The following is a 115343-nucleotide window of genomic DNA, read 5'->3' as shown; positions in this document are numbered from 1 at the left end:
TGCCGGTTGAGATTGTGCTGTTCCTGTTCAATGCCTACCTCTTCCAACTCCTGCTGATGCGTGTTGATCCAGTTGATTAATGAATAAAAGTAGCTGCTGCTGGAAGTATCCGAAATGCCTTCGGGATGTAAGCCGGCTGAAGTTTTGACGAGTCCCAGTTTACGGAGATGTTTCAGACAATTCTTTTCCCAGCTTTTGTCCCGTTCGAATTTATGGAAGATGTAGTTCCCGTTTTGTTTTCGAAGGTAAACAGCCTGCATCTCTTTGTCGGTATACGGAAAATCACGCTGGTTGTACCTGAATTTCAGCATTAGCCGAGAATTACCTCGTTGATCTTCTTCAAGAGAAAGAATGGCCTTTTTATCCGGATTGCCTTCCACAATGTCGAACCCCTTGGCGTGAACATGGTGGTGACGGATGGCATTGAGTACAAATGTTCGGTAATATTTGTCTTCCACGCTTCGCGGGATGCTTACGTAGTTTTTCTCGAAAAAGGGAAGAAGCTTATTTCCCGCCAGGTTATCGAAGAAATATAGTTTTCCCTGGTAGAGCAAGCGGCAGGGATGGTTGGTCAGCAAAATTACGTTGGGGTGCTTAAGGGCAATTTCCTGGTCGTGGAAGCGAATGGTCAGGTAGTATCGCGTTTCATGTTCCAGCCGCTCGAAATTGAAAACCGCACTGGTGTCGCGGTAGCAAAGTTCCACCAAATCCTCGTCATACAGGTTGCTGTATTTCGATTCTTTCCGGTAAAGCGGAATTGGGGCTTCCTTGAGCAATTCAAGGCATTTCAGAATCTGCTTTTCGATGTAAGGTACAACCTGTTTGGTGAAAGTATCCAGCTCTATGTTCTTGAAAAAATCGTTGAGACCGCCCCGGGAACCAAATCGTTCGAGCAAACTTTCGTTGCTGTATTTTTCAATGAGTTTAACCAGTTTCTCTTCAGTCGGAGAATAGGTATAATCTCCGTCTTCAAGATTATGTGTATGAACCTTTTTTGCGACTGAAAAGAACGTATTCTGGTTCTTTTTCTCAACCAAATACGGGGCAAGAATATATCCTAAGTTCCGATGTTCAGTTATGGCAATAATAAACTGTAGACTCACTAATACAATCCCCTATATTAAAGCTAATTCGTTCGAAATAGTGTATATGCAATGATTAACCGCCGGCTTTTTTCACTTTGTAACCTTCGTTGGTTAGAAGTTGGATGGCTTTGTCGCGAAAGTCGCCTTGTAGCAATATTTCACCATTTTTCACTGAACCTCCGACTCCGCATTTGCTTTTCAGTTGTTTTCCCAACGCTTTCAGAGCATCATCTGTGCCGACAAATCCGGTGATGAGTGTCACCTCTTTGCCTTTGCGCTGTTTTCGGTCGAGCATGATTTTCAGATTTTGCCGTGATGGTGGCAATGTTTCTGCTTCTTCCTGCTCGTCGTATTCGTAATCGAACTGGTTGTCGGTTGAATAAACGATTCCCTCGCGATCGTTCTTTCTCTTATTCTTTCCCATTCTCTCAATAGATTTAACGTGAAGCACACCGGATGCACAAAGTCGACTCGGGCATAATAGCAATACGGCCCCACGGAATTTCCTGACCGCAACGGGAACATTTCCCAAAATCAGGAGAATCGATCTTTTCGAGTGCTTGTCCCAGTTTCGATAATTTCAACTGCTTTTTCCGTATAGCTGCTTCGTTCACACTACGGTTGTTGATGGCGTCCATCCGGCTTACCCGGCCGATGGCACAATCCGGGGCCTCCGGTTGTGTCAGCTCTTTTAACTCAATTAGTTCTTCTTTGAGTCCGGCCACTTTATCCGTCATGGTCTTCCGTAGTCTTTCCCGATCTTCGTTTGTCATTTTTGTGTCCGGTATGAAACTGTTAAGTTCTCAATCCTTAATATTCAATACTTGCAAACATCACTTTGCGATGAAGAAAACTTTAAAAATAAATATTTCATTTGAAAAACATCGGAATCGAGATGAAAATATCAGGTGCCTTTTTGAACGTGCTGATTCATTAATACTTTGAGGTATAGGTTGTGTAGCACATGAAGAATACTTTGCATATTGACCTCTAATTTCACGAAATTCCTATTTTTGAAAAAATTATGTGAATTAATAAGAAACTATTTCCTGTTAGATGAATAAAGTTGTAAAAAAGGAGTTTTTCTCGGAAAAGGTTGTCAGATTGGTGGTTGAGGCCCCGTTGATTGCCCGCGCCAGGAAAGCAGGAAATTTCGTTATTCTCCGTGTGGGAGAAAAAGGAGAGCGGATTCCATTAACCATAGCTTCGGCTGATGCCGAAAAAGGAACTATCGACCTGGTTGCACAGGTGGTTGGGGTAAGTACCTCGAAACTGGCCGAGCTGGAACCGGGCGACTACATTACCGATTTGGTTGGACCGCTTGGGAAGCCCACTCACATCGAAAAGGTAGGAACAATTCTCGCAGCTGGCGGTGGCGTTGGTGTAGCGCCTTTGCTACCCATTGTCGAGGCATTTAAGAAAGCCGGAAACCGTGTCATTACGGTGTTGGCTGCACGCAGCAAGGATTTAATCATTCTGGAGGATCAGATGCGTCAGTGGTCCGATGAACTCATCGTGATGACGGACGATGGCTCGCATGGTCGGCAAGGTTTGGTGACGGCCGGGATGGAAGAGATATTACAGCGGGAGAAGGTAGATGAGTGCATTGTTATCGGCCCTGCTATCATGATGAAGTTTGCTGCTTTACTCACCGAGAAATATAAAGTGCCAACGCAGGCTAGCCTTAACTCCATCATGGTGGATGGAACCGGAATGTGCGGCGCCTGCCGGGTATCGGTCGGAGGGAAAACACGATTTACCTGTGTTGACGGTCCTGAGTTTGATGCACATCACATTGATTTTGACGAAATGTTGATGCGACTCGGCGGTTATCGCGAAGAAGAGAGAGAAGCGTTGGAACGTTATCATTTACAGCACAAATTGGTCGAAAAGTAATGGGATTAAATTCATTATATCTAAAACAGGAACGTGACGCGGAATGGCGCGCCGAACTGAGAAAAAAAACAAAGAATAAAGACCGGATGCTGATTAACCGGGTATCCATGCCCGAGCTGGAACCAGAAATCAGGGTAAACTACCAGGACCGGGAAGTAAATAGTGGATTGACCCGCGAAATGGCCATGCAGGAAGCAATTCGTTGTATGGACTGCGCCAATCCTACCTGCATCGAAGGCTGCCCGGTAAGTATCAACATACCGAAATTCATTAAAAATATTGAGCGTGGTGAAATTCAGCAGGCAGCTTCTGTGTTGAAGGAAACCAGCGCATTGCCGGCTGTTTGTGGACGCGTTTGTCCGCAGGAGAAACAATGTGAAGCACAATGTTTTTATGTGCAGAAACTGAATAAACCGGCTGTGGCAATTGGCCATTTGGAACGTTTTGCCGCTGATTATGAGCGCGAGAACGGAGAAATGAGTGTTCCGGAAACAGCTGAATCCAATGGAATTAAAGTAGCGACCGTAGGTTCAGGTCCGGCAGCGCTCTCGTTTGCCGGCGATATGATTAAGAAAGGGTACGATGTAACCGTTTTCGAAGCGTTACATGAAATTGGCGGCGTATTGAAATATGGTATTCCTGAATTCCGGTTACCGAATAATATTGTAGACAAGGAGTTGGAAAACCTGCAAAAGATGGGCGTTCATTTCGAAACCAATTTTATTGTGGGAAGAACGGCTTCTTTCGATGATTTGAAAGAGCAGGGATTTCAGGCCTTTTTCATCGGTAGTGGTGCTGGTTTGCCTCGATTTATGAATATTCCGGGTGAGAACTATAACGGAATTCTTTCATCTAATGAATACCTGACGCGTGTGAATTTGATGGGCGCTCAGTATGACGAAACAGATACTCCTGTTTTGCATGGTAAGCGTGTGGCGGTGGTTGGTGGCGGTAATACCGCGATGGATTCTGTCAGAACAGCTTTGCGGCTTGGTGCCGAAAAAGCCATGATTGTTTACCGGCGTTCGGAAGAAGAAATGCCGGCTCGTATCGAAGAGATTAAACATGCGAAGGAAGAGGGAGTAGAATTCCATAACCTTTGCAATCCGTTGGAATATTATGGCGACGAAAAAGGACGTGTCAGCGGAATGAAGTTGATTCGGATGGAGTTGGGAGAACCCGATGCTTCGGGGCGTCGCCGTCCGGTTCCGATGGAAGGTTCGGAATTTGAGATGGACGTTGATTTGGTGATTGTGGCTGTTGGTGTTTCACCAAATCCTTTAGTACCTTCGAGTTTGAAAGAATTGAATGTAACCAAATGGGGAACCATCGTCGTCGACGAGAACAATATGCAGTCTTCCATCCCGGAAATGTTTGCCGGTGGTGATATCGTTCGCGGTGGTGCAACCGTCATTTTAGCCATGGGAGATGGTCGTCTGGCTGCTGAAAAGATGGACCATTTTCTTCAGGAAAAATATACTGTGAATTAATATCTAAAGTAAATCGAATCATGCCAGATCTTTCTGTCTCATATCTTGGAATGGAACTGAAAAGCCCCATAATCGCTGGGAGTAGCGGATTAACCAATTCAATCGAAAGTCTTCGGGAAATTGAAAAAGCCGGGGCTGGGGCTGTAGTACTCAAGTCGGTTTTCGAGGAAGAAATTTACCTTGAATATGCCGAAGAGATGAATAAGCTGGGGCCAATGGATAACAACCTCGAGTTTCTGGATTATTACGATTACGAAATCCGTCAGGGAAACCTGAAACGTTATATTCAACTGGTTTATGACGCAAAAAAGGCATTAACCATCCCGGTGATTGCCAGCATCAACTGCGTTTCGAACCAGGAGTGGTCGTTCTTTGCCAAAAAACTAGAAGAGGCCGGTGCCGACGCCATTGAACTGAACATGTTCATCCGTCCTTCCGACTTGTCGCAAAACAGTCGCGAGAACGAAAGCATCTATTTTGATGTAGCCACCCGGGTTGCTTCCAACATTAAAATTCCGCTTTCGCTGAAAATCAGTTCATACTTTTCGAATCTGGGAGGTATGATACGCGATTTGTCCTTTGCGGAAATTAGCGGACTGGTACTTTTCAATAAGTTTTATAGCCCGGATATTGATGTGGAAAACGAAAAGCTGATCAGTGCCGATGTATTTTCAACGGATTCGGATTATACGTTGCCCCTCAGGTGGATTGGCATCATGGCAAAACGGGTTAATTGCGATTTGGCTGCATCGACCGGAGTACACGATTGGAAAACGGTTGTTCGGATGTTGCTGGCAGGTGCCTCGGCGGTTCAGGTCGTTTCGGCAATGTATATCGATGGAGTTGGTGTGCTGAAAGAATTAAATCAGGGACTTTCTGACTGGATGAAAAAGCGCAACTATTCCTCTATTGCCGATTTCAAAGGTAAACTGAGCATCGGAAATGATGTTGACCCGGCTGCCTATATGCGCGTACAGTTCATGCGCAACTTCGGCGAACACGATTAAACAAAATTTAATACTTCATACTAACCGGCTTTTAATGACAATTGAAAGCCGGCTTTTTTTTGTTTATCTGTCATTTGGCTGGAAGAGAGCATTCAGGAATGTTTGCAAAATTTCTTACCTTTCGGCCAACTATTTGACATTTCTGTAGATATTGAAAATGAAGACCAGAATAAGCCGTTTTACTATTGTTTTCACTTTTTTGTTTGCACTGACTGTTATCCCGGTAGTGGCTCAGGTGAAAGTTTCATCCGAGACCGTTGTTATTGGTGGGAAAAAGTACCTGTTACATACGGTTGAAAAGGGGCAAACCTTGTATTCTATCTCTCAGTCGTATGGCGTTTCGCAAACCGAAATTGTCGATGAGAATCCCTCTGTAAAAGATGGACTTTCGATTGGAGAAATTCTGCGCATACCTGTCGACAGGATGCAAAAAAGTGAATCGCGTAAGGAAAAAAGACGCCGCCGGCATCAGACACGTGAAAAGCAACATGCTTTGCCACCTTCGGCCGATTTCTTTTTTCATCCGGTAAAACCGCAGGAAACGGTTTACTCAATTTCTCGTCAGTACGGTGTGGATGTTCAGACCATTTACCAGTATAATCCGGAAGCAAAAAAGGAGTTGCTGGTAGGTGAAGTTTTGCGCATTCCAAGGCAGAAGCAAGTATCAACTGAGACAACTCAGCCGGCGCAAGCAAATGGCGATTATATTTACCACAAAGTGGAAAAAGGGGAAACACTCTATTCCATTTCGAAGCAATACAACCGGAAGATTAGTGAGATTGTAAAAGCTAATCCCGGAGCTGCCCAGTCACTCGAAACGGGGAGTATTCTGAGGATTCCAAAAATGGCTTCAACAGAACCAACACAGCTGGTTCCAACGGCGTCGGGACAATATTTTACTTATCGTTTGGAAACAGGTGACACCTATTTCAGTTTGAAACAGCGGTTTGGTATTTCGCAAGATGAATTGGTGAAATTAAATCCGCAATTGTACGACGGACTGAATGCCGGCCTCGTGATTCGCATTCCGGAAAAACAGGTGGCATCAACGAAAGTTGTTCCCATCAATAAAAGTCTTTTTCAGTATCATACCGTAACAAAAGGCGAGACAATTTACGGACTTTCACATCAGTACAATGTGAAAATCAGTCAGCTGAAAGAATTAAATCCGGTGCTGAAATTGCGTGGTCCGGTTGTTGGCGAACAGTTGCTCATTCCCAAGCCCGGTGTGCCTGAAGAGCTAAAGGAAAATCTTACGGATGAAATCAAGGCTAATGCTTCGGTCCAAACACCGGCGTACGAGGTCGAACCGAATCCGGCAGCTCCCAAAGCCGAATGCATGGGAATGGGATGGACAGGCAATGAACCAATTAAGATTGGTCTGTTCCTTCCGTTGTACCTGGAGGCCAACGATACGGTAAATTATATCCGGATGACACCGGATGAAATTCAGAAGCAGATTGCGGAACAGAAAGCGGCTGGTATTGATGACCCCGTCGTTGATTCCGTAAAGGTGCGGGAAAACAAAATCATCTATCAGCCATCGGTTAATTTCCTCGATTTCTATGAAGGAGTTCTATTGGCGCTTGATACGTTGAAACAGCAGGGAATCAAGACAGAGTTGTATGTATACGATACCAATCAGGACACCAGTGTTATTCGGCAATTGATACAACGTCCCGAGTTTTTGTCGCTGAACCTGATTATTGGTCCGGTTTACCCGAAATGCCAGAAACTGGTTTCTCAGCTTTCAGCCAAAAACCGGATCCCCATGGTTTCTCCGCTTTCTGCAAGTGGTGGCTGGGCGGCCAGTAACCCCTATTATTTTCAGATTAATCCGGATAAAATGTACCGCCTGAAAGCTACGGCTGATTATCTGGGAGACGATTATTTTAACAAGAACTTCATCGTGATGAAGATGGGCAACAATGCTCACCTTGATGAATCGCAGATGGTGGATTGGGTGCGGAATAAATTCTTCTCTACAGGTTATTACGATCAAACTCCGTCGGTACTTTTCCATGAATTCGATTTCCGTGAAGGCGGATATTACGGATTAATTCATCTGCTTGATCCGAACAAAGACAATGTGGTGATTGTGCCTATGACCAGCGAAGCAGATGTGAGTGTGGCCGTAACCAATCTGAATACGGCTGCCAAAAAGTATAGCATCACGTTGGTTGGCTTATCGGAATTTTCACGCTACCGGAGCATCGAAACCGATTACCTGCATAACCTGAAACTACATTATCTGACGCCTTATTACATCGACTATCGCGATAAAGGCGTGGTGCGATTTATCCAACGTTACCGGAACGATTTTTACGATGAACCCAATCAGTTCAGTTTCCAGGGGTACGACATCACCAATTATTTTGTGAATGCCATCCGGAAATTCGGAACCGGCTTTGCGAAATGCCTTCCATACCTGAATGTGCATTTATTGCAGGGAGATTATAATTTCCAGAAGGTGTCCGATTTTGGCGGTTACATGAATCATACGCTGTATATCATGAAATATACCCGCGATTATCGGGTAAAAGCAGTAGGGAAAGTAGGTGATTTGCCGTTGCTGCTTTCCGGTCAACCGGAAGAAATGCAGCCCGACAGTACCAATCAAACGAACAACGTGATGACTTTTCCGGGAAACCAGAATTAAAGATATTCAAGGAATAAAAAAAGGCCTTTCCAATTCGGGAAGGCCTTTTTAGTGTCTGACGTTTTTTATTTATTCGAATTCGGCGAATGCTTTCTTAATCAACTTAATCGCATCAGCCATTTGTTCTTCAGTGATGGTGAGCGGCGGTGTAAAGCGGATGGTGTGCTCGTGCGTTGGTTTGGCAATCAAGCCATGCTCTTTCATCGCTAAACAGACATCCCAGGCTGTTTTACCGTTGGTGGGTTTAATCTGAACGGCATTTAGCAAACCTTTACCGCGTACTTCCTGAATCAATGGAGAGTCGATGGCCTTCATTTCCTTACGGAAATAGGCACCAATCTTCTCAGAGTTTTCCACCAGTTTTTCTTCCTGCAGCACTTCCAGTGCAGCAATGGCTACTTTGGCGGCGATTGGGTTTCCACCGTAAGTGGAACCGTGTTCTCCCGGTTTAATGGTCAACATGATTTCATCGTCGGCCAAAACGCAGGAAACCGGCATCAATCCGCCTGAAATAGCTTTCCCGAGCACCAGAACATCGGGACGAACACCTTCGTGATCGCATGCCAGCATTTTTCCTGTACGGCCCAATCCGGTCTGTACTTCGTCGGCAACGAAAAGCACATTGTGTTTTTCACAAAGCGCTTTGGCTTTTGCCAGGTAACCGTCTTCCGGGACATAAACGCCGGCTTCCGCCTGAATCGGTTCAACAAGGAAACCGGCCGTATTCGGATTCTTCAGCTCTGCTTCCAGGGCTTCCAGATCGTTATAGGGGACTTTCACAAAACCGGGTGTATAAGGACCGTAATCGTCGTAAGCATCCGGGTCGGTCGACATGGAAATGATGGTAATGGTTCGTCCGTGGAAGTTGCCGTCGCAGCAAACAATGCGGGCTTCGTTTTGCGGAATGCCTTTCACTTTGTAGGCCCATTTGCGAATCAGCTTCAGCGCGGTTTCGTCTGCTTCGGCACCCGAGTTCATGGGCAACATTTTGTCGTAACCAAACAACTTGGTGATGTATTCTTCCCACTCACCCAGCACGTTGTTGTAAAAAGCACGTGATGTCAGTGCCAGCTTGGAGGCCTGGTCTGTCAATGCCTTCACAATTTTGGGGTGGGAGTGACCTTGGTTTACTGCTGAATAAGCAGCGAGGAAATCATAGTATTTTTTTCCTTCTACATCCCATACAAAAATTCCTTCACCACGTTCCAGCACAACGGGAAGCGGGTGGTAGTTATGTGCTCCGTATTGATCTTCACGAGCAATGTAATCTTTCGTCGTCATATTCATACGTAATCTGGTTTTATACTATGTGGAAATCTATCCGCGGGAGTTGAAGCTAACGGATTTTATTTGCATTATCAAAATGTTCTGCAATAGCCCGGTTTTTATTTTGCCGTTAAACCGGAAGCGAAAAATGAAAAGCTGTTGTTAATTGTAACCGGATTATTTCCAAAAACGGATAATTAAAACCTCTGCCAGCAAGGCACCAATAGCCATGATGAGGAAGAACCGCCAAAGTTGTCTTCCACTATGGATGACGTTAAATTGGTCGGAAATTTTTGCATCGGATGTTGTAAATAGTTGCACCTGTTTGAATCCGGCATGTTGGAGTTGTTCTGTGAGTTGGCTGGCATCATAGCAAACCGGTTCCGACTCTTTTCGGTTATAGTTAAACGCCAACGGTAGGGCTCCGTTTCCAGAGGTTAATTTATAATTCCCGGCTTTCGTAACCGCACCCGTTTTCATTTGAAACCGGTTTCCCGGAAGCGGTTGTATTGTGGGTAACCAATCAAACGAATTACCAACTCCCAACAGTTTCATTTCTCCCTGCGAATTCCCGTTTCCCGGAAAAGGAAGGTCAATCACTTTATTCCGTCCGATGGTGTAATACAACGGCGAACCTTGCACACTGTTCAATACCATTTTATAAATCAACGGTACAAACAGCGCATGGGTGAAAAATTGGCGGTTTTCGGAAGTTGATGGCAGCGTGAAGAGGAAGAATTTTCCTTTCCCGGGCTGACTTTCGCTGAGAAGTAAATTACCATTGGCCAATGTCAGAATGGGCAAGGCTTTGGATTGAACGGTTTGGCTGGGAAAATGAATTTTTACTTCAGGCAAATCTCCGTCAGGATTGGGGCCACTGAAAACGTCCTGAAAAAGAGGGTTCGTGACATCAAGCTTTGCAATGTGCATGGAAGTGGTGTCGGCGGTTGCGGAGTAAGGATTTCCCTGCATTTCGGTGATGAATTGGTTGTAAGATTCCAAATCACCGTTTTTCGCAGGGAAAAAGACAACCGTTCCGCCCTGCCTGATAAATTGCGCCAGACTTGCTGTCAATCCGGAAGAAAGCTCCGGAAGCTGAGTAAGGAAGATAATCTGTTGCTTACTGAAGTCGCCGGTCCGGACCTGTTGCCAGCCAGCTTCCTGGTAATGCACCAGACTGTCTGTTTTCAGTAATGCTGAGAGATATTTTTCGCTTTCACTGTTTCCGTGAATCACCAGCGCATTTATTCGTTCGGTTACCCGGAAACCGAGATAAAGCGTGTTGTCATACGTTACCGGATAATCGGTCAGTTCAACCCGGGCATTTTTGATTCCCGCACTCCGGGCGGTGAATTTCAGCGAAACGGTTTTTTTCTGGTTCGGCTTAAGGTCAAAACTGGTGACTGCCCGCAGCGAATCGTTTTCAATATAACGCATCGGAACGTCTGTCAATTCCTGGTCGCCGTTATTTTTGACGCGGGCATAAAGCGTTTCAGCAGTTCCTTTAATTCTTCCGGGTACGGCAAACCAAGCCGAATCGACCAGCAGGTTGTTGACTTGCTTTGCCTTCAATAAGTCAACATTCAGGCTCATCAAGGTATCCGTTTTTATTTGCTGAATATCCGCGATGTTCTTCTGGAAGTCGCTGAAGAGATAGACCGGAGTGGCACCCGAACTATTTTCACTTTTCAATCGTGTTGAAAGAACCCGCATGACTTGCGACAATTGCGGTCGGACAGGAGTGGCTTCCAGGGCACTGATTCGGTTGATCAACATACTCCGGTCGAGCAAACGCTGATTTTGCAGCGATAAATCGTTTGTGACCAAGGCAAATTTGGTGTCAGCCGGATAAGTATTGGCCAGATTCAATGCTTCCTGCTTGGCTTGTTCCAGTAGGTTGTTTCCCTCAGAGCCGGCCAGCATGCTAAAGGAATTGTCGATGTATATGCCGGCTCTATCGAAATTGGCTGTGCCTGATGCATTCTTCGGCGGAATAAACGGATGGGCGAAAGCCGTAACCAGGAACGCGATGGCCAGAATACGACTTGCCAGAATTAACAATTCTTTCAGGTGTTTTTGCTGCTTCTTCTCTTTTTTCAGTTGGCTGAGTGCCCTGACATTACTGAAGTAAACCGTGGTGTACCGTCTGAATTTGAAAATGTGGATAATAATGGGAATGAGAATGAGGAACAGTGCCCAGAAATATGTCGGATATAAAAAGGTCATTTGTTTCAGTGTTGATGAAAGGTTTGTGTCATTCCCGGCTCCGAAATTAGCTGAAAATCGGAAATCTGCCAAGGCCGTTAAAATCGGGCCGAAAGTTTCAGGTTGATTCTTCTTCCCGTCAGGTAGTTGGGCACCGCATGCATTTGGTTGTACACATCGGTTACCCAGAAATAGGAAATGGTATTGTTGATGTCCATCAGGTTGAAAACTTCCAGAGAAACGGAAGCATTTTTAACGCCTAATCGGGTTTTCATATTTCGGTTTTCACCGGAAAACAATGTTTTGGTAAAACCAATATCGACCCGGCGGTAAGGCGGCATCCGGAAAGTGTCCATCCAACGCTTGCTGTTCGGAGGGCCGAAAGGCAATTTCGAACCGTAATGAAGTGTCAGATACATTTTAATGGACGGATATCCCGGAAAGTAATCCTGAAAAAAGAGACTGAAATTGACGCGCTGGTCCGTTGGACGCGGAATGTATCCGGGATAAACAATCTGCGTATTTCCGTTGGCATCGGTTATAGTGTGTTGGTCACCGATGATGTCTTCTTCTGTTTTCATGAGTGAAAGACTGGCCCAGGACTGAATGCCGCTCACAAATTCGCCGTTCAGTTTCATATCGAGGCCGTACGCATAACCTTTGGCTACTTCTCCCGAAAGGTAACGGATACGAATGTTGTCAATCTGGTAAGGAATCAGGTTCCGGAGCGACTTGTAATACAACTCTGACGATAGTTTAAACGGGCGTTCCCACAGCCGAAACAAATGATCGACTCCAGCCACATAATGTGTCGCTTCCTGCGCCTTCACGTTCCGGTTGATTTGTCCATCGATGGTTTGCAATTCCTTGAAAAAAGGCATTTGCTGGTATTTACCCCACGCCACCCTAAAGACATAATTCTTTTTCCAGTTCGGATACCAGGTGGCCGAAATGCGTGGACTCACGATAGATTGGTTATTGAAATTCCAGTATTGTGCCCTGATTCCACCGTTAAGGTATACGTTACCACCGGCCACCGGAATGGTCCAGGTATCCTGCACAAAACCGGAAAACCGGTTGCTGCTGATATTGTTTTTTGCATTCACCGATTGATAAAGCTCCACAGACTGATCATTTCGCGGAAGCGAATAACCGGCTGAATCGCGCATTTGCCATTCGTTGATTTTCTCATCAAACGTTTCGTGCCGGAATTGCAATCCCCAGTCCACTTTGTGATTGCCTTCCCGAAGTTCGCCGCGGTGCTCAAGACTCATCACGCGGGCATCCAGATTGTTGCGTGCATGGTCGAGATAGGAGCCAATGCCAATGTTCATGGTGCTGTCGGCGTATGTGGCAGAACCGGGAGAGATGTCTACTTCATTCAGCAGGTATTGTCCCAGAATGTCGTATCGTTCTGTTTCCACCGAATGAAAAGCGGAAGCGGTTAGTTTCAAGTGAAGCTTATCTATTGGATGAAAATCGAGGTTCAACGCACCGAGTTTGGTTTCGTAGCGGTCTTTCTCTTGACCGTCGAAGTAAATTTTCAGCTGGTACACCTGGCTCCAGGTTCCGTATTGAGTTTCCCGGGTTGTCGGAATAAACTGGTAAACATTCGAGGCAATATTTCCCAAAAAGCCCAAAGTCAATTTAGGTGAAAACTGGTAGGTGAGGTAAGTCTGGAAATCGAGGAAGTTGGGGGAGTAATCACCTTTCTGGTCCAATGTTCCCAACAAATACCGGTTGGTTTTGTAGCGGATTCCGGTCGTATGTGTGAACCGGTTTTTCAACGCCGTCCCTTCGAAATGAGCCGAAGCTCCCAGCAAACTTATTTCCGCGGATGCGGCTGTTTGTTGAGGCTTCCGGTAATGAATATCGAGCACCGAGGACATTTTATCGCCATACGAAGCATCGAAACCTCCTGACGAAAACTCAATGGACGAAACCATGTCAGGATTGATGATGCTCAAACCTTCCTGCTGCCCCGAACGAACCAGGAACGGCCGGTAAACTTCAATTCCGTTGATGTACACCAGGTTTTCATCGAAGTTTCCACCGCGAACCGAGTAACGGGAACTGAGCTCATTGTTGGAATAAACGCCCGGCATGGTTTTCAGCAGTGCTTCCACACCTCCCCCCGAAACTTCTGGTATATGAGTCGTTAATTTCGGATTCAGCGTGCTCATCCCGTTTTTCTGCCGGCGGGCTTCCGAAACAGTCACTTCATCGATTTTTCCGGGAAGCAGCTTCAGCACCGGTGTAATCGTTTTTTCTTCACCCGGAGCGAGCAAAATTTTCATTTCTATCGACTGATACCCAACCCGGGAAATATAAAGCGTTTCTTCCTTTCGGGCCGGAACCTGCAGAATGAACTGACCATTTTCGTCGGAACTGGTACCAACGGCCAAACCTTCGAGGGAAATATTGACCAATTCGAGCGGCTTCCCTTTTTCGTCGGTCACCTGTCCTTTGACATGAGCTGTCAGTGTCTGACTTTTTCCTGTTAAAGAAATAGTCAGCAAGCAGATGAACATAGAAAAAGCGACGAAAAATTTTCTCATAAGAATCGGGCGCTTCAACGTAAATTTGGTTACCATAAAGATGGTTAAATCGTCTGAATTGAGCGAATTTAAACTAAATGAATGATTTTTCCCCGCTCATATTTTTGACTATGTTTGCAAATATCACACATTTGTGAGACTGAGAAAGAATTGTAGAGTATAGATTTTTCCGTGAGTGTACGTTACAAACCATTGAATTCGGTACTGGTAAAACCTGCCGGTCCTGACTGTAATCTCGATTGCAGTTACTGTTTTTACCTGGAGAAGGACGAGCTGTTTCCGGATACGAAAGTGCACCGGATGTCGCCGGAAATCCAGGAAGAGATGATCAGGCAGGTGATGCAGCAGTCCGGGCAGAACGTTTCCATTGCCTGGCAAGGTGGTGAACCGGCTTTGATGGGACTGGACTTCTACAAGCGGGCGATTGAGCTGGAGCAGAAATACGGTTACGGAAAAATTGTCGGTAACGGTTTTCAAACCAACGGTACATTGCTGGACCGTGACTGGGCCAAATTTTTCAAGGAATATGACTGGCTGATCGGTTTGTCGCTGGATGGCCCGCAACATATTCACGACCGCTTCCGTAAGGATAAAGGTGAACAGCCTACCTGGGAAAAGGTGGAGAATGTGGCGAAGATGTTGTTGGAAGAAGGCGTGGCGGTAAATGCCATGTGTTGTGTGACCGATTACTCGGCTGATTACGCAGAGGAACTCTACAATTATTATAAGCGTCTTGGTTTAACTTACATGCAGTTCATTCCTATTGTGGAACCGGACAAGGATGATCCCACCCAAGCAGCATCCTTTTCGGTGACGGCGGAGAAATATGGCAAGTTCCTGGTCGAACTTTTCGATCTGTGGCTGGCCGATTTTGAAAATGGACAACCCACCACGTCCATTCGTCATTTCGAAACGGTTTTTCACACGTACGTGGGAATGGAAGCCCCCGAGTGTGCTTTTATGCGCGAATGCGGCGTTTACACGGTGATTGAGCACAACGGCAACGTTTATTCATGTGACTTTTTTGTCGATCCGAAATACCGGTTGGGAAATATTCGACATGACAAAATTGTTAATATGTTGAATTCCAGGAAGCAACAGTCTTTTGGACGTGCGAAGAGTGCTGTTCCGGTAAAATGTCGTCAATGCCGTTGGTATACGAAGTGTTACGGTGGTTGCACCAAGGACCGTATTAAGGACCCGCGCGATCATCGGAAACCACGTTTTTGTGAAGCACATATGATGTTTTTCGAACATGCCGATGGCGTGCTGACACAGATGGCCGCTGAATGGAAAAAACAGCAGTCCGATTACCAGGAATATCAGCAGACCGGTGGGACGTATAACGCATTTAAGGATTTTGTGAAGAAGTAATTTATGGCGAAAGTTTTGATATTGACCACAGAAAATGCTGCCCGTTCGCAAATGTTGGAGGGATGGCTACGCTATTATACGCGGAATAATGTGGTAATTCGAAGTGCCGGTTTGAAGCCCTGCGACATGGATGCGTTTGCCGTGAAGGCGATGATTGAAGCGGTGGTGGATATCCGTGAAGCCAAAAGTAAAACACTGGGCGATTTGGAAGAAAGTGATTTCGACCAAGTCATTACGCTTACCCCCTTGGCGACCAGTGAAGCGATGAGTAAATACCCGTCGGCAACAGTGGAGGAGGCCATTTTTGACGATCCGAAACTGTCAACGGGTGAGGAGAAAGAGCGATTGAAAATATATCGCCAGAGTGTAGATGAGATAGATGATTATGCCTTCAACTATGCCGTTCGCAAGTTGGGGCTGGAATTTTAAAAGGGGGAAAATGAAACAGAAAAAACAGAAGAATTATTGGGTCGCCGGCCGGATAGTGGCCGTATTATTTTGGGTAGCGTTGGGATGGAGTTGTTCGCCGGACGAAACGTTGGTTCCTTTGCCGAATCAACCAGGTAGCGGGAGCGTTCAGGATTCAACGTCAACTGCCACGACGGACACCACGTCAACATCAACTTCTACACCGCCGGACACGACATCGACCACACCGTCGGGGAATGTGACCTTTAAAGATGCGATGCTGGCGGAAATTAATTTTGCCCGGACGAAGCCGGCGGATTATGCTAATCAACGATTGAAAAGTGAATATAACTCAGGTTCCGACAATGGTGCCTACAATGATTTAACCAGCCGCTCTGCTGTAAATGCCTTAGCATTGAATGATCTGTTGACAACTTCTGCAACGAAGTATGCGAAGTACATGGCCGACCATAATGTTTTTGGGCACACCGAAAACGGTACGCCGCAATCGCGTGCTCAGGCTGAAGGTTACACCGGTTCGGTAGGAGAAAACATCGCTGCCGGATCGTATCCATCCTACAATGCCGAATCGGATCCGAACGGAGCGGCTATCTCCTTTGTCAAGCTCCTGATTATCGACACAGGTATATCAGGTGTCGGTCATCGAAAAAATATTCTTAATAGTTCGTATAAAGTGGTTGGTATCGGTTTTTACCGGAATACAGCAAGCAAATTCCAAAACTACCTGGTTCAGGATTTCGGCACCAAATAACCATTCAGAAATCAATAAGATGAATCGTTATGATGAAGCAATTCGAAATTACTCTTTCTCCATATCTGCGAGGTTACCATTTAATCACGAGTGAAATTCAGCGGCAGCTTCCCGAGCTACCCAAAGCGGGACTGGTTCATTTGTTGATCAAGCATACGTCGGCGGCGCTTTCGCTGAATGAAAATGCCGATCCATCGGTGCGCGATGATTTCGAATCGTTCATGAACAAGTTGGTCCCGGAAAATGATCCGGTTTTTACGCATGTGTTGGAAGGTTCTGATGATATGCCTGCTCATTTAAAATCGTCACTTCTGGGGGCAAACCTCACGATTCCGGTAACCAATGGTCGCCTAAATCTGGGAACCTGGCAGGGAATTTATCTCTGCGAATTCCGGAACCGCGGTGGTTCGCGCAAGATTGTGGTGACGATTATGGGCGAATAGCCACAGATTGTACCTCTATTTATTCATCTGGTTTAGAAACATTTTATATTAGGTCATAGCGGATGCAGGACGTTGAATCCTGCATTCGGTCATTTTTATTGGTACGTTTTTTCCGTTGCTTTAAGAATCTAATGGACAAGATTCAACAACACAAACCGATAAAACGTACATACACGCTATGACTAAAAAATTACTGCTCGGGGTGGAGGCCATCGGACAGGGCGCGATCGACGGAGGAATGTCGGGCGTCTATGCCTATCCCGGGACTCCTTCCACCGAAATCACCGAATATGTTCAGGAGAATGCGATAGCAAAGGAGCGAAAAATTCATCGCGAATGGTCGGCTAACGAGAAAACGGCTATGGAAACAGCCCTGGGCATGTCGTATGCCGGCAAGCGCGCCATGGTTTGCATGAAACACGTGGGATTAAACGTAGCTGCCGATGCATTTGTCAATTCGGCCATTACCGGTGTGAACGGTGGATTGATTGTCACCGTTGCCGACGATCCTTCGATGCACTCGTCTCAGAACGAACAGGATTCCCGTTTCTACGGAAAGTTTTCCATGCTGCCTATCTTGGAGCCATCCAACCAGCAGGAGGCCTACGAAATGGCCCGTACCGGATTTGAATTATCCGAAAAGCTGGGCGTTCCGGTCTTGCTGCGCATTACCACCCGTTTGGCGCACTCGCGTGCCGGCGTGGAAACCGTAGAACCGATGCCTGAAAATACAGGTTCATTGCCGAAAGACCCCAGACAATTTGTGTTGCTTCCGGCCATTGCCCGCAAGCGTTACGCTGGTCTGCTGGAAAAGCAGGATTCTTTCCGCGAAAGTGCAGAAAAGGCATCGTTCAACCAGTTTTTTGATGGCGAGGATAAAAGCCTGGGAATTATTTGCTGCGGCATTACCTATAATTACCTGAAGGAAAACTACCCGGATGAATGCCCTTATCCGCATGTAAAACTCAGTCAGTACCCGTTGCCGGAAGACATGCTGACCAAGCTTGAACAGCAGGTAGATGAGATTTTGGTACTTGAAGAAGGTTACCCGCTGGTAGAAGAGTTGCTGAGTGGTTTCTTCTGTCGTGGCCGTCGCATTCTGGGCCGCCTCGATGGAACTTTACCGCGTATGGGAGAATTGAATCCCGACCATGTCGCGAAAGCGTTAGGAATTCCTGTAAAAGAAGGCGAAAAAGCGCCGGATGTGCTGGCGAATCGTCCACCGGCGCTGTGCAAAGGCTGCAGCCATCATGATACCTACAAAGCATTGAATTTGGTGATGGAGCCATTTGGCGACGGGCACGTGTTCTCCGATATCGGCTGTTACACGCTGGGTGCCTTGCCGCCTTACTCATCTATCAATTCCTGTGTGGATATGGGCGCCTCGATAACCATGGCCAAAGGTGCCGCTGATGCAGGATTGTTTCCATCGGTTGCCGTAATTGGCGATTCCACTTTTACCCATTCAGGAATGACGGGTTTGCTGGACGCTGTGAACGAGAAAACGCCGATTACGGTACTGATTTGCGACAACGAATCGGTTTCGATGACCGGCGGACAAGATTCGGCAGCTTTGGGCAAAATAGAATCCATTTGTCTTGGTCTGGGCGTTGATCCCGATCACTTACATACCATTGAAGCGCATCCCAAAAATCACGATCAACTGGTAGAATTGCTCGAAAAAGAAGTGAATTACGAGGGTGTGTCAGTGATTGTTCCGAGAAGGGAATGTATCCAGAAAGCAGCTCGCCGCATTCGCGCCGAAAAAATGAAGAGTGAACAGAACGCTTAGTCAAACCGAAAAATTTTTAAGCATATGAAATGTGATATTGTATTGGCAGGCGTTGGCGGACAGGGCATTTTGTCGATTGCCGCTGTGCTGGGAATGGCTGCCGTTGAAAACGATTTATACCTGAAACAGGCCGAAACGCACGGAATGAGTCAGCGTGGAGGAGCCGTTCAGTCGTATCTGCGATTGTCTGACAATCCCATTTATTCGGATTTAATTCCTACCGGAGAAGCCGATATCATTCTCTCGGTCGAGCCGATGGAATCACTGCGCTATCTACCTTTCCTGTCGAAAAAAGGCTATGTGGTGACCAATACCACGCCTTTTGTGAATATTCCGGATTATCCGGAAATGGAAAAGGTGTTGGGCGAAGTAAAAAAACAACCACATCACATTGCTATCGATGCCGATAAAGTGGCCAAAGAAGTGGGAAATTCACGCGCATCGAACATGGTGATGCTGGGAGCTGCTTCACCGTTTATCGATATTCCATTCGAACTTATTGAAAATGGAATTCGCAAAATCTTTACACGGAAAGGGGAGGCCATTGTCAATCTTAACCTGGAAGCTTTGCGGGCAGGAAGAAAGTTCGCGGAAGCCAACCGATAGATATTAGTTCCATATAAAAGAAAGAGTCTGTCCATTTGCTTTTTGGACAGACTCTTTTTTAGTATTCATTTGGGTAAAACATCAGGACATAAATAAAAATTGTCAAGACTTTATTTTAATACATCAAGACATAATTTGAAAACGTCAAGACATTTCAGACAAAATACTTAAGCATTTTCGCCAAAAGGTCTTGATGTTTTTGTAAAAGATCAAGACGTAATTTTAGGAAGTCCGTATTTTTTAAAATAAAGTCCGGACTTTTTTAAAAAAGATAAGGACCTTCTTTCAACAAAGTCCCGATCTCGTTGGAAAAAGATCGGGACCTCATTGCGAAAACGTACGGATCTGTTTTAAACGAGGTCTGTATACTCTTGAAGAACAAGTGGTGATTCTTGGAAAAAAGAGGCGGCTTCTTTTTTGTATCGCTAAGCTGCTTTTAGTCTTTTGCTTTGTCTGTTTCGGTATTGGAATAAAACCGTTCCAGGATACTCATATCGTTGGCTTCTTTCGATAGTGACACAATGGTTTCCTGCGGAACATCGAACAAGTCGAGCACAATCAGGCCATCGAGGCAGTTATTGAATTTCGGATCGACATTAAACCCGATAATTTTGGCATTCAGTCCGAGGTATTTTTTCAGCAGTACCGGCAACCCTTTGTTGTATTCATCAATGTCGCCAATGAATCTATCCAGTGAACGGATATCATCAGTCATATTCTCCAGCGCCACATTCAGATTTTCATCATGGGTGGTTACTTTGTGCCGATTTCGTGGGCGAATATGTTTGGCCCTTTTGTAATCGTAAAAATTGGCCATGATGTACCGAATGATCAATTCCTTCGATTTATCGGAATAGGTGCTGCTGATGCTCACCGGTCCCAGTAAATATCGGTATTCCGGATTACGGAGAAGAAAATACAGGATTCCTTTCCAAAGAAGAAACAGTGGAAGCGGTTTGCGTTGGTATTCTTTTACAATGAACGAACGGCCCAGTTCAAGCGATTGGTTTAGCGTGTCTTTGAAACCTTTTTTCATCCGGAAAAGGCTTTGGGAATAAAATCCCTGGACACCAAACTGCTGCAGGATATCTGCACCTTTCCCAATTCTGTATGCGCCTACTATCTTCTCTTCATCCCGGTCCCAAATGAACATTTGATTGTAGTACAGGTCAAATTCGTCGAGGTCGGTGGCCCGGTTGGTGCCTTCGCCCACTTCCCGGAAGGTGATTTCGCGTTGCCGCCCGATTTCGTGAAGAATATTGGGCATCACCTCCGATGGAGCGCAGAAGATTGAATAGTTCTTGATATCGAAGAGCCGGAAATCGGAATGGAGGTTGCGAACCTCTTCCAGAATTGCTTCTTTGGAAGCTGGTGCGATGATTTCTTCCGGTTTGGGTTTTCTTTTCAGCGAATAGTTGAAAAAGCGCTTGACTTCCAATCCGGTATCCAGACAGTAGGTTTTTGACCGAAGATACCGGCCATACTGGTGAATATCGGTGAAGGAATGTTGCTCCTTTACGGGAATGGGATTGCCGATACGTACCTTAATGGTTTTCCCTTTCTTGTTCAACAATTCGGACGCGAGTCGTGCGGTTCGGAGGGTCGGATGAATGCGTCCCAGCCAGTGGAACATCCGGCTGTTGGTTCCGTGAAAAAAGATGGGAACCACCGGCGCATCCGATTTTCGGATGAATTTGATGGCCGGATACAACCATTCCCGATCGGCAATAAAATTGGCCGAGTTGTAGTTGGTTGATACTTCCCCGGCAGGGAAAATACTGAGCACACCACCTTCACGAATGTGGTCTATTGCAGCTTTCATTCCGCTGACACTGGAGCCGGCTTCCGGCATATTCTCAAACGGGTTAACAGCGAAAAAGAACTCACTGATTGGCCCAACCTTCTTCAGCAAAAAGTTGGCCAGTACCTTCTGATCTTGGCGAACCATCGACAATAGCTTGATGAGCAAAATGCCATCGATGCCGCCAAACGGATGGTTCGAGACGGTAATTAATCCACCGGTTGCAGGAATGCGTTCCAGATCCTGTGGATTAAATTCCAGATGGATGTCGAGATAATCAATTAAGGCATCGACGAATTCAATCCCTGATTTATTTCCAATCTCGTCGTAGAGTGTATTTAACTCATTGAAGCGAAGGAGGTGCATTAGGAATTTGGCAAAATACTCGCCTCCAAGATATTGGATGAATGGACTGGCTTTGACCAGATCTTTAGAGCTAACGATTCCCATGGTTAATTTAACATGTGCTAGGTTGAGCCAAAGATAAAAAAAATGGTTCTTGAGCAACATGTTCTTCGAAGATGTAACCATTCTGTCTCGAAAATGTAAAAATGAAGGCATTTGAGAATGTGCATGCTGAAAAGTGTAACTTTGCCCGCAAAAGCAGCAATTTGAGTCAGTATTTGAATAAAACGGATTCGTCCGGATGGTTGCCGACCTCTGCGAAAGAGATGAAGGCATTGGGATGGGATGCACCAGATGTTATCCTGTTTACCGGTGATGCGTATGTGGACCATCCGTCGTTTGGGGCGGCGGTTATCGGGCGCATCCTGGAAGCTGCCGGATTGCGGGTGGCCGTTGTGCCGCAACCCAATTGGACGGACGATTTACGTGACTTCAAAAAACTGGGTGAACCTCGTTTGTTTTTTGGCGTTACCGCCGGAAATATGGATTCGATGGTGAATCACTACACGGCAAATCGCCGCCGTCGTTCCAACGACGCTTATACGCCGGGAGGCAGAGCAGGTGCCCGTCCTGATTATGCTTCGGTCGTTTACTCCAATATTCTCAAAAAACTTTATCCCGAAGTTCCCGTGGTGTTGGGAGGAATTGAAGCATCATTGCGCCGCCTGAGCCATTACGATTACTGGTCGGATAAACTCAAACCGGGAATACTGGAAGAGAGTGGTGCCGATTTGCTTTTTTATGGCATGGCCGAAAAATCCATTTCCGAATTTGCGCGATTGGTACAACGTGGCGTTCCGGTACAATCGTTGACCAATATTCCACAAACCGCTTTTATTCTTCCGTCGGGAGAAAATTATGCCACCAAATCCGATTGGGAAGCGCTTGACCTGAATGCGCATGAGGCGTGTCTGACGGATAAAAAGAAGTTTGCTGCTAATTTTCGGTACATCGAAGAAGAATCCAACAGGTGGCAGGCGAAGAAACTGATTCAGCAGATTGGGAACCGGCAGATAGTCGTTAATCCGCCGTGGCCGCCGCTTTCCACCAAGGAAATCGATCAGGTATACGATTTGCTGTTTACCCGGTTGCCCCATCCTCGTTACAACGGAAAAGGAGCAATTCCGGCCTACGAAATGATCCGGCATTCCATTAACATTCATCGCGGATGTTTTGGGGGCTGCTCATTTTGCACCATTTCAGCGCACCAGGGGAAGTTTGTGGTTTCCCGTTCCGAGAAATCGGTGATGAAAGAGGTAGAAGCCGTCGTGAACATGCCCGATTTCAAAGGAAATATTTCCGATGTGGGCGGTCCTTCAGCCAATATGTATCGCATGGCAGGTAAGGACTTGGAGCTTTGCCGACAGTGCAAACGGCCTTCGTGTATTTATCCATCGGTTTGCAAAAACCTGGAAACCGATCACCGTCCGTTAACCGGATTGTATCAAAGAGTTGCTGGTTTTTCCGGAGTAAAAAAAGCGTTCATCGGTAGCGGCATTCGTTACGATTTGGCTTTCCATGAAACCGGGGATGCAAAAAAAGATGAAGGGAATCTGGAATATTTGCGCGAAGTGATCCGGCATCATGTTTCCGGCCGCCTGAAAGTAGCGCCCGAACACACTTCGGACGAAGTGCTGAATGTAATGCGTAAACCTTCGTTTGAGTTGTTTCGTCGGTTAACAGCCTTTTTTCATACGGTCAACCGGAAAGAGGGACTAAATCAGCAGTTGATTCCTTACTTCATTTCCAGTCACCCGGGAAGTTCGCTTGAAGCGATGGCTGAGCTGGCAGCCGAAACAAAGGATTTGGATTTCAAACTGGAGCAGGTACAGGATTTTACCCCTACGCCCATGACGGTTGCGACGGTAATTTATTATTCGGGATACCATCCCTATACACTTGAAAAGGTATTCGTACCCCGAACGGAGAAGGAGAAACTGGCACAAAGAAAATTTTTCTTTTGGTACAAAAAGGAATACCGAAACTCGCTAAAACAGGAGTTACAGCGACTTAACCGGCCTGACCTGGAGAAACGGTTGTTTGATGCACAACCACTGCCTTCCGGGAAAAAAAGAGAGCAACCGAAAAGAAGAAAGCCATCAAAAAAGCGGCGTTAAGCTTTCTGGAAAAGACGCCCCTGCCAGGTATCTCTTTCTTCCAGGCGCTTTTCTACCTTGGCAACAAACTCGAAATTTTTCAATCCCCATCGAGGTGCAATAAGCAAATCGGCTGGTGCCGAACTGACAAATCGTTCAACGATGATATGCGGATTCAACCGTTCGAGGTAATCGACAACCAATTCGCGATATTCTTCCACTGAAAACAGGTGGAACATGTCCGGTGTGTCGGCATACTGTTTGGCCATGAACGTACCTTTGTGAATTTGCAACTGATGTAATTTCAGGTTTTCCACCGGCAACCGGGAAATGACATCGGCCTGTTCCAGTATTTCGTCACGGCTTTCACCCGGAAGCCCGAGAATCATGTGCGCACAATTGTGAATGCCTCTTCGTGATGTTTCTTCCAACGCTCTGACGGATTCTTCCCAGGCATGGCCACGATTGACGGCTTCAAGCGTACGATCCTGCACCGATTCGATGCCCAATTCTACCATCACATAATACTTTTCCGAAAGTTCCTGTAAAAAGTCGAGCACGTCATTGTTGAGGCAATCGGGCCTTGTGGCAATAACCAAACCGATAACACCAGGATAGGCCAGGGCTTCATCATACAATTTCCGGAGATCTTTTACAGGTGCATACGTATTGGAGTACGCTTGAAAATAGGCCAGAAATTTGATGCTTTCGTATTTCTTGCGAAAGAACTGTATGCCTTCTTCCAGCTGACTGGTAACACTATTTTCCAGCTGACAGTACATAGGTTTGAAGGTTTTGTTATTGCAGTAAGTGCAACCGCCGGTTCCACGGCTTCCATCACGGTTGGGACAGGTAAATCCGGCATCGATTGAGATTTTCTGAACCCTTTCATTAAATTTGCGCCTGAAAAAGGTAGGAAAATCGTTGTATCTCCGTTGATGTCCCCAGGGAAAATTCCTGTTCGTTTGTGCATCAGCTGTCATGGTCGCAAAGATAGGGGTTATTTGTTTTTAGAACAGTTCTAAAATTATGTCTAACGGTTCATTTCTTCTTGATAACTTAAGGTTCCGGAAGGGTTAATTCGTTTTTATTTTTTAAACCTTTTTCTATCTTTAGCCACTAAAGTAACTGGTTGATTATGTTTACAGAAAAGGATATTCAGCAAATTAGTAATCGCGGTAGCCAATTACCGGAAGTAGAACATCAAATTGAGAATTTTAAGAAGGGATTTCCTTTCATGAATGTCCTTCGCCCGGCCACTGTAAACGACGGTATTATCCAGCTCGGTGAAAACCATATTGAAAAGTATATCGGCATCTTTGAGCATGAGGTCAACCGGGGAATCGCCATCGAAAAGTTTGTACCGGCGTCGGGAGCAGCCAGTCGGATGTTTCAGAAGCTTTTCGCTTTTCAGGATGCAGTAAAATCGCAGGAACAAGCAATTTCATTGCTGAATGAGGATATGCATTCCGATGTAAAATCCTTCTTCGACAACCTGCCGAAATTCGCTTTTTACCATCAATTACCCGAGGAATTGAAAGAGGCAGACGCCGATGGACATTTACCCTATCGGGAGATTCTGGAATTTCTGTTGACAGAGAAGGGATTGAATTACGGTTTCCTGCCAAAGGGATTGTTGCAGTTTCATCAATACGAAAAGGTATCCAGAACGCCGGTTGAGGAACATATGGTGGAAGGCGCCTTGTACGGCAAGGATTCGGGGAATAAAGTGAGTTTGCATTTCACGGTATCGCCGGAGCACCTTTCATTCTTTGAAGAAAAGACGGATGAAGCCGCTAAAAAATTTGAACATCAGTATGGTGTGCATTACGAAATTGGTTTTTCGGAACAAAAGCCATCGACCGATACCATAGCTGTATCACCTGAGAACGAACCGTTTCGTCAGGCAGACGGAACGTTACTATTCAGGCCGGGCGGACACGGGGCTTTGCTCGAAAATCTGAACGATATTGACAGTGACATCATCTTTGTTAAAAACATCGATAATGTTGTGCCTGACAGACTAAAAGACTCGACCGTACGTTATAAAAAAGCATTGGCTGGTGTATTAATGTATTACCGGCAAAAGGTTTTTAACTACCTTCGCGAGTTGGAAAAAGCCAGTGTTGCGGTACCCGATAAACTCATCGCAGAGATTTCGGATTTTCTGACGAAGGAACTTTGTGTGGAGCCAGCAGAAAGCCAGTATTATACAGAGAAGGAGGATTTAATTCCTTATCTGAGAAACAAATTAAACCGGCCCATCAGAGTTTGCGGAATGGTGAAAAATGAAGGTGAACCGGGCGGTGGTCCGTTTTGGGCACGCAATGCAGACAATACCATTTCGTTGCAGATTGTAGAAGGGAGTCAGATTGATAAAGAGAATGAGGAACAAACAAATATAGTCGGACAATCGACACATTTCAATCCGGTTGATTTGGTCTGCGGAGTTCGGAATAGCAAAGGCGAGAAATTTGACTTACTGAAATACCGCGATCCGAATACCGGGTTTATCTCTCACAAATCGAAAGAGGGAAAACCGTTGAAGGCGCAAGAGCTTCCGGGGCTTTGGAACGGAGCTATGGCCGACTGGATTACACTTTTTGTGGAAGTACCGGTCATTACCTTCAATCCGGTAAAAACCGTTAACGATTTATTGAGAGAAGAACACCAGAACTCCTAGGGAGAGGATGATATTGCGTTGGGGATTATTAACAGATACGCAGACAGGAAAATTTTATGGAACAAGGAGCTAAGGACGACTACGAAAGCAATGAAATTGCTCTCTTAATTGAACGTTATCAGAAGATGCAGCACGAGGAGCGTGTTGAGTTTTTTGATGTGGCCGAATTTGAATATATCATCGACCATTATACTGACCGGGGACATCATTCTCAGGCGGTAAAGGCGGTGGAAAGCGGTGTGATGCAGCATCCTCAGGCGATTTCACTCAAGGTGCGGCAGGCTCGTATTCTACTGACACAAGGAAAAGTGGAAGAGGCGAAGGAGATGCTCGAAATGGTCGCAGGAATCGAATCTTCGAACCCGGAGATTTTGCTAATGCTTGGTACATGCTACAATTTTTTGGGCGACAGCCCGAAAGCCACTTATTATTTTGAAGAGGCTGAGCGTTTTTCCTACGAAGAAAAAGACGAAGTACTGTATAGTATTGGAGTTGCATTTATTCAGAACAGCGAATACAGCCGGGCCATTCCGTTTTTTGAAAAGGCGCACCAGGAGAATCCGGAAAACGAAAATGTGATTTACGATTTGGCTTTCAGTTACGACAAGGTTGGTGAGAGTTACAAGTGTATTCAGTTTTACAACAAATACCTTGATTTGGATCCGTTTTCCGAATTTGTTTGGTACAACCTTGGGATTGCCTATAACCGGGTAAACGACTTCGATAGGGCGGTGGAAGCCTATGATTTTGCCCTGGCGTTGGATGACAATTATGCCTCGGCGCTTTTTAATAAGGCCAATTCGCTTGCTAATGCAGAAAAGCTTGACGAAGCGATTGCCACTTACGAGGAATATCTGAAAATTGATGGTGATTCGGACGAAACCTACTGTTACATTGCTGAATGCTATTTTCATCAGCGCAAATTCAAAGAATCATTCGATTACTATAAAAAGGCTTTGCAACTGAATGCTTACAATGCAGATGCGTGGTATGGAGCATCGGTGGTTTTACTGGTTGAGGATAAAGTACCGGAAAGTCTGGTATTCCTGAAGAAGGCCATAAAACTGGAAGAAGACAATGCCGATTTTTGGCTCACGTTTGGTAAAGTCAACTCCACGTTGAATTACTACGAAGAAGCTGAGCAAGCTTTCCAGAAAGCACTCGAGCTGGATGTGGATAATTCTGACAACTGGCTTTCGTTTGCCGATTTTTATTACGAATACGAGCAGCTGGGCATGTCAATCGATACGCTGATGAAAGCCAAAAAGCAAGGTGTTGTAAGTGCCACATTGAATTACCGTTTGACCGCGTATTTGTTGGAAAACGGCGATGAGCACCTGGCCATGCACTATTTGGAACAGGCGTTGAGTGAGGACTTTAGTCAGTACCACGATTTGTTTGATTTTTGTCCGAAAGCCCTGGAAAGTGATCATGTCAACCGATTGATTGATAAGTATAAGACGATTAATCATTATCATTAACAATGATTAACTTTTAAAATACTGACAGAATCCGGCCGGAAGAGATTTCGGCCGTTTTTTTATCTTATTTTAGCCAACCGGAAGTTTGAAAATATTAACATAAGCGATGAAAAAATACTTAAGCCTGTTTACCAAAGGTTTGGCCATGGGGGCTGCGAATGTCATTCCCGGTGTTTCGGGAGGAACGGTGGCCCTGATTACCGGGATATTTGAAAAGCTGATAGACAGCATCAAAGCATTTAATCTGACGGCACTGAAACTGTTACTGAGCGGAAAGCTCAAAGATTTCGCACGTTATATCAACCTCGATTTCCTGCTGGCGGTTTTTTCCGGTGTTGCCATTAGTATCCTGACCCTGGCCCGGTTGTTCGATTTTCTGTTCAAGAGTTATCCGGTTTACATCTGGTCGTTCTTCTTTGGTTTGATTCTGGCTTCGGTCTATTTTATTGGGAAGACCGTTGAGAAGTGGCGTCTGTCGGTAGTCATCAGCTTGATTGTGGGAACGGCGTTTGCTTTCTCCGTATCGGTGTTGAGTCCTGCATCCGAAAACTCATCAATGCTTTATCTATTTATTTGCGGAATCATCGCTGCCTGTAGTATGATTCTTCCGGGATTATCGGGTTCGTTTGTACTTATTCTGCTGGGTAACTACCAGTTGGTGATGATTGATTCGATTAATGATCTGAACCTGATGGTATTGCTGCCGGTTGTAATAGGCGCTGTAATTGGCTTGCTCGCTTTTTCACATGTTTTATCGTGGGTTTTCAAAAAATTCAAGGACCAGACTATCGCATTGCTCACAGGTTTTATCCTCGGTTCCATGGGAATTCTTTGGCCCTGGAAACATCCGGTTTATAAACTCGATTCATTAGGCCATATCCTGATTAAGAAAAGTGGAGAAAAAGTGGTTTCGGGTTACGATTGGTTTGTTCCGGACACGTTGACAACCGCGGTTGTAGTAGCTGTATTGTTGATGATTGCAGGAATTTTTACGATATATCTCTTGGAGAAATCGGCTCAAACAGTGGAAGAAGAATCATGAAACAAACATTCGGCCTTATTGGATATCCGCTGACGCATTCGTTCTCGAAGAAATTCTTCACCGAAAAGTTTTCCCGGGAAAGGATTGATTCGGTCTACGAAAACTTTGAAATCGATAACATCGGTAAGTTGTCGGCAATCATTCGGGAGAATCCAACGCTTAAGGGGCTGAATGTAACCATTCCGTACAAACAGGATGTGTTCTCTTATCTGGATGAGGTAGATGATGCGGCACAGGAAATCGGTGCCGTAAACACCATCCGGGTCGAATGGGAAGGTGAGAATTACCGTTTGCACGGATTTAATACCGACATCATTGGCTTTGGCGATTCCATTCAACCCTTGTTGAAAGCGCACCATAAAAAAGCTCTGGTTTTAGGAACGGGTGGCGCTTCCAAAGCGGTCGTTTGGGCATTGCAGAAACTGGGCTTATCCACCGTTTTAGTTTCCCGGTCCCCGAAAGGTGAGGGACAAATCAGCTACAGCGATTTGGACAAAAGTCTGATGACTGAATACACGGTCATCGTCAATACCACACCGCTGGGAACATATCCGAAAATGGAAGGAGCTCCGGACATTCCTTACCAGTTTATTAATGACACACATTTGTTGTACGACCTGGTCTACAACCCTGAAAAGACTCTTTTTCTAAAAAAAGGAGAAGAGCAGGGGGCTGTCATTAAAAACGGACTGGAAATGCTTCATGGGCAGGCGTTGGCTGCCTGGGGAATCTGGACTCGTGATTAGTTAAAGGTTCCTGGTTAGCCCCTGCGAAATTTCTTCCGGGTAACCGATATCGACCAGAAAAAGGCCACGGGCGGCAGCACTCGAACCAGCTACCCGACGGTCCTTGGCTTCGATAATGCGCGCAATTCCTTCCGGCTCCATTTTTTCCATGCCAATATCGAGCATGGTACCGACAATTGCCCGAACCATGTTCCGTAAAAAACGATCAGCCTTAATGGTCAAAATATATCGATCGGATTCTTCGGTCCAAAAAGCCTCCATAATCTTACAAATTCCGGTTTTTACATCGGTACCGGTGCGGCTGAAACTCGTGAAATCGGAATAGTTGAATAGCAGTTTGGCTGCTTCATTCATTTTTTCGGTGTCGAGCAACCGGTAGTGATGATATGCAAATGTGCGGCTGAAGGGATCTTTCTGTTTCGTGATGAAATACTGATAGGTGCGATACGTGGCGTCGAAACGGGCATGTGCCTTATCGTGTACTTTGTATATATTTTGTACCGAAATATCGGGCGGAAGGAACCGGTTCAACCGGAAGGTGAAATGCTGATCGTCCAGGTTTTCCGATTCGGCATCGAAATGTGCTACAAAAAAGCTGGCATGTACACCAGTGTCGGTTCGGCCGGCTCCGGTAACGTGAATGGTCTCACGTGAAATAGTAGACATGGATTGCTCCAGAACTTCCTGCACACTAACAGAGCCTGGCTGGATTTGCCAGCCGTGATAATTGGTGCCGTCGTATGCGAGTTGAATAAAATAGCGTTGCATCAAGTGTTGTTTGCCTTTGTATTTAAACGGGAATCCACGATGGATTGAATGCAGATTTCCCGGTCGTCAAAGGTAAAAAAAACTGACGTTGTTCGTCCTGGTCGGGCGATGCGGTAATCGCCAGAGGTGGTTATGGGGAAGCTTTCGGGATCACGGACTAACTTTTCCAGTAGCCAATCAATTTTTCGTTCGAGATTGATACCGACCCGTGGCGACCATTCCCCGGATAAAAAATCCCGAAGTTGACTGAACTCATTTTCGGCTTTAGGGGTTAATATGACTTTACGCTCTGTCATAGTAAAAAATATTTTTACAGCATCTTAAATTAAAGTATTTTAGGAAGTTTTCAAAGGTTTTAGGGTTAACTATTTTTAACAAAATGTTATTGGCTAATCGTCGGTAAACCATTAATTTCGTAGGCATTCAAAAAAAGAAGTTTTCAATTAATAGTAATAACGTTGCAGAAGTTTGAAACGAGCATGTTTTGATTATGACAAGTAAAATGGAGAAGATTTCAATAACATGTGCGTTCTATTCGACAATTAAAAAATAAATAATATACGAATGGATCAGTCAGTAGATATTAAAGAACTCAATGAGAGGATTCAACAGGAGAGCTCTTTCGTCGACATGATTACCATGGAGATGAATAAAGTGATTGTGGGACAAAAGCATTTGGTTGACAGTTTGTTGATTGGACTGTTATCCGACGGACACATTTTGCTGGAAGGTGTACCTGGTTTGGCGAAGACGCTGGCCATCAATACCCTTTCGCACATTGTGGATGCCAAATTTGCCCGCATCCAGTTTACACCAGACCTGTTGCCTGCCGACTTATTGGGTACCATGATTTACAGCCAGAAGAACGAAGAGTTCATGGTGAAGAAGGGGCCGATTTTTACCAATTTCGTATTGGCCGATGAGATCAATCGGGCACCTGCCAAAGTGCAGTCGGCATTACTAGAAGCCATGCAGGAGCGGCAAATCACCATTAGCGATCATACGTACAAACTGGAAGAGCCTTTCCTGGTAATGGCTACACAGAACCCGATTGAGCAGGAAGGTACCTATCCGCTTCCCGAAGCTCAGGTCGACCGTTTTATGCTGAAAGTCGTTCTGGATTATCCGAAGAAAGATGAAGAGCGGCTGATTATTCAGCAGAATTTGCTCAAGAAATTCCCGGAAGCATCACCGATTCTGAAACCGGAAGACATTATCCGTGCACGGGATATCGTGAAGGATGTATATATCGACGAAAAGATTCAGAAATACATTGTCGATATTGTTTATTCAACGCGTCAGCCTGCGGAACACGGATTGCCGAAATATGCAGAAATGATTACGTACGGTGCATCGCCTCGTGCCTCTATCAGTCTGGCACAGGCAGCCAAATCGTACGCTTTTATCAAGCGTCGCGGCTACGTGATTCCGGAAGACATCCGTGCCGTTTGCCACGATGTATTACGTCACCGTATCGGACTGAGTTACGAAGCGGAAGCCAATAACCTGACCAGCGAAGAGATCATCTCTGAAATTCTCAATACAGTTGAAGTACCGTAGTAACGGTTTCCCGGAAACGGGAGTTGAGAATTGAATGGAATGTATTAGGAACAAACAAGTTATTGTGCTGTGGAAACATCGGACCTGTTAAAGAAAGTTCGGAAAATTGAGATAAAGACGCGGGGATTGTCCCGCAACATCTTTGCCGGAGAGTATCACAGTGCTTTCAAAGGTCGTGGTATGGCCTTTAGTGAAGTGCGTGAATACCAATTTGGCGACGATGTGCGGAACATCGACTGGAACGTAACAGCCCGGTACAACAAACCCTTCATCAAGGTATTTGAAGAAGAGCGGGAGCTGACCGTGATGTTGATGATTGATGTGAGTGGTTCGCGTGACTTCGGTACTTCCGAAAAGCTGAAGAAGAATGTGATTACCGAAATCGGAGCGATCCTTTCATTCTCGGCCATTTCCAACAATGATAAGATTGGTGTGATTTTCTTTTCCGATAAAATCGAGAAGTTTATTCCGCCACAAAAAGGTCGGACACATACGTTGCGCATTATCCGGGAGCTTATCGAATTTAAGCCCGAATCAAAGCAGACGGATATCGCTCAAGCCCTGCAATATCTCACGAATGTGATGAAGCGCAGGGTTACGACGTTTGTCATTTCCGATTTCATGGATAATAATCCGGAGTTGGAAAAAGCGTTTCGTATTGCCAACAGCAAACACGATGTGGTTGGACTGCAGATATACGATGAGCGGGAAACGGAATTGCCTTCCATTGGTATGGTGAAGTTCAAAGATGCCGAATCGGGAGAATACCTTTGGGTCGATTCATCAAGCCGGAAAGTCCGGGACGCTTATCAGAAATGGTGGAACGAATACCGGTCGAAGTTCGACATCATGATGAAGCGCTCAGGCGTCGACTATGTGGGAATCAATACCAGTGAGGACTATGTGAAATCGCTTGTTTCACTGTTTAAGAAAAGAGAACAATAATCAATGAACGTTACACGAACGATGAAACATATAACCTACGTCCTGGCACTGTTGCTGATGGTGGCATCCGGTGTGCAGGCGCAGGAAATAAAAGCACGTGCCACGCTCGACCGTGATACCATTTTGCTTGGCGACCAGATTCAATTGAACCTGGAGCTGGAACAAAATATCGGTCCGAAGATTCAGTTTCCGCAAATTCCCGATAGCATTGGTAAATCGATCGAAGTGCTGGAACGCACCCCGATCGATACCATAAAGATGGGGGACAGGCGAATCATGCTGCGTCAAGACTTTTTGATCACCGCGTTTGACAGCGGTCCGCACCCGATTCCACCGGTTTGGTTCAAGCTGAAATACGATCAGTTGACCGATTCCGTTCACACGAATAGTTTGAGTCTGTTTGTGCAGGTTCCGAAAGTGGATTTAAAAAAGGGGCCAGCTGATATTAAAAAGCCGTTCGATGCACCGGTGACGCTGAAGGAAATTGCGCCCTGGCTGTTTGGTGGCATCTTAATTGCGGCCATTATCTTCCTGCTGATCTATGCGATTCGCCGGAGGAGAAAGAAACTGCCGTTGTTCCAAAAGCCACCCAAACCGAAGGAGCCGCCTTATCGCGTTGCTTTGCGTAAGCTCGATCAGATTAAAGAGGAGAAACTCTGGCAGCACGAGCACGTGAAGGAATATTACAGCCGCATCACCGATACCTTGCGGGAATACCTGGAAGGGCGGTATGAAGTGACGGCTATGGAGAAAACCACCGATGAAATTATGGCTGCCTTGAAGTACGATGCCGTTAAGTTGGATGAGAAGTCGTACAAGCAGTTGAAGGAAATTCTGGAGCTGTCCGATCTGGTGAAGTTCGCCAAACTCATTCCGGTGGAAGACGATAACCAGATGACGTTGGCCAATGCTTACTTCTTTGTCAACCAGACGAAAATTGAAGAAAAGTTGCCGGAGGAAGAGGAGAAAGAGAATGATGAAGATAACGGCGATGAGGAAGTAACCATCGATTTGTCGGATAAAAAGGGAAGAAGAAAATCATGAGTCAGATAACATACGCACATCCCGCATTTTTTTACCTGTTTCTGCTATTCATACCCATGATTGCTTGGTACGTATGGCAGCAGAAAAAATCGCGGGCAAGCATACAGATATCGACACTGAGAGGTTTTGATGCGGCACCCAGAACATGGAAGCATTACCTGCGCCATCTGCTTTTTGTTTTGCAATTAGGCGTGTTATCGTTGCTGATTATGGCGTTGGCCCGGCCGCAATCATCTTCCAGTTGGGAGAATGCTACTACCGAGGGAATCGATATCATTATTGCGCTGGATATTTCCAGTTCGATGCTGGCCCGTGACTTTCAGCCCGACCGGTTGGACGCGGCCAAAAATGTGGCAATTCAATTTATTTCCGGCCGGCCTTACGACCGGATTGGTCTGGTGGTTTTTGCCGGCGAGAGTTTTACGCAGTGTCCGTTGACAACCGATCATGCGGTTCTGATTAATCTTTTCAAGGATATCCATACCGGAATGATTGAAGACGGAACGGCTATCGGAGAAGGCCTTGCCACAGCGGTCTCGCGGTTGAAGGACAGCAAAGCCAAAAGCAAAGTAGTTATTCTGCTGACGGACGGAGAGAACAACCGCGGTGAAATCGCACCGGTTACCGCAGCTGAAATTGCCAAAACATTTGGTATCAGGGTCTATACCATTGGTGTGGGAACCATCGGAACGGCACCTTATCCCGTTCAAACACCTTTTGGCACGCAGATGAGGCAGATGCAGGTGAAAATTGACGAGCCGATGCTGAAGCAAATCGCTTCGATTACCGGAGGTGAGTACTTCCGGGCGACCGATAATGCGACGTTGAAATCGATTTATCAGCACATCGATAAGCTGGAGAAATCGAAAATTGACGTGAAGCAGTTCAGCAAGAAAACGGAAGAATACGAGCGGTTCGCAATTCCGGCCATGTTGCTGGCGCTGTTGCTGGTATTCCTGAAGAACACGATTTTCCGGAATATCCCGTAAGGAAAAGGTTGAGAGGAAAAAGGGCATAGCCCGGTGGTGAAGAATTATTAGTCAGAAATTAAAAGGAAAAATGGAATCATTTAGGTTCGCAAATCCCGAATATTTATATCTCTTGTTGGTGATACCGGCATTTGCCATCATCTTTTGGTTTGCCCGAAGGGGACGACGAAAAGCTATACGCAAATTTGGAAATCCGGAACTGCTGGCAGGCCTGATGCCTAGTGTATCGAATGGCCGTCCAATAGTGAAATTCTGGATTTGGATGTTGGCACTGGCGTTTATTATCGTTGGAGTAGCAAGGCCGCAGTTTGGCTCGAAGCTGAAAACTGTGAAACGGAAAGGAATCGAAATTATGATTGCCCTGGATGTTTCGAATAGTATGTTGGCGCAGGATATCAAACCCGATAGGTTGGACCGCGCGAAAAGAGCGATTGCCAAACTGACCGATCGACTCAATCAGGACAAAATTGGATTGATTGTTTTCGCCGGACAGGCATATATTCAGCTGCCCATTACCACCGATTATGCGTCGGCTAAACTGTTTTTGAGTTCGGTAAATACCAATATGGTTCCGGTACAGGGAACAGCTATTGGAGCAGCTATCAACCTGGCGGCCCGTTCGTTCTCTCCAAACTTTGAAGGAAATAAAACCATCATCGTTATCACCGACGGAGAAAACCATGAAGACGATGCGGTTGGGGCTGCTAAGGCGGCAAAGGAAAAAGGAATTACCGTTAATACCATTGGCATGGGACTTCCCGAAGGAGCGCCAATTCCGGTTACATTACCCAATGGGCAACAAGGTTACCGGAAAGACCGTCAGGGAAACACCATCATCACAAAGTTGGACGAGAAGATGCTGACCGAAATTGCCAATGCCGGCGGCGGCACCTACATTCGCGCAAACAATGCACAGGTTGGTCTGAATACGCTTTTCGATGAGCTGAACAAGATGCAAAAAACGGAAATCGAGTCACGGGTTTATTCCGATTACAACGATCAATATGGTTACTTTTTGGCCATGGCTCTGGCATTGATTTTGCTGGATTTCCTAGTGCTCGACCGGAAAAATAAGTGGTTGAGGAATTACAGTTTGTTTAAATAAAGAGAAGGATTTAGATACAATGAACATGAAAACATTCATGTCTGAAAACAAGATGCAGATGAGGCAAATCATTCTCATAACCATGATATTATTCCTGGCAGTTCCGGTATTTGCACAAAAAGAGCGCAAATTTATCCGGGAAGGTAACAGGGATTTCGCCAAAGGACTCGAGGATACCACCAGTCTCGATACGGTCAGTTTTAGCAAAGCGGAAGTGGCTTATCGCAGGGCACTGCAGGAAAAACCAGACAATTTTCAATGGAAGTTCAACCTGGCCGATGCGTTGTACAAACAAGCCAAGCCGGCGAAGGCAGCTGAGGAATTCGAGCAGTTGACCAAGGAGACTGACAACGCGAAGGATAAGGCGAAGGTCTATCATAACCTGGGGAATTCGTTGCTGGCGCAGAAGAAGATTGACGAAAGTATCGATGCGTACAAAAAGTCGTTGCGCTTGAATCCAAACGATATGGAAACCAAGTATAATCTTGCGTACGCCGAGAAGATGAAACAACAGCAAAAGAACAAGAAGAAGAATAAACAGAACCAGCAGGATAAGAACAACAAAGACAAGAATAAAAACAAACAGGATAAGAATAAACAAAACAAGGATCAGAACAAGAACAATAAAAACAAACAGAATCAGGACCAGAAGAAAAATCAAGATCAGAATAAACAGAATCAAAACAAGCAAAACCAGAAGAACCAAAACCAGCAGCAGCAACAGCAACCTCAGCAAAACAAAATTTCGAAACAGAATGCCGAGCAGATGTTGCAAGCCCTGCAAAATGATGAGAAAAAAACACAGGAAAAAGTGCGCAAGCTGAAGGCGAAAAAGGCGCAGCAATATAAGATTGAAAAGGATTGGTAACGGTTATTTTTTGGTAACCGGAGGCCCTCCGGAAAAATTCCGGGGTTTTGCTAATTTTGAGGCATGTTGACGATGCAATACAAATTAATCACGAAATATACAGGCATACAGATGATGAAGAAAAAGACCCTGTTTCTTCTCTTGTTTACACTCTTTGCCGGCTTAACGGCCCGTGCCGACGATGTTCGGTTTAACATGTCGGCGCCGAATGCGGTTGAGTTGGGAAGTCAGTTCCGGCTCTCTTTCGTTTTAAATACCGAAGGGGAGAACCTGAAGCTTCCGGAATTGAATGACTTCGATGTACTGATGGGCCCTTCTACTTCCAACAGTACCTCCATTCAAATGATCAACGGGAAAACCACCCGCTCGGTCACCTTTTCCTACACCTATATTTTACAGGCAAAAAAAGAGGGGAAGTTTACCATTCAACCGGCAACTATCGAGGCTGACGGCAAGACGTACACTTCCAATTCCGTGACCATTCAGGTGGTGAAAGGTTCCTCAAAGCCTGCCGGTGGAGGCGTTGACAAGCCGGCAGCGACACCGGGGCATATCGACTCGAAGGATTTGTTTGTCAACGTGGACTTGAGCCGGAAATCGGTTTATAAAGGGGAACATCTTTTAGCGACCATAAAAATTTACTCAAGGGTGAACCTGAGTGGATTCGATGATATTGAACTTCCTAATTTCGAAGGATTCTGGTCACAGGATATCGATATCCCCCAACAGATTTCATTGCATAGGGAAGCCTACAAAGGAGAAATATACAATGTGGGAACGTTGAAGAAAACCATCCTTTTCCCGCAGCAAACCGGAAATATAACCATCAAACCGGTGAAAATTGTCGCGTTGGTACGTCAGCGTATCCAGCAGCCGCAAAGCATTTTCGACGATTTCTTCGACCAGTTTTCAACGGTGAAAGCTACTGTATTGAGCCAGCCGGTAACCGTGCATGTGAAATCGTTACCCAAGGCTCCGGCTAACTATTCCGGAGGAGTAGGGAACTTCAGTCTCGAGTCGTCCATCACGGCAACCGATGTAAAAGCCAACGATGCGGTAACGCTGAAACTGAAGATTTCCGGTAACGGAAACCTGAAATTGATTGATGCGCCAAAGGTTGATTTCCCGGCGGATTTTGATACATATGATCCAAAAAATACCAACGACTTTAAAGCAACCGAGAATGGTCTTGTGGGTAGCACATCGTTCGAATACCTGGTTATTCCGCGTCATGCCGGCGATTTCACCATTCCGGCCGTCAACTTTGTTTATTTCAATCCGGCAACAGGAAGATATGTGACGAAGACCACCAAGTCGTATGATTTGCATGTGGAAAAAGGAGCCGGTAACCAGTCGAACACGGTTGTCAGCAGCGGACTTTCCAAAGAAGATGTGAAATTCCTCGGAAAGGATATTCGTTACATTAAAACCGATAACAATCAGCTGTTCCAGCGAAACGATACCTTCTTTGGTTCGGTGAATTTCTACCTGATTTATCTTGGAGGAGCGTTCCTCGTACTCATATTCTATCTCTTTAACATGAAGCGCATCCGCGAGAATGCCAATCTGGCCCGGGTGAAAAACCGGAAAGCCAGCAAGGTAGCGATGAAGCACCTGAAAGTGGCCCGCGGTGTTCTGAAGCAAAACGATGCCGAGAAGTTTTACGAAGCGGTAACCCGTGCGTTCTGGGGCTATCTAAGCGATAAGCTGACCATTCCGGTAGCCGACTTGAATAAAGAGCGCGCCGCAGAAGCCTTGCTGGAGCGAAGTGTTTCGCAGGAGTTGGTCGATCGGTTTATCGAAACGCTCGACACGTGTGAGTTTGCACGCTTTGCACCGGGCGGAGGCACAACAACGGCTATGAATGAAATGTACGACAAGGCTGTGGAGGTGATGAGCCGCATGGAAAAAGAGATTAAGTAACGATGAAACAGAATCAACAGAACAGGGATTCGATGAGACAAAAAGTATTATACGTCATAGGAATGTTGGCGCTGGTGTTGATTTCCGGTACCACTTTCGCTCAAAAAGCAGAACTGGATTCGATTACCCGGGCCGATACCTTGTACGCAAAAGGGCATTACCAACAGGCTGCCAGCGTTTATTCGGGTATTCTGAAGCGGGGATATGAATCAGCAGACCTCTATTTCAATTTGGGGAATGCTTATTACAAGTCGGGTCAAATTACCAAAGCTATTATCAATTATGAGCGGGCCCGCTTGCTGGCTCCCAACGACGAGGATATCAAGTACAACCTGAATCTCGCGCAGGCTCATGTGGTCGATAATATTGTGCCGTTACCCGAATTTTTCCTGACCAAATGGTGGCACAGCGTTATTAATACGCATTCGGCAGATGAATGGGGGACACAGAGCATGATCGCCTTTTTCCTCTTTCTCATCATCTTTGCTCTGTTTCTTTTTGCGCAAACGGTGCGTCGGAAGAAACTGGCATTCTGGGTTTCCATTTTGGCGCTTACCTGGTCGGGATTCACTTTTTCGTTTGCTTCAAGCCAGAAGAGTAAGCTGACGCACCGGAACACAGCCATCATTACGGCTCCGACCGTTACCGTGAAAGGTTCGCCCAGTGAAACCGGAACCGAGTTGTTTATTATTCACGAAGGACTGAAAGTGAAACTCACCGACAGTCTTGGTACCTGGAAGGAGATTCAGCTGGCCGATGGCAACAAAGGCTGGGTGCAGGACTCGACGATGGTACGGATTTAAGTATCTTATCAAATAATATTTCGCAGCGGAGGTAAGTAACTTTACCTCCGCTTTTCGTATATCCCTTTTCGATTGTTATTTTTGCAGTTCGAAAATGAATAGCGATGGTGGAAATTTATCCTGCGGGATTTGAATCAAAAATAGGTTTCGATAAAATACGCGACTTGCTGAGTCAGCGGTGCCTGAGTACGCTCGGGAAGGAAATTGCTGCGCAGTTTAGCTTCTCGTCCAACTACGAGGCCATTGTCCGTCAGCTCGACGAGACGGTGGAATTCATGCAGATTATCGGCGAGGAAACCAATTTCCCCACAGGATACTACCTCGATGTTCGTCCTGCACTGCAGAAAATCAAGGTGACCGGAACATTTCTCGAAGTCCACGAGTTGTTCGACCTGAAACGCTCGCTGGAAACCATCCGTGCCATCGTTAATTTTTTCCGTTCCCGGGAAGAAGAGGAATTTCCGCGGCTGCGTGATGTGGTCCGTGATGTACAGCTTTTTCCGTTTGTGTACGACCGCATCGACCAAATCATCAGCAAGCACGGAACGATAAAAGATAATGCGTCGCCGGAACTGGCGCACATTCGCCGCGAGATCTTTTCCCGGCAGGCCAGCGTGTCCAAAATCATGCAGAGTATTCTGCGTAAAGCACAGAAAGAGGGCCTGGTGGAAAAAGATGTGTCCACTTCCATTCGTGACGGCCGCACGGTGATTCCCATTGCTGCCGGAAACAAACGGAAGCTGAAAGGGATTGTGCACGATGAATCGGCTACCGGACGAACGGCTTATGTGGAGCCGGAAGAAGTGGTGGAAGTGAACAACCGCATTCGCGAACTGGAATCGGCCGAGAAGCGGGAAATCGTGAAAATACTGATTCACTTTACCGACGAAATCCGTCCGTATGCTGAAGATTTAGCATTTTCGTACGGCATTTTAGCCGAACTCGATTTCATTCGGGCGAAAGCCTTGTGGGCCATCGAAAGTGAATCGGTGAAGCCTAAAATGACCGACAAACAGGAACTGGAGTGGTTCAAGGCCCGTCACCCGTTGCTCGAGCGCAACCTGAAAGCGGAAAACCGGAAAGTTGTTCCGCTGGATATCACCCTGACGGAACAGAACCGCATTCTGCTGATTTCTGGCCCTAATGCCGGAGGTAAATCAGTCTGCCTGAAAACGGTAGGATTAGTGCAGTACATGTTGCAGTGTGGCTTGCCTGTACCGCTTAGTCCGGACAGCCGTTCGGGTATTTTCGAGCGCATGTTCATCGATATTGGCGACGACCAGTCGCTGGAGAACGACCTGAGTACCTACAGCTCGCATCTCACGAACATGAAGTTCTTTTCGAAGAACTGCACGCCCAAAACAATGGTGCTCATCGATGAGTTTGGAACCGGAACCGAGCCTATGCTGGGTGGCTCCATTGCCGAGGCAGTACTTAATCGCATCAACCAATTGGGAACCTACGGTGTCATCACCACGCACTATACCAACCTGAAGCACTTTGCCAGTTCGGCCGAGGGCATCGAGAACGGGGCGATGTTATATGACTCGCACCGGATGGAACCGCTTTTCCGGTTGCAGATTGGCAAACCGGGAAGTTCCTTCGCTTTCGAGATTGCCCGTAAAATCGGTCTGCCGGAAGATATCCTGAAAGAAGCCAGTGATAAAATCGGGCAGGAGCACATCGATTTCGACAAGCACTTGCGCGATATTGTCCGCGACAAGCGGTACTGGGAAAGCAAGCGTCAGCGTATCCGGAAGGTGGAACGCAATCTTGACGATATGGCCGGCAAGTACGAGTCCGACCTGGAAGAGACCGAACGGATGCGGAAAGAGATTCTGGCCAAAGCCAAACGCGAAGCCGAAGAGTTACTGTCCGGTACCAACCGCATGATTGAACGGACCATCCGCGAGATTAAAGAAGCGAACGCCGAAAAAGAACATACCCGGAAAGTGCGCCGCGAACTGGAAGATTTCCGCGACGAGGTGGACCGGAAAGCTACGGAAGACGAGGAAAAGATAGCCCGGAAGATGGAGAAGCTGCGGCAGAAGGAGCAGAAGCGCCGGGAAAAATTGCCACGAAAAGAACCGGAGAAGAAGAGTACCAAGCCCGCCAAACCGAAAACGCCTGTGTTGGAAGTAGGGGCGAAAGTGCGGCTGAAAGGTCAACAGACCGCCGGTGAGGTGCTCGAAATTAACGGGAAAAACATTGTCGTAGCCTTAGGCTCGTTGCGGTCAACTGTAAAAGCGGACAAGCTGGAAGTAGTGTCGAACAGCCAGTTGAAGAAGACGGAAGTACAAAAAAATAAAACCATTGCCCGGATCAACGATGCCATTGCCGACCGGAAAATGACCTTCAAACCGGAAGTTGACGTGCGGGGAATGCGTGCCGAGGAAGCGCTGCAGAAAATTCAGGAATTCGTCGATGAAGCCATTATGGTGGAAGCGGCCGAGCTGCGTATCCTGCACGGAAAAGGTACCGGTGTCCTGCGCGAACTCATCCGCAACTACCTTCGCACCGAACCGATGGTGCGGCACTACCGTGATGAACATGTACAGAACGGTGGTTCCGGCATAACCGTGGTAGAGCTGGCGTAACGAAGGTTAATCGTTCACCCGCTTCTCTTTCACAATCTTTCGTACATCTTTTAGCAACAGTGGAAAGGCCGGTGTGAGCATCATGTGTCCATAGCCCTGCATTTCGTATAGCTGGGTGTTTTTGTGTCCCACCACTTTCATCATGCGCATCAGGTAGGCATTCTCCTCGTAGCGTCCCAGCATTTCCATATGGCGGTCGCCGGTAATGAGGAGCAATGGCGGTGCATCTTTGCGCACCCAGTAAAGCGGCGCCAGGCTGTCGACGACCGGTTGAGTTCCGGGAATGCCCCGCTCGGCCCGGATAGTAAAGTGAGTGATGGTATGTCCGCTGAAGGGAATCAACCCGGCGATGCGATTGGCATCAATGTCCCATTTCTTCAGGTAGTTTTTGTCCAATCCAACCATCAGGGTGAGGTAACCACCAGCCGAGTGCCCCGAGACGAATATCAGCGTCGAATCGCCGCCAAATTGCTCCATGTGATGGAACGCCCAGGCCACAGCAGCTGCCGCATCGTCGATGCAATGCTCCGCTTTGATGTGAGGCGATAGCCGGTATCCTACGCCAATCACCGCCATTCCTTGTTCTTTCAATGCTTCCGGAATCTCTTTGTGTCCGCCCGTTAAACCACCGCCGTGAAACCAGACAATGGTCGGGAAATGCTTTACATTCTTCGGGTAATACAGGTCCAGTACACATTGCTGCCGGAGGTAATCGTCGGCTTTATTCAGCGAATCGCTGTAATACGGAATGTTGGTTTGGGTAACGTACTCGGTCTTTTGCGCGAATGCCGATGCCACCCAAAGCACCAGGGCGAGCAGCAGATAAGTTTTCTTCATGGGATGTTTTGTTTGATTACGATTAGGTGTTTTGCTTCGTGAGGTGTAAATATACGAATCATCTGCTTGTCGGGAGAGACGAAATATAGCGAGGAGTACGTAACTGCTGTGTATAACCTCTCCGAGGTAATAATATTGAGGCTGGAGCGTTTTTCAGCTACAATACTAAATCTCCTACGGAGAAAGTATCGCGACGTTTCCGAGGTTCCAAACTTCAGAATATGTACAGCGTACTTCCCCGGAAGTACTTCCGCGTAGCGGATAAAGTATTGTAGCAATTGGCATCCCCGATCCTGCATTTTCCGCGTAGCGGATACACAAAACGATCTCAGGTATCAGCAATTAAAAAAATACAGCCACACCCAATATCAGTAGAGCGACTGAAATGCTAAAACCAATCTTCATGAACTTCCAGGCTTCGCGGTATTTCCGTGTATAGCCGTTTTCTTTGTAGCCGTTGGCCATCACTAGCGTAAATACCCCCCAGAAGAAAAGGAGATACATCAGTTTTTGCGTCGTTCTCAAAGGGATGTCTTCTTTTTTCATCGTTAGGTTTTAAAAGATATCTTATGTCTCTTCTATTTAATTCGGTACCCAACTTTAAAGCCAGGAATTATGTTTGAAAAGGCAGTTTCCTCAACGTTTCTCATGAGCAGAGAGTAACGTAAATTGAGGTCTATCGTAATTTTCTTCCCGATGGTTCTTCTAAACCCCCATCCCGCATATATTCCGGAAATAGCGTCATGTAGTCCATCGCTGTTAACCGTTTGTAGTTTGATTCCGGGTGTCACAACCTCTGCTCCGGCGAAAAAGTAACCAGCACTATTATTAATTGTTTTTCTTCCTTTTTCCTGTCGTTTTAACAACCGGTAGTACCAGCGGTAGTTGATCTCTGCCGTTGGCAGAAATTCAAAATATTCTACATGGGAAGTTGAAGGATAGAGGGAGTTATCGTAGGAATAAAAATCTCCATAGGCGAGAGAAATATTAAATCCGGCACGATAACTCCAGGTGGTTACAGGAGAAAGTCGAAACTCTTGTTCAAATGATGGATAAATAGCATTTATTTTTGTCATCTTTTTTTCAACGCCTTCCGTCGGTTCTTGTGCCACTGCGGTTATTACAAATAAACAAGCAATAAGGGTTAGTGAGAGAGCTTTCATAAAAATTGAATGATTTATTTTTTTCGTCATGGTTATTCTTTATCATCTACCGGCGAATTCTATCCGTCTTCAAGTTAGAGCTTCAAACTTTCAATGTTCTTTTTTGTGCTGTGTTGAATAATTTCGCTTTTCTCAGCCTGGTAATCTGCCTCGGTAATCGGCTCTATCGATTTGAATTTTCCTTTTTTATCAAGAAAAACTTTTCCATAACGGGGCAGCGATATTGAAGAGTTAGCAATGGCGGGATCGATAAGTGGTGTTGCTTCAATGACGAATCGCTGTTGACCATAGATGTAGGGAATCCACCAAAACTTAGAATAGACGACTCCGTCCAGCAAAGCAACACATCCCGGAATTCTTTCAATCGTATTATCGATGGCCTGATCGATTCTGATGGTATGGGTAGGAACAAAAACGATAATACTCGCTTTATCTTCACCGGATGTCCTTTCCGATGATTTCTTTAAAGAGGATAATTTATCGAGTTCTATGTTTTTAGTCGATACAATCGTAAAATCAAATAGTCGTTGTGAGCAGCTGGTAAAGATGATGCTCAATAGTGTCAGGATAATTAGTTTCTTCATTTGATTCAAGTTTTATTGAGACAATGTTTGATGGTATGGTGTCGTGCGGGATTTATACCAGAAATCCTGTCATATTACAAAATGTAATAGGCTGCTGTTATTATTCCTTATAGTATTTCCTTAACAATCCATCGACTATAACTGCAGTCAGTCTTTTTTCCGGTTTTGTATATTTGCTGATATGTTCTGAAAATAGAATTAAGGAGTCTTTTAAATTTGTGTCGTTTATTTCAGGTGCTATTCTTTCTTTTGAATCTATTAACCCTGATATTTTATATAATTCACCATGTACAAAGTTTTGGATATGATCAAGTTGATACCCCATCCAAATAAATTTTTTATTTGATAGTTTACCCCAATATGCAGATGATTCCCTGTTTTTTACAATTATAATTTTAGGCTTAATAATATCTTCAATTATATGTTGGGTAATTTTTAGTTGGTCAACTAAAAATCGAATTCCTTCGGTATGCTTTAAGATTTCATTTTTTAGTTTTTTCTGCTCTTTTTCTCTAAAATAAAATGTATCCAAATATGCAGACCTGTTACTCAAATCAATATTTTTCTCATCGTCTATTACTATTTTTTTTATTGGTCCCCAGTAATTATTCCATTTTTTCTCTTTTAAAGTAACTTGAAAGTCAAATCCAAAAGAGTTTAAATCATCGTTGTCTATAAAAGAGGGATTAATACCCGTTATTAAGATATCCTTTTCAGTATCATTAATCGAGTAAACAAATCCACGCTCTTTAATGAAACTTGGGAGCTGATTGATATATTCTCGTGTCCAAATGGTACTTAACTGTTCTCTTATATTCATTTCAATTCTTTAATTTTTGGCTGCTTTTTTCACTTGCTCATAATGGTGAATGTATGGTGCATAGTGGATTGCGGGCTTCAAGCTATCATGTTACCACCCTAAAAAGATGCGGGTGGTAACACTTGAAAACTGCTTAACTCAATATGCACTATACACATTGCTGTAGGGCGTTAATCTAATCTCTCCATTACAATTCCTTTTTTATCTTGTTCCTCATCAATTGTGGTTAAGTTCCCTTTCTCATCAATTTGGCAGAAAACCTTTTTCCCATCTGAGAATCTTAATGCACTTAATTGAATTACGTCATCAGAAGACACTGTCATAGCATAAACTTCATACTCCCCCGTGTTGAGCAATTTACTATATGAATGGTCAGAAAAAGATACCTTGTACAGGTCTGTACCAGTAGCGATATAATAATATAAATCTGAATTTACGATAATTGCACCTTGTTCAATTGGAGGCAAGTCAATTAATCTAACCGTATTGGAAGATTCAAATAGCTCAAAACTTTTTATCCTATTAAAGTAAGTGTCAATAAAAACTACAGATTTATTTGTCCTGAGTAGATAACTTCCTTGATATTGAGTTCTAAAAAAACTGCCAACTGCATCATCTTCATCCGATGAACTTGATGTCCATACGGTATCTATTGACACATTCCCATTGTCAATATTTAATGAGTTTATCAAAGGCTTATAACCGTTAGACCAAGTGTATGTTGTAAAATAAATTTTTCCATTATTCCCAATCCAAAATTCCTTATTGTCTCTACCTGAAATATTAACCTCAAAGATACCTCCATCTGTCTTTTTTACCCTTAAATTGGATGTGGCATTACTATGAGTAATGCCACTACTCTCTCCATATTTATAAATGCAATTTCCTTGACTTTCAATTCCAAAACAATCAGCCTTCTGACCTGTTGGTAAATATTCTGATTTAACAATAGCTTCGGGATTAGATATATCAACTTTAAATACCATACCTGAATGATTGGAATAATAGAAATTACCAAAATTATCTAATTGAAATGGTTTATCTCCAAGTAATGAAGTACAATCGATATCATTATCATCACCCCCAAAATCAAAAATAGCACCATCACTTTTACGCACGAGCAAAGTATTATATGACTGTTTATTTCCCATACTATCCCATACAGAGAAAGAACCTGTTAAAATTAAAAAGTCTGAATTTACATTTAGAATACTTTTTACTGATACTTCTGTTTTTCCTTCATCAATATCCGAATCATTGGGGTTAATGAATTTCACCTCCTCAAATGAACCGTCAAGGGTGATTTTATAAAGAGGTCCTGATGAGCTTGTTGATTTATTATATGACTCTAATACAATTAAACTCTTAGCATTTGCTATATCCAAAACTGGCACTTCCTTCTCATTGGTATCGCGTTTTTCACAACCAAATATTATCAAACTGATGGTTAAAATGACTAAAAAATGCTTCTTCATACGATTTATTTTACTAATTATTAACTGTGTTTTATTATTTCTATGCTGCGTTAGTTAATTGTAATGCCTTACAACTAATTTATATGTGTACTAAAAGTGTCTTATATCTCTAATAGGAGAGTTATATGAGCTCTTTTGGATTTTATATTTTGGGAGCATCAAACGAATTTTTCATAGTTTGGTCAGTTTCCATTTTATTAGGTTATTTCAGCCTTCCAAAGTAGAAAATTTCCCTCAAAACCCCATCCGTCACTTCTTAAACGCGCCCCATTTCACCCCTCCCAATTTTCCGTTCGCATACCAGATCCGGTCGTTCATCAAAAAGTTTGATACGTTCGTCAAAAAAATGGGGATAAAAAGTTTTTTCAATTTATATTCAGTATACGGTTTTCGAGAGACAGATTTTAGCCGGATATATGTGAAGAAAGATGTTGGGAGTGATGAACCGTCGTGGCGTTCATTGACCAAATGTACCCTCGGTGTCACTGCATCGCGGAAAAATCCCTGTAAATAAACGAAGCATTTGTACAGTATGTTCCTGCACCCTGCATGAAGTGCCTGCAGCGGTACAGGCAGTCCGTGCACGTTGAACGAAGACCTCGTATCTGTACAGGTTGCTCGTGCAGGCTGAACGGAGGGCTCATATTTGTACAGGATAATGCTGCACCCTGCATGAAGAGCCCGTAGCGGTACAGGCAGTCCGTGCACGTTGCACGGAGACCTCGTATCTGTACAGGTTGCTCGTGCAAGCTGTACGGAGGACTCATATTTGTACAGGATAATGCTGCACCCTGCATGAAGAGCCCGTAGCGGTACAGGCAGTCCGTGCACGTTGCACGAAGACCTCATATCTGTACAGGACGTTCGTGCAAGCCGCGCGAGGCCGTTATTTCCGGCGAAACATGTCATCCCGGGGTGAAGCGAGTACTACGCGAGGCAAAACATTCACCGTGAATAAGAAAACCACTTAACTAACTCATAAAAACATCTGCTTATGGAAAATTTCGTATTTCGTTACCTCAGCCAGGACGTTGTGTACAATGTCACCCGTCGTTTCCTGGAACTCTTGAAAGCTGCCAATTCCGAAACCCTCGTTTTGACAGCCGTTATTACTCCCCTCGAGACCGTATTTCTCGATTTTGAATCGGCATACAAGAAAGAGCGGAAAAGTGAATACACCGCTAAGTTAGCGGCGGGCGACGAGGTGCGCGACCGGGCCTACCTGGCGTTGCGTCATTACCTGGTGGCCTGCTCGTATGCCAGTTTGGAGGGCTATCCTGCTGCTGCGGATACGCTGTTGAGTATTTTCAAACGACTGGGCTGGTCGATGCAGCTTGCCGGTTACCAGACCGAATCGTCGCGTTTAGGGAATCTGATAGCCGAACTGCAAACGGACGAAAACGCCGCTCTGCTGACTACCGTTGAGGCAACGCTCTGGCTGGAGCGTCTGATGACCGCTGCGGATGCTTTCGAGGCTATCTACCAGCAAAAGCTAACTGCCGAAGCAGCTGATACGACCACGTCGGCCTACCGGTTGCGGAAGGCCTTGCAGAATCAAATCGAGATGAGCCTGTCGTGGCTGGAAGTGCAGCAGCAGTTCAATAAATCGGATGAGTTATCCATCCTCATCGGACAGGTGAACGAGTTAATCGCGAATACCATGGCCACGGCCCGGGCCAATGCCACCCGGAAGTCGTCGGTGGAAGAAGAATAGCCATATTTTATTGTTGGGCATTTTTTTGATTTGAGGTTATACATAAATTTGGATTGAGTCGCCGGGCAGTTGTCCGGCGGCTTTTTTTTGTCTTGCCCCCTGTCAGTGGTCGAAGACTCTGACAGGGGTTTTACTGATGATATTAACCTGGCAGCGTTGGTAGACCTGTTATCATGCTAGCATTCATTGGCTGGATTTTATCTACTCACCCCATCCGAATTGCATTCGGATTGCCCCTCTCTACGAGTAAAGAGGGGCGGGGCCGCGGTGCATTCAGCGGTCGTAATTCCATGGTTTTGGCGGTTGGATTTTTTGTTTTGAAATCAGAAAGTTGTGATTTTGCAGCGACGCGGGCCCTTCTCTAACATAGAGAAGGGTCGGGATGAGTAGCTCCTGGTATGTAAATAATGGGGAATACCTATCCTGACAGGTTTCCAAAACTTGTCAGGATTGCTTTGTGTCGAAGAAATTCTCCACCCATACTGTACAATTAACATATATTCATTAATTTGTAGCCAGTTTTTCGGACACCGAACACTGAACTAGTAACTTAACCTATTAAATGTAAACTATGGAAAATAATGCGAAGAAGGGCGTCAGCCGCAGGCGCTTTCTGGGGACAACCGCTGCCGGAATGGCTGGACTGGCCGTGCTTCCGGGACTTTCCTCCTGTAAAGAAAAACCAGCTGCAACAGACAAAGTCATCCGCATGGGCTTCATTGGTATGGGCCGTCAGTCCATGTTTCTGCTCAACGGATTCCTGCAAATTCCGGGTACACAAGTAGTGGCCGGTTGTGATGTATATGGAAGAAAACGCAAACGTTTCGAGCAACGTGTGACCGATTTTTATGCAAAAGCCGGTCAGAAAGCGGAAGTAAATACGTATGAAAAATATGAAGACCTGTTGGGTCGCGACGATATTGATGCCGTAGTGATTGCTGTACCCGATCATGCACACGCCATGATTGCTGTGGCTGCTTGTAAAGCCGGCAAGGATGTGTATCTGGAAAAACCGATGACCTTTACCATCAAGGAAGGACAGGTTTTGTGTCAGGCTGTTCGCGACAATAACCGCATACTGGGTATTGGTAGCCAGCAACGCTCCGATCCCAACTTCCAGCATGCTGTTGAACTGGTACAGTCGGGCAAGCTGGGTAAAATCGAGAAAATAAATGCCTATGTAGGTGCACCGCCTACTCCCTATAACCTTCCTGAGCAGCCGGTTCCGGATGATTTGAACTGGGATCGTTGGTTAGGCCCGTTGCCCGGAGATATTCATTTCAATAATGAACTCGATCCGCCTATTTCGCTCAATCCGCCGCAGGATGAGCAGTTCTGGGGTGCCTGGCGCTGGTACAAGGAAATGGGCGGTGGATTCACGACCGACTGGGGCGCTCACATGTTCGATATTGCCCAGTGGGGCTTAGGCATGGATGGTAGTGGACCTATCGAGATTTCGCCTATCGGTGATGGAACTGAGTATATGACATTCAAATATGCCAACGGAACCGTGATGACTTCCGAGCCTTTCGATGAGAAGCTGACGAAGGGAGTGAAGTTCTGGGGCGAGACCGGCTGGATTGAAGTAGCCCGTGGTTATTTCAATGCGTCGGACGAGAAATTCATGCCTGCGGAAACAGCTAAGGACGATGGTCCGTACGAAACCAAGATTCCGCACCAGGTGAATTTCATCGAAGCCGTTCGCGAAAGGAAAGACCCGGTTGTTCCGGTAGAAATAGGACACAGTAGTGCTACTGTTTGTAACCTGGGTAACATTGCCTGCGACCTGCAACGTACCATCAAATGGGATCCGGATACGGAAACATTTGTGGATGACGAAGACGGTGCCGCTACCGCGAAGCTAAGTTATGAATACCGCGCACCCTGGAAACTGATTTGATTTCCCATAAGTTAAGTTTAGTTATATCAGACAGGTTCTTCAAGCAATTGGGGAGCCTGTTTTTATTTAAGATAAGAGAGACGAGATATTAGACTCCAGACTATGTAGATGGGAAATTTCACATTAAGTGAAATATTGTTGAGGAAGAAATCGGCCTGTAAGGCCAGATTATTTCAGCCCGGTGGCAGCGCCAGTGGTAGCGCGGATCTTTAATTCCCAATATTAGATTCCTTATTCTCTATTTTGGATTTATAAGCTGAAAAATTGCAGTGTCACAAGCCCTCTCTATGTTAGAGAGGGTTGGGTGAGTAGATTCTTGAGTGATGGATAAAGTGTAGGAAAAAGGCGGTTGCGATAGAAAGAGGATTGAAAATCAAAGGTTCTTTCGACCGCAACGGAATATGGCCTTCTGTTCGATGATTTCTTTTCTAATGTCTGGCATCTAATCTCTTTCTTCTATTGTCTGGCGTCTTGTGATGGCTAAGGTCTCGTGTTTTTCTTCCACTAAACAGAATGATCGCATTCACCGCGAAAGCGGAAATGATGATCCAATTGCCAATCATCCGGTCACCATACAAACTGTAGACTTTGCCGGCTAGAGCCAGAATACTTCCGGCTGCCATGGCTGCAGTGCTTCTTATCTCGCTGGTGCGGAACCCGAGTAACCCGGCGGCCGTCGGGACAATGAATGCACCGGAAAATACTGCCAGCGCAATCAGCAATACCTGGATGATGGACGTAACTTCCAGCGCCAGCAAAATGCTGAGTCCGCCCAGACCGAGAATAATCAGGCGGGTATTGAGCAACGAATTTTTCGTATCGAGTCCTTTGGAAATCGGGTCACTGATAATAATGGATGCTGTCAGTAATGTGGTATCGGCCGAGGACATGACTGCGGAAAGCAAAGCGGCCATCATCAGTCCGATGCCCCATTCGGGCATCACGTGAATAATGACCGGAATTAACGCCGAGCCTGTATGGTAATCCAAATCGGGATACTGGTAACTGGCAAAAACGCCCAGGAAGGCTATCAGGAAAGCGAACGGAATCAGAATGATTGCTGAAAGTCTGACACTTTTTCGGGCTGTTTCTTCACTATTGGCACAAAACAATCGCGAATAGATATCCGGTCCCACCACAAACGTGGTCGAGTAGGAGAGCAACAACACCAACAAGTCAAGCACGTCGAAATGCTGGTTGAACGGAAAACCGAGTGGCGTCATTTTTACTGGTGATACCGGAAAGTGGAAAAAGATGTATATGGCTGAGATCAGAACGCCGGTGAGGATAAAGAACGCCTGAAACTGATCGGTTTTCAGGATGGAAACCTGTCCGCCGATGAGGGTGTAGAACACGAAAACCAGTCCGGCCCCCATGACGCCGTAGCCGTAATCGAGCCCAAAAAAGCTGTTCATGATTTTGGCTGCACCGATGATTTGTGCCGCGACGATGCCTATCCACGCCAGTGGAATAATAATGGAAGCGAGCGTTTTGGCTTTGGGCCCGTAAAAATCGCCGACCAGTTGCGGTAGTGTATATTTCCCAAAACGGCTGACATATTTGGCCAATGGTATCAAAACAATGAATCCGGCAGCCGCCGAAAGCATGAGCCACGAAGCTGCCCATCCCTGTGTGTATGCCAGGTTAACGGTTCCCAAAATCGCCGAACTCCCCAGAATAGTGGCCAGCAGTGAACCGGTTACCTGCCACAAACTGCCACGTTTTCCGGCAACGAAAAAGTCACCCGTAGTTTTGATTTTCCGGGAGGAACGAATGCCCACCCAAATCATGATGACGAGATACAGTACCAGGAAAACGTATTTAATCATGCAGCCGGACGTTTTGGTGTGGTGCAAAAATCGGACAAAATATCGTTCTGCCCAAATGGATTGCTTTGCAGGCTACTTTCAGGAAGCATGTCCGGTTGCTTCATCTGTTTCACCTTCTTCCCGGAAGGGTGGACGAAATACCCATACGATTCCCCACAGCGATGCAAAAGCGGTGATGAGGTAAAACATAAAACTGAGGGCAATGGAAAGGTCGCCGGCCAGTCCTAGTTGTTGCGAGCCATACAGGAAAACCAGTTCGCGTGCTCCGGCTCCGCCAATGGTAATGGGCAGTGCTGCTGCCACCGACGAAAGGAAAAAGAGAAACAGGTAATCGACGAGGTGAGCTTGCTGATGGAAAGCGATCAGTATAAACAAAGCTGAAAGCAGTTGCGACAGTTGCAGTGCCAGTGACCAACCCGTAAGTGGCAGATGAATCCTCAGAAACAGTGGAAAGAATAGCTTCAGTAAAAGCAGAAATCCTCCGTATACCAAGAAGTATCCTAGCCAGGCCCATTGTCCGTAGGGAATTTGAATGGCCGAAAAGAAATAGAGCGTGATGGTGATAAGTCCAATGGCAACCAATCCGGAAACCCGATCGATGACCACAGCACCAAAATTCTTTTTCAGTCCGTTTTGCCGGAACTTGTTCACTAGGTAAATCTTGTAGCCATCTCCGCCAATTCCTCCCGGAAGGAACAAATTGTAGAACATCCCCATCCAGTAAAGCTTCAGGTTGAGCCACCACGACAGGTGTGCCCCGCTTTCGCGGAAAAGGAGGTTGAGCCGGAAGGCCGCCAATACTTTCGACAGTACAAAAAACAGCAAAGCCAGCAACAGGTATCCCGGCGCCGATTGCCCGAAAATGTGCATTACTTCCCGGAAGGAAATTTTGGAAAGCACCCAGGCAATGGCTCCTGCCGAAATGACCAGCTTCAGCAGGTTAAGTCCGATTTTTTTAATTCGCTTCTTCTCCACCGGTTACGCGCCTTACTTTATAGGGAGCTTTGTGTTGTGATTCGTAATAGGTGCGCATCTGGTAATCGAGCAGCAGTCCGAGCGTGATGATTTGGAATCCGATAAACAGCAGAATGATTCCGAGCAACAGCAATGGGCGTCCCCAGATATCTTCACCCATCAGTTTCAGAATGAAAAAGTAGAAGAGGATGGCACCTCCGGCAAGTCCGGTAAGGATACCAAAAGTTCCGAAAAAGTGCATCGGTTTCTGCATGTACTTGCGGAAGAAGAGCATCAGAATAAGGTCGCTGAGTACCCGAAACGTGCGCGACAAACCGTATTTCGATTCTCCGTGGATACGCGCGTGGTGCTTCACATTCACCTGTTCGATTTTGGCTCCCTCGTAATGGGCCAGCACGGAGATGAAACGGTGCAGCTCACCGTACAATGGAATGCTTTTGGCCATATCAGCGCGGAAAACTTTCAAAGCGCAACCATTGTCTTTGATGTCGACTTTCGTTACCCGTCGAATAAGCCAGTTGGCCAGTTTCGACGGAAGTTTTCGAAGAATGAAACCATCTTTTCGTTTTTCGCGGATACCGGCCACCAAATCGAAATCACCTTTCTTAGCCCTCTCCACCATCATGGGAATATCGGACGGATCGTTCTGCAAATCGCCGTCCATTGTCACAATGAAATCGCCGGTTGCGTAGTCGATACCGGCTTTCAAAGCCGGACATTGTCCGAAGTTCTTTTTTAGTTCGACCAGCTTCAGGTGCGGATTATCCAGTGATTTGATGACCTGGACCGTGTTGTCAGTCGAGCCATCGTCAACATAGACAATCTCGAATGGGTAATCGGTTAATGCGGTAGATATTTGTTCAACCAGTGGCCGGATATTATCCTCCTCGTTAAAAACGGTGACCACCACTGAAATCTTTTCCATGGACTGTGTTTCTGATTTGAGGCAAAATTAGGATTTTTGATGATGTGGTCTAAATTTATGGACAGGTAAAATAAAAATGGGGTTTACCCGTCTTTTGATTTTCGGATTGTACCTAATCTCATGAAGGAGAGACAAACATATTTATTTAGAACAAATATTAATAGAGAAGTAGAGTCGTTTGTTTGAATTTTATTTGAGTGTGTAATTTTCTTGAAATTAGGTTTTTATGTTGTGATGTTGGCAGGTGATTTGTACATTGTACAAGAAGGAAATTTGAAATTAACATTCATTAACAAACAAGGGTAATTGACAGTTAAAAAAAATATATATATTTGTAGAACCCTGTAGAAAGAGAAGTGGTCGTCTGTTTCTTGCAGGGGGGATTTGAGGTTAAATAATTTTTGTTGGTGGAAAATTAAGGGCGGTAGATTTACCGCCCTTTTTCTTTGTCTTTAGTTTACATTCCAATGTTTTTTAGATTAAAAAAAAAAAGGCCCTAAATAAAGGGCCTTGGACGATTTTCAGGAAATTTCGATTTAGTAGTTATCGTTTTCCTCTTCAAAGTAAGATTTCGGATGTAAACAGGCGGGACAACGTTCCAGCGCTTTCTCTCCTTCGTGCACATAACCGCAGTTTCGGCATTTCCAACGAACCTTTTTCTCTTTTTTAAAGACTGAATCGTTTTCCAGATTTTCGAGCAATTTCAGATAGCGTTTTTCGTGTTCGGCTTCTACTTCCGCAATTTTCCGGAAGGCAATTGCTACAGCCTTAAATCCCTCTTCTTCCGCTATTTTTGCAAATTCAGGATACAAATCGGTCCACTCTTCATTTTCACCTTCGGCGGCAGCCAGGAGGTTTTCGGCGGTCGTGCCTTCTACTCCGGCAGGGTATGACGCAGTGATTTCGACCATCCCTCCCTCAAGAAAACGGAAAAACCGTTTGGCATGTGCAATTTCGTTCATTGCCGTCTCCTGAAAGATGGCGGCGATTTGCTCATAGCCTTCTTTCTTGGCGATTTTCGCATACATATCGTAGCGGTTTCGCGCTTGCGATTCTCCTGCAAAAGCTTTCAGCAGGTTCTGTTCAGTCTTCGAACCTTTGATACTTTTTTCCATGTGTAAATTGATTTTTGGTTTATTTTGGTATGACTAATCCTTCTCGAACATGTCTTTTGTGGCTCCGCAAAGCGGACAAACCCAATCATCCGGCAGATCTTCGAACGTTGTTCCTGGTGGAATGCCGGTAATCGGGTCACCCGTTTCGGGATCGTAGTTGTAGTGACAAATCTGGCAGGTCCAGGTTTCGTTCTCGGAGGAAGCTTTTTCTGCTGGTTGTTCTGTTTTTTCTTCTTCGAGCTTTTCTTTCTCAATATAGGTTGGAGCATTCTTCGGTGACAAACCTTTCCTTACTTCGTGGTAATAAGCATAGGTCAACGGATTAGCATCTTCATCAATTACGTCGAAATCGAGCACCTCTCCAATAAAGAGAATATGTGTACCGATTTCGTGCGTTTCTGTCACTTTACAATCAAACCAGGCCACCGAAGAATCAGTGACGATAGGGGCGCCACTTTTTGCCGTGATATAATTCACCGCTTCGAACTTATCAATGTCACGACCGCTTTTGTAACCAAAATTACCAATGAGCTCGGGCGAAGCATCTTCCCGTAAAACGGAGAAAGCAAAGATGCCGCTTTCGCGGATTAACTCAGCAGTAAGGTTATCGCGGTTACAACTGATGGCAAATCGTGCCGGTTTAGCCGTTACCTGGAATGCGGTATTGGCTACGTAGCCACCCAGTTTATCTCCTGATTTAGTAGAAATGAGGTATAGCCCGTAGCTTACCTTGAAGAATGCGTTGATGTTCATGGGTTGCTGTTTTGGGTAAATAAGCCACTAATTTAGCGATAATGAGAGTAAATTAACAGGAATTGAGGAACTGATTTATCGTTAATCATTATCCATCTTATAGAGATATTTTGAAGGTTAGATAAGTTGTATCATCAAAATTTCAGGGACAAAGAATGAAGGATAACCGGCTTATGTTTATGCTTTTCAACACGCTAGCACGCTGAATTTTTCCTTATATTCGTGTCGGTATCGCACACGGTACGAGAACACATCCAAACCAACTAACCATTATGAAGGAGAACAGACGAACTTTCCTGAAGAAATCGTCGGTGAGTGCAGCCGGCATCACCATTGGCGGAATTGGAATGACAGCTAAGAGTTACAGTCGCATTATTGGCGCGAACGACCAAATTAACGTGGCCGGTATCGGAACGCGAAGTCGGGGTGATTACCTGGCCGGCGAATTTGGGAAAGCGGCAGGAGCAGTTGTGACGCATATTTGCGATGTCGATGCACGAGTAGTCGACAAAACCATTAATAACATCAAAAAAGCGACAGGAAATGCTCCCAAAGGTGAACGAGACATTCGGCGTTTGCTGGAGGATAAATCGATTGATGCGGTATTTATCGCGACACCCGATCATTGGCATGCGCCCGCTTCATGGATGGCGATGGAGGCCGGAAAGCACGTGTATGTAGAAAAACCCTGTTCGCACAATCCGAAAGAAGGGGAGTTGCTGAAGAAATTTCAGACCAAATATGGGAAGGTAATTCAGATGGGGAACCAACAGCGATCGGCTCCCGAGACCATCGAGGTGATTCGGGATATCCACAATGGTTTGATTGGCGAGGTGTACCTGGGAAAAGCTTTTTACAACAACAAGCGTGGAACCATCGGTGTGGGAAAAACTGTTCCGGTTCCGGATTATCTTGATTGGGAACTTTGGCAGGGACCGGCACCACGGGTAGCGTATCACGATAATTACCATCCGTATAACTGGCATTGGTTCTGGAATTGGGGAACCGGCGAAACGTGCAATAATGGAACGCATGAGCTGGATGTATGTCGCTGGGCTTTGCAGGTCGATTTTCCCAAACATGTAAAAGCCACCGGCGGTCGCTATTTTGATAAAGACGATGACTGGCAGTTTTACGATACGTTACTCAATCACTACGAATTTAAGGGCAACAAAACAATTACCTGGGAAGGGCAGAGTTGCAATGCTGCGAAATTGTATGGCCGCGATCGGGGTTCCGTTATTTTCGGAACGAAAGGCTCGGTTATCATCGATCGCTCTGGATATGAAGTATATGATTTGAGTGGTCATAAAATCCGGGAACACAAAACCGGGCAAACCTCAAGTACTTCCGATACAGTAGGAACCGGTGATATGATGACGTTAAATCATATCAATAACTTCCTCGACACGGTTCGCGGAAAGCATGTCGAGCAGCATTCCCCAATTGATGAAGCGCATAAATCAGTTCTGCTGTGTCACCTGGCCAACATTGCCTGGAAGATGAAACGCCCGCTTACCTGCGACGAAGAAGATGGCCATATCCTGAACGATAAAGAGGCGATGGCGATGTGGGGCAGAACCTACGCGGAAGGGTGGGAGCCCAAAATATGAAAACCACAAGCATTTTTTTTTCAATGATAGCATAGAGTAAGTGTAAAGTAGTTGTCCGGTAGGACGACTACTTTTTTGTGAATTGAAAATGGATTCAGAAAGAGAAATATGTATTCGTTCGTTCCCGGCGATGGGAACCCGGCTCGATATGCTCATCCTTGGACAATCGCCGCAAGTTTGTGAAATGCTTTTTCATGAAATCAATCATGAGGTCGAGCGGATTGAGATACTTTTCAGCCGATTCCGGGAAAACGGTCAGGTATGGGAAATCAATCAACAACGCCATGCTCGATGGATTAAAATCGATTCAGAAGAACTTTGGCAGGCATTTCTTACCTGTCGTGAATATCATGCAACAACACAGGGGATTTTCGATATTAACATGGGTGAAGTATCAGCTCTTTGGAAAGGTGAAAAAGAAACACCCTTAGAGAATGAAGTAGCGGAACGTCTTCGTTCATCCGGTATGAAGCAGATGGAATACGATGAGATTGGGCAACGCATCCGTTTCCTTTCGGGGAAACCCGGAATTGATTTTGGAGCATATGGCAAGGGGTATGCGCTCGCAAAAGTCCGGGAGATTCTGATAGCTCATCAGGTTACACAAGCTGTCATTAATTTTGGGGACAGCTCCATTTTAACATTGGGTAAGCATCCTTCCGGGGAATACTGGCCCATGTCTGTCCGGAATCCAATGAAACCGGGGGATATACTTCACGAGTTCAATATGAAGAATCATTCGCTGACTACATCTTCCAACAGGTTGCTGGCGGACGATGGGTGGAGCCGGAAGTTTCATCATGTCATTCATCCGGTAACCGGAAAACCGGTCAGCGAAGGTAAGTCGGTATCGGTTTTAAGTAAATCTCCGCTCGACGGCGAAGTTTTGTCCACTGCTTTCATGTTACTTTCACCAGAACAATATGCTGTTGTTTTGAATGAATTTGAATACGATGAAGTCGTGGTAGTTACTTTCAGTTCAGGGGCCTCAATTCAGAAAAAACAATTTCTTTGTAATAACCAAACTAAACCAAACCAATCGTTATGAAGGACGAACGGACACGACGGCAATTCATCCGCGACGTTTCGTTACTCAGCAGCTCGGCTGTGCTTGGAGCGTCGATGCCATGGCTAAAAGCGATGGCCGGGGAAACTCAGGCTGGAAATGGAGCTTCCGACCGGGTTCGTCTTGGATTTGTCGGCGTTGGAGACCGTGGTCGGGCTTTGCTGCTCAATTGTCAGCAGTTGGAGAATGTTGAAATTGCAGCGGTTTGCGATAACTATGAACCGCATTATCAGCGAGCCGTTGAACTAACCAATGGCAAAGCCAAGGCATTTTACGATTACCGGAAAATGCTTGATGAGGCTGATAAGCTGGATGCAGTTATCATTGCCACACCGCTTCACGAACATGCTCACATTACCATCGATTTTCTAAATAGTGGCATTCATGTATTTTGTGAAAAATCGATGGCCCGGACACTGGAGGATAGCAAAGCCATGACATTGACCGCTAATCGTACGGGTAAAATTTTGCAGATTGGTCATCAACGGATGTTCAATCCGGCTTACCTAAAGGCTTACGAACGGGCCGCATCCGGGGAGATAGGACAGATAACCCAAATCAGAGCTTACTGGCATCGCAATAACGATTGGCGCCGGCCGGTTCCGAAAGGGCGCCCCGAACTGGAACGGAAAATCAACTGGCGCATGTACGACGAGTACTCTGCCGGATTGATGACTGAGCTGGCTTCTCATCAAATCCAGGTGGCGAACTGGTTTTTGGGAGAAACGCCAACGCGGGTGATGGGCTCGGGTTCCATCTGCTTCTGGAAAGATGGCCGTGAAGTTTACGACAATGTTGCCTGTGTTTACGATTATCCGAAAGGAGTGAAGGTCATATATGATTCGGTGATCAGTAATCGAAAATACGGGCTGGAAGAGCAAATAATGGGACATTTGGGAACCATCGAGCCGGAGGTTCGCAAGATTTATTCGGAAAATCCGCCCCCCGCGCCTGGTTTCCTTCAGTTGATAAATAACCTGGAAAAGGATATTTTCGAGACGATTCCCATCGGCGGTGCTAGTTGGGTGCCCGAAACGGCCGTTCAATACAAGGGAGAATACCTGGTGGAGGATTACCAGTATGATGATACATTACTGGAAATGGAGGGTTTTGTATTGGCGGTTCGGAATGGCAGGCCTTATCCGGGATTGCTGCGCGAAGGCTACAATGCGACAGTGGCAGTATTGTTGGGATTACAAGCAATGCAGGAAAATCGTATCATTGAATGGCCCGAAGAATATGCCTGGAAAAAGAATACCGAACTTGTTTGAAAGTAGTGAAGTCGAGAACCAATAAAATAAGAAACTGTGAGTGATTGGATTATAACCCGGCAACGAAGAAGAAAAGAACTGATCTTCTGGGGAATCAGTTTCATCATCGCATTTCTGATGAATGTCTACAGTATCGCGAGATTCAATACTTCGTGGAGCGAACTGTATTCGCAACTGCACATCGTTTTGCTCATCAGTTTTGTGCTATATGCCCTTATTGGCATCATCAGGCTGATTATTTTTGGAATCCTCAAACTAATCCGAAAGATGGCCTGACCGAAAATATTATTCTAGAATCATCCGTTTATTGAAACATTGCGAAAAGCCCGAAACGGATCACTTGCATCATAAGAGGAAAACAGAAGGTAAGTGCAGTTCCGTAAAAGGAGCACTTACCTTTTTATCTTTAGGATGGATTGAAATCAATGGTTCGGCGCTGACGGTTGCTTTCGATACAAGCTTCCAATACTTCGATCACCTTTTTCGATTCTTCGGGTTTCACCAGCAATTCTTTTCCATGCCGGACGGCTTCGTACAGGTTTTCGTAAAATACCTTGAAGTTACCCGGAATGGTTCTCACCTTGCCTTTGTATTCCACGCCATTTACGGTTGTATGCAAAGTTCCCCACCACTCTTCCGGTTCTTCATTCCAATCAGGCTCATCGGGTAAACGGCCTTCGGTCAGCATAGCTTCCTGTTGATCGATTCCCCACTTCAGGAAAGAGCCTTCGGTTCCGTGCAGAATTATGCGTGGTCCCGGTTCCTTAACCAGGTAGGAACTTTTCAGAATGGCATTAAACCCATCGTAATGTAAACGGATATCGAAGTAATCCGGAACTTCACCTCCGGCGCGGTGAGCCGCCAGGTGACAGGTAACAGCTTTCGGATCGCCGAAAAGAACCAGAATCTGGTCGACCAGGTGTGACCCCAGGTTGAAAAGCACACCGGTTCGTTCATCGCCTGTCTCTTTCCAGTTTCCCTCGCGGATAAAATTCCGGTAACGGTCGAAATGCGATTCAAACTCCACTAAACGTCCCAGCGCGCCGGCTTCCAGAAGACTTTTCACGGTAAGGAAATCACTATCAAGCCTTCTGTTCTGGTACACTGTTAGTATCCGGTTGTTTTCTTTGGCCAATTGAATCAGCCGGGCAGCTTCTTCGGTGGTTTTGGTGAAGGGTTTTTCAACCACCACATGTTTCCCGGCTTCCAGTGCTTTCATCGTCATTTCGTAATGGTAGGTATCGGGCGTATTGACGATGACGAGTTCAATTTCCGGATCGTTGATAATCTCGTCGTATGAACGAACGATTGTTGCTTCGGGATAATTTTTTGCCGAAAGATTTTTAGTTCGTTCCAGTATTTTAGTGATTTGGAAATGAGGATTAACCTTGATTGTCGGTCCATGAAAAACCTGACCCGACATGCCAAAAGAAGCCAGTGCTGTTTTAATTATTTTTTCCATAAAGAATACATATTACCGTTATTCAAAGATAAGATTTCTGATTTAGAATGCTGGTTTTGAAAAAGTTTCAGTTAAACATATTGTAGAACATTTGTGTCATTGAGCATAAACGCTTGATAGGTGATTACTCAAGCCATAACTTTAAGCAAAGTAATCATTCATCACGAACCATCCCCGGATTTCAGATTTCTGTCTTATTCTAGGGTGTAAAAAACTTCGATTATGGTACAAAATATTCTAAGCAATTACTCAGAGGTTTTCAGACAGCAGAAACTGGAAGGACACATATCTCCGGGACCAGTTATCACGATTTCGCGCGAATGCGGATGTTCTGCCAAACGTATTGCGACTAAGCTGTCGAAAATATTGACGGGATACAGCTATCTGTCGGAAACTAAAACCGACGTTGAGTGGCGCTGGATTAGCAAGGAAATTCTGGAGGAGGCTTCCAATGAATTGGAAATGGATCCAAATCATGTAAAAAACGTTTTCCTGAGCGAGCGAAAAGTGCCTCTAGAAGAGGTGACTAGTGCTTTTTCTACCGAAAAGGTGTATGATGCCGACGACCAGAAAGTAATTGAAACGGTAGGAACGGTGATTCGTTCGTTTGCCATTGCCGGCCATCAAATCATCGTTGGGAGGGGAGGTGAAATTCTGAGCCAGGGAATCACCGATCGGCTGGCCATCCGGCTGGAAGCTCCGCTCGATTGGCGGGTGAACCGAATCATGCAAATCAGCAGCCTCTCACACTCTGATGCCCGGGATTATGTGATTGAAATCGATCGGCAGCGTGACCTTTTTGTGGAGCATATTGCCGGACGAAAGGTAAATAATTCCGATTTTGACCTGATTTTTAATTATTCTACGATGTTGGATGATCACATTGTCGATGCCATTGTGAGTGTACTTAAAAACAGACAGATTATTTAGAGTTAGAAAAAAACAAATTAACCGGAGGCGCTAATAATCAGTGCCTTTTTTGTGGTCTCTGATGCGGCGAAAATCAACATTTTTACTAACTTGCTGCTCATTTCACTGAAACTAACAAAACCTGCTTGGCTCCATGAGAAGATTTTCATTCCCCTTGGGATTGGGACTTTCCCTAATCGTTTTAATAACGCTTTCCTGTCAGCAAAAACCAAAGACGGGGGAGTGGCTTGTGATGAATTCCAATAATTTTGAGAAATTCTGGACGTTGAAGGATGTTCAGCACGATGACCAGCATTTTGTGCTGGCTGACAATAATTCCGGAATACACAGCAAATTTTTGTTGAAAGATTTCAAAGTCGAGGCAAACGTAAGAACAACCGCCGGGGCAGAAGGAATTTTTTGCATTCATTTTCCGGAGGATGCCGATATTCCGGAACACTCAGGATATCATGTTTTCATTAATAACAGCGATTATGGAATAGGAAACCAGGAAAAAACCGGGAGCTTGAGTCATATTCGGAACAACTTTGTCCGGACAGCGAATGATGGCCAATGGTTTAAACTGGCTGTTGAGGTCGAAGGACATCACATTGTCGTCAGTGTAAATGGTAAAAAGGTGACCGAGTACAACGAGCCAATTTTGCCTATGCGGAATAAGCAGTGTGCCAATATGGTTTTTTCGGAAGGTACACTGGCGCTGTACAAAACTTCGGTGGATGGCGAAATTGATGTCAATGAAGTGCGGGTGATGCCATTGGCGGAAAAAGAAGAAACGAAAGCATCGGAACCCGAACACGAAGATGATATTACGCGACAACTCACATTATTGAATCAAAAAGGATTTCCGGTAATTGATTATCATTCGCACCTGAAAGGCGGCTTGACAATGGATGAACTCCGCAGACATGGTCGCGAATTGGGCATCAATTATGGCGTAGCAGCTAACTGCGGATTGAAATTCCCGGTAACGGATGACAAGACTTTAAATGAATACCTGGAAAGCATCAAAGATGAGCCGGTGCTCAAAGCCATGCAGTGCGAAGGAAGAGAGTGGGTAAAGCTTTTCTCACCGGAAGCAGTGGCAAAGTTCGATTACATTTTCACCGACGCCATGACCTGGACCGATGATAAAGGGCGAAGGATGCGGCTTTGGATTCCGGAAGAAACATTTGTCGATAACGATCAGCAATTCATGGAAATGTTGGTCAGTCGCATCGAATCCATTATGAGTCAGGAGCCGGTGGATATTTACGTTAATCCGACTTTTTTACCGGATGTGCTGGCAAAACGTTATGATGAATTGTGGACACCAGAACGAATGGATCGTGTTATTAAGGTGTTGAAAGATAATGATGTGGCTCTGGAAATCAACGCGCGTTACCGGATTCCGAGCATAGTCTTTATCAAACGGGCGAAACAATCCGGTCTGACGTTTTCTTTCGGAACGAACAATGTCGCCAACGAGTTAGGGCGGTTGGAGTATTGTTTACAAGTAATAGATTCAGTAGGTTTAACACCCAAAGATATGTTTGTACCCCGGCCAGCCGGGAAGAAAAAAGTACAATTAAACGGATTACCTGAAAAAATCACGGGTTAACTGCACTTCAGTCAACTACGAGTATTTTTTCATTAATTTATCACATGTGCAAAGATTGGTTGCATTTCTGAAAAAGAGGGACGGGAGTCCCTCTTTTCTTTGTCACTCAAAATTGTTTTGTAAAGTAGCAGACTTACTATTCTCTTCTTATTTTTGAATCCATGGAAAATCTCAATTTAATCGCTCATCTTCCGGGAGAGATTCATCCTTCATGGAAGTCGTTTCTGAATCATGAAATAATTACCATACTGGAAAATATTGAAGAGCAAATCTCATCTTCTCACTATACGCCTGCGCGCGAAAAAGTCTTGCGGTTTTTAACGCTTCCGCTGAATGAAATGAAAGTGATTATCCTGGGACAGGACCCGTATCCGCAGGAAGGAGTGGCCACCGGTCGTGCATTTGAAGTGGGCACATTGAAATCATGGTCAGAACCTTTTCGGAATGTTTCGTTGAAGAATATTCTCAGGCTACTGTATAAAACCTGCAATGGTCACGTTGTTAAGTTCAACGAGTTGAAAGAACAAATCGGCCAGGACTTTCAGATTCTTCCTCCGGGAGAACTTTTTAAACATTGGGAAAAACAGGGAGTACTCTTGTTGAATACGGCTTTTACATGTGAGGTGGGAAAGCCGGGAAGTCATAGCGCTTACTGGCAGCCTTTCACCGAGCGTTTGTTAAAATTTCTGGCAGCTGAACAACCATCAGCCAGTTGGTTCATTTGGGGAAATCACGCAGAAAAGGCGGTTTCCGGACTTGATTTGAAATATGCTTATCACACGCAACATCCCATGATGTGTTATGATAAACCGGGCCGCACCAGCGACTTTCTATTTGGCAAGGTCAATCCTTTTGCCGCTTTAAAGAATGAAATTGACTGGACCGGTTTTGACAATTCCGTTAGAAAGGTAAGTCAACCGAGACTGTTTTCTGAATAGAACGAGATACATTTTTCATTGCTTTATGCCGAAAAACATCCTGATAAGGTGAATTTCGATGGAAAGGGATATCTCTCTGAACTCTTGTAATATGTAAAATGTTATGATTGATATTTAGCAGCCTTCTTGCAGGAAACTGCCTGAAAATCCTGTCATGGCGGCGAATATTTAGTAACTTGCAATGAGTCGAATTATCCATAAAAAATCAGATAAAATGTTCAAAAAGGAGGTTTACATAGAGCGGAGAAATCGTCTTCGCGAAAAGATGAGCGGAGGATTGGTTTTGCTCCCCGGAAACGTGGATGCACCCATGAATTATCCGGACAACACTTATCATTTTAGGCAGGACAGTACATTCCTCTATTTCTTCGGCATTAACAAACCCGGGCTTTTCGGTGTGATTGATGTAGACGAAGGAACGGATATGCTTTTCGGTAATGATGTCGATATTGATGACATCATCTGGATGGGGCCGCAACCATCGCTGAAAGAACAGGCTGCCGAAGTGGGTGTTAAATGCACCGATTCATTTAATGAAGTCTATGCCTACGTGAACAAAGCTTTGTGGCAGGGCCGCAGAGTACACTTTGTTCCTCCATACCGGGCCAATAACCGGCTGCTGCTAAAGGAGCTGTTAGGTATACATACCGCCAAATTACCCGATTATGTATCGCTCGAGCTGATAAAGCATGTTGTCGATATGCGTTCGGTAAAAGATCAGTATGAGATTGCCGAAATTGAAAAAGCCTGCGCTACCGGTTACGAAATGCACGTAACCGCTATGAAGATGGCCAAAGAAGGAGAAAGCGAACAGAAAATTGCCGGTATCATCGAAGGTATTGCCCTTGCTGGTGGCGGTGGCATTTCGTTCCCCATCATTTTGTCGCAACACGGCGAAACACTGCATAATCATGACCATTCGCTTACGCTGAAAAAAGGCAAGTTGATGTTGACTGATGCCGGTGCTGAAACGTCGATGAGATACGCTTCGGACTTTACCCGTACTGTCCCGGTAGGTGGAAAATTCACGCAAAAGCAGAAGGATATTTACGAAATCGTTTTGGCTGCCAACAACGAATCAACTGCTATGGTAAAACCAGGTGTCCGGTACCTCGATGTGCACCTGAATGCAGCTCGTGTAATTACCTCCGGCCTGAAAGAGCTGGGCCTGGTAAAGGGCGATGTCGATGAAGCTGTTCGTCACGGAGCGCACGCCTTGTTTATGCCTCACGGTCTTGGTCATATGATGGGCCTGGATGTTCATGATATGGAAGATTACGGTCAGGTTTACGTTGGATACGATGAAGAAACCCGCCCGATGGAACAGTTAGGAGCGGCCGGTTTACGTTTGGGCCGTCGTTTGCAGGAAGGCTTCGTGTTGACGAATGAGCCCGGTATCTATTTCATTCCTGCCCTGATTGAAAAGTGGAGAAAAGATTACATCAATACCGAGTATATCAATTTCGATAAGGTGATGGAATATGCCGATTTTGGTGGTATTCGTCTGGAAGATGATTTGTTGGTAACCAGCGAAGGTGCCCGAGTTCTCGGAAAACGTCTTCCCATCACGCCCGAAGAAGTGGAAGAAACCATGCGTGGTTAAAAAAATACGATGACATCAATGTCGAAACAGTCGGTTTTTCAAGCCGGCTGTTTTTTTTGGTTGATAGGGCAGCATTATGTATGAATCAACAATTTAGTGAGAATTGTGTTTGTATTGTCGATTAGTTAAGGCTGCAAATCGAAAAATATTAAATGCAGCCTGTAATGATAAAGGTCCTGTTTATACATATAACCATTGATTACATTTATCAACCAGACGGAAAATATTCAATTCAAGTGTTAACTTTAACAATATCAAAAAGATGAGAAACAAACTGGTGGTGCTTTCATGCGCACTTTGTGCCGGCTTGTTTTTTTCACTGACTTCCTGCAGTGAAAAGAGCAAGAAGGAATCAGCTGAACCGGCAATTAATCTGGCCGATCTGGATACGACAGTAAGTCCGACTCAGAATTTTAATGAGTATGCCAACGGTGGTTGGAAAAAATCTCACCCAATTCCGGCCGAGAAAAGCCGCTATGGTTCATTCGATCAATTGGGCGATAAAACAGAAGAGCAGGTAAGAACTGTTGTTCAGGATGCTGCCAATAAAACCAATGAGCCCGGAACTGTTGCCTACAAGATTGGCACCATGTACAATCTGGGTATGGATACAGCCAAAATCGAAAAGCAGGGTTTAACCCCGCTGAAACCATATTTCGACGAGATTGCCGCCATCAAAACTCCGGCAGATGTTCAGAAAACACTGGCAACATTCGAAACCTATGGATTTACAACTCCGTTTGGTTTCTATGCTGCACCCGATGCCAAAAACAGTGATTTGGTCATTTCTCAAATCTATCAGTCTGGACTCACTTTACCCGATCGTTCTTATTACACCGATGATAACGACCATGCGAAAAAGCTTCGTGCAGAATATGTTGACCATGTAGCTAAGATGTTCGGCCTAATGGGCGACGACGAAGCAACGGCAAAGAAAAATGCAGAGACAGTGATGAGCATGGAGACCCGGATGGCTAAAGCTGCTATGACTCGCCTGGAGCAACGCGATCCGGATAAAACATACAACAAAACGAATCTGAAAGGTTTGGTTAAAATAGCTCCTGATATTGATTGGGCGGACTATTTCAAGCGTATAGGTGTACAACCGGAAGACATCAATGTAGAACAGCCTGCTTTTATGAAAGAGGTTGACGCGATGATTAAAGATGTGCCGGTTAGTGACTGGAAAACTTATTTCCGTTGGTCGCTAATTGATGGTACTGCTCCGTATCTTTCTGATGCTTTCGTAAAACAGAATTTCGATTTCTTCGGAAAGACCATGAGTGGAGTAGAAGTAATGCGTCCACGTTGGAAGCGTGTTCAAAGAACAGTTAGTGGTTCCATGAGCATGGCCATCGGTCAGCTGTATGTACAGAAATATTTCCCGCCGGAAGCTAAGAAGCGTATGTTGAGCTTGGTGGAAAATCTGCGCAAAGCATTGGGTAACCGCATCAAGAATCTTGCATGGATGGGAGACAAGACCAAAGAGAAAGCGGAAGAGAAACTGGCTGCCATTGGTGTAAAAGTTGGTTATCCCGATAAATGGCGTGATTATTCAGGTTTGCAAATCAAAGATGACTCGTATGTACAGAACGTTCTGCGGGCACGCAAATTTGGTTTCGAATACAACCGCGACAAAGTAAATAAACCGGTTGACAAAACTGAATGGCATATGCCTCCGCAGATGGTAAATGCTTATTACAGTCCAAGCATGAACGAAATTGTATTCCCGGCAGCTATTCTGCAGCCTCCGTTCTTCTTTATGAATGGTGACGATGCTGTGAATTACGGTGCTATCGGTGTGGTTATTGGCCACGAAATGACTCACGGCTTCGATGATCAGGGACGTAAATTCGATAAGAATGGTAACCTGAATGACTGGTGGACCGATGACGACGCTAAGCGTTTCAATAAGCGGGCCGATGTATTAGTTCATCAGTTCGATCAATTCCTGGTTGTGGACACTGATACGGTTCACGCTAACGGACGTCTTTGTCTGGGCGAAAACATCGCCGACCTGGGTGGTCTGAATATTGCTCATGATGCTTTCAAAATGGGTAGTAAGGAAACCGGAAAGATTGACGGTTTCACTCCCGACCAGCGTTTTTACCTGGCTTATGCGCACGTATGGGCACAGAATATTCGCGATAAAGAAGCGCTCCGTCGCAGCAAAGAAGATGTACACTCTCTGGGCCGTTACCGGGTAATTGGCCCGTTGCGGAACTTACCGGCTTTCTATGCAGCCTTTAATGTTAAACCGGGTGATAAAATGTATTTACCTGAAGACAAAAGAGCTGTTATCTGGTAAGCAACAGATATAACTTATAAGGAAAATCCTACTTCGTTTTGAGGTAGGATTTTTTTGTTGTTAATATACTTATCGGTCCTTTTGTTTATTCCGGTATAAATTCACGATTGCTCAAAACTATTAAAGTAAAAGTGATTAAATAATTTGTAATGATTAAAAACACATTGTCAATTTGATGGAATCGAAATATTATTCGTTAATTGGGTTATAAATCGTAAAAAATTAACTTATTGGTTTTCACCTATGCTTGAAAGTTTAAAACATCAGGTTTATAAAGCGAGTCTGCGATTGGTTGAGCAGGGGCTGGTTATTTTTACCTGGGGAAATGTTAGTGCAATTGACAGGGAAAGCGGACTGGTTGTTATCAAACCTTCCGGGATTTCATATGACGAGATGATTCCTGCGGATATGGTGGTCGTAGATATTGACGGGAAGGTGATTGAAGGAGAACTGAAACCTTCTTCCGATACGGAAACGCACTTGATTTTGTACCGTAGTTTCCCAGAAATTGGAGCGATTGTACATTCGCATTCCGAATATGCAACAGCGTGGGCTCAGGCTGGCCTGGGCATTCCGCCGTTGGGCATCACGCATGCCAATTATTTCAATGGAGAGATTCCCTGCACGCCGCCGGTAGAACAGAAGCCTGAAGATGCAAATCCGGAACTGGCTACAGGCAGCGTAATTGTGGAAACCTTTAATAAGATGAACCTGGACCCGTTGCGCATTCCGGGGGTTTTGGTGTACGGTCACGGTCCTTTCTGTTGGGGGGAAGATGTGATCCGGGCGTTCGACCATACGGTCGTTTTGGAAACGGTAGCCCGGATGGCTCATCACACCCTGGCGTTGAAAAATGTTTCGCCGGTAGAGAAGCAATTTCTCGACCGTCACTTTTTTGATTAGAAAGAGGATAGTTATTTTTCAATCATAAAAAAAGAGACAACTGGAATCTGGTTGTCTCTTCTATTTTTAGGTGTTCTTGTTTCTTATCCCTGGTAGGCGTTGATGCCATTGGTTTCCATACCACGGTCAACTTTCTTCACCAATCCCTGGAGTACTTTTCCCGGGCCGATTTCGGTAAACGAAGTAGCTCCGTCGGCAATCATGGTTTTCACCGTTTGCGTCCAGCGTACCGGAGCCGTTAATTGTGCAACCAGGTTTTTGCGGATTTCATTCGGATCGGTAACAGCCGATGCGGTCACATTCTGGTAAACCGGGCAATTCGGTTGGTTGAATGTCGTTGCCTCAATCGCTTCAGCGAGTTCGGTGCGGGCCGGCTCCATCAACGGAGAGTGGAAAGCACCGCCAACCATCAGTTTGATAGCACGCTTGGCACCCAATTCGGTTAACTTGGCACAAGCTTTATCGATGCCTTCGTTCGAGCCGGAAATAACCAGCTGGCCGGGACAGTTGTAATTGGCCGGAACCACTACATCGTCGATGTCAGCACAAACTTTTTCCACCACATCGTCTTCCAAACCAACAATAGCCGCCATGGTTGATGGTTCCAATTCGCAGGCTTTTTGCATGGCCATCGCGCGCTTCGAAACGAGTACCAATCCATCTTCAAACGACAAAGTCCCGTTGGCAACCAGTGCGGAGAATTCGCCCAATGAGTGACCGGCAACCATGTCGGGTTTGAAATCGTCGCCCAGGGTTTTGGCCAGCAGCACAGAGTGCAGGAAGATGGCCGGTTGCGTAACTTTGGTCTGTTTGAGGTCTTCATCAGTACCTTCAAACATCAGGTCGGTAATGCGAAAACCGAGAATATCATTGGCCTTTTCGAAAAGTTCGCGGGCCAAATCCGAATTGTCGTACAGGTCTTTTCCCATTCCAACAAACTGGGCTCCCTGTCCGGGAAAAACGAATGCTTTCATGTGTTTCATTTTTGTTTTTCAATTGCCACGTGGAACGCGTCCCGAAGCTTCGGGACTTGTTTCATCTGCGCAATTTCTGGTTCTTCAATTTTCTGACAGAACACAACCCTTTTAAACATGCACTTTAGGCATTAATTGGCAGGGTGGTTACAATACAGTTTGGTAAAAATAAAATGCGTGGCAAAGATAAACATTGTGCTTTCGAAATAGAAAAACCAGACGAAAGTTCATCTGGTTTCTGGTCATGAAGCGTTAAAACAGCTCCAATTTATGAAAGATCGGAACTAATAAGTCGAATAAACTCCTCTCGGGTGGCTACCTTTTCGAATGCTCCGGTGAAGTCGGAGGTAGTTGTTACTGAGTTCTGTTTTTCAATGCCGCGCATCACCATACACATGTGAGTTGCTTCGATAACGACCGCAACTCCCAGCGGATTCAATGTGTTCTGAATACATTCTTTAATCTGAAGTGTCAGGCGTTCCTGTACCTGCAACCGGCGCGAAAAAGCTTCCACTACGCGGGCGATTTTGCTCAATCCGGTAATGTATCCATTGGGAATGTATGCCACGTGCGCTTTCCCAAAAAACGGGAGCATGTGATGTTCGCAAAGTGAATACAGTTCAATATCCTTCACAATTACCATCTGGCGATAATCTTCCTTGAATTTAGCTGAGCTTAGAATTTCTTCCGGATTCATGTTGTATCCCTGGGTCAGAAACTGCATGGCTTTGGCCACTCTTATGGGCGTTTTTTCCAAACCTTCACGACTTGGATCTTCGCCCAGCAAGCCCAAAATATCGTGGTAGTTTGTAGCCAGTTTCTCTACATTCTCGGTATTGTAGTGTTCTACTTTACTGTATCCTCCGTTGTCTAATTTATTAAGCGAAAACTTCATATAGTGTTCCTTTCGGTATTTCTGTTATTTATATTCTGTGGCGGAGATCTATAACCATCCACAGGTCTGATTGTTTGCTATTTTCCGCTTTTGCGCAATTTATGTTTATTCGATTCGGTGCAAAAGAAAGAAAAACAGGCTTCAAAAACAGTGATCCATCTCCTGATTTACAGCATCTTTAATTAAACTGAGTACAAATTAAAGACAAATTTTAACCTTTTCGGCAAAAGTGAGTAAGAATGTGTAAAAGGTAATTCTCCAAATGAATGGGATCATTACCTTTGTCGATTGATTAATTTGGCATAATCCAACGAAATAATCGGATGAAGATTCTTTTTGTAGCAGCGACTTGTTTTGAACTCAAGCTTTTCCTGGAAAATCTGGAGGAAATAGAAGGTGAAAATTCCCCGGTGTCGCATTACCGCTGGCATGATTTGGAGATAGATTTAATCGTAACCGGCGTTGGGCTCTCCTTCACGACTTATCATTTAACCCGCCTCCTCCAGAAAGAGAAATACGATTTGGTGATTAATGCCGGCATTGCCGGAAGTTTTTACGACGAACTCTCCATTGGAACGGTTGTCAATATTACCTCTGAGCAGTTTGGCGATTTGGGCATCGAAGAACCGGGCGGTTTCAAAACGTTGTTCCAGGCCGGTTTCCTGAAGGAAGATCAATTCCCGTTTCAGGGAGGAAAGCTGTTGAACCCGCATTTCAACGAAAGTATCGAACTTCCGAATGTCAACGGTTTGAGTGTGAACGTGAGTCATGGTTGCGATGAGACCATCGACAAGCTCAAGATTAATTTTGATGCCGATGTGGAGTCGATGGAAGGCGCTGCTGTTTTTTATGTTTGCCTGATGGAGGATGTTCCGTTCCTCGAGATACGAGCCATTTCCAATTTTGTCGAGTCCCGCGATACTACCAAATGGGATATCCCAACCGCTTTGGAGAATCTGACGGACGAATTGTTGAAAATTCTTCGCAACTTTGCTACCGTACCACAGATTTCATAAATCATGAACTTAACACTTGGATTTTCGACGTGTCCGAACGACACGTTTATTTTTGATGCGATGGTCCATAACCGGGTTGATACCGAAGGGTTGACTTTTGAGACGGTTATGGCGGATGTTGAGGAGTTGAACCGACTGGCGTTTGCCGGCGAAATTGATATCACCAAGTTAAGTTACGCGGCTTATGCTCAGTTGACTTCCCAATATGTTTTGCTGGATGCCGGAAGTGCGCTGGGGCGGAATAATGGCCCGTTGCTCATTAGCAAAACAAAGATTTATCCCGACGAGGTCCCCAATTTGCGCATTGCCATTCCCGGCGAACACACCACGGCCAATTTGTTGCTTAGCGTGGCCTATCCTAGCGTGAAGGAGAAAAAGGAATACCTGTTTTCGGATATCGAAGAAGTGGTCCTTTCGGGTGAAATGGATGCCGGTTTGATTATTCACGAAAACCGGTTTACCTACCAGAAGAGAGGCTTGAAGAAGATTCTCGATTTGGGTGAATATTGGGAAGAGACCACCGGCTCACCAATTCCGCTAGGGGGAATTGTGGTGAACCGCAATCTTCCACGTGAAGTGCAGGAGAAAGTCAACCGGGTGATGAAACGAAGCGTGGAATATGCTTACGAACAGCCCGACGCGTCCTATCCGTTTGTGAAACTCTATGCGCAGGAGATGGAGGAGTCGGTGATGCGGAGCCACATCGATTTGTATGTGAACGAATTTACCCGCAACCTGGGCGACGAAGGGAAACAAGCTGTGCGCACCCTGTACAGCAAAGCCGAAGATTTGGGGATTATACCTAAAATGGAGCGCTCGATATTTTTGGATTAAGATAAAAGGAAGAGGCGGAATCGGGCGGTTTCGCTTCTTTTTTTCGTTGTATCCTGCCGCTTTCCCGGCTCCGGAAGCGTGAAAACTTTAGTCGGCAAGTCAACCTACCCTTGGAAATGCTGAAGATTTTAGTCGGCAAGTTAACCTACCCTTGGAAATGCTGCCGATTTTAGTCGGCGTGTTAACCTACCCTCGGAAATGCTGCAGATTTTAGTCGGCAAGTTAACCTACCCCCGGAAATACTAAAAACTTTAGTCGGCGGCTTACCGGAGCCTACGGTAGCACGAAAACTTTAGTCGGCAGGATTCCCGTTCCGGGAAAGCGCGAAAAAACCTTGCAGATGAGATTTTTTCCGGCTGTAGTTCGCCTTTTTCTTCCCTGATTTTAGTGGTCGCGGGTGAATACTGGCTTATTGAGCTTCGATAAATCGGGATTGAAATAGTATCCATCCATATCGAATGCCTGTAAATCTTCGGCTTTGGTGATTTTATTCTGAAGGATAAAGCGGGTCATCATACCACGGGCTTTCTTCGCCCAGAAGGAAATCATTTTGTACTGACCGTTTTTCCAGTCTTTGAATTCGGGAGTAACAATATCTGCTCCCAGCTTTTTCTTATCGATTGATTTGAAATACTCATTTGATGCCAGGTTGACCAATACATTTGAACCACTTTCATCCAAATCCTTACGAATGGTTTTGGTAATGGTACCTTTCCAGAAATCGTAAAGATTCTCAAAATCATCGAAAGCGAATTTGGTCCCCATTTCCAATCGGTAGGGGCGCATCATATCCAACGGGCGCAAAACGCCGTACAGGCCTGATAAAATCCGCAGATGCTTCTGTGCGCTATTGAAATCTTTCGTTTCCAGTGTATCGGCATCCAGTCCGGTATACACATCTCCGCGAAATGCGAGAATGGCCTGCCGGGCTTCGGGAAATTCAAATTTGGGTTGCCAGAGCTGGAACCGCTCAAAGTTCAGCTGTCCCAGCTTGGGACTGATGTGCATCAGCTCGGAAACCTGGTCGGAACTGAGCTTGCGCAGATGTTGCACGAGTTCTTCCGATTGGCGGGTAAAACGCGGCTGTGTATTCTTTTTTGTCGCCAGTGGCGCCTCAAAATCAAGTGTTTTCGCGGGAGATATAACGATTAGCATAATTGACGTTTTTATTGATAAACAGACTTTTGCCCTAAAGGTTTTCGGTCTCAAGAGAGTTTCAGCTCGAAATTTTCATTCAGTTGTAGGTTGCCATCGGATTTGGAGCCATCGGGTGATTCAAAACCTTTAATTTTGCTTGTTTTCCCTTTTAGAATCAGCTGTTTCACCTGATTGTCGGTCAGGCCTTTATTCATGAAGGAAAATGGAATGCGAAGCGAGCAGTTCTGGAAATTGGTACAGCCCCAGGCCGTTTTTCCTTTCACTATGGTTCCCTGTTTGCACTTCGGGCAGGTAAGTTTCTCTTCCTCTTTTTCTTCCAGTTCGATATTGAAATCGTCGGTCAGCACGAGTTTACCATCTACTTTTTCACCGCCTTGGGTGAATCCTTTGATGACACCGGTTTTTTTCTTCTCAATCAACTGTTTGATTTGATTGTCCGTTAGTTTCTTTTCCAGAAGCTCAAACGGTAGCCGGAAATCGCATCCATCGCGGAAAGCACTGCAGCCCCAGGCCGATTTTCCTTTTAATACGGTCCCTTTTCCGCATTTGGGGCAAGTTAGCTGCACCTCTTTTTCCGCCTTTTCTTTTTTCGCGGCTTTGCCGGAAGACTTCTCCTCCTTTTCATCCTCGATGATGGTGATCTCTTTGCGTGGCGAGCGTTTTACCTGGTCGACAATCTCCGACACCATCTGTTTCATCTCTTCCATGAATTGCGAAACCTCGTAAGTGCCTTCCTCAATTAGTCGGAGCTTCTTTTCCCATTGGCCCGTTAGTTCAGCCGATTTGAGCAAATCGTTTTCGATGGAACCAATCAAATCGATGCCGGTTTTGGTGGCTAAGATGCGTTTTTTCTCTCGCATAATGTATCGGCGGCGGAACAGCGTTTCGATGATGTTGGCCCGGGTTGAGGGGCGACCGATACCATTCTCTTTCATCAACTCGCGTAGTTCGTCATCGTCGACCTGTTTGCCGGCCGTTTCCATGGCACGAAGCAGCGTCGCTTCGGAATAATAGCGCGGCGGTTGTGTCATTTTTTCCGCCAAATCCGGTTCGTGTGGACCGCTTTCGCCTTTTACGAATGCCGGCAGAATGTTCTCGTCCGCCTGCGTTTTGCCGCCGTCGCTCTGGTAAACGACCCGCCATCCGGGATGAAGGATTTGCTTTCCGGTTACTTTGAAATCTACTTCGTTGACGGTGGCGAGTACGGTGGTGTTGGCCACTTTACAATCGGGGTAAAACACGCTGATGAAGCGCCGGGCCACCAAATCGAACACCCGCTTTTCATCGGGCGTCAGGTTATAGGTGAACACGCCGGTCGGGATGATGGCATGGTGATCGGTAATCTTTTTATCGTCGAAAACCTTTTTCGATTTCCTGATTTTGTCTTTCAGCAGCGGCTCGGTCAGCTGCTCGTAAGGTTTCAGCTTCTTCAGGATACCGGGCACCTTTGGGTAGATATCATTGGGCAGAAACGTGGTGTCGACACGGGGATACGTAGTTACCTTTTTTTCGTACAGGCTTTGAATAACACGCAGCGTTTCGTCAGCCGAAAGGCCGAATTTGCGGTTGGATTCCACCTGCAGTGAAGTTAAATCGAAAAGTTTTTGCGGTTGCTCTGTTCCCTTTTTCGTTTCCACGGAAGTGATGAACAGGTCGTGTCCTTTTATCTCTTCCAGTTTCTTTTCCGCTTCCTCCTTCACGGAAAAGCGTCCGCTGGTAGCACTGAAAACCGTTTCCCGGTAGGTGGTTTTTAATTCCCAGTACGGTTCCGGTTTAAAGTTGTCGATTTCAAGCTGTCGCTGAACCACCAGGGCGAGGGTAGGCGTTTGCACCCGTCCGATGGAGAGTACCTGTTTGTTTTGCCCGTATTTCAGTGTGTAGAGCCGGGTGGCATTGAGGCCCAGCAACCAGTCTCCAATGGCACGGGCACTTCCGGCCGCATACAGCAAATCGAAGTCGGTGCCGTTGTAAAGTTTCTCGAAGCCCTCTTTGATCGCTTCTTCCGTAAGGGAAGAAATCCACAGCCGTTTGATGGGTTTTTGGCATTTCGCTTTTGTGAGTACCCAGCGTTGAATCACTTCTCCCTCCTGGCCGGCGTCACCGCAGTTGATGACCTCGTCGGCCTCATTTACCAGTTTTTCGATGGTGTTGAACTGCTTTTTCACGCCTTCGTCATCGATGAGTTTGATGCCGAATTTGCGTGGAAGCATGGGGAGCGTGCGCAGATCCCACCATTTCCATCGCGAAGTATAATCGTGCGGTTCTTTGAGCGTGCACAAATGGCCGAATGTCCAGGTTACCTGGTATCCGTTTCCTTCAAAATAGCCATCACGGCGGCTCTTGGCTCCCAGAATGTCAGCTATTTCGCGGGCAACACTTGGTTTTTCGGCTATACAGACTTTCACGCTTTCATCGATTTGTCACCAAAAATAGTGACCTCAACCTAATTCGACGACAAATCGGGGATGAAGTTTTCAACGGAATGTGTATTGTTTATTATGCATTTGATTTTTTCAAGATTTCGTTTTAGGATGTTTTGTTTAATTTAGAGCGAATGATTTAACCAAATTTAATCGTAACCAATGAGAAAATTGAGAATCGCGCTCATCTTGTTATTACTGCCGGTGTCCATTCTGGCACAAAAGAACCAAACACATTTTCTGTTTCGTGATCCGGATTTGCCCTTGGAAGAAAGGGTGAACGATCTGGTTTCCCATTTAACGCTCCAAGAGAAAATTAGTCAGCTTGTCTACCAGGCTCCGGCTATCGACCGTTTAGGAATACCTGCTTACAACTGGTGGAATGAAGCTTTGCATGGAGTGGCACGTGCCGGTTATGCTACTGTATTCCCGCAGTCGATTACCGTTGCAGGTTCGTGGGACAAAGACTTGATGTATCGCGAAGCAACAGCTATTTCGGACGAAGCCCGGGCAAAATACAACGAATGGATTCGTCGGGGAAAGCATGGCATTTACCAGGGATTAACTTTTTGGTCTCCCAATATTAATATCTTCCGCGATCCACGATGGGGAAGAGGGCATGAGACCTATGGTGAAGATCCGCACCTCACCGGGATGCTGGGGATGGAGTTTGTGGAAGGAATGCAGGGCAACGATCCGCATTACCTGAAAACAGTAGCAACAGCCAAACACTTTGCAGTTCATTCCGGACCCGAGCCGTTGCGGCACAAGTTCGAAGCGGATGTTTCCGACCGCAATCTTTATGAAACTCATCTTCCGGCTTTCCGCAAATTAGTTGTCGACGGGAAAGCGTATTCGGTGATGGGAGCTTATAACCTTTTCAGGGGATTGCCGTGCTGTGGAAGTCCTTTTTTGTTGCAGAAGATATTGAGGGACGATTGGGGATTTGATGGTTATGTGGTTTCCGATTGCTGGGCCATCAGTGACTTTTTTCAATTCCAGAATACGGCCAAAGACGCAGCCGAAGCAGCTGCTATCGCCATTAAGGCAGGCACTGATTTGAATTGCGGCGTTGCCTTTTCCCGGTTGGATACTGCCATTCAACGCGGTTTGGTGACAGAAGCTGATATCGACAAAGCGGTGAAAAGATTGTTTCTGGCCCGCTTCAAATTAGGCATGTTTGATCCGGCTAATCGGGTTCCCTATTCAAAAATACCTTACAGCGCTAATTGCTCTGACGTGAATGACCAACTGGCTCGTGAAGCGGCACAGAAAAGTATCATTCTTTTAAAGAACGAAAACCAGACTCTTCCATTAAGCAAAAAGCTGAAGACAATTGCTGTAATTGGTCCAAATGCCAACAACTGGGAAGCATTAATTGGTAATTACAATGGTATCCCGAAACATCCGGTTACGGTATTAAAGGGAATTGAAAATAAGCTGGAGCCGCAAGTGAATGTGACCTATGCCCAGGGAAGTGATTTGGCTGACGGAATTCATGACCTGACACCGGTTCCATCCATTTATTTGCAAACCGAAGACGGGCACCAGGGAATTACCGGCGAATATTTCGCGAATGCGGAATTGAAAGGCAAACCGGAGTTTACCCGTGTGGACGATCAAATCAACTTTTACTGGGGTGCAGACTCACCGTCGCCACAGTTACCTGATGATAATTTTTCGGTACGTTGGACCGGATACATTGTCCCGCCGGTAACCGGAACTTATCATCTTGGTTGTTGGGGGATGCCCACGTTGGATGTATTCTTCGAAGGAAAGAAAATATTGAGTCACAATAGTGAGCATTCTGCTTTTTATCATGAGAAGGATGTGCAGATGGAAGCCGGCAAGCGCTATAAAGTGGTGTACGAGTACAAGAACTGGTACGGCGATGGAGATGCTAAGCTGGTGTGGGCGATGCCCAATCCGAATATGCTGAAAGATGCAGTCGCTACCGCTGAAAAAGCCGATGCAGTTGTGTTGGTACTTGGGTTGTCTCAACGTCTGGAAGGAGAGGAGATGCCCATCAAAGTTGATGGATTTAAAGGCGGTGATCGCACCAACCTGTTGCTTCCCAAACCACAGCGCGATTTGATGAAAGCTATTAAAGCTACCGGCAAACCGGTTGTGTTGGTTCTGCTCAACGGAAGTGCGCTGGCCATCAATTGGGCGGCAGATAATCTGGATGCCATTGTTTCTGCAGGTTATGCAGGTCAGGAAGGCGGGAACGCTGTAGCCGATGTGCTTTTTGGTGATTACAATCCGGCCGGAAGATTACCGGTCACTTACTACAAGTCGGTTGACCAGTTGCCTCCGTTCGAAGATTACGATATGAAAGGCCGGACGTATCGGTATTTTACCGGCGAACCACTTTATCCGTTTGGATATGGATTGAGCTACACCACGTTTGGTTATTCCGATCTGCAGGTTCCCAAAACGGTTGCTTCCGGTGATTCGATTCCGGTTTCCGTGAAGGTGACCAATACCGGTAGTCGAGACGGTGATGAAGTAGTTGAGTTATATATCACCGATGAGAAAGCATCTACGCCACGTCCCATCAGGGAGCTGGAGGGATTTAACCGTATCAACCTCAAAGCGGGTGAAAGCAAAGTGGTTAATTTCAAACTTGGCCCTCGTGAACTTTCTATGATCAATAAACGAGACAATCTGGTTGTGGAACCAGGCTGGTTTACCATATCGGTAGGAGGAAAACAACCTGGCTTTTCCGGCCGAGCCGATGCCGCAACCACATCGGTGGTAACCGGACGATTTAATGTGACCGGAAAGCTGTTTGAACTGAAGAAATAAGTAAAAGTTTATCCAATAAAAACGGGGCCTTGCGCCCCGTTTTTTATACCTTTAAAAGAAAAAGAACATGGCTGAAACGGTTAACCGTGTTCCGGTAGCGGCCGGACGCTTCTATTCCGGTTCACCGAACACGCTGCAAAAAGAAGTTCACGAGTTCCTTCAAGCCGGAACTCCCTTACCCGAATCCGAGCGATTACTCGGACTGATAGTCCCACATGCCGGATATGTTTTTTCAGGTGGAACAGCCGGAAAATGCTACGCACGTATTCCGGAAGAGAACTCCATTGAGAGAGTTGTGTTGCTTGGTTCCTCACACTATGCCTCCTTTCACGGTGCTTCAGTATACAATATTGGCAATTACGAAACGCCATTGGGAGTTGTACCTGTTGACCTCGAAATAAGCGAAACTCTCATTGCCAATAATGAATTGTTCAGTTTTCATCCGGCAGCACATACCGAGGAACACAGCCTCGAAGTTCAATTGCCCTTTTTACAAGAAAGATTAAAATCCGATTTCCGGATTATTCCCATTTTACTGGGACATGTTCATCCGAAAGAGTGTAAACTGATTGCTGATGAGCTGGTTTCGCTGGCAAATGAGCAGACACTTTTTGTTATCAGTACCGACCTGTCACATTACCCCGGTTATGAAGATGCCCAATCAGCTGATGCGGAAACCATAGATGGCATCACTTCCGGCGAACCGGAAAGATTTCTTGATGGACTCGATAGAAACAATGAAAAAAATATTTCAAACCTGCATACTTCCTGTTGCGGCTGGACTTCTGTCCTTACATTTTTATACTTAAAAAAAACGTTGGGAGATATCGTTATCCGGAAAGTGGATTATTCCAATTCCGGTGATTCTGTTTATGGTGATCATGAACGGGTTGTTGGCTATGGCGGACTTGAGGCCGTTATTCCTGATGCAAAAATCGTTTACCTGAATGAAGAGGAAAAAGCACAGTTGAAAAAGCTGGCCGAAGAAGCCATCTGGCAATTTTTTGAACGGGGAGGCCGCGATGATATCGATCCGGAATTTCTACCTCCGGCATTACTCGAAAGATACGGAGCATTTGTTACGGTTTATGTGAGAGAGAAGTTAAGAGGTTGTCTTGGCCATTTCGATGAGAAAGAACCTTTGTATGAACGGGTCCGCGATTTAGCCATTTCATCGGGCACACGTGATGCTCGTTTTGAACCACTAAGTCTGGATGAATTGCAGGAGATGCGTATTGAAATTTCTGTTTTAACGCCACTAAAGCGAATTCACGATCCGTCTGAAATTATCTTGGGCAAGCATGGAATTTACATTCGGAACGGTTTAAATACAGGTACGTTTCTGCCCCGGGTGGCTACTGACCACCACTGGACTGTTGAAGAGTTTCTAGGATATTGTTCTAAGAATAAGGCTCATCTGGGCTGGGATGGTTGGCGTTCATCCGAACTGTTTATTTTTGAATCTATCGTGATTGATTAATTCTTTCCACATAAGTGTAATCCGGCGCAATAATTGATTAGTTAACGTCGTTTTAATATATACTTAATATAATTATGAAAAATATTTAGCAGTTTTGACATTGTGTAAAAGTGCAAATCACAAAAACGAGAGATTTATGGGAAGAAAAGAGTATTTTGAAAGTTTGGAAGATTTGCGTTTGCTCAGAGAATCACTTTTAAGTAAAGAAAATGATGATCCTCTTTTCAGAAAACAATCGAAGGACGATATGATGCGCGAAATTGATAAGCGCTTTCATCAGTTGAAAGAAGTTGTGGAAAGAGATTAAGAGAAACGTAAGTTGACACTGTCCCGATAAGGGACATTTTTTTTGTCCATACTTTTTTGAAAGAGTCCCTCCCCAATTATTTCTCCAAGGTGTTAACAAAGCTTTTCTACTGTTTTCAACGCCGATAAAATTCTTAATTTTGCTCACGTTCGTAAATGAAAAAGCTGAAGGAATTATATCGCCGGAATATTTATGGAGTAATTGGCACACTTGCCTTTCACCTCATCCTTCTGTCCATTTTTTTGCTGGCGGAACTGAAAACGTCCAAACAACCCAAAGACGAAGGCATTATTCTCGATTTTACCGAACAACCGGCACCCAAATTGCCTGAACCGGAAATTAAGAAAGAAAAAGCAACAGCTGCATCTTCATCTGAATCTGTCGATCGGGGGTCCAACCGGGCGGTTAACGATGCTTCCAAAGAGAAACCAAGCAAGGATAAGTTCTTCGATAAATCATACAAGGAAGAGATTGAAAAAGCTAAAGCGTTGGTCAATGATGTAAACAAAACGCTTTCGCAGAAGATACCGGAGATTGGCGATATTAAAATGCCGGAGGAGACCACTGAGGGCATGAAACGGGAGGATATTAAGAATACCATTTACAAGGGGAAAAGCAATATTCACTACTCGCTTGAAAACCGGTATCATGTTCGGTTGCCCATCCCAATTTACTTAACACAAGGGGGTGGGGAAGTAATCGTTGATATCATCGTTGATCGGAATGGCCGTGTGTTGAGTGCAGACCCTCGTCCCAATCCGAATATTACCGATCCCATGTTGTTGGCTTACGCGAAGAAGGCGGCCTTGAATACGGAGTTCAACGTCGATCCAAAAGCACCAGAAAAACAAAGGGGAACGATAACATATAATTTCGTTCCCCAATAGCCTATGGCTTATTCAGTCGTTTTATGATATAAACTGGCTGAAGTTTTTCATGAATTGAACTCTTTCCCAGGCAGCGGGATTTCCGGCAGATGAATGCTTCAACAGACCCGAAAAGTCGTCAATGGATTCAAAGTCCTTGTCTGTCATCCATTTTTTCATGTCCTCCAACAACGTCTTGATATACCTGGGACCGTGTTTATAAATGACGGAGGCAATCTCAACGGCTTTAGCGCCTGCCAGCAATTGTTTCACAACGGCGTCGCCTGTGTGAATACCGGTTGAGGCAGCCAGGTCACACTTCACTTTTCCCGACATCAGTGACACCCACCGAAGAGTTTGGCTGAAATCACCCGGCGAGGAAAGAATCGGTCCCGAGGTAACCAACAGATTTTCCGTGTCTATATCAGGCATCCACGATCGGTTGAAAAGAACAATTCCCTGCACTCCGGCCTCTGATATCCGGGAGATGTAAGAGGCCAGGTTGGAACAGTAATATCCTATTTTCAGGGAAACCGGAAGAGAAACAATTTCTTTTACCTGATGAATAATCGCATCAGTAATGACCAGGTTGTCCAGTTGTTCCCGGTCGTCATCCGACGGAAGGAAGAATAGATTTAATTCGAGGCCATCGGCACCGGCTTCCTGGATTTCCTTTGCCAGGTACATCCATTTTTGGCTCGAGACACAATTAATGGAGGCAATGACCGGAATCTGAACCGCTTCTTTCGCCTCTTTAATGAGTCGAATATATTTCCGAACGGAATCTTCGTACAGCTCCTCTTCGGTAAAATCAAGCGTTTCAGGAAAAAGGAAAGGCCGGCCGGTCATTCGGTGCTCGGTTTCCTTCATTTCTAGAATAATTTCCTCTTCGAATAGTGATTTTAAAACAACGGCAGCCGCTCCGTTGGCTTCCAGTTCTTTTATTTTTTCAACTGAATCGGTAAGCCCTGAGCTGGCAATTATAATGGGATTCTTCAGAGAAAGTCCCATGTACTTCGTCGATAGATCTGGCATAATGATAGCTTTGCTGGTTATTGTACTTCGCTTAAGATACAAAGTTTAACCACAAAAAACCATTATTCGATTGAAAACCTATTTCGAGAGTTTCAGCAGAAAATTCAAGCTACGTTGGTTGAATTCGTCGGCTTGTTCGATGTTACAAACATGGCCGCACTTCGGGAGAATATCAAGATTGGTGAATGGAAATTTTTTCCAGTAATCGATGGATTCATCCAGAAAATTAAAATCCTGACTTCCCATAATCATCAGCATGGGCGATTTAAATGGCTTGTTAAAATAGCTATCCAGATTTTTCTTCAAATCGGTCAACAGTCCCAGCCATACTTTAAAAGCTTCCGATTTAATTTGTGCTGCTTCTCTTACGAAAAGCCGGCGGGCTACTTTGTGATTCCGATAGGGCATCAATATCCAGGCAACCAATTGATATAATTTGTGATAGGGGATAAAGCTTGAGAGGAAAACGCCGGTTTTAAATAGCAAGTGTGTCCGACGGTTTAATTTCATCACGCCACCACCAATAATGACAGACGAAACCACTTCCGGAGCAATGTCTTCAATAATCCGAATAACGATAGACCCCATCGATATTCCAATAAAGTGAGCTTGTTTGATGCCCTTTTCACGCATAAGCGTAAGAACATCACGAGCGACCATACGGAATGAATATTCATCTTCAGGTTTGGTCAATTCTTTCGAATTACCATGGTCCCGCAAGTCGGGCAGGAGTAGGTTAAAATGCCTGCGAAAGGCAGCAATCTGGCGGCCAAATGTTTTGGAACTTCCTCCGGCACCATGAATGAATACAATCCATTCTTTGTGTTGCGGTTGTGTGTACTCCTGAAAGCTTAATATTTCCATCGATGAATTTTCTATAGGGGGGCAAAGTATAAAAACCCGTTCGAATGACAAAACCGATTCGAACGGGTTATACGTTTATTCTATTTTTTAACAGTTAGAACGACCTAAAAATTGTAGGTGAGCCCGATACCGAGGAACTGTTTTAACTGAACCCTGGGGCCATGTTCCACTCCATTGGAATCGACATATTTGATGTTGTCGTCATATTTTAATGTGGTTCCAAAATTGGCTGTCAGGAATTTATTGATTTTCATATTAAAACGGATATCCCAATTCACGTCAATGTTTTGTGGTTTATCCAAATAATTGGAAAAGAGGTCGAGTTTAGTTTCCAAATCAACATTCTTCAATAAATCGGTCTGGATGTAGGAGAATTTGGCATAGGCACCCAATTCGGCCCTGAATTTGTCACCCGGATTGACGCCAAATGCACCGGCTGTTGACAACGAATCATCCAGTAGAAAAGTGAATTTTGTACTGATCGGTGAAATAAAGGCCGAAATACTCTTGTTGGGCTTGTAATCAAAACCCAGTGCGAAGTTCATGTAACCCGGCGCCATAAAGTTGGAGATGTATGTTTCCGTGTTCGGATAATTGTACCCTTTGGCTAACTGGGTTCTGAAATCATACAGACCTGTCAGGTACCATTTGCCATCGATTTTATAACCATACTTGGAAGAAAAGCTTAATTTATCGACGCTTTTTCGCAGGCTCTCGTTGTTGTTTTTAACAAAGCCGTACTGCATATTAAAGGAATTATCCCAGGCATGATTGTTCTTTTTTTTATTGGCATTGATGTTAAAAAGAAAGGTACCTGACATGGAACCATCTCCGCCTTCTGCCCAATTGGTCAGCGTAACCTGTGAAAAATTGAGAGAACCGTTTCCGTTGATGGTCCAGTATTTTGTTGTATCGGCCGGCGTTTGTGCTTGAAGCGCAAGCGTTCCCGTTAAAATGACAATGAGGAAAGATAATTTTTTTAGCATGTTGTCAATGTTCGTTTGGTTAGCCATTATTTTTCGTTGAAAAGGTGTACATCCCTTTGTGGAAATGGAATGGAAATACCTTCTGCATCAAATGATTTTTTAACTTTTTCGGTTAAATCAAAATATACTCCCCAGTAATTTGCAGCTTCGACCCAGGGTCTGACGACAAAATTAACGGAGCTATCACCCAATTCATGTACTGCAACAAAAGGAGCCGGCTCTTTCAGTACCCGTTCGTCCTCGTTAAGAAGTCGGTTCAGAATATCGCGGGCTTTATCAATGTCGTCCGAATAACCAATTCCGAATGTCATATCGACACGGCGTGTTGGCAAAGCTGAATAATTGGTCATGCTGCCGGTTGCCAGACCTCCGTTGGGAATAATCACCTGTTTGTTATCAGGAGTGTTCAGAATTGTATTGAATATCTGGATCTCTTTTACCGTTCCCATATGCCCCTGGGCCTCGATGAAGTCGCCAACTTTAAATGGTTTAAACAGGAGGATGATGACGCTACCGGCAAAGTTTTGCAATGTTCCCGACAGGGCCAACCCAACGGCAAGACCTGCAGCAGCCAAAATGGCAACAAAGGAAGCCATCTGAATACCCAGCATACTGGCAACGGTGATAACAAGAAGAACTTTTAAGGAAACATCGAGTAAGCTGATTAGAAAGGATGACAGAGAAGGATCAAACTCTCTCTTCGTCATGGCTTTTCGTATCAACTTGCCTAATCTTTTGATGATCCAAAGTCCGATAATCAGAATAATAACAGCATAAAGGAGTCTAAGTCCCCATGATTGGATAAGCACCCATGCTGCAGAGGCGTAGTTGTTCAGGTTCTCCATTTTTTTTGTCTTTTAGTTGTGTTAATAAAGTTCGAATGGCTCGATGTGAAATTGTTCTATTTGCATAGAATAAATCTAAATAAAATAATGGAATACATTATACAATATATGAATGAACTTTGGCAATTACTCAACGAAATGGCCATTTATCTGCTCATTGGGTTTCTTTTTGCCGGCATTCTTCATGTTTTTATTCCCAAGGAACGCGTTAGCCGATATCTTGGGAAAAAGAATGCGCTATCGGTAATGAATGCCACCTTGTTGGGAATTCCTTTGCCGCTTTGTTCCTGTGGTGTGATTCCTGCCGGAATTTCATTTTACCGAAACGGTGCCTCCAAGGGGGCAACCACGTCATTTCTTATTTCGACACCTCAAACGGGGGTTGATTCGATGTTGGTTACTTATTCTTTGTTAGGATTACCGATGGCACTTATCCGTCCGGTAATCGCATTTATTACCGGAATCGCAGGTGGCATTATCACAAACAAAATTGATAACGAACAACCTAACCGGTTGGTTCAGGCGGAGAAAAAGAAAAGTGAAAAGAAATCGATTGGAAAACGGGTTGTAGAGGCTTTTCAGTATGGCTTTATTGAGTTTATGCAGGATATTGCTAAATGGCTTGTAATTGGTTTATTGATAGCGGCCTTACTGGCTGTTTTAATACCGGATAGTTTTTTCACGACATACATTCAGCATGGTTGGATAAATATGCTCATTGTATTGGCAGCATCAGTTCCGTTGTATGTTTGTGCTACAGGGTCGGTGCCAATTGCCGCAGTTTTAATGATGAAAGGATTGTCTCCGGGAGCTGCTTTGGTTTTTCTCATGGCGGGTCCGGCAACCAACGCGGCAACGCTGGCAGTGCTTGGAAAGACCATCGGTAAAAAAGCAACAATAGCTTATTTGTTGACCATTACGCTCGGAGCTTTATTGGGAGGTTGGGTTATTGATCAGTTTCTTCCTGCTGAATGGTTCTCGTTAGCAGGAGTCAATGCCGTTAGCGAACATTTTATTCCGGGAAACTGGCAGGCGGTTGCCTCTGTTTTGCTTATCCTTTTATTGGTATTGAATATGGCGATAAAGTGGAACAAATCCCGAAAAGAGAAGTCTCGTGAGTTAGAAGGTGATGCGTCGCAACAAATAAAAACGTTTGTGGTAGAGGGGATGACTTGTGTGAATTGTAAAGCACATGTGGAAGAAGGCATTAGAGGTCTGGACGGGATTACCGATGTAAAAGCGGATCTGGACACCGGCGAAGTGCGCATTTTGGGCGATACTTTTGATGTGGAGAACATTCAGCTTTCTGTCGAAAAAGGAGGGTATGTGTTCAAAGGAGAGAAAAATTGAAAACATCGCATATTCGTTAATGTAGAGAGGAACCGACAACAATGACGGTTCCTCTTTTTTTGGATCGAATTTTTCAATCATTTTCCCACCTTTATTCTTTCACTGTTTTCAGCATATCGGCATATCCCGACATTTCACAATAGTTGTCAAGTAAATCGTCTGATTCAAAGCCTCCTAAAGCTTTAATGCGGTTCCAGTCGCGGCAGGCACCTTCTTTGTCACCCACTTCGTAACGGCTCAGTCCGCGTGCGAGTAAGAGACATTTTTCGTTAGGCAACAATACGATTCCACGATCGAAGTGCCGGATAGCACGCTGTGGATTTCTTTTCAGCAGGAGTTGTTTGTTTCCTTTGATGAAATAATGAGTAGCCTGCGTCTGAAGATTGGATGATTCTGTAAGTTTAAAGGTTACTGAAAATTCCTTGTCCATGGCGACAGCTTCCTTGTTGTTACATCCAGGTTTCCACATTCCGCTGGTTGTTTGCAGAACGCGAATAACTTCATCATCCATAGCAGAAGAAACACTGTTGATAACGACAAAATCACTTAATGTTCCATCGGGTTGAACAGTAAATTGAATAACTTCTTTTCCTTCCCGAAACGACTGGGCATCATCTTCCGGGTATACCAATCGTGTAGCAACGTAGTCGTTAAGCGACTGTAGTTCAACATTGGCATCGTTTACCAGAATGACGGCACCTTTAAATCCGGCAAATTCGGGAGGTGATACCCGAACTTCCTCGATGTTTTCCTGACTGAATGCAACTGTGGAAAGAAATAATCCTGCGAATAGTAAGAAGAGTTTTGTTTTCATGGCTTCTTGTTTTTAAATTAGACATAATACTGTTTGATGCGTAAATATTTCGTTAACTGGACAAGCCAGTTATTTGGACTAGCTTTTTGTAACAGTATTAATGCTTAACAATCCTCTTCGATTCCACCTAACAAATAACAATGACGATGCCACGGTTTGTAAGGAAAAGAAATACAAGTTTTTAACAGTTTTTGTAGGGACGAATGACCAGGGCATACTGTCCGCATTTGAATGAGTCTGTGAACGATTGCGAACAAACGACTACACTATGGTAAATAGTTTGAGTCAATTATTAGTAGAAAATGACTGGAAATTGGACTGGGTTTTATTCAGCTGCCATAATTTCATTGTTGTTAATGGTTTAGGTGTCAAAAATTCCTGAAAAACAACTTATTACAGACAAATTGTCTGTCGTTGGATTTTGGCAATGAGTTTGATAATCCTGTGTAAAAAATAGAAAGTAACCGGAGAAGAATTGAAGTCGGTTACTCTCGTAAGAATATCGAATTAGTTAGTCTGAAGCGGATTCAAGACAACAATAAAAAATTAAAAATACATATATGAACTTTAATAATTTTACCATCAAGGCACAAGAGGTTGTGCAGCATGCCATTCAGATTGCGCAGGGAAACAACCAACAGGTAATTGATACCGGACATCTGTTCAAAGGTCTGTTCAGCAAAGCGGAAAATGTAACCGGTTTTCTTTTAAAGAAGCTTGGAGTAAACAGTTCTGTTTTGCAGCAGGCACTCGATCAAATTGTAGCTGGCTACCCGAAAGTGTCGGGCGGTGAACCCTATTTGTCGCCGGCAGCAAATACGGTGGTTCAAAAAGCGACAGGATATTCTCAAAAGATGGGCGACCAGTTTGTTTCGGTCGAGCATTTGTTGCTCGGGTTGCTCGATGCGGGTGATCAGGTGAGCAAAATGATGAAGGACAGTGGAATCGCTAAAAAGGAATTGGAAGCCGCCATTGCCGACTTGCGTAAAGGCTCGAAGGTGGACAGTCAGACGGCGGAGGATACATTTAATTCATTGAATCGTTTTGCCATCAACCTGAACGAACGTGCCCGTTCCGGTAAGCTCGATCCCGTTATCGGCCGCGATGAAGAGATTCGCCGGATTTTGCAGATTCTTTCACGCCGTACTAAAAACAACCCGATTTTAATTGGTGAACCGGGTACGGGAAAAACGGCGATTGCCGAAGGTTTGGCTCACCGCATCGTTCGCGGCGATGTACCGGAAAACCTGAAAACAAAACAAATTTTCTCGCTCGATATGGGCGCGTTGGTTGCTGGTGCCAAATACAAGGGTGAGTTTGAGGAACGATTAAAAGCCGTGGTGAATGAGGTAGTGAAAGCCAATGGCGAGATCATTCTTTTCATCGATGAGATTCACACGCTGGTTGGAGCCGGTAAAGGCGAAGGAGCTATGGATGCAGCCAACATCCTGAAACCTGCGCTGGCCCGTGGCGATTTGCGCGCTGTCGGTGCGACTACTTTGAACGAATACCAGAAATATTTCGAAAAAGACAAAGCGCTGGAGCGTCGTTTCCAGATTGTCATGGTGAACGAGCCGGATACGTTGAGTGCAATTTCAATCCTTCGTGGGCTGAAGGAGCGTTATGAAAGTCACCACAAGGTCCGGATTAAAGATGATGCGATTATCGCATCAGTGGAACTTTCGCAACGGTACATCACCGAACGGTTTTTGCCTGATAAGGCAATTGACCTGATGGATGAGGCAGCAGCGAAACTGCGAATGGAAATGGATTCCCTTCCGGAAGAATTGGACGAAATAGAACGGAAGCTGAAACAACTGGAGATTGAGCGAGCGGCCATTCGTCGCGAAAACGATACACGGAAGCTGGCTAACCTCGATGAAGAGATTGCCAACCTGAAGGCAGAACAGACGAAGTATCGGGCTTCCTGGCAAGCTGAGAAGGATGTGATTGATGCCATTCAAAAGCATAAGTCGGAAATAGAAGAGATGAAGCTGGAAGCGGAACAGGCTGAACGGCAGGGTGATTACGGTCGTGTTGCCGAAATTCGTTACGGTAAAGTCAAAGGTGCGGAAGAGGAAATCCAGCGTTTGCAAACGGAATTGGCTAAGTTGCAGGGTGAATCTTCTATGATAAAAGAGGAAGTAGGAGCGGAAGACATTGCCGAGGTTGTTGCCCGCTGGACCGGAATTCCGGTTTCCCGGATGATGCAAAGTGAGCGGGAAAAGCTTTTGTTTCTGGAAGATGAATTGCACAAACGGGTGGTTGGCCAGGATGAAGCGATTGCAGCAGTAGCTGATGCGGTTCGTCGTTCGCGTGCCGGATTGCAGGATGAGAAGCGGCCGATTGGGTCCTTCATTTTTCTGGGAACCACTGGTGTGGGAAAAACCGAATTGGCGAAAGCGCTGGCTGAATATCTTTTCGATGATGAGAACATGATGACGCGAATCGATATGTCGGAGTACCAGGAGAAATTCTCGGTGACACGTTTGATTGGTTCACCTCCGGGATACGTTGGGTACGACGAAGGTGGGCAATTGACCGAAGCCGTTCGGCGGAAGCCTTATTCTGTGGTTCTGTTCGACGAGATCGAAAAAGCACATCCCGATGTTTTCAACGTCTTGCTTCAGGTCCTCGACGATGGCCGGTTGACCGACAACAAAGGACGTATGGTCAATTTCAAAAATACCATCATCATTATGACCTCGAATATTGGGTCACACATTATTCAGGAGCGGTCCGAGAATCTGAAGGATGAAAACCGTGAAGAGGTATTGGAGCAGACACGTTACGAGATGCTGAATCTCTTGCGGAAGAGCATTCGCCCGGAGTTTCTGAACCGTATCGACGAGACGATCGTTTTCACTCCGTTGAATCATGCTGAGATCAAAGAGATCGTTCGATTGCAGTTCAATCTGATTGCAGAACGATTAAAGAAAAGCAATCATGAAATCTCTATCAGCGATGCGGCAGTGGAATGGGTGGCCGCTTCGGGATTCGACCCGCAGTTTGGTGCACGGCCTATCAAACGGACGTTGCAACGATTCGTCCTGAATGACCTGTCGAAACAGTTGCTGGCAGGAACCATCGCAGAGGACAAGCCCATCCTGGTGGATGTGGAAAACGATATCCTGGTATTCAGGAACTAAAAAAGGTAAATCCCCCGGTTGAGAGACGCCGGGGGATTTTTTTGGTTTTTACCGCAAACTGACTTTTTGGACGACAGCCTGTTCGTCGTCAGTCCAACGAACAAGATAGATTCCGGTCCCGGGCTGTAGCCGGGCATGATTGGTGTGGTTGATTGAGTATTCAGTTATCTTCTGACCGATAAAATTGAAGACTTCCAGCTTTCCGTTCAGAAGTTGTGATGTTGTGACATGAAGTATCTGGCCCGAACTGTAGATGCGAACAGTTTCATTGGTGAACTCGTCCAGGCCGGTACCGTTTTTTAGATGAAGGACTAAGCTGTTATTGTTTTCTCCGGAGACAGCATCGTATCGCAATGTATCACGACTTCTCAAGTCGAGTGTTTCGCCGGTAATAGTATTTTCCAGCGAAATCGTAATTCCGCCACTGAATGAGTTAGAAACTTCACCGGTAATGCTGAGTTCGCTGGCATCTGAAATGTACAATCCTAACGGGAAGCTCTCTGGATAAGTGCGTGCCTGGTTGATGGCCAGTTTCTCGCCTTCATGACTGAACCAAAGTTGTGGTACCCCGATATCGTAATAAACCAGCTTTCGCGAATCTTCATTAAAATCCAGTTCATCCCTGTTCGTTTGGTCGAAACGAATCAAAGCGAAATCTTCTCCATTAGAGCCGGTCACCTTCAGCCGGACAATATAATCTTCGGGTACTCCCTGTTTCAGAAAATACTGGTCGGTTGGAACGCAATCATCCAAGTTCACCGAATAATTACCGTCGTTAGTTGCTTCCACGAAGAATCCCTGTATGGGAGGAATCATATCGTTAAATTCCGGATCGGTAACAGTTCCGTCGGAGGCAATCGTCAGGTACGTTTTGGCGTTCGGATCGAACATGTAAGCTGTTCCGGTTGTATTGGCCTGATTTGAGGTCGACCAATCGATAGCGCCCAGTCCCGGATTACCAACAAAGTTGAAGTTATTGCCCGCATCTTCGAAATGAAGGGGAACAGACTGAAGCCCGGAAATACGGCTTCCGTTGAAGACGAGTTCCAGTTCTTCGCGGGTACTGTAAAAGCCGTAGCCGGTCATGGGTGACAGTGGCAGTGTTTGGTCGGACACATAACTCCAGACACTTTCATCTGCCGGTTGAGTATTGTCGTAAGTAATCAGGTACACCATGCCATAAACCGGTTCGAACATGGCCGCAGTGTTATCTTTTACTGGTGGAGTAAGGAAAAGCCATTTTTCTGCGGTCAACGCTCGCTTGGCGTAAAGAATACAGCTTTCCGGAAGATATTGCTGACCGCCCAGCGAAGCATCCGATTCGAGTACCAATGTTTTCGGATTAACCGCTGTGGTAAGTACAGGGTAGTAGTCGACGCCGGCGGGAATGATACCTTTCATCGTTCCATCCGGAATTCCGTTATTCCAGTTGGCTGCATTGTTCCAATCATTGTCCTGGGCTCCTAGCCAAGTTGTTTCCAGATTGGGAGATGCCGTTAATGTTTGTCCGGCGTTTACTGCACCAAATGACGATTCTGCCGGGTCTTGCCAGGTGAAGTCTTCATAGTAGGAACCGGAGCCAGTCAATTGAATGGAGAAATTGGTAGGGGTGTCATTATCCTCTTCAGGAGCGATATGTATTGAGGTCAAACCTGCAGCATCTCCCTCAGTGGCAGTGACCGGATCCTCATAACTTATAAATAAGACCACTTTATGCTGATATGTTAAAGCTAATCCATCTTCACCTTTTTGTAATTCACCAAAATCAAGTTCATAAATAGAAAATGAACCTTCTATTGAAGAAGATGAAAAGTTATTCAACGTCATTTCATCTATGATGGTTCCGCCATTTCCATTGTAATGAATGATATTGAAGTCTTCCAAGGCATAATTATCTGCATTCTCGAGAACAACCTCGACTCGTCCCTCTTCGGTATCTCCATCATCATAATGAAACTCATTAATCCAGGCATTGGGCAAGTCATCCAGTGGCGTGATGAGCGTTATTTCGGGGATGGTTCCATCTGTTTTTATATTGATTGTTTCGTCACTTCCGCGGTATGGGATGATTTGCGTGTACCACCGTGTTTCGTTTCCGGGAATGTATACTTCCGCTGCAGTGGTATCCTTATCGATGATAATCATCGCTTCATCGTCGCTAAAGTCGGTATCTTCAACAGGGCTGTCTCCATCGGCGGGCAATTGAGGAGACGTTTGACTGAAGAGGAGAAGATAACCTTCAGCTGCTTCCTCTCCGCTGTTTTCGTCCCACTGTAAAGTGAAGGTGTTACCTTTTTGTCCGGCCAGTCGGAAATCACTTACATGGTTGGTAGGTTCTGTTTCCAGGGCGGTTCCACTGAGTGAAACCAATACTGTCTCCGGTATTTCGGTTGTTTCGTGAGTGATGTCTCCGCTGGCAACCCCGGGAGTATCTGGAGCAAAGCGAACGTAGATGGTAGTAGACAGTTCGCCGTCTGTTCCCGCAAGGGAAAGAGGAGATGCATTTCCCTGCCAGTTGGTTTCATCGGTGGAAACTTCGAATCCGGTGGGAGGCGTAATAATGAGATTATCTCTCAAATATTGTGCTGTGACTGTATAAGATGATGTCGCTGAGTTTTCGCCCGAAACCACATCACCAAAATCCGGCAGACTTTCGGTTGAAATCGTTACTTCAGGCGCAGGTTGGTCCAATGTGGTGACTTCACCGCTGGAAATTTCACTTTCCATTACTGAATTGTCTTCCATCTGCCGTATGGCCTTCAGTTGATAATAATAGGTGGTTGAGAATTGAACGGATGTCGCTTCGTATGAAGTGACATTACCAATGTCTTCATTCACGATGGGATTTGTGTAGTCTGCTTCTGTGCTGATGATCAGGTAGTAGGACGTCGCCTGGTAACTGGCCTGCCATTCCAGGGTAAACCGGTTGTAATCGATAGTAGTGGCCTGTAAATCTTCCGGGGCAATAGGTGTCCCGGCTGTGATGTCAAATGAGGCCTCAGTGCTTACGACCTCCTGTTGCGAATTATCGGTCGCTTTAATCTGGTAGTAGTAGATGCCGTTTTCGAGAACAGGCAAATCAGCCTTCCAGGTGGTACCCGACGAATTACTCAATGCAAATGACTCTGTCAAATTACCAGCGATGGTTCCATAAAGTACCAGGGCAGAAATAACTTCACCATCGTCGGAGATGGAGGTAGAAATAGTGTTGTTTCCGGTTACTTCGGTATCCGTCATAGGCGAAGGCGCGAAGGTTACACTTCCGAATTCAGGAACCGGATCGTTATCAAAAAGAGCATTTTCCGTATCATTGCTATCCGGATCGGGCGGTGTTGGCGGTCCGGTCTGTGCGAATGACATACTTTGAGAGATAATAATAAGGATAGCAAGGAGACGAGTTGCTGTAAGATGCTTCATGGTATAAAAGGTTTTGGTTATTAGGTTAATAAATTCTTGTTGTCTTGGTTAGAACGTTTGTCAGCTTTCTCTTTCCCTATATATAATTTACGTCAAAATTATTTTTCAGCAAGCCTTCGATGAAATGTTTTATAACAATGTGATAAGATAATTGGTATGATTTGTGAGTTATTATAGGAGATAGGAATAGTAGTAGCAATGCAAGTTTTGGCGAGCTCAATAATCCATTCACGAACAAAAAAAAAGCGTAATCAAAAAATGATTACGCTTGGGTGGCGGAGAGAGAGGGATTCGAACCCTCGGAACCCTTTAGAGGTTCACACGCTTTCCAGGCGTGCCAGTTCAGCCACTCCTGCACCTCTCCGTGTCGATGGAAGCACCTTGCATTGCCGATGCTTCGGGGCACAAAAGTAGGAGATTTTTTTTATCCGCAAAACATTTTCTTCAAAAGAAAAAAGGGGGCAAGCCCCGCTTATTACTTGTCGGTCGAAGGAACCTCTTCCTTCCGAATCACTACCTTGTCCTCTTTAATGTACTTCCTGTTGCCTGCATCGTCGGCTAACCGCACCGCCACATCGACGGGCGTTCCCGCTTTCCAGTTGGGGCCGTTAATAGCGGTGAGTTCCATAAAACCTCCGGGTACATCAGTTAACTGCTTATCGAACTTACCTTCGTACCCATCGAAACTCATGTCGCTGGGGCGAACAGCATATATCTCGGCATGTAAGCCTTTGGGCAAAGGTTTTCCGCCCGAAGCGATTATTTGAGCGATAATCTTAATCCCCTCACTGTCGGTGTCGGAGCGCGTTTGGAGGACGACCTCCGAGTGAATGTGAAGCTCCGTATCGTCTAAAAGAATGACACTGGATGCTTCGCACGGACAAGGCAATCGCGTGGAAGCACATGAGCTCATCAGTAACAAAGCGGTTATATAAAAGAGTATGTTGAACTTCATATCCGTCGATTTGGAGCAAAGTAATAAAATCCCATCGATTAACATGGTGGAATGTCAAGGGTTTTTTATTTTACTTTTCATAGCTTTGGAACGCCTGAATGAAATGAGAAAAGCGTTTGAATAATTGAATAACAGAATTTTATATGACCAAAAAACTAATAGGTATGAAACTAATCTCTTTGTTTTCACTGATGATTGTATTATTAATGGTGGGGGGATGCAAGAACTCCTCAAAACAAGATGCCGGGCAGGAAGACGTCATAGCACAAAAGGTAAAAGAGTTTGCGAAGGTTAAGTTGACGACCGATATGAGCCAGCTCGATGAAAATCAGAAACAAATGTTGTCACTGATGTTTGATGCGGCTGATATCATGGATGATATTTTCTGGCAGGAAGCCTACGGCGATAAAGAGGCATTGCTCACCAGTTTGAAAACGCAAGCTGATAGGGACTTTGCCATGATTAATTATGGTCCGTGGGAGCGTTTGAACGGCAATAAGCCATTTGTGGAAGGAATAGGCCCGAAACCGAAAGGAGCCAATTTTTATCCTCAGGACATGACGGAACAGGAATTTAACGATTGGAATGATTCCACAAAAACCAGTCAGTATACCATGATTCGTCGGGATAAAGACGGTAAGCTGCAGTCGATTCCTTATCATGAATATTTTAAGGATAAGATTGAGAAAGCTGCTTCGTTGATTCGTCAGGCTGCGGAATTGGCTGAAGACCTGGGACTGAAAAAGTACCTGGAATTGCGTGCCGAAGCCTTGCTGACGGATAATTATTACGACAGCGATATGGCCTGGCTTGATATGAAGAATAACACCATCGACTTTGTGGTGGGACCTATCGAAAATTATGAGGATCAGCTTTTCGGTTACAAAACATCGCACGAAGCGTTTATCCTGGTAAAGGACAAAGTATGGAGCCAACGGTTAGCAAAATTTGCAGCACTGTTGCCTGATTTGCAACGTGCATTGCCTTGCCCGCCCGAGTATAAATCCGAGATGCCGGGTTCGGATTCCGATTTGAATGCCTACGATGTGTTATATTATGCAGGCGATTGCAATGCCGGTTCCAAAACCATCGCTATCAATTTACCCAACGACGAGCGCGTTCGTGCGGCCAAAGGCAGCAGGAAGCTGCAGCTGAAAAATGCTATGCGTGCCAAGTTCGATAAGATTCTGGTACCTATTTCCGATTTGTTGATTGCTCCTGATCAGCGTTCGCATATCAAGTTCGATGCTTTCTTCGAAAACACCATGTTCCATGAAGTAGCTCACGGACTGGGACTGGGAAATACCATCGATGGAAAATCAACCGTTCGTGAAGCGTTGAAAGACACTTATACATCGATTGAAGAAGGAAAAGCCGACATTCTGGGACTGTGGGTGATTACCAAACTGCACGAAATGGGAGAGTTGTCCGGCGAAGATTTGATGGACAACTACGTTACCTTTATGGCAGGAATCTTCCGCTCGGTTCGTTTTGGCGCTGCCAGTGCGCATGGTAAGGCTAACATGATTCGATTCTATTATTTTGAGCAGCAGGGTGCTTTCACCCGCGATGCTGAAACCGGAACGTACCGGGTTGATTTTGATAAGATGAAGAAGGCGATGACAACATTGTCGGATGAGCTGCTGAAAATCCAGGGTGACGGCAATTATGCGGCTGCCGCTAAGCTGATAAAAGAAAATGGCTATATCCGTCCGGAACTTCAGAGCGATTTGGATCGCATTTCTGCTGCGGGTATACCAAAAGATATTGTTTTTGAACAGGGAAAGGCTGTTCTGGGACTAAAATAAAACTGAAAAGAAGAAAATTGAAGGCCTGCTCAACAAAGATGAGCAGGTTTTTTTTGATAGACTTATTCAGTTTAACATATATTTTTATTTTGTTCGTATCCGTTCAATCTTCTTTCCGAAAGCGGACAGAAATGATTTTTTCTGGTATGTGTGTGTCTTGCTATTAGTGAAGGTAATCAGGTTGTTGAGTTCTTTGGCATATGGATTGATAACTGATTGACATAAATGCAACAGGAATTAAAATAGTTTAAGCCATGAGAAAATTATCTATCGCAACAACTTTGTTATTTATCGTGAGTATTCTGTTTGTGGGACCGGTTTCTGCTAAGACCATCCAGGGACAGTCAAACAGTACTTTGGGAACCTACCAGGTAAAAGAAATCGCACCGGTTAAGATCGGAGGTGAGGAGCTGCAAGCCTATCAGTTATCTTACGAGAACTCAGAGAATCCGATTACCATTTTGGTTGACAAAACAGCAAAGTGCAGTAACTACATTGTGCGTTCCAAGAATTTTGAAGTTAGGTACGTATGTAATAGGCACGGTTTTGGAGCCAAGTTGGTTAACGGTAAATTCCAACGGTTCGACCCAACTGTAAATAGTTACTATCTGAATGAAAAGGCTCTGGAGAATCAGGGAAAGCTGTCGACAAAGCAGCTGAGTGATGAAGAGGCACTTGGTTTGATTGCCGCTTACTTCCCGTCCCTAGCCAAAGATGTTAAATTTTTAATGTAAGATATTTAATGTACAAGTTGCCCAAACTTGTTTTTTTGTCCACGCTGTAGTTTCTTCAATACTACAAACGTTAACTCCTAACTGCCGGGCCGCCACCCGGCAGTTTTTTATTTATATGCACAGAAACAGGATTTCCGATGAAAAGCTCATTGGCCTCACGATAGGTATACTATTTCAATGCTCTTCCATACGGAAGATTCGATCCGTCAACTTCCTTTTTGTTACTGCAGTAGATTGAGAATGATAAACGTGTTGCATCATCGTCAGAAGCAAACATTTACATGGAACAAAACTGAATGGGAATACGGTATCTTATTTCTGCTATGTAACATATTTATATAAAACTCTTCTTACACCAAATCTTTTCCGACCTGATTGGATCACTATGGAAATAAAGCTTACCCCGATTTTATAATATGAAAGTTATCACGCAACTCATTTGCTCCGTTATTTCATATTAAAGATAGCTTAATTGAATTGTATTGTTTTTTTAGTAACTTGATATCCAATTAAACCAGACAGCTAAATGTTACATCAATATTTAAATTAATCTTCTTATGAAAAAGCTTTTCCGAGTGCTGATGGTGATGACTGTCATTAGCCTTTTCTTCTCTTGCAGTGAGAAGAAATCGAAGTATGTTTCCCTTCAAAAAACCGATCCGAACGGTTATAAGTATGAAGAAGTGACCAACGATCCGCTGAAAACCCGGATTTATACGTTGGAAAACGGATTGAAAGTTTATTTGTCGCAAAACACCGACGAGCCTCGCATTTTTACCTTTATCGGAGTTAGGGCAGGTGCGTTAAGCGATCCCCGGGAAACAACCGGACTGGCTCACTATTTTGAACACATGATGTTTAAGGGAACAGACAGATTCGGTACCAATAACTGGGAGAAAGAAAAAGTATTACTCGATTCCATTTCCGGTTTGTTTGAAGCACATAAAAACACGACCGAACCGGAAGTAAAAAAGGCTATTTACAAGAAGATCGATGAAGTGTCACAGGAAGCCTCGAAGTATGCCATCCCGAATGAATACGATAAAATGGTCTCCACCATTGGTGCGAAGTACACCAATGCCGGAACATCATACGAGTTTACGGTATACATGAACGATATTCCCTCCAACGAACTGGATAAGTGGATCAACATGGAGTACGAACGTTTTCGGAATCCGGTTCTCCGACTGTTTCATACAGAATTGGAAACGGTGTATGAGGAGTTCAACATGTCGCAGGATAATGATGGCCGCCGTTTGAACAGGGCTGTGATTAGTGCCTTGTATCCGGGGCATCCGCTGGGAACCGACGTGATTGGGCGACCGGAAGATTTAAAGAATCCTTCCATGGTGAACATCATGAATTTCTACCACACCTGGTATGTTCCGAACAATATGGCCGTTATTCTAACCGGCGATCTCGATTACGATAAAACCATCAAAATGGTGGATGCTACGTTTGGAAAGTATAAATCGAAACCGCTTCCGGAAGTAAAACATGCCGAGTTGAAACCGATTGAAAAGCCGGTTGTGAAGGAAGTGTATGGACCGGATGCTGAGCGAGTGATGCTGGCCTATCGTTTTGGTGGCTATCAATCGCCCGACCGGAAGTTTGTGACGATGATTGATTATATCCTGACCAATTCGACGGCCGGTTTGATCGACTTGGATTTGAATCAGAGTCAGAAAGTGTTGAAAGCCGGTAGTTACAGTGATTTCTATAATGAATATGGTGAGCACCGTTTGTATGCGACACCCCGACAGGGACAGTCGCTAGACGAAGTTCGCGACTTATTGCTGGCGGAGGTTGAAAAGGTAAAGAAAGGTGAATTTGATGACTGGTTGATTCAGGCAACGGTCAACAACCTGCGTTTAAATGCCATTCGCCAGAACGAAGGCCGATGGAGAATTTTCAATTACCTCAATTCCTTTATAGAGCAAACAAATTGGGCTGATGAACTGGGCTTCTATGATGAAATGGAAAAGATTACCAAAGACCAGCTGGTAGCTTTTGCACAGGAGCATTACAAGGATAACTACGTACTTGCTTATAAACGGACAGGAGAGGCCAAAGGGTTGGTGAAAGTAGACAAACCGGAAATGACTCCGGTCGCTATCAACCGGAAGGATCAATCGAAGTATTTCACCGATTTCACTGCTCAGCAAGTAGAGCCCCTCAAGCCCATGTTTGTCAATTTTAAGGAAGCCATCGATGAAAAGCCATTGGAAGATGGCGTGATGGTGGATTATATTCCCAACAAAACCAACGAGCTTTTCCAGCTCGATTATGTGGTGGATATGGGTAGTAACCACGATCCGTTACTCGCACTGGCGGTGAAATACCTGCCTTACCTGGGAACCGATAAATACCCGGCTGCCGATCTGAAAAAGGAGTTCTACAAACTGGGTGTCGATTTGAATGTAAATACAGGCAACGACCGTTCCTATGTATTTATTTCCGGTTTGGATAAGAATGCGAAGAAGGGAATGGAATTGCTGGAGCACTTGTTAGCCAATGCTCAGCCCGACCAGGAAGCCTATGACAAACTGGTGGAAGGTATTCTGAAAGAGCGGGTTGATAATAAGCTCAATCAGTACCAGATTCGTCGTGCCCTGCAGTATTTCGGACAGTACGGCAAAGTAAATCCGTTTACGAATGTGATTTCGGAAGAAGAACTACACAAAGTCGATCCTGCCGTTTTGGTGGCCAAATTGCGTGAGTTTAGCCATTATCCACACCGGGTATTCTATTATGGCCCTACGTCGTCCGATCAGGTTTATCAGATGGTGAAAGAAGGACATCAGGTTCCGGCTGAACTGAAAGCCATTCCGCCGGAAAAAGAATTTGCCATGCAAAGTACAGATGAGAATAAAGTCTATTTCGTGAATTACGACAAATCGCAGGTCGATATCCGGATGATGTCACAGAGTATACCGTTCTCACCCAAAACGTACGTAAATTCCAGGCTGTTTAATGAGTATTACGGCAACTCCATGAGTTCAGTCGTGTTCCAGGAGATCCGCGAATCGAGAGCTTTAGCTTATTCAGCGTGGGCAGGTTATAGTTCGCCTTCGAAGAAAGAAGATCCTTTCTACATTAACGGAGCAGTGTATACACAAGCCGATAAAATGATGGATGCCATTGGTGCCATGAACGGTTTGTTGGATAACATGATTACTGATAACCGGTTGTTTGGTATTGCCCGCGAAAGCGTCATGAAAAATATTCAGACCGAACGCATCAATAAAACGAATATTTTCTGGACCTGGCTGCGGAATCAGCGACTGGGCATCGATAAGGATATCCGTCAGGATGTTTATAACCAGGTGGAGAATTCGAGTATTGCCGATGTGGAGAATTTCTTTAACGAGCATATGAAAGATCAGCATTATACTTACCTGGTGGTTGGAAACCGGGATGACGCTGATTTGGATGCATTGAAAAAAGTGGGTCCGGTTGAGGAACTGGCGCTACAAGATATTTTTGGATATTGATTAGGCTTGTGCCGAAGCCGCCTTCGGCACCATTTATGCCCGTTTTAATAGGTGAATTGCGAAAGAGGCCCGGTAATACTCCGGGTCTCTTTTTTTGCATATTGGTAGGTGAGATAAACAGATGCCTGCTTGACGATATTAAGTAAAATAGAAATTTCGTATTACTATAGAGCTCTAAATGAGTAGTTTTAAGCCGTCGTGTCGTCGAGGCAACGATTTCATTTTTTCTTAATTTAAATAATTTCAGCCGATAAGTTAAATCAGTAATTTTGCTCCCCTAAAAACTTGTCAATTTGATGATTATGGAAAGCAGAGAAAAAGTTGAGCAGATGGGTATTATATTTGATATGGATGGCGTTATTATCGACAGCAATCCATTGCATATAAAGGCTTGGCGGTCTGTTTTTGAGAAAGAGAATGTTTTTATTAGCGATGATGACTTCTCCAATATAGTTTCAGGTACTACAGGTGACTCAGCAATTCGTACCCTACTGAAAAGGGAACTGACACAGGATGAGGTAAATCAGTTCAATGAGGCAGTTGATGCTGAATTTCGTCGTATGTTAACTGAGATGAATGTAGGTCCGGTGAAAGGATTGCGTAACTTTCTGGAGCAAATGCGGTCAGCGGGTCACAGAATCGTTGTGGCTACATCGGCACCGACGAAGAATGTCGATATGGTAATGGACAAGCTCCGGTTAAGAGAGTATTTTGAATTCATTATTGACCGGACCCGGGTAACTCATGGAAAACCACATCCGGAAATTTATCTCAAGACATTGGAGCAAATAGCTATTCCTGATTCCCGTTGTATTGTATTTGAAGATTCTCTTGCAGGAGTAAAATCGGCAGTAGGTGCGGGTCTAACAGTAATTGGGGTGACCACCAGCCATTCGGCTGAGGAGTTGAATGCAATAGGAGCATCAATAACTATCCGGGACTTTGATGAGGTGAGCGCGGAGCATATTTCATCCCTGATGAGTAAGAACTGATGGATAAATTCGCGTCTTGTCTTAGGTTTAAATAGCAGTATATCAGTGCATATCTGCTTCGTGTCGATTTTTGTTGGCAAAATATTGTATTTCGTGGGTGGCGGCTGAATAACCTGTTTGAAAAATTAGTTTATTTGGCAAATTATCTTGATGAATCAACATGACGTTGCACATTAGAAAGTCTTCGCCGGAAGACTTGGTTTTCCTGGAGAAACTGGAAAAAGAATCCTTCCCCGATTATCAACAAAATAACCGACGAAGCCTCGCGCTTAGCCTTTCCAGTCCGTTTCAGGAGGTTTGGATCGCCGAGAAGGGAAAATCCGCTCGACAACCGGTCGGAGCGATGGTCCTGCATCTGCATAAGAAATCACTGCGTATATATTCGATAGCCACACTACCCGAATTTCAAAACATAGGGGTAGGGCGCTTCCTGTTGAATCATGCCCTGAATCTGGCGACTTCGCGGAAGCAGGAAAAACTGACACTGGAAGCGGATGCTTCTAACGGGAAACTACTGGAATGGTATCAGCAATGGGGTTTCAAACCGGTTAAGACGGTGAAGGATTACTATGCTGAAGGATACGACTGCCAGAAACTGGAATTTCCGTTGCCTGCTTCTCTTTATCAGAACCGGATGAAGAACGTTATCGTGGTGAACCAACCGCGAACCTGGCATTTCACCGATGTGAATGCCAAAATCATTTCGGTAAAGGAATACATTGGTAATGCTGAATACCATGCCGATAACAGTCTGCGGGTTTTCAACCTGTGTAGCTCGTACCAATATCAGAGCTACGGGTACTATGTGTCGCTGTTGGCTTCGGCGCGGGGACAGCGGGTCATTCCCAATGTGACGACCATTCGTGATTTTAGCAGCACCGGCGTGATTCGTTCCATTACCACTGAGATAAACGAATTGTTGCAAACGGCGTTGAGGCATGTGAAGGAGAAGGATTTTAGCATAAACGTCTATTTCGGACATACCAACGTGCGGGGCATGAAGAAAATGGCCCTGCAGCTGTATCAACTGTTCGAAACGCCGTTGTTCAGGGTGCATTTCACTAGGAACGGAGAGTGGATGATCAAGAAGATACAGCCACTGAGCCTCAGTAAAATCAGCGAAGATGAATTGCTGGTCGTGAATGATTTTGCACGCGAATATTTCGATAAGAAGCGTTTCAACAAATCGAGGTTAACCGCTTATAAATACGATTTAGCCATTTTGGTGAATCCGCAGGAAACAACACCGCCGTCGTGTAATACGGCGTTGAAAATGTTTAAGCAGGCGGCTAACCGGAAAGGCATCTATACGGAGTTTATCACAAAGAAAGATTTCGATAAAATCAACGAGTTCGACGCACTCTTTATCCGGGAAACCACCAGTGTGAACGATCATACTTACGAGCTTTCGCGATTAGCGTACGCGGAAGGATTGGTGGTGATTGACGATCCGTGGTCGATTTTGCGCTGTTCGAACAAGATTTACCAGAATGAATTGTTCCGCAACAACAAGATACTGACGCCCCAGACCACTGTTTTTACCAAGAACCTGTTCCAGTCCAGCGATCTGGAAGGACTGAGCTATCCGGTGGTGATTAAGCAACCCGACAGCGCTTTTTCGCTGGGCATCATCAAAGTGGATAACATGGCGGAAGCGTTGCAGGTGCTAAACAACTTGTTTAAGAAATCGGATATGGTGATTTGCCAGGAGTTTACCTACTCGGAGTTTGACTGGCGGATAGGCATTATCGATAACACGCCGCTGTTTGCCTGCAAGTACTACATGACCAAGGACCACTGGCAGATTTATAACTGGCAGGGCGAGGCCGAGGAGCAATCAGGCGATTCGGAAACCCTTCCGGTGAGTGAAGTCCCGGCTCATGTGCTCGAAACGGCATTGAAAGCGGCAGCCCTGATTGGTGACGGCTTGTACGGCGTAGATCTGAAAGAGATTGACGGCAAGGTATATGTAATGGAAGTGAACGATAATCCGAACATCGATTTTGGCATTGAAGACGACGTACTGAAAGAGAAACTCTATGACCTGATCATCGAATCTATTCACAACCGTATTGAGATATCGAAGAACCTCAAGCGGTACGTGACAGGTAAATAGATGAAGAACGTTTCAGGTTGGAGAGATAACCGTGCCCTAAACCTATAACATCAGTTACCTGCTATTCTCCAGATTATCTACCTTAAAAGAAACCAATATATTAGAAACCAAACGACAATCAAAAAAATCCAGGCATACAGATCGTCTATGTGTTGTTTTAAATCCCGTTTAATAATCAGTCGGAGAAGGAGCCAGCCAATGAACGCTATCAATAGGCCGACTCCTACGTATATTTTTATCATCGTTATTGTTTTCAGCCCGCTAAAGTTAATGCATTCAATGGAGGAATATATGACAATATTCAGCATTAATCCCGAAGGTATGGCGGGATTTTAGAAAATATAGAATAGACAGGAGCATGAACCCTGACAGGGTGATATAAGAATCTACCGATCATTCAACCCTTTTCCATTCAGTATTTGCGGGATACATTTCTCCACCCGCGATGTACGGGTTTTCGATTGCTTGGGTTGCGAAAAATGAAGAATATAACTTCTCTGTCTTCCTGGCGTCAGTGCTTCAAAGGCGGTTTTCAAGAACGGGTCTTTTTCCAATTTTGCTTCAAACTCCTCTGGAATGGGCTCGGGATTCTTTCTGAATTGAATTTTTATTCCAGCTTTTTCAACCTCAATAGCTTCAAAGATATATGCTCTTATGTCATCTTCAATCTTTATGATTTCATCAATATTTTTAAACTTAAAAAGTCTTGCTGCTTGTGAACTTGGCCCAGGTTTCACTAATAGGTTTTTGTCGTCACTTAGCAAGGAGCCTTTAAAAAAACTGATACAACAATATTCTTTCAATGCACTCACCATAAGAATATTTTTATTTTGAAAAGTGTAACAAGGAGCACCCCATTTCGATTCCTCTGTCAAACCACAGTTAAGGACTATTTTTCTCAACAGCTCCAGTTCTGAAGTCCAGGAATGAACCTTACAGTCAGGAGTGCCTCCCAGAGGGCATCGTCCGCAGCCTTCAATGAAATAGTTGTCAACTGATTTATTCATAATTCTTTAAAAGCAGATTCAAAGTCTTCAATAATCATTTTATTCATTTTCATCATTGCTGACATTACTCTTTGAGATTGCTCCGGTGTTCCCGTTTTCAACATCTCAATAAATCGTTCTGGCACAATCTGCCATGAAACTCCAAATTTGTCTTTGCACCAACTACATCTTCCTTCACTTCCTCCATCAGAGGTCAGCTTATTCCATATTCTGTCGACCTCTTCTTGATTTTCGCACAGTACATAAAATGAAACTGCCTCATTGAACTGGTATTGAGGGCCACCGTTTAATGCGATAAAATTTATTCCATCAAGCTCAAAGTCAACTACAGGACCCCCGCCAGAATTGATTTTAGAATTATCAAAGATTGAACAATAGAACTTTGCGGCTTCTTCTGCCTGATTGTTGAACCATAGGTAAGGTGTTATTTTTTGAAATTTCATTTTTTTCCTTTTTTAATTACTGCCAACGGCAGTCTGTCTAAAAACTCCCGTGGCTATTCATTTTAGTGGTTAATATTCGTTGGTTTATAAAGATCATCAAAACATCTATAATTCTTCCGGTTTTTCGTAAAAATGTTCTGTTAAGAGCCCAATAAGCGGTTTCAGGATTGATTTTTACGTAAAACAGACCGGCAAAACAGGTAATATACCTCCGGAACTGTTTGTTCCCAATACAATTAATAATCTTTTTCAGGTTATAGGCAATAAGAATGAATCCGCTGTCTGCCTCAGCTCTTTCGATAAAACTTTTTGGTGATGATATAGTTAAATTCCCACTGTCGCTTTATTGTACCGAAGGGATGTTCGACAATAGCCTGTCGTCGTTTGTATAATTTTTCACTGTTCCGAACTCTTTTTTTGTTGTTCTCAATGCTTCCGGCAAACTCACTTCGCCTGACTTGCTTGCCATTAACAGCTGATTTTGTACACAGGGGCCTGACAGCACAAGTTTTGCAAAGCGGTGTTGTATAGTTCTTGAAGCGGTATGCTACTTCATCTGCATTGTTTTTAACCTTGTGCCAATAGCCTGTGGTGCTCAGGGTGTGCCCTTGCAGACAGGTGTAGGTATCGTTTTTGGGGTTATAATCAAAATGTTCTGTATCGTAGTTAAGATTCGGTGCATGAGAAGCACCGGAAAACGGGGGAATGGCTACTATTACGGGGATGTTCAGAGTATCGGCCACGGCCAGTTCACTGCCGGTATGATAACCTTTGTCGTAAAGTGCGGTAAAGAAGGAAGTCCGAAGTATTGTTTTTGCTCTTCGGAGCATATTCCCCGTCGCCTTTTTATCGTTGTTGTTGGTTATTTTATAATCGACAGGGATGTTGTTTTTAGCATCAACAGTTGTCTGCAGAACGTAGCCCACCTCGGTAATGTTGTTGCGGGTAATCAGATGTCGGCTGTCGGGATCTGAAGTAGAGATTTGTGTTTGGCCCGATTCTTTTAACTGTTGCTCCAGGCTGCGATAATTTTGTTGCCGCTGTTCCTGTTTGCTGATTTCTTTCTTAAGTTCTTCCCGTTTATCCCCGTCGCTGTCGGCCAGTTTTTTTCATATTCAGCCAGTTTGTTTTCAATATATTCCAGGTGCCGGTTAATCTTCTTTTGATTGAAGTTGTTTTTCTTGCTGTTTTGCGCCCTGAGCTTGGTGCTGTCACCGGCCACCAGTTTACCGCCGATCAGGTCAAACCAGCTGGCCATGTGCACGGTTTCGCGGAATACTTTCTTTATCGCCCGGGAATTGTCCCGGCGGAAGTTGGCGATGGTGTTATGGTCGGGACAAAGGCATTGAATCAACCACATCACTTCGATGTTCCGTTTGCACTCTTTTTCCAGGCATCGCGATGAGCGGATACGGTTCATATACCCGTAAATGTACAACTTCAGCAGTACCGAAGGATGGTAGGCTGGTCTTCCATTTTCAACCATACTGGTTTGAAATCCCAGCTTTTGCAAGTCGAATTTGTCGACAAACAAATCAATCAAACGCACCTGGTTGTCCCGGTCGATTGTCTGGTCAAGCGAGACAGGAAAAAGATGAGTTTGTGTCCGGTCTTGTCCTTGTATAAATTTCATATAACAAGATACTGAACTGCAGAACTTAAATGATATATGCTCAAGTTAGATATCAACAAAGTTATTAAGGTTTTTAGACCGTCTGGCGGTGAATTGTATAAGTCGTGGCAGATTGCCTCTCCTACCATGTAATATTTTTATATCGGAAAAGTAGTTAGCATATAAGTCTGTAAATAGCTATTCTGTTTTTAAATATGTATATATTAATTCAAAAAGCTTTTCTTCTTTTATTGGTTTTGATATAAAATCATCACAACCATGTTCTAATGCTAATTTTTTCTCCGATTCGGTCGAATATGCAGTTTGAGCGATGATGGGTAGATTGGGTCGTTTTGATTTTATTTTCTCAGATGCCTCGTGTCCGTTCATTACCGGCATCTTTATGTCCATCAGGATGAGGTTAATATCTTCATCCCGAATACAAATATCAACGGCTTCCAGCCCGTTTCTGGCATGAATCAGGTTAAAATGTTTTTCTAACAGTGTTTCAATATAGAGATAGTTCATTTCCTCATCCTCAGCGACAAGAATTTTGTAGAGATTATCCGCAGAGGTATTGCTTTCAGAAATTGGGTTTACTGACCTGTTGCATGAGGTTTCAGTGGGTATATACGGAATTGTAACATAAAATACAGAGCCTTTCCCTTTTTCCGATTCAACGGTAATATCACCTCCCATAAGTTGGGCGCTTTCCCTGGAAATCGACAATCCGAGTCCTAATCCTCCGTACTCTCTGGATATTTTCTTTTCTGCCTGTGAAAAACGTTCAAATATCTTCTCTGTTTTTTCAGGGGATATGCCTATGCCCGTGTCTTTTACATAAAATACTATCTTATCACCTTCTATGTAATATCCCATTTCAATGTAGCCGTCATCTGTAAATTTCAGTGCATTCTCTAATAAATTGCTCAGTATTTTAGTCAGTTTTGTTTTGTCAGTGATTATTTGGCTTTCAGTCTGGTGAAGTCCTTTCTTTATATATAAGGGAATACTGCGTTCCCTGGATTTCAGGTCGAATATAGAAAAGAGTTCCATTAACATGTCATCCAAACAGAACGCTTCGTTTTGAGTTTTTACCTGTTTTGTTTCCAGCGTTGATATTTCCAGTATATCGTCGATGATTTTTAGTAACTGGTAACTACTGTTTTGGACGATTTTTAAATAATTCCTATGCTTCTCGTCACTCAAATCAGTTGTTCCCAACAGTTCCGCAAAACCGATTATGCCATTCATGGGAGTACGGACCTCGTGCGACATGTTATGTAAGAACTCCGTTTTTAGCTTGTTTGCTTCTTCTGCTTTTTCTTTGGCGACCATCAACTCTTGCTCGAATTTTTTGCGTTCCGTAAAATCGCGTATAACGGCTACTATGGCAGATTTTCCATTCCAAATGGTGGGACTAATCGAAACCTGCGATGGAATCTCTTTATTTGTCGTCAACTGAAGTCCGAGCCATTCAATTATTTGCGGGGTATTGTTTATTACCTCTTTCCATAGTGCATGCAAATCAATGTCATCCTGATTAGGTGAGGTAATATCAAAAAAAGTAAAGCGGGCAACATCTTTTTTGTCTATGTTAAAGATTCTCTGGGCTTGCTCATTTAAGGATATTATATTTCCATCAATATCATGAATTATGATAGCATCACTAATACTGTTGATTATGGTTTGAAGGTTTTTCTGTGAGGCTTCCAGATGCTCAATTTTTTCCTGTAACTCGGGGTAATAGCTTTTATGTAAGGAATGTTCGCCCAATCCTACTATTTTGTCCCTGTATTTTTCCCAATTTGTTCCCATTATCTATATTGCTTCCTGGTAAATGGTTTCAAGATCTTTTTTAACGGGCAATCTTGGATTAGTTGCATTGCACGGGTCATTGATTGCTTTTGTTGCCAGCACGGGTGTAATATCAGATGTCACTCCCATATCTTTCAGCGTATTGTAAAGACCTATGCTTTGCCTGAAGTCAAGTAGATACCCGATGAAAGCTTTTTTAATTTCTTTCGTATTTGTCTTCAGAGGAAGAGGGATTTCTAACGTCTCAGCAATTCTGATATAACGTTCTTCTGCCGACTCAAAATTATAATCGACCACATGTGGCAATAAAACAGCATTACATGCTCCATGAGGTAAATCGAGATATCCGCCTAAGCTGTGAGCGAGAGAATGAACACATCCCAAACTGGCATTCGAGAAAGCTAAACCGGAATAAAGCGTGGCGAGCATTATTTTGCCACGTAATTGTATATCATTGGGATGGGTAATGCTATCATGCAGGTTGCCAGTGATCAATCGAATGGCTTCAAGGGCATATAGATCGGTAAAAGCTGAACTCCCGCTGGAGACAAAGGCTTCAAAAGCATGTGACAGCGCATCCATACCTGTACAGGCTGTAAGAAATGTATCCATGCTTGTTAATGTCAAGGGATCGATTAATGCTACATCCGGAACAACTGCTTTACTTATAATTGCCAGTTTATAATGTCCGGATGTATTATTAATAATGGCAAACTGAGAAACATCTGCTGCCGTACCTCCGGTAGTGGGTATACATATTAACGGGGGCATAGGTCTTTTGATCATATCTACTCCTTCATAATTGAGAATATGTCCTTGATTCGTACTAACAATCCCAATACCTTTGGCACAATCAATAACACTTCCGCCCCCAACAGCGAGAATTAAATTGCATTTATTTCCCTCGTATATATCTCTGCCGTTCATTACTTCATAATCGCGTGGATTAGGTGAAACAGCAGAGAAAATAATGTACTCAAGAGATTGTTTCTGAAGTTCTTTTTCAATTTCTGGTATCCAGGGGGTACTTAGCATTCCTTCATCGGTAACCAAAAGAATTTTACGGCCTCCCAGTTTTTTGCAGAAGGTTCCGGCCATTAAGCGCGAGTCTATACCATATACATACTCTGGGGCGACGAATTTGCGTGGACTTAGTTGAATGTTATTTGACATTTAGCCTTATTAGTTTAGTTAACGATCTCTTTAAATGTAATGTTTTTTTTCATCTGTCTGTAAATGCTCAATGTTGATTCAACGGTTGAGGTACTGCACTTGTCAACAGAATCTTTGTATATAGTCGATAGGTGTTGATTCAGAGGTGTTATTGCGGAAGTAGTTTTCTTTGGGCGTTAGGGCTTGCCAATGTAGAAAATATCTTCTTAAAGCTTATTGTTCACCAAATAAAACTTACACAACCTTTACAAGACCTAAAGCCATCTCATTGTTCCGTCAATTTAATGAAATTGTTATCGTGCGAAAATTGAATACGCGATTCCTCCCACATCTGGAAAACTGTATTATTTTTATGTCTTTAATAAAACCTACGGAATCTGAAAGCTACTACTATGAAGATTGACCATGCTAGACTGACTGTCCGAAAAGCAGACGTTGGCGATGTGCCGTTGCTGATTGCTTACCGGATGAGGTACCTCACCGAGCTCCAGGGCGAAATGGACGAGCGCTATAAACTGAAACTGATGGAAGATCTCACCCGCTATTTTGACCGGACCTTGACGGAAGGCCAGTTCATTGCCTTTTATGCCGAACAGGAAGGCAAGGTTGTGAGTTTTGGCGGGATGGTCATTAAAGAGATTCCGGGTGATATTTACAAAACCTTGTACCTCGAAGGGGACATCCTGAACATGTACACCATTCCGGAAGCCCGCCGGCAGGGAGTATCGTCGGTTATCCTGGAGGCGTTGCTGGCCGATGCGAAAAAGCGGGGTATTAGCAAGGTGGCGCTCCATACGTCGAAAGACGGAGAGAAGCTGTACCGGAAATATCATTTTAACGAACCTGCCTATCCGTACCTCGAACGGTCCATCAATACCGAAGAATAGCATGTCGCAGAAGAAAAAGAATCCCTGGAGTTGGATTCCCACCGTGTATTTCGCTGAGGGGATGCCATACATTGTTGTGATGACCGTCTCGGTTATCATGTACAAACGACTGAATATTTCCAATGGCGAAATCGCTTTTTATACCAGCTGGTTGTACCTCCCGTGGGTCATTAAACCGTTTTGGAGCCCGGTGGTCGAAATGCTGAAGAGCAAACGCTGGTGGATTGTGACCATGCAGCTTTTCATCGGGGCGGGCCTGGCCGGAGTGGCCTTCATGCTTCCTACGACCTTTTTCTTCCGGGCTACCTTGGCCTTTTTCTGGTTACTGGCCTTTAGCTCGGCAACACACGATATCTCGGTAGATGGCTTTTATATGCTGGGGCTCAGTGAAGGTGAGCAAGCCTTTTTTGTGGGCATCCGGAATACCTTTTACCGGATAGCGATGGTGACGGGGCAGGGATTGCTGGTGATACTGGCCGGATACCTCGAAAGTTCCAGCTTTTTTGGTGAACCCGAATCGCAGAAAAGCATCGCCTTTGCCTGGGCGTTTACGTTTGCCGTATTGGCCATTTTGTTCGTGCTGTTCGCCATTTACCACAAATTCTTTCTGCCTCATCCCGATGAAGATGTTCAGAAAGCATCGGTGGGCATCGAAAGTATTTTGGTTGGATTCAAAGAAACCATCCGGGCTTATTTCGTGAAAAAGGAGATCTGGACCATTCTGGGTTTTTTGTTGCTGTTCCGGCTGGGCGAATCGCAACTCGTGAAGATGGCGTCGCCTTTTTTGCTTGACGCGAAGAGTATTGGCGGTCTGGGGCTGTCGACCGAGCAGGTAGGATTTGCTTACGGAACCATTGGCATCATTGCCCTGACGGTAGGGGGAATCTTTGGTGGCTGGCTGGCTTCGCGAATGGGATTTGGCCGGTTGATATGGCTCTTCGTTATATCGATGAATTTGCCCAACCTGGTGTACGTGTACCTGTCGTACGTTCAGCCATCGGCTACCTGGATTATCGTTACCTCGGTGGGAATAGAACAATTGGGCTACGGCTTTGGATTTACGGCCTACACGCTGTACATGTTGTATGTATCGGCGGGGAAATACCAGACGGCCCATTTCGCTTTTAGTACCGGAATCATGGCGCTGGGAATGATGGTGCCCGGAATGGTATCGGGCTGGATACAGGAAACGGTGGGCTATCAGCACTTCTTTGTGTGGGTGATGCTGTGTACCATTCCCGGATTCGTTATGGCGAAAGTGATTAAGATTGATAAGAATTTCGGGGTGAAGAAGGAGTAGGGGTGCGCTGCGCGGTTTCTGTGGTTACTATTGTTAGAAATGTTGCTGTTGTTCCTGTCATTCCTGTTGTTTGTCAGGCTGACGCCACCCCGGGAACCAATGACTGAAGCAATTCGAGGCGCACATGGAAACGTAACATCGGTGCAGAACACGGGCGGGAGCTTTACTCGATATTATATTTTGGTTACAATATTGATGACCAACAGGGAATTGCGTAACTTGAACAGCGATAGCAAATCGTGTGCAATTTTCTGAATAAAACGGAGATGAACATTACTATTCTGAACGGAGATATGTCGGACACGGCGAGCGATTTCTCGGCTTACATCCAACGGCTGGCGAAAAAGCTTCGCGAAAAACACCGGGTGAACCTCTTTCTCCTGAACCAAATGAATATTCAGCATTGCTCGGGATGCTGGAACTGCTGGTGGAAAACGCCCGGCGAATGCCAAACCAACGATGACGCCGAACAGGTTCTGCGCGCCGTCATTAATGCCGACTTTGTGATTTTTGCATCGCCGTTAATGGCCGGCTTCATCAGCTCGCGACTCAAGCGAATGACCGACCGGTTTGTCGCGTTGCTTCATCCGTACATCGAAATGCGCAACGGTGAGTCGCACCACATGAAGCGTTATGCGCACTATCCCGACTTTGGGGTGATTCTGTCTAAAGAAGCCGATACCGACGAGGAAGATTTGGAAATCATTCGTGATATCTACGATAGGTTTGGTATCAATTTTCATGCGCAGCAAAAGTATCTGAAATGTATCGAAAACAGTAAAGTGGAGGAGGTTGTCCATGAGACTTGCGATTATTAACGGGTCGCCCCGAAGGAAGAAAAGCAATTCGAAAATACTCACCGACCATTTCCTGAAGGGGTATTATCAGGGATGCACCGATGAAGTGCCGGTTCGTTACCTGGCCGGCCAGAAACGGACGGAGGAAGCGCTGTCGCTGTTTGAGCAGGCCGAAACGGTTATTATCATCTTTCCGCTGTACACCGATAGTATGCCGGGCATGGTAAAGGAGTTTTTCGAAGAGATATCGAAACCGGGGATTATCCGACCCCGCCGCATTGGGTTCATTGTGCAGTCGGGTTTCCCCGAAGCTATCCATTCGGTTTTCGTGGAGCGCTACCTGGCTAAACTGGTGAAGCGCCTGAAACGTGAATACCTGGGAACGGTTATTAAAGGTGGCGTAGAGGGAATACAAATCATGCCCCCGGGAATGACGCGGAAGTTGTTCAACCACTTCGAAGAGTTGGGGCGGTATTTCGCCGGACATGGCGAATTCTCTCCTGAAATCATGAAAGCCTTGCGCAAGCCTTACACGCTATCGGGCAGACGCCGGATGATGTTCAACCTGTTAAAACATACCGGACTGACCAATTACTACTGGAATACGCACCTGAAGAAAAACGGGGCCTGGGAGAAGCGGTTCGATAGGCCGTACGAAATGGCAGGGATAGAATAGGGTTAGGCTGCGCAGTTTCGGGTTGCGCTCCGCCGTTTCTGTGGTTCCTGTAGTTTCTATTGTTAGAGATGTTGCTGTTGTTACTATCGTTAGTGGGTTTCAGGTTACAGGTTTC

General features: G+C 45.0%; 92 protein-coding genes and 1 tRNA gene (1 of these 93 running past the window's edge). 53 read left to right on the top strand and 40 right to left on the bottom strand.

Annotated elements, in window-relative coordinates; genetic code table 11:
- The 3 genes in view from T426_RS0121230 to T426_RS0121220 are tightly spaced (at most 55 nt apart) and all read right to left on the bottom strand, a layout consistent with a single transcriptional unit that may run on beyond the window.
- Positions 1-1103 carry the beginning of a DEAD/DEAH box helicase gene (locus T426_RS0121230; protein WP_025863675.1) on the bottom strand. Its footprint begins 1837 nt before the window's first position, so only the first 1103 of its 2940 coding nucleotides appear in the window; it begins with the start codon at positions 1101-1103; its stop codon lies beyond the left edge, outside the window.
- A gap of 55 nt (positions 1104-1158) precedes the next feature.
- Entirely contained in the window at positions 1159-1509 is a 351-nt protein-coding gene (locus T426_RS0121225; protein ID WP_025863676.1) for a translation initiation factor, read from the bottom strand.
- 13 nt (positions 1510-1522) lie between these two features.
- Positions 1523-1858: a TraR/DksA family transcriptional regulator gene (locus T426_RS0121220; RefSeq protein ID WP_025863677.1), complete on the bottom strand. Its 336-nt coding sequence runs from the start codon at positions 1856-1858 to the stop codon at positions 1523-1525.
- A 283-nt stretch (positions 1859-2141) separates the two neighbouring features.
- On the opposite strand from T426_RS0121220, the gene T426_RS0121215 reads away from it, so the two are divergent.
- The 4 genes from T426_RS0121215 to T426_RS24685 all read left to right on the top strand — a co-directional run bounded on the left by T426_RS0121215 (position 2142) and on the right by T426_RS24685 (position 8137).
- Complete coding sequence (locus T426_RS0121215; RefSeq protein ID WP_025863678.1) at positions 2142-2981, top strand: sulfide/dihydroorotate dehydrogenase-like FAD/NAD-binding protein; 840 nt, start codon at positions 2142-2144, stop codon at positions 2979-2981.
- A complete protein-coding gene (gene gltA / locus T426_RS0121210) occupies positions 2981-4471 on the top strand; it encodes an NADPH-dependent glutamate synthase (RefSeq protein ID WP_025863679.1) in 1491 nt (496 codons plus the stop codon). The genes T426_RS0121215 and gltA overlap by 1 nt, the downstream gene beginning before the upstream one ends.
- A 20-nt stretch (positions 4472-4491) precedes the next feature.
- Entirely contained in the window at positions 4492-5478 is a 987-nt protein-coding gene (locus T426_RS0121205) for a dihydroorotate dehydrogenase-like protein (protein WP_025863680.1), read from the top strand.
- Between the two features lie 157 nt (positions 5479-5635).
- Positions 5636-8137, top strand: coding sequence for a LysM peptidoglycan-binding domain-containing protein (locus T426_RS24685; protein WP_025863681.1), 2502 nt, complete (start codon positions 5636-5638; stop codon positions 8135-8137).
- 69 nt (positions 8138-8206) lie between these two features.
- Here T426_RS24685 and rocD read toward each other — a convergent pair whose 3' ends face one another.
- The 3 genes from rocD to T426_RS0121180 all read right to left on the bottom strand — a co-directional run bounded on the left by rocD (position 8207) and on the right by T426_RS0121180 (position 14166).
- Complete coding sequence (gene rocD / locus T426_RS0121190; protein ID WP_282705575.1) at positions 8207-9424, bottom strand: ornithine--oxo-acid transaminase; 1218 nt, start codon at positions 9422-9424, stop codon at positions 8207-8209.
- A gap of 156 nt (positions 9425-9580) precedes the next feature.
- On the bottom strand, positions 9581-11629 hold the full coding sequence (locus T426_RS0121185) for a vWA domain-containing protein (protein ID WP_153637562.1): 2049 nt from the start codon (positions 11627-11629) through the stop codon (positions 9581-9583).
- Between the two features lie 77 nt (positions 11630-11706).
- Entirely contained in the window at positions 11707-14166 is a 2460-nt protein-coding gene (locus tag T426_RS0121180; RefSeq protein ID WP_025863684.1) for a TonB-dependent receptor, read from the bottom strand.
- A 171-nt stretch (positions 14167-14337) separates the two neighbouring features.
- Here T426_RS0121180 and T426_RS0121175 point away from each other — a divergent pair, with 171 nt between their 5' ends.
- From T426_RS0121175 to T426_RS25890, 6 genes are all read left to right on the top strand, one after another.
- Entirely contained in the window at positions 14338-15540 is a 1203-nt protein-coding gene (locus tag T426_RS0121175; protein ID WP_025863685.1) for an anaerobic sulfatase maturase, read from the top strand.
- Positions 15541-15543: 3 nt separating this feature from the next.
- On the top strand, positions 15544-15969 hold the full coding sequence (locus tag T426_RS25440; RefSeq protein WP_025863686.1) for an arsenate reductase/protein-tyrosine-phosphatase family protein: 426 nt from the start codon (positions 15544-15546) through the stop codon (positions 15967-15969).
- Between the two features lie 10 nt (positions 15970-15979).
- Entirely contained in the window at positions 15980-16720 is a 741-nt protein-coding gene (locus tag T426_RS0121165) for a CAP domain-containing protein (protein WP_025863687.1), read from the top strand.
- Between the two features lie 29 nt (positions 16721-16749).
- A complete protein-coding gene (locus tag T426_RS0121160; RefSeq protein ID WP_025863688.1) occupies positions 16750-17163 on the top strand; it encodes a secondary thiamine-phosphate synthase enzyme YjbQ in 414 nt (137 codons plus the stop codon).
- A 178-nt stretch (positions 17164-17341) separates the two neighbouring features.
- Positions 17342-18955: a thiamine pyrophosphate-dependent enzyme gene (locus T426_RS0121155; protein WP_025863689.1), complete on the top strand. Its 1614-nt coding sequence runs from the start codon at positions 17342-17344 to the stop codon at positions 18953-18955.
- Positions 18956-18979: 24 nt separating this feature from the next.
- Entirely contained in the window at positions 18980-19561 is a 582-nt protein-coding gene (locus T426_RS25890) for an indolepyruvate oxidoreductase subunit beta (protein WP_025863690.1), read from the top strand.
- A 436-nt stretch (positions 19562-19997) separates the two neighbouring features.
- On the opposite strand, the gene T426_RS0121145 is transcribed toward T426_RS25890, so the two are convergent.
- Positions 19998-21812, bottom strand: a complete 1815-nt coding sequence (locus T426_RS0121145; protein WP_025863691.1) for a bifunctional lysophospholipid acyltransferase family protein/GNAT family N-acetyltransferase — start codon at positions 21810-21812, stop codon at positions 19998-20000.
- 101 nt (positions 21813-21913) lie between these two features.
- Between T426_RS0121145 and T426_RS0121140 the strand changes: the two genes are divergently transcribed.
- The gene (locus tag T426_RS0121140; protein ID WP_081782375.1) at positions 21914-23884 is read left to right on the top strand and encodes a YgiQ family radical SAM protein; all 1971 of its coding nucleotides are present in this window, start codon (positions 21914-21916) and stop codon (positions 23882-23884) included.
- On the opposite strand, the gene mnmL is transcribed toward T426_RS0121140, so the two are convergent.
- Positions 23881-24846 carry a tRNA modification radical SAM protein MnmL/YtqA gene (gene mnmL / locus T426_RS24675; RefSeq protein WP_025863693.1) on the bottom strand — a complete coding sequence of 322 codons (966 nt, stop codon included), beginning with the start codon at positions 24844-24846 and terminating at the stop codon, positions 23881-23883. The two genes, T426_RS0121140 and mnmL, sit on opposite strands and share 4 nt — an antisense overlap.
- A 155-nt stretch (positions 24847-25001) precedes the next feature.
- Between mnmL and T426_RS0121130 the strand changes: the two genes are divergently transcribed.
- The 4 genes from T426_RS0121130 (at position 25002) to T426_RS0121115 (ending at position 29815) form a co-directional block, all read left to right on the top strand.
- Positions 25002-26546, top strand: coding sequence for a DUF4301 family protein (locus tag T426_RS0121130; protein WP_025863694.1), 1545 nt, complete (start codon positions 25002-25004; stop codon positions 26544-26546).
- Positions 26547-26602: 56 nt separating this feature from the next.
- Positions 26603-28027: a tetratricopeptide repeat protein gene (locus T426_RS0121125; protein ID WP_025863695.1), complete on the top strand. Its 1425-nt coding sequence runs from the start codon at positions 26603-26605 to the stop codon at positions 28025-28027.
- A gap of 106 nt (positions 28028-28133) precedes the next feature.
- Positions 28134-29069, top strand: a complete 936-nt coding sequence (locus T426_RS0121120) for a DUF368 domain-containing protein (protein WP_025863696.1) — start codon at positions 28134-28136, stop codon at positions 29067-29069.
- Positions 29066-29815, top strand: a complete 750-nt coding sequence (locus T426_RS0121115; protein ID WP_025863697.1) for a shikimate dehydrogenase family protein — start codon at positions 29066-29068, stop codon at positions 29813-29815. Before T426_RS0121120 ends, T426_RS0121115 begins: the two co-directional genes overlap by 4 nt.
- Here T426_RS0121115 and truA read toward each other — a convergent pair whose 3' ends face one another.
- A complete protein-coding gene (gene truA, locus T426_RS0121110) occupies positions 29816-30583 on the bottom strand; it encodes a tRNA pseudouridine(38-40) synthase TruA (RefSeq protein WP_025863698.1) in 768 nt (255 codons plus the stop codon).
- Complete coding sequence (locus tag T426_RS0121105) at positions 30583-30879, bottom strand: type II toxin-antitoxin system RelE/ParE family toxin (protein ID WP_025863699.1); 297 nt, start codon at positions 30877-30879, stop codon at positions 30583-30585. The genes truA and T426_RS0121105 overlap by 1 nt, the downstream gene beginning before the upstream one ends.
- A 268-nt stretch (positions 30880-31147) precedes the next feature.
- Here T426_RS0121105 and T426_RS0121100 point away from each other — a divergent pair, with 268 nt between their 5' ends.
- The 9 genes from T426_RS0121100 (at position 31148) to T426_RS0121060 (ending at position 42417) form a co-directional block, all read left to right on the top strand.
- Positions 31148-32143 carry an AAA family ATPase gene (locus T426_RS0121100; RefSeq protein WP_025863700.1) on the top strand — a complete coding sequence of 332 codons (996 nt, stop codon included), beginning with the start codon at positions 31148-31150 and terminating at the stop codon, positions 32141-32143.
- Positions 32144-32212: 69 nt separating this feature from the next.
- Positions 32213-33088: a DUF58 domain-containing protein gene (locus T426_RS0121095; protein ID WP_025863701.1), complete on the top strand. Its 876-nt coding sequence runs from the start codon at positions 32213-32215 to the stop codon at positions 33086-33088.
- 21 nt (positions 33089-33109) lie between these two features.
- Positions 33110-34132 carry a hypothetical protein gene (locus tag T426_RS24670; RefSeq protein ID WP_051538618.1) on the top strand — a complete coding sequence of 341 codons (1023 nt, stop codon included), beginning with the start codon at positions 33110-33112 and terminating at the stop codon, positions 34130-34132.
- Positions 34129-35121 (top strand): vWA domain-containing protein, encoded by a 993-nt coding sequence (locus T426_RS0121085; RefSeq protein WP_199898485.1) that lies wholly within the window; start codon positions 34129-34131, stop codon positions 35119-35121. Before T426_RS24670 ends, T426_RS0121085 begins: the two co-directional genes overlap by 4 nt.
- 70 nt (positions 35122-35191) lie before the next feature.
- Positions 35192-36226 (top strand): vWA domain-containing protein, encoded by a 1035-nt coding sequence (locus T426_RS0121080; RefSeq protein ID WP_025863704.1) that lies wholly within the window; start codon positions 35192-35194, stop codon positions 36224-36226.
- A gap of 58 nt (positions 36227-36284) precedes the next feature.
- On the top strand, positions 36285-37094 hold the full coding sequence (locus tag T426_RS0121075; RefSeq protein ID WP_025863705.1) for a tetratricopeptide repeat protein: 810 nt from the start codon (positions 36285-36287) through the stop codon (positions 37092-37094).
- A gap of 111 nt (positions 37095-37205) precedes the next feature.
- Positions 37206-39017, top strand: a complete 1812-nt coding sequence (locus tag T426_RS0121070) for a BatD family protein (RefSeq protein WP_159103299.1) — start codon at positions 37206-37208, stop codon at positions 39015-39017.
- 32 nt (positions 39018-39049) lie between these two features.
- Complete coding sequence (locus tag T426_RS0121065; protein ID WP_025863707.1) at positions 39050-39820, top strand: tetratricopeptide repeat protein; 771 nt, start codon at positions 39050-39052, stop codon at positions 39818-39820.
- 104 nt (positions 39821-39924) lie between these two features.
- Positions 39925-42417, top strand: a complete 2493-nt coding sequence (locus T426_RS0121060) for an endonuclease MutS2 (protein WP_027586248.1) — start codon at positions 39925-39927, stop codon at positions 42415-42417.
- Between the two features lie 6 nt (positions 42418-42423).
- Here T426_RS0121060 and T426_RS0121055 read toward each other — a convergent pair whose 3' ends face one another.
- The 6 genes from T426_RS0121055 to T426_RS0121025 all read right to left on the bottom strand — a co-directional run bounded on the left by T426_RS0121055 (position 42424) and on the right by T426_RS0121025 (position 47296).
- On the bottom strand, positions 42424-43254 hold the full coding sequence (locus T426_RS0121055) for an alpha/beta hydrolase (protein ID WP_025863709.1): 831 nt from the start codon (positions 43252-43254) through the stop codon (positions 42424-42426).
- Between the two features lie 342 nt (positions 43255-43596).
- Entirely contained in the window at positions 43597-43800 is a 204-nt protein-coding gene (locus T426_RS0121045) for a hypothetical protein (protein ID WP_025863711.1), read from the bottom strand.
- Between the two features lie 32 nt (positions 43801-43832).
- A complete protein-coding gene (locus T426_RS0121040; protein ID WP_027586247.1) occupies positions 43833-44447 on the bottom strand; it encodes a hypothetical protein in 615 nt (204 codons plus the stop codon).
- 44 nt (positions 44448-44491) lie between these two features.
- A complete protein-coding gene (locus tag T426_RS0121035; protein ID WP_025863713.1) occupies positions 44492-45001 on the bottom strand; it encodes a hypothetical protein in 510 nt (169 codons plus the stop codon).
- Positions 45002-45101: 100 nt separating this feature from the next.
- Positions 45102-45821: a hypothetical protein gene (locus T426_RS0121030; protein WP_025863714.1), complete on the bottom strand. Its 720-nt coding sequence runs from the start codon at positions 45819-45821 to the stop codon at positions 45102-45104.
- A gap of 170 nt (positions 45822-45991) precedes the next feature.
- On the bottom strand, positions 45992-47296 hold the full coding sequence (locus T426_RS0121025; RefSeq protein WP_025863715.1) for a hypothetical protein: 1305 nt from the start codon (positions 47294-47296) through the stop codon (positions 45992-45994).
- A 994-nt stretch (positions 47297-48290) separates the two neighbouring features.
- Between T426_RS0121025 and T426_RS0121015 the strand changes: the two genes are divergently transcribed.
- Positions 48291-49010: a DUF6261 family protein gene (locus T426_RS0121015; RefSeq protein WP_025863717.1), complete on the top strand. Its 720-nt coding sequence runs from the start codon at positions 48291-48293 to the stop codon at positions 49008-49010.
- Positions 49011-49581: 571 nt separating this feature from the next.
- Positions 49582-50910 (top strand): Gfo/Idh/MocA family protein, encoded by a 1329-nt coding sequence (locus T426_RS0121010; protein ID WP_025863718.1) that lies wholly within the window; start codon positions 49582-49584, stop codon positions 50908-50910.
- A 428-nt stretch (positions 50911-51338) separates the two neighbouring features.
- On the opposite strand, the gene T426_RS0121005 is transcribed toward T426_RS0121010, so the two are convergent.
- From T426_RS0121005 to T426_RS26265, 5 genes are all read right to left on the bottom strand, one after another.
- A complete protein-coding gene (locus T426_RS0121005; RefSeq protein ID WP_025863719.1) occupies positions 51339-52739 on the bottom strand; it encodes a sodium:solute symporter family protein in 1401 nt (466 codons plus the stop codon).
- A 78-nt stretch (positions 52740-52817) separates the two neighbouring features.
- Complete coding sequence (locus T426_RS24660; protein ID WP_025863720.1) at positions 52818-53714, bottom strand: lysylphosphatidylglycerol synthase transmembrane domain-containing protein; 897 nt, start codon at positions 53712-53714, stop codon at positions 52818-52820.
- Complete coding sequence (locus tag T426_RS0120995) at positions 53695-54639, bottom strand: glycosyltransferase family 2 protein (RefSeq protein ID WP_025863721.1); 945 nt, start codon at positions 54637-54639, stop codon at positions 53695-53697. The genes T426_RS24660 and T426_RS0120995 overlap by 20 nt, the downstream gene beginning before the upstream one ends.
- A 536-nt stretch (positions 54640-55175) precedes the next feature.
- A complete protein-coding gene (gene rbr, locus T426_RS0120990) occupies positions 55176-55754 on the bottom strand; it encodes a rubrerythrin (RefSeq protein WP_025863722.1) in 579 nt (192 codons plus the stop codon).
- 33 nt (positions 55755-55787) lie between these two features.
- Complete coding sequence (locus T426_RS26265) at positions 55788-56507, bottom strand: flavin reductase (RefSeq protein WP_025863723.1); 720 nt, start codon at positions 56505-56507, stop codon at positions 55788-55790.
- A gap of 272 nt (positions 56508-56779) precedes the next feature.
- Here T426_RS26265 and T426_RS0120980 point away from each other — a divergent pair, with 272 nt between their 5' ends.
- From T426_RS0120980 to T426_RS0120965, 4 genes are all read left to right on the top strand, one after another.
- Entirely contained in the window at positions 56780-58120 is a 1341-nt protein-coding gene (locus tag T426_RS0120980) for a Gfo/Idh/MocA family protein (protein WP_025863724.1), read from the top strand.
- Between the two features lie 88 nt (positions 58121-58208).
- Entirely contained in the window at positions 58209-59168 is a 960-nt protein-coding gene (locus T426_RS0120975; protein WP_025863725.1) for an FAD:protein FMN transferase, read from the top strand.
- A complete protein-coding gene (locus T426_RS0120970) occupies positions 59165-60457 on the top strand; it encodes a Gfo/Idh/MocA family protein (RefSeq protein WP_027586245.1) in 1293 nt (430 codons plus the stop codon). The genes T426_RS0120975 and T426_RS0120970 overlap by 4 nt, the downstream gene beginning before the upstream one ends.
- A 36-nt stretch (positions 60458-60493) precedes the next feature.
- Positions 60494-60733 carry a hypothetical protein gene (locus T426_RS0120965; protein ID WP_025863726.1) on the top strand — a complete coding sequence of 80 codons (240 nt, stop codon included), beginning with the start codon at positions 60494-60496 and terminating at the stop codon, positions 60731-60733.
- Between the two features lie 130 nt (positions 60734-60863).
- Here the strand turns inward: T426_RS0120965 and T426_RS0120960 are convergent, their stop codons facing one another.
- Positions 60864-61919, bottom strand: a complete 1056-nt coding sequence (locus T426_RS0120960) for a Gfo/Idh/MocA family oxidoreductase (RefSeq protein WP_025863727.1) — start codon at positions 61917-61919, stop codon at positions 60864-60866.
- A gap of 222 nt (positions 61920-62141) precedes the next feature.
- On the opposite strand from T426_RS0120960, the gene T426_RS0120955 reads away from it, so the two are divergent.
- The 6 genes from T426_RS0120955 to araD all read left to right on the top strand — a co-directional run bounded on the left by T426_RS0120955 (position 62142) and on the right by araD (position 70198).
- The gene (locus T426_RS0120955) at positions 62142-62849 is read left to right on the top strand and encodes a cytidylate kinase-like family protein (protein WP_025863728.1); all 708 of its coding nucleotides are present in this window, start codon (positions 62142-62144) and stop codon (positions 62847-62849) included.
- A gap of 133 nt (positions 62850-62982) precedes the next feature.
- Positions 62983-64446, top strand: a complete 1464-nt coding sequence (locus T426_RS24655; protein WP_081782377.1) for a DUF1080 domain-containing protein — start codon at positions 62983-62985, stop codon at positions 64444-64446.
- A gap of 161 nt (positions 64447-64607) precedes the next feature.
- Positions 64608-65384 carry a uracil-DNA glycosylase gene (locus T426_RS24650; protein ID WP_025863731.1) on the top strand — a complete coding sequence of 259 codons (777 nt, stop codon included), beginning with the start codon at positions 64608-64610 and terminating at the stop codon, positions 65382-65384.
- A 214-nt stretch (positions 65385-65598) separates the two neighbouring features.
- On the top strand, positions 65599-66987 hold the full coding sequence (locus T426_RS0120935; protein ID WP_025863732.1) for an aminopeptidase P family protein: 1389 nt from the start codon (positions 65599-65601) through the stop codon (positions 66985-66987).
- Positions 66988-67249: 262 nt separating this feature from the next.
- A complete protein-coding gene (locus T426_RS0120930) occupies positions 67250-69295 on the top strand; it encodes a M13 family metallopeptidase (protein WP_036985523.1) in 2046 nt (681 codons plus the stop codon).
- A 243-nt stretch (positions 69296-69538) separates the two neighbouring features.
- A complete protein-coding gene (gene araD, locus T426_RS0120925) occupies positions 69539-70198 on the top strand; it encodes an L-ribulose-5-phosphate 4-epimerase AraD (RefSeq protein WP_027586243.1) in 660 nt (219 codons plus the stop codon).
- 83 nt (positions 70199-70281) lie between these two features.
- Here the strand turns inward: araD and fabD are convergent, their stop codons facing one another.
- A complete protein-coding gene (gene fabD / locus T426_RS0120920) occupies positions 70282-71172 on the bottom strand; it encodes an ACP S-malonyltransferase (RefSeq protein ID WP_025863733.1) in 891 nt (296 codons plus the stop codon).
- 268 nt (positions 71173-71440) lie between these two features.
- Positions 71441-72067 (bottom strand): GTP cyclohydrolase I FolE, encoded by a 627-nt coding sequence (gene folE, locus T426_RS0120910; protein WP_025863734.1) that lies wholly within the window; start codon positions 72065-72067, stop codon positions 71441-71443.
- Positions 72068-72390: 323 nt separating this feature from the next.
- Between folE and mqnB the strand changes: the two genes are divergently transcribed.
- Positions 72391-73083 carry a futalosine hydrolase gene (gene mqnB, locus T426_RS24645; protein ID WP_025863735.1) on the top strand — a complete coding sequence of 231 codons (693 nt, stop codon included), beginning with the start codon at positions 72391-72393 and terminating at the stop codon, positions 73081-73083.
- A gap of 3 nt (positions 73084-73086) precedes the next feature.
- Positions 73087-73917 carry a 1,4-dihydroxy-6-naphtoate synthase gene (locus T426_RS0120900; RefSeq protein WP_025863736.1) on the top strand — a complete coding sequence of 277 codons (831 nt, stop codon included), beginning with the start codon at positions 73087-73089 and terminating at the stop codon, positions 73915-73917.
- Between the two features lie 384 nt (positions 73918-74301).
- Here the strand turns inward: T426_RS0120900 and yaaA are convergent, their stop codons facing one another.
- Both yaaA and T426_RS0120890 read right to left on the bottom strand, forming a co-directional pair.
- Positions 74302-75072 (bottom strand): peroxide stress protein YaaA, encoded by a 771-nt coding sequence (gene yaaA, locus T426_RS0120895; protein ID WP_025863737.1) that lies wholly within the window; start codon positions 75070-75072, stop codon positions 74302-74304.
- Between the two features lie 50 nt (positions 75073-75122).
- Positions 75123-77480 carry a type IA DNA topoisomerase gene (locus tag T426_RS0120890; protein ID WP_027586242.1) on the bottom strand — a complete coding sequence of 786 codons (2358 nt, stop codon included), beginning with the start codon at positions 77478-77480 and terminating at the stop codon, positions 75123-75125.
- Between the two features lie 177 nt (positions 77481-77657).
- Here T426_RS0120890 and T426_RS0120885 point away from each other — a divergent pair, with 177 nt between their 5' ends.
- The 4 genes from T426_RS0120885 (at position 77658) to T426_RS25435 (ending at position 82977) form a co-directional block, all read left to right on the top strand.
- Complete coding sequence (locus T426_RS0120885; protein WP_025863738.1) at positions 77658-80303, top strand: glycoside hydrolase family 3 C-terminal domain-containing protein; 2646 nt, start codon at positions 77658-77660, stop codon at positions 80301-80303.
- Positions 80304-80370: 67 nt separating this feature from the next.
- The gene (gene amrB / locus T426_RS0120880; protein ID WP_027586241.1) at positions 80371-81783 is read left to right on the top strand and encodes an AmmeMemoRadiSam system protein B; all 1413 of its coding nucleotides are present in this window, start codon (positions 80371-80373) and stop codon (positions 81781-81783) included.
- A gap of 136 nt (positions 81784-81919) precedes the next feature.
- The gene (locus T426_RS25885; RefSeq protein ID WP_153637561.1) at positions 81920-82090 is read left to right on the top strand and encodes a hypothetical protein; all 171 of its coding nucleotides are present in this window, start codon (positions 81920-81922) and stop codon (positions 82088-82090) included.
- A gap of 155 nt (positions 82091-82245) precedes the next feature.
- Complete coding sequence (locus tag T426_RS25435) at positions 82246-82977, top strand: hypothetical protein (RefSeq protein WP_025863739.1); 732 nt, start codon at positions 82246-82248, stop codon at positions 82975-82977.
- Between the two features lie 21 nt (positions 82978-82998).
- On the opposite strand, the gene T426_RS0120865 is transcribed toward T426_RS25435, so the two are convergent.
- From T426_RS0120865 to T426_RS0120850, 4 genes are all read right to left on the bottom strand, one after another.
- Entirely contained in the window at positions 82999-83991 is a 993-nt protein-coding gene (locus T426_RS0120865) for a dihydroorotate dehydrogenase-like protein (protein WP_025863740.1), read from the bottom strand.
- 78 nt (positions 83992-84069) lie between these two features.
- Complete coding sequence (locus tag T426_RS0120860; protein WP_036984301.1) at positions 84070-84855, bottom strand: alpha/beta fold hydrolase; 786 nt, start codon at positions 84853-84855, stop codon at positions 84070-84072.
- 104 nt (positions 84856-84959) lie between these two features.
- Entirely contained in the window at positions 84960-85841 is an 882-nt protein-coding gene (locus T426_RS0120855) for a DUF3078 domain-containing protein (protein ID WP_025863742.1), read from the bottom strand.
- A 26-nt stretch (positions 85842-85867) separates the two neighbouring features.
- Positions 85868-86686, bottom strand: a complete 819-nt coding sequence (locus T426_RS0120850; protein WP_025863743.1) for a mechanosensitive ion channel family protein — start codon at positions 86684-86686, stop codon at positions 85868-85870.
- Between the two features lie 87 nt (positions 86687-86773).
- Here T426_RS0120850 and T426_RS0120845 point away from each other — a divergent pair, with 87 nt between their 5' ends.
- Positions 86774-88036 carry an SO_0444 family Cu/Zn efflux transporter gene (locus T426_RS0120845; RefSeq protein ID WP_051538627.1) on the top strand — a complete coding sequence of 421 codons (1263 nt, stop codon included), beginning with the start codon at positions 86774-86776 and terminating at the stop codon, positions 88034-88036.
- A 91-nt stretch (positions 88037-88127) separates the two neighbouring features.
- Here T426_RS0120845 and T426_RS0120840 read toward each other — a convergent pair whose 3' ends face one another.
- The gene (locus T426_RS0120840; RefSeq protein WP_025863745.1) at positions 88128-88850 is read right to left on the bottom strand and encodes an energy transducer TonB; all 723 of its coding nucleotides are present in this window, start codon (positions 88848-88850) and stop codon (positions 88128-88130) included.
- 560 nt (positions 88851-89410) lie between these two features.
- Between T426_RS0120840 and clpB the strand changes: the two genes are divergently transcribed.
- Positions 89411-91999 carry an ATP-dependent chaperone ClpB gene (gene clpB / locus T426_RS0120835; RefSeq protein WP_025863746.1) on the top strand — a complete coding sequence of 863 codons (2589 nt, stop codon included), beginning with the start codon at positions 89411-89413 and terminating at the stop codon, positions 91997-91999.
- A gap of 48 nt (positions 92000-92047) precedes the next feature.
- Here the strand turns inward: clpB and T426_RS0120830 are convergent, their stop codons facing one another.
- The 3 genes from T426_RS0120830 to T426_RS0120820 all read right to left on the bottom strand — a co-directional run bounded on the left by T426_RS0120830 (position 92048) and on the right by T426_RS0120820 (position 96371).
- Positions 92048-95416, bottom strand: coding sequence for a hypothetical protein (locus T426_RS0120830; RefSeq protein ID WP_148303698.1), 3369 nt, complete (start codon positions 95414-95416; stop codon positions 92048-92050).
- Between the two features lie 273 nt (positions 95417-95689).
- A tRNA-Ser gene (locus T426_RS0120825) sits at positions 95690-95780 on the bottom strand.
- Between the two features lie 111 nt (positions 95781-95891).
- Positions 95892-96371, bottom strand: a complete 480-nt coding sequence (locus T426_RS0120820; RefSeq protein ID WP_025863748.1) for a hypothetical protein — start codon at positions 96369-96371, stop codon at positions 95892-95894.
- Between the two features lie 164 nt (positions 96372-96535).
- On the opposite strand from T426_RS0120820, the gene T426_RS0120815 reads away from it, so the two are divergent.
- The 5 genes from T426_RS0120815 to T426_RS0120795 all read left to right on the top strand — a co-directional run bounded on the left by T426_RS0120815 (position 96536) and on the right by T426_RS0120795 (position 105515).
- The gene (locus T426_RS0120815) at positions 96536-98179 is read left to right on the top strand and encodes a dipeptidyl-peptidase 3 family protein (protein ID WP_027586239.1); all 1644 of its coding nucleotides are present in this window, start codon (positions 96536-96538) and stop codon (positions 98177-98179) included.
- Positions 98180-98433: 254 nt separating this feature from the next.
- Complete coding sequence (locus T426_RS0120810) at positions 98434-98913, top strand: hypothetical protein (protein WP_027586238.1); 480 nt, start codon at positions 98434-98436, stop codon at positions 98911-98913.
- 557 nt (positions 98914-99470) lie between these two features.
- On the top strand, positions 99471-102407 hold the full coding sequence (locus T426_RS0120805; RefSeq protein ID WP_025863750.1) for a M16 family metallopeptidase: 2937 nt from the start codon (positions 99471-99473) through the stop codon (positions 102405-102407).
- Between the two features lie 302 nt (positions 102408-102709).
- A complete protein-coding gene (locus T426_RS0120800; RefSeq protein WP_159103300.1) occupies positions 102710-103399 on the top strand; it encodes an HAD family hydrolase in 690 nt (229 codons plus the stop codon).
- A gap of 166 nt (positions 103400-103565) precedes the next feature.
- Positions 103566-105515, top strand: a complete 1950-nt coding sequence (locus T426_RS0120795; RefSeq protein WP_199898488.1) for a GNAT family N-acetyltransferase — start codon at positions 103566-103568, stop codon at positions 105513-105515.
- A gap of 386 nt (positions 105516-105901) precedes the next feature.
- On the opposite strand, the gene T426_RS0120785 is transcribed toward T426_RS0120795, so the two are convergent.
- The 6 genes from T426_RS0120785 to ercA all read right to left on the bottom strand — a co-directional run bounded on the left by T426_RS0120785 (position 105902) and on the right by ercA (position 111568).
- Positions 105902-106522 (bottom strand): YdeI/OmpD-associated family protein, encoded by a 621-nt coding sequence (locus T426_RS0120785; protein ID WP_027586236.1) that lies wholly within the window; start codon positions 106520-106522, stop codon positions 105902-105904.
- Positions 106519-106965, bottom strand: coding sequence for a VOC family protein (locus tag T426_RS0120780; RefSeq protein ID WP_025863754.1), 447 nt, complete (start codon positions 106963-106965; stop codon positions 106519-106521). Before T426_RS0120780 ends, T426_RS0120785 begins: the two co-directional genes overlap by 4 nt.
- Positions 106966-107252: 287 nt before the next feature.
- Positions 107253-107891, bottom strand: a complete 639-nt coding sequence (locus T426_RS26055; protein ID WP_051538632.1) for a transposase — start codon at positions 107889-107891, stop codon at positions 107253-107255.
- Positions 107892-107968: 77 nt separating this feature from the next.
- Positions 107969-108598, bottom strand: a complete 630-nt coding sequence (locus T426_RS26050; RefSeq protein WP_051538635.1) for a transposase — start codon at positions 108596-108598, stop codon at positions 107969-107971.
- A gap of 177 nt (positions 108599-108775) precedes the next feature.
- On the bottom strand, positions 108776-110395 hold the full coding sequence (locus tag T426_RS24625) for a PAS domain-containing hybrid sensor histidine kinase/response regulator (protein ID WP_025863755.1): 1620 nt from the start codon (positions 110393-110395) through the stop codon (positions 108776-108778).
- A 3-nt stretch (positions 110396-110398) separates the two neighbouring features.
- On the bottom strand, positions 110399-111568 hold the full coding sequence (ercA, locus tag T426_RS0120765; RefSeq protein ID WP_025863756.1) for an alcohol dehydrogenase-like regulatory protein ErcA: 1170 nt from the start codon (positions 111566-111568) through the stop codon (positions 110399-110401).
- Positions 111569-111960: 392 nt separating this feature from the next.
- On the opposite strand from ercA, the gene T426_RS24620 reads away from it, so the two are divergent.
- The 4 genes from T426_RS24620 to T426_RS0120745 all read left to right on the top strand — a co-directional run bounded on the left by T426_RS24620 (position 111961) and on the right by T426_RS0120745 (position 115228).
- A complete protein-coding gene (locus T426_RS24620; protein ID WP_025863757.1) occupies positions 111961-112455 on the top strand; it encodes a GNAT family N-acetyltransferase in 495 nt (164 codons plus the stop codon).
- A gap of 1 nt (position 112456) precedes the next feature.
- Positions 112457-113755: an MFS transporter gene (locus tag T426_RS0120755; RefSeq protein ID WP_027586235.1), complete on the top strand. Its 1299-nt coding sequence runs from the start codon at positions 112457-112459 to the stop codon at positions 113753-113755.
- A 266-nt stretch (positions 113756-114021) separates the two neighbouring features.
- Positions 114022-114573, top strand: a complete 552-nt coding sequence (locus T426_RS25420) for a flavodoxin family protein (protein WP_025863758.1) — start codon at positions 114022-114024, stop codon at positions 114571-114573.
- A complete protein-coding gene (locus T426_RS0120745; RefSeq protein ID WP_025863759.1) occupies positions 114554-115228 on the top strand; it encodes an NAD(P)H-dependent oxidoreductase in 675 nt (224 codons plus the stop codon). Before T426_RS25420 ends, T426_RS0120745 begins: the two co-directional genes overlap by 20 nt.
- Positions 115229-115343: the final 115 nt, after the last annotated feature.

This window comes from Prolixibacter bellariivorans ATCC BAA-1284 (assembly GCF_000621705.1).
Lineage (GTDB): Bacteria > Bacteroidota > Bacteroidia > Bacteroidales > Prolixibacteraceae > Prolixibacter > Prolixibacter bellariivorans.
This window is presented reverse-complemented; position numbering and strand designations above follow the sequence as displayed.

Coding starts and splice junctions, on each gene's coding strand:
- T426_RS0121025 (WP_025863715.1), bottom strand. CDS start 47,296: ATGAAGAAGCATTTTTTAGTCATTTTAACCATCAGTTTGATAATATTT.
- T426_RS0120755 (WP_027586235.1), top strand. CDS start 112,457: ATGTCGCAGAAGAAAAAGAATCCCTGGAGTTGGATTCCCACCGTGTAT.
- T426_RS0120995 (WP_025863721.1), bottom strand. CDS start 54,639: ATGGAAAAGATTTCAGTGGTGGTCACCGTTTTTAACGAGGAGGATAAT.
- truA (WP_025863698.1), bottom strand. CDS start 30,583: ATGCAACGCTATTTTATTCAACTCGCATACGACGGCACCAATTATCAC.
- T426_RS24650 (WP_025863731.1), top strand. CDS start 64,608: ATGGAAAATCTCAATTTAATCGCTCATCTTCCGGGAGAGATTCATCCT.
- T426_RS0120955 (WP_025863728.1), top strand. CDS start 62,142: ATGGTACAAAATATTCTAAGCAATTACTCAGAGGTTTTCAGACAGCAG.
- folE (WP_025863734.1), bottom strand. CDS start 72,067: ATGAAGTTTTCGCTTAATAAATTAGACAACGGAGGATACAGTAAAGTA.
- T426_RS0121185 (WP_153637562.1), bottom strand. CDS start 11,629: ATGACCTTTTTATATCCGACATATTTCTGGGCACTGTTCCTCATTCTC.
- T426_RS0121180 (WP_025863684.1), bottom strand. CDS start 14,166: ATGAGAAAATTTTTCGTCGCTTTTTCTATGTTCATCTGCTTGCTGACT.
- T426_RS25420 (WP_025863758.1), top strand. CDS start 114,022: ATGAACATTACTATTCTGAACGGAGATATGTCGGACACGGCGAGCGAT.
- T426_RS0120860 (WP_036984301.1), bottom strand. CDS start 84,855: ATGGAAATATTAAGCTTTCAGGAGTACACACAACCGCAACACAAAGAA.
- rocD (WP_282705575.1), bottom strand. CDS start 9,424: ATGAATATGACGACGAAAGATTACATTGCTCGTGAAGATCAATACGGA.
- T426_RS0120745 (WP_025863759.1), top strand. CDS start 114,554: ATGAGACTTGCGATTATTAACGGGTCGCCCCGAAGGAAGAAAAGCAAT.
- T426_RS25440 (WP_025863686.1), top strand. CDS start 15,544: ATGGCGAAAGTTTTGATATTGACCACAGAAAATGCTGCCCGTTCGCAA.
- T426_RS25885 (WP_153637561.1), top strand. CDS start 81,920: ATGGGAAGAAAAGAGTATTTTGAAAGTTTGGAAGATTTGCGTTTGCTC.
- T426_RS0121115 (WP_025863697.1), top strand. CDS start 29,066: ATGAAACAAACATTCGGCCTTATTGGATATCCGCTGACGCATTCGTTC.
- T426_RS0121225 (WP_025863676.1), bottom strand. CDS start 1,509: ATGGGAAAGAATAAGAGAAAGAACGATCGCGAGGGAATCGTTTATTCA.
- T426_RS0120845 (WP_051538627.1), top strand. CDS start 86,774: ATGGAATACATTATACAATATATGAATGAACTTTGGCAATTACTCAAC.
- T426_RS0120805 (WP_025863750.1), top strand. CDS start 99,471: ATGAAAAAGCTTTTCCGAGTGCTGATGGTGATGACTGTCATTAGCCTT.
- T426_RS0120980 (WP_025863724.1), top strand. CDS start 56,780: ATGAAGGAGAACAGACGAACTTTCCTGAAGAAATCGTCGGTGAGTGCA.
- T426_RS0120970 (WP_027586245.1), top strand. CDS start 59,165: ATGAAGGACGAACGGACACGACGGCAATTCATCCGCGACGTTTCGTTA.
- T426_RS0121030 (WP_025863714.1), bottom strand. CDS start 45,821: ATGAATATAAGAGAACAGTTAAGTACCATTTGGACACGAGAATATATC.
- T426_RS0121065 (WP_025863707.1), top strand. CDS start 39,050: ATGAGACAAAAAGTATTATACGTCATAGGAATGTTGGCGCTGGTGTTG.
- T426_RS25435 (WP_025863739.1), top strand. CDS start 82,246: ATGAAAAAGCTGAAGGAATTATATCGCCGGAATATTTATGGAGTAATT.
- T426_RS0121015 (WP_025863717.1), top strand. CDS start 48,291: ATGGAAAATTTCGTATTTCGTTACCTCAGCCAGGACGTTGTGTACAAT.
- mnmL (WP_025863693.1), bottom strand. CDS start 24,846: ATGACAGCTGATGCACAAACGAACAGGAATTTTCCCTGGGGACATCAA.
- T426_RS0121120 (WP_025863696.1), top strand. CDS start 28,134: ATGAAAAAATACTTAAGCCTGTTTACCAAAGGTTTGGCCATGGGGGCT.
- T426_RS0120820 (WP_025863748.1), bottom strand. CDS start 96,371: ATGAAGTTCAACATACTCTTTTATATAACCGCTTTGTTACTGATGAGC.
- T426_RS0121045 (WP_025863711.1), bottom strand. CDS start 43,800: ATGAAAAAAGAAGACATCCCTTTGAGAACGACGCAAAAACTGATGTAT.
- T426_RS0121055 (WP_025863709.1), bottom strand. CDS start 43,254: ATGAAGAAAACTTATCTGCTGCTCGCCCTGGTGCTTTGGGTGGCATCG.
- T426_RS0121040 (WP_027586247.1), bottom strand. CDS start 44,447: ATGACGAAAAAAATAAATCATTCAATTTTTATGAAAGCTCTCTCACTA.
- T426_RS25890 (WP_025863690.1), top strand. CDS start 18,980: ATGAAATGTGATATTGTATTGGCAGGCGTTGGCGGACAGGGCATTTTG.
- amrB (WP_027586241.1), top strand. CDS start 80,371: ATGGCTGAAACGGTTAACCGTGTTCCGGTAGCGGCCGGACGCTTCTAT.
- T426_RS0120935 (WP_025863732.1), top strand. CDS start 65,599: ATGTTCAAAAAGGAGGTTTACATAGAGCGGAGAAATCGTCTTCGCGAA.
- T426_RS0121075 (WP_025863705.1), top strand. CDS start 36,285: ATGAGGCAAATCATTCTCATAACCATGATATTATTCCTGGCAGTTCCG.
- T426_RS0121215 (WP_025863678.1), top strand. CDS start 2,142: ATGAATAAAGTTGTAAAAAAGGAGTTTTTCTCGGAAAAGGTTGTCAGA.
- T426_RS0120840 (WP_025863745.1), bottom strand. CDS start 88,850: ATGAAAACAAAACTCTTCTTACTATTCGCAGGATTATTTCTTTCCACA.
- T426_RS24655 (WP_081782377.1), top strand. CDS start 62,983: ATGAGAAGATTTTCATTCCCCTTGGGATTGGGACTTTCCCTAATCGTT.
- T426_RS0121105 (WP_025863699.1), bottom strand. CDS start 30,879: ATGACAGAGCGTAAAGTCATATTAACCCCTAAAGCCGAAAATGAGTTC.
- T426_RS0120785 (WP_027586236.1), bottom strand. CDS start 106,522: ATGAATAAATCAGTTGACAACTATTTCATTGAAGGCTGCGGACGATGC.
- T426_RS0120800 (WP_159103300.1), top strand. CDS start 102,710: ATGGAAAGCAGAGAAAAAGTTGAGCAGATGGGTATTATATTTGATATG.
- gltA (WP_025863679.1), top strand. CDS start 2,981: ATGGGATTAAATTCATTATATCTAAAACAGGAACGTGACGCGGAATGG.
- clpB (WP_025863746.1), top strand. CDS start 89,411: ATGAACTTTAATAATTTTACCATCAAGGCACAAGAGGTTGTGCAGCAT.
- T426_RS0121080 (WP_025863704.1), top strand. CDS start 35,192: ATGGAATCATTTAGGTTCGCAAATCCCGAATATTTATATCTCTTGTTG.
- T426_RS0120865 (WP_025863740.1), bottom strand. CDS start 83,991: ATGCCAGATCTATCGACGAAGTACATGGGACTTTCTCTGAAGAATCCC.
- T426_RS24670 (WP_051538618.1), top strand. CDS start 33,110: ATGAAACATATAACCTACGTCCTGGCACTGTTGCTGATGGTGGCATCC.
- T426_RS0120830 (WP_148303698.1), bottom strand. CDS start 95,416: ATGAAGCATCTTACAGCAACTCGTCTCCTTGCTATCCTTATTATTATC.
- T426_RS0120780 (WP_025863754.1), bottom strand. CDS start 106,965: ATGAAATTTCAAAAAATAACACCTTACCTATGGTTCAACAATCAGGCA.
- T426_RS0121010 (WP_025863718.1), top strand. CDS start 49,582: ATGGAAAATAATGCGAAGAAGGGCGTCAGCCGCAGGCGCTTTCTGGGG.
- T426_RS0120815 (WP_027586239.1), top strand. CDS start 96,536: ATGAAACTAATCTCTTTGTTTTCACTGATGATTGTATTATTAATGGTG.
- yaaA (WP_025863737.1), bottom strand. CDS start 75,072: ATGCTAATCGTTATATCTCCCGCGAAAACACTTGATTTTGAGGCGCCA.
- T426_RS0120850 (WP_025863743.1), bottom strand. CDS start 86,686: ATGGAGAACCTGAACAACTACGCCTCTGCAGCATGGGTGCTTATCCAA.
- T426_RS0121005 (WP_025863719.1), bottom strand. CDS start 52,739: ATGATTAAATACGTTTTCCTGGTACTGTATCTCGTCATCATGATTTGG.
- T426_RS0121070 (WP_159103299.1), top strand. CDS start 37,206: ATGATGAAGAAAAAGACCCTGTTTCTTCTCTTGTTTACACTCTTTGCC.
- T426_RS0121060 (WP_027586248.1), top strand. CDS start 39,925: ATGGTGGAAATTTATCCTGCGGGATTTGAATCAAAAATAGGTTTCGAT.
- T426_RS24625 (WP_025863755.1), bottom strand. CDS start 110,395: ATGGGAACAAATTGGGAAAAATACAGGGACAAAATAGTAGGATTGGGC.
- fabD (WP_025863733.1), bottom strand. CDS start 71,172: ATGAAAGCATTCGTTTTTCCCGGACAGGGAGCCCAGTTTGTTGGAATG.
- T426_RS0121035 (WP_025863713.1), bottom strand. CDS start 45,001: ATGAAGAAACTAATTATCCTGACACTATTGAGCATCATCTTTACCAGC.
- T426_RS0121140 (WP_081782375.1), top strand. CDS start 21,914: ATGAAGGCATTTGAGAATGTGCATGCTGAAAAGTGTAACTTTGCCCGC.
- T426_RS24685 (WP_025863681.1), top strand. CDS start 5,636: ATGAAGACCAGAATAAGCCGTTTTACTATTGTTTTCACTTTTTTGTTT.
- T426_RS0121125 (WP_025863695.1), top strand. CDS start 26,603: ATGGAACAAGGAGCTAAGGACGACTACGAAAGCAATGAAATTGCTCTC.
- T426_RS0121100 (WP_025863700.1), top strand. CDS start 31,148: ATGGATCAGTCAGTAGATATTAAAGAACTCAATGAGAGGATTCAACAG.
- T426_RS26050 (WP_051538635.1), bottom strand. CDS start 108,598: ATGAAATTTATACAAGGACAAGACCGGACACAAACTCATCTTTTTCCT.
- T426_RS0120975 (WP_025863725.1), top strand. CDS start 58,209: ATGGATTCAGAAAGAGAAATATGTATTCGTTCGTTCCCGGCGATGGGA.
- T426_RS0121085 (WP_199898485.1), top strand. CDS start 34,129: ATGAGTCAGATAACATACGCACATCCCGCATTTTTTTACCTGTTTCTG.
- T426_RS0121130 (WP_025863694.1), top strand. CDS start 25,002: ATGTTTACAGAAAAGGATATTCAGCAAATTAGTAATCGCGGTAGCCAA.
- T426_RS26265 (WP_025863723.1), bottom strand. CDS start 56,507: ATGAACATCAACGCATTCTTCAAGGTAAGCTACGGGCTATACCTCATT.
- T426_RS0121145 (WP_025863691.1), bottom strand. CDS start 21,812: ATGGGAATCGTTAGCTCTAAAGATCTGGTCAAAGCCAGTCCATTCATC.
- araD (WP_027586243.1), top strand. CDS start 69,539: ATGCTTGAAAGTTTAAAACATCAGGTTTATAAAGCGAGTCTGCGATTG.
- T426_RS24620 (WP_025863757.1), top strand. CDS start 111,961: ATGAAGATTGACCATGCTAGACTGACTGTCCGAAAAGCAGACGTTGGC.
- T426_RS0121220 (WP_025863677.1), bottom strand. CDS start 1,858: ATGACAAACGAAGATCGGGAAAGACTACGGAAGACCATGACGGATAAA.
- T426_RS0121205 (WP_025863680.1), top strand. CDS start 4,492: ATGCCAGATCTTTCTGTCTCATATCTTGGAATGGAACTGAAAAGCCCC.
- T426_RS0120960 (WP_025863727.1), bottom strand. CDS start 61,919: ATGGAAAAAATAATTAAAACAGCACTGGCTTCTTTTGGCATGTCGGGT.
- T426_RS0121155 (WP_025863689.1), top strand. CDS start 17,342: ATGACTAAAAAATTACTGCTCGGGGTGGAGGCCATCGGACAGGGCGCG.
- T426_RS0120930 (WP_036985523.1), top strand. CDS start 67,250: ATGAGAAACAAACTGGTGGTGCTTTCATGCGCACTTTGTGCCGGCTTG.
- T426_RS0121165 (WP_025863687.1), top strand. CDS start 15,980: ATGAAACAGAAAAAACAGAAGAATTATTGGGTCGCCGGCCGGATAGTG.
- ercA (WP_025863756.1), bottom strand. CDS start 111,568: ATGTCAAATAACATTCAACTAAGTCCACGCAAATTCGTCGCCCCAGAG.
- T426_RS0120855 (WP_025863742.1), bottom strand. CDS start 85,841: ATGCTAAAAAAATTATCTTTCCTCATTGTCATTTTAACGGGAACGCTT.
- T426_RS0120900 (WP_025863736.1), top strand. CDS start 73,087: ATGAACTTAACACTTGGATTTTCGACGTGTCCGAACGACACGTTTATT.
- rbr (WP_025863722.1), bottom strand. CDS start 55,754: ATGGAAAAAAGTATCAAAGGTTCGAAGACTGAACAGAACCTGCTGAAA.
- T426_RS0120810 (WP_027586238.1), top strand. CDS start 98,434: ATGAGAAAATTATCTATCGCAACAACTTTGTTATTTATCGTGAGTATT.
- T426_RS0121160 (WP_025863688.1), top strand. CDS start 16,750: ATGATGAAGCAATTCGAAATTACTCTTTCTCCATATCTGCGAGGTTAC.
- T426_RS0120885 (WP_025863738.1), top strand. CDS start 77,658: ATGAGAAAATTGAGAATCGCGCTCATCTTGTTATTACTGCCGGTGTCC.
- mqnB (WP_025863735.1), top strand. CDS start 72,391: ATGAAGATTCTTTTTGTAGCAGCGACTTGTTTTGAACTCAAGCTTTTC.